The sequence below is a fragment of the Pseudomonas sp. W15Feb34 genome (genome assembly GCF_023127765.1).
GTDB classification, from domain to species: domain Bacteria; phylum Pseudomonadota; class Gammaproteobacteria; order Pseudomonadales; family Pseudomonadaceae; genus Aquipseudomonas; species Aquipseudomonas synxantha_A.
Window position 1 is genome coordinate 139785 of record NZ_SPKN01000029.1, and the last position, 112767, is coordinate 252551.

General features: G+C 60.8%; 108 protein-coding genes and 1 pseudogene (1 of these 109 cut by a window edge). 57 read left to right on the forward strand and 52 right to left on the reverse strand.

The features are described 5' to 3' along the window. The 3 genes from E4O97_RS14355 to E4O97_RS14365 form a co-directional block, all read right to left on the reverse strand. A partial coding sequence (locus tag E4O97_RS14355) for a DUF6531 domain-containing protein (protein WP_248161560.1) occupies positions 1-1484 on the reverse strand: 1484 nt, incomplete at its 3' end. Positions 1485-1619: 135 nt separating this feature from the next. Further along, a complete protein-coding gene (locus E4O97_RS14360) occupies positions 1620-2000 on the reverse strand; it encodes a MerR family transcriptional regulator (RefSeq protein ID WP_216090363.1) in 381 nt (126 codons plus the stop codon). Beyond that, the gene (locus tag E4O97_RS14365; RefSeq protein WP_216090362.1) at positions 1939-2583 is read right to left on the reverse strand and encodes an NAD(P)H-dependent oxidoreductase; all 645 of its coding nucleotides are present in this window, start codon (positions 2581-2583) and stop codon (positions 1939-1941) included. The genes E4O97_RS14360 and E4O97_RS14365 overlap by 62 nt, the downstream gene beginning before the upstream one ends. Before the next feature lie 183 nt (positions 2584-2766). Between E4O97_RS14365 and E4O97_RS14370 the strand changes: the two are divergent. Then, positions 2767-3799: pseudogene (locus tag E4O97_RS14370) on the forward strand (PDDEXK nuclease domain-containing protein). Positions 3800-3859: 60 nt separating this feature from the next. On the opposite strand, the gene ycaC reads toward E4O97_RS14370, so the two are convergent. After that, entirely contained in the window at positions 3860-4492 is a 633-nt protein-coding gene (ycaC, locus tag E4O97_RS14375; RefSeq protein WP_032879270.1) for an isochorismate family cysteine hydrolase YcaC, read from the reverse strand. 506 nt (positions 4493-4998) lie between these two features. Here ycaC and E4O97_RS14380 point away from each other — a divergent pair. Further along, entirely contained in the window at positions 4999-5235 is a 237-nt protein-coding gene (locus E4O97_RS14380; protein ID WP_078822426.1) for a hypothetical protein, read from the forward strand. Between the two features lie 299 nt (positions 5236-5534). Here the strand turns inward: E4O97_RS14380 and E4O97_RS14385 are convergent, their stop codons facing one another. The 9 genes from E4O97_RS14385 to E4O97_RS14425 all read right to left on the reverse strand — a co-directional run bounded on the left by E4O97_RS14385 (position 5535) and on the right by E4O97_RS14425 (position 14934). After that, positions 5535-6308 (reverse strand): helix-turn-helix transcriptional regulator, encoded by a 774-nt coding sequence (locus E4O97_RS14385; protein WP_005791812.1) that lies wholly within the window; start codon positions 6306-6308, stop codon positions 5535-5537. 213 nt (positions 6309-6521) lie between these two features. Next, entirely contained in the window at positions 6522-7049 is a 528-nt protein-coding gene (ppa, locus tag E4O97_RS14390) for an inorganic diphosphatase (RefSeq protein WP_005791810.1), read from the reverse strand. A gap of 109 nt (positions 7050-7158) precedes the next feature. Next, positions 7159-7974, reverse strand: a complete 816-nt coding sequence (locus E4O97_RS14395; protein WP_005791808.1) for a M90 family metallopeptidase — start codon at positions 7972-7974, stop codon at positions 7159-7161. Between the two features lie 6 nt (positions 7975-7980). Then, complete coding sequence (locus tag E4O97_RS14400; RefSeq protein WP_003194521.1) at positions 7981-8637, reverse strand: DedA family protein; 657 nt, start codon at positions 8635-8637, stop codon at positions 7981-7983. Between the two features lie 307 nt (positions 8638-8944). Continuing rightward, complete coding sequence (locus tag E4O97_RS14405) at positions 8945-9403, reverse strand: GNAT family N-acetyltransferase (protein WP_005791806.1); 459 nt, start codon at positions 9401-9403, stop codon at positions 8945-8947. An 89-nt stretch (positions 9404-9492) separates the two neighbouring features. Then, a complete protein-coding gene (gene eutC / locus E4O97_RS14410) occupies positions 9493-10329 on the reverse strand; it encodes an ethanolamine ammonia-lyase subunit EutC (RefSeq protein ID WP_103734867.1) in 837 nt (278 codons plus the stop codon). Continuing rightward, entirely contained in the window at positions 10326-11720 is a 1395-nt protein-coding gene (locus tag E4O97_RS14415) for an ethanolamine ammonia-lyase subunit EutB (RefSeq protein ID WP_032879276.1), read from the reverse strand. Before E4O97_RS14415 ends, eutC begins: the two co-directional genes overlap by 4 nt. 52 nt (positions 11721-11772) lie before the next feature. Further along, positions 11773-13206: an ethanolamine permease gene (eat, locus tag E4O97_RS14420; protein ID WP_103734866.1), complete on the reverse strand. Its 1434-nt coding sequence runs from the start codon at positions 13204-13206 to the stop codon at positions 11773-11775. Between the two features lie 207 nt (positions 13207-13413). Continuing rightward, the gene (locus tag E4O97_RS14425; RefSeq protein ID WP_005791797.1) at positions 13414-14934 is read right to left on the reverse strand and encodes an aldehyde dehydrogenase family protein; all 1521 of its coding nucleotides are present in this window, start codon (positions 14932-14934) and stop codon (positions 13414-13416) included. Positions 14935-15205: 271 nt separating this feature from the next. Here E4O97_RS14425 and E4O97_RS14430 point away from each other — a divergent pair, with 271 nt between their 5' ends. From E4O97_RS14430 to E4O97_RS14450, 5 genes are all read left to right on the forward strand, one after another. Continuing rightward, on the forward strand, positions 15206-17116 hold the full coding sequence (locus E4O97_RS14430) for a sigma-54-dependent Fis family transcriptional regulator (RefSeq protein WP_248161561.1): 1911 nt from the start codon (positions 15206-15208) through the stop codon (positions 17114-17116). A gap of 651 nt (positions 17117-17767) precedes the next feature. Continuing rightward, the gene (locus tag E4O97_RS14435; protein WP_228309020.1) at positions 17768-18466 is read left to right on the forward strand and encodes a hypothetical protein; all 699 of its coding nucleotides are present in this window, start codon (positions 17768-17770) and stop codon (positions 18464-18466) included. Positions 18467-18575: 109 nt separating this feature from the next. Further along, positions 18576-19925 (forward strand): UDP-N-acetylmuramate:L-alanyl-gamma-D-glutamyl-meso-diaminopimelate ligase, encoded by a 1350-nt coding sequence (gene mpl, locus E4O97_RS14440; protein ID WP_248136528.1) that lies wholly within the window; start codon positions 18576-18578, stop codon positions 19923-19925. After that, on the forward strand, positions 19922-20551 hold the full coding sequence (gene ubiX, locus E4O97_RS14445) for a flavin prenyltransferase UbiX (RefSeq protein ID WP_005791790.1): 630 nt from the start codon (positions 19922-19924) through the stop codon (positions 20549-20551). The genes mpl and ubiX overlap by 4 nt, the downstream gene beginning before the upstream one ends. Continuing rightward, on the forward strand, positions 20544-20828 hold the full coding sequence (locus E4O97_RS14450; protein WP_148853997.1) for a YceK/YidQ family lipoprotein: 285 nt from the start codon (positions 20544-20546) through the stop codon (positions 20826-20828). The genes ubiX and E4O97_RS14450 overlap by 8 nt, the downstream gene beginning before the upstream one ends. A 121-nt stretch (positions 20829-20949) precedes the next feature. Here the strand turns inward: E4O97_RS14450 and E4O97_RS14455 are convergent, their stop codons facing one another. The 3 genes from E4O97_RS14455 to E4O97_RS14465 all read right to left on the reverse strand — a co-directional run bounded on the left by E4O97_RS14455 (position 20950) and on the right by E4O97_RS14465 (position 23900). Next, complete coding sequence (locus tag E4O97_RS14455) at positions 20950-21591, reverse strand: oxidoreductase (RefSeq protein WP_032879283.1); 642 nt, start codon at positions 21589-21591, stop codon at positions 20950-20952. A gap of 29 nt (positions 21592-21620) precedes the next feature. After that, positions 21621-23339: a C13 family peptidase gene (locus E4O97_RS14460; protein WP_248161562.1), complete on the reverse strand. Its 1719-nt coding sequence runs from the start codon at positions 23337-23339 to the stop codon at positions 21621-21623. Positions 23340-23444: 105 nt separating this feature from the next. Further along, the gene (locus E4O97_RS14465) at positions 23445-23900 is read right to left on the reverse strand and encodes a MaoC family dehydratase (protein WP_005791783.1); all 456 of its coding nucleotides are present in this window, start codon (positions 23898-23900) and stop codon (positions 23445-23447) included. 185 nt (positions 23901-24085) lie between these two features. Between E4O97_RS14465 and E4O97_RS14470 the strand changes: the two genes are divergently transcribed. The 4 genes from E4O97_RS14470 (at position 24086) to E4O97_RS14485 (ending at position 26081) form a co-directional block, all read left to right on the forward strand. After that, positions 24086-24439, forward strand: coding sequence for a CidA/LrgA family protein (locus E4O97_RS14470; RefSeq protein ID WP_005791782.1), 354 nt, complete (start codon positions 24086-24088; stop codon positions 24437-24439). Beyond that, positions 24436-25152 (forward strand): LrgB family protein, encoded by a 717-nt coding sequence (locus E4O97_RS14475; protein WP_005791780.1) that lies wholly within the window; start codon positions 24436-24438, stop codon positions 25150-25152. Before E4O97_RS14470 ends, E4O97_RS14475 begins: the two co-directional genes overlap by 4 nt. Positions 25153-25174: 22 nt before the next feature. After that, a complete protein-coding gene (locus E4O97_RS14480; RefSeq protein WP_032879285.1) occupies positions 25175-25765 on the forward strand; it encodes an LON peptidase substrate-binding domain-containing protein in 591 nt (196 codons plus the stop codon). Positions 25766-25865: 100 nt separating this feature from the next. Then, positions 25866-26081, forward strand: coding sequence for a hypothetical protein (locus E4O97_RS14485; RefSeq protein ID WP_032881203.1), 216 nt, complete (start codon positions 25866-25868; stop codon positions 26079-26081). Here E4O97_RS14485 and E4O97_RS14490 read toward each other — a convergent pair. Both E4O97_RS14490 and E4O97_RS14495 read right to left on the reverse strand, forming a co-directional pair. Further along, positions 26075-27391, reverse strand: coding sequence for a bifunctional DedA family/phosphatase PAP2 family protein (locus E4O97_RS14490; protein WP_032879286.1), 1317 nt, complete (start codon positions 27389-27391; stop codon positions 26075-26077). The genes E4O97_RS14485 and E4O97_RS14490 overlap by 7 nt on opposite strands. 141 nt (positions 27392-27532) lie before the next feature. Beyond that, positions 27533-28216, reverse strand: a complete 684-nt coding sequence (locus E4O97_RS14495; protein ID WP_005791771.1) for a DNA-3-methyladenine glycosylase — start codon at positions 28214-28216, stop codon at positions 27533-27535. A gap of 174 nt (positions 28217-28390) precedes the next feature. On the opposite strand from E4O97_RS14495, the gene E4O97_RS14500 reads away from it, so the two are divergent. From E4O97_RS14500 to E4O97_RS14560, 13 genes are all read left to right on the forward strand, one after another. Then, a complete protein-coding gene (locus E4O97_RS14500) occupies positions 28391-29656 on the forward strand; it encodes a glutamate-5-semialdehyde dehydrogenase (protein ID WP_005791769.1) in 1266 nt (421 codons plus the stop codon). Beyond that, on the forward strand, positions 29656-30300 hold the full coding sequence (nadD, locus tag E4O97_RS14505) for a nicotinate-nucleotide adenylyltransferase (RefSeq protein ID WP_032879289.1): 645 nt from the start codon (positions 29656-29658) through the stop codon (positions 30298-30300). The genes E4O97_RS14500 and nadD overlap by 1 nt, the downstream gene beginning before the upstream one ends. Before the next feature lie 66 nt (positions 30301-30366). Next, positions 30367-30861 (forward strand): ribosome silencing factor, encoded by a 495-nt coding sequence (rsfS, locus tag E4O97_RS14510; RefSeq protein WP_003176298.1) that lies wholly within the window; start codon positions 30367-30369, stop codon positions 30859-30861. A 9-nt stretch (positions 30862-30870) separates the two neighbouring features. Beyond that, positions 30871-31338 carry a 23S rRNA (pseudouridine(1915)-N(3))-methyltransferase RlmH gene (gene rlmH / locus E4O97_RS14515; protein WP_003176297.1) on the forward strand — a complete coding sequence of 156 codons (468 nt, stop codon included), beginning with the start codon at positions 30871-30873 and terminating at the stop codon, positions 31336-31338. 15 nt (positions 31339-31353) lie between these two features. Further along, a complete protein-coding gene (gene mrdA, locus E4O97_RS14520; RefSeq protein ID WP_032879291.1) occupies positions 31354-33252 on the forward strand; it encodes a penicillin-binding protein 2 in 1899 nt (632 codons plus the stop codon). 31 nt (positions 33253-33283) lie between these two features. Beyond that, a complete protein-coding gene (gene rodA / locus E4O97_RS14525; RefSeq protein WP_050549432.1) occupies positions 33284-34387 on the forward strand; it encodes a rod shape-determining protein RodA in 1104 nt (367 codons plus the stop codon). A gap of 17 nt (positions 34388-34404) precedes the next feature. Further along, entirely contained in the window at positions 34405-35415 is a 1011-nt protein-coding gene (gene mltB, locus E4O97_RS14530) for a lytic murein transglycosylase B (protein WP_005791758.1), read from the forward strand. Further along, entirely contained in the window at positions 35415-36419 is a 1005-nt protein-coding gene (locus tag E4O97_RS14535) for a septal ring lytic transglycosylase RlpA family protein (protein WP_103734857.1), read from the forward strand. Before mltB ends, E4O97_RS14535 begins: the two co-directional genes overlap by 1 nt. A 180-nt stretch (positions 36420-36599) precedes the next feature. Continuing rightward, positions 36600-37757 (forward strand): D-alanyl-D-alanine carboxypeptidase family protein, encoded by a 1158-nt coding sequence (locus tag E4O97_RS14540; RefSeq protein ID WP_005791754.1) that lies wholly within the window; start codon positions 36600-36602, stop codon positions 37755-37757. A gap of 85 nt (positions 37758-37842) precedes the next feature. Continuing rightward, entirely contained in the window at positions 37843-38124 is a 282-nt protein-coding gene (locus tag E4O97_RS14545; protein ID WP_005791752.1) for a DUF493 domain-containing protein, read from the forward strand. Next, positions 38124-38771, forward strand: coding sequence for a lipoyl(octanoyl) transferase LipB (gene lipB / locus E4O97_RS14550; RefSeq protein ID WP_248161563.1), 648 nt, complete (start codon positions 38124-38126; stop codon positions 38769-38771). The genes E4O97_RS14545 and lipB overlap by 1 nt, the downstream gene beginning before the upstream one ends. Positions 38772-38796: 25 nt before the next feature. Continuing rightward, on the forward strand, positions 38797-39798 hold the full coding sequence (gene lipA / locus E4O97_RS14555) for a lipoyl synthase (protein WP_179119850.1): 1002 nt from the start codon (positions 38797-38799) through the stop codon (positions 39796-39798). Between the two features lie 153 nt (positions 39799-39951). Next, positions 39952-40872 (forward strand): LD-carboxypeptidase, encoded by a 921-nt coding sequence (locus tag E4O97_RS14560; protein WP_248161564.1) that lies wholly within the window; start codon positions 39952-39954, stop codon positions 40870-40872. Positions 40873-40942: 70 nt separating this feature from the next. Here E4O97_RS14560 and E4O97_RS14565 read toward each other — a convergent pair whose 3' ends face one another. The 5 genes from E4O97_RS14565 to leuS all read right to left on the reverse strand — a co-directional run bounded on the left by E4O97_RS14565 (position 40943) and on the right by leuS (position 47088). Further along, entirely contained in the window at positions 40943-42268 is a 1326-nt protein-coding gene (locus E4O97_RS14565; protein WP_148854014.1) for a lytic murein transglycosylase, read from the reverse strand. Positions 42269-42330: 62 nt separating this feature from the next. Then, positions 42331-42495 (reverse strand): alternative ribosome rescue factor ArfA, encoded by a 165-nt coding sequence (gene arfA, locus E4O97_RS14570; protein ID WP_003176285.1) that lies wholly within the window; start codon positions 42493-42495, stop codon positions 42331-42333. A 214-nt stretch (positions 42496-42709) separates the two neighbouring features. Next, positions 42710-43747: a DNA polymerase III subunit delta gene (gene holA, locus E4O97_RS14575; protein WP_005791737.1), complete on the reverse strand. Its 1038-nt coding sequence runs from the start codon at positions 43745-43747 to the stop codon at positions 42710-42712. Between the two features lie 39 nt (positions 43748-43786). Next, positions 43787-44392 carry an LPS assembly lipoprotein LptE gene (gene lptE, locus E4O97_RS14580; RefSeq protein WP_078822416.1) on the reverse strand — a complete coding sequence of 202 codons (606 nt, stop codon included), beginning with the start codon at positions 44390-44392 and terminating at the stop codon, positions 43787-43789. A gap of 89 nt (positions 44393-44481) precedes the next feature. Next, complete coding sequence (gene leuS, locus E4O97_RS14585; RefSeq protein ID WP_005791732.1) at positions 44482-47088, reverse strand: leucine--tRNA ligase; 2607 nt, start codon at positions 47086-47088, stop codon at positions 44482-44484. A 261-nt stretch (positions 47089-47349) separates the two neighbouring features. On the opposite strand from leuS, the gene E4O97_RS14590 reads away from it, so the two are divergent. Both E4O97_RS14590 and E4O97_RS14595 read left to right on the forward strand, forming a co-directional pair. Then, entirely contained in the window at positions 47350-47667 is a 318-nt protein-coding gene (locus E4O97_RS14590; RefSeq protein WP_005791730.1) for a hypothetical protein, read from the forward strand. Between the two features lie 97 nt (positions 47668-47764). Continuing rightward, positions 47765-48526, forward strand: coding sequence for a YdcF family protein (locus E4O97_RS14595; protein WP_005791728.1), 762 nt, complete (start codon positions 47765-47767; stop codon positions 48524-48526). A 111-nt stretch (positions 48527-48637) separates the two neighbouring features. Here E4O97_RS14595 and lnt read toward each other — a convergent pair whose 3' ends face one another. The 5 genes from lnt to miaB form a co-directional block, all read right to left on the reverse strand. Then, complete coding sequence (gene lnt, locus E4O97_RS14600; RefSeq protein ID WP_248161652.1) at positions 48638-50161, reverse strand: apolipoprotein N-acyltransferase; 1524 nt, start codon at positions 50159-50161, stop codon at positions 48638-48640. 273 nt (positions 50162-50434) lie between these two features. Further along, the gene (locus tag E4O97_RS14605) at positions 50435-51274 is read right to left on the reverse strand and encodes an HlyC/CorC family transporter (RefSeq protein ID WP_005791724.1); all 840 of its coding nucleotides are present in this window, start codon (positions 51272-51274) and stop codon (positions 50435-50437) included. Between the two features lie 42 nt (positions 51275-51316). Beyond that, a complete protein-coding gene (ybeY, locus tag E4O97_RS14610) occupies positions 51317-51775 on the reverse strand; it encodes an rRNA maturation RNase YbeY (RefSeq protein WP_078822414.1) in 459 nt (152 codons plus the stop codon). Continuing rightward, the gene (locus E4O97_RS14615; RefSeq protein WP_005791720.1) at positions 51768-52772 is read right to left on the reverse strand and encodes a PhoH family protein; all 1005 of its coding nucleotides are present in this window, start codon (positions 52770-52772) and stop codon (positions 51768-51770) included. The genes ybeY and E4O97_RS14615 overlap by 8 nt, the downstream gene beginning before the upstream one ends. A gap of 230 nt (positions 52773-53002) precedes the next feature. Continuing rightward, the gene (miaB, locus tag E4O97_RS14620) at positions 53003-54331 is read right to left on the reverse strand and encodes a tRNA (N6-isopentenyl adenosine(37)-C2)-methylthiotransferase MiaB (protein ID WP_005791718.1); all 1329 of its coding nucleotides are present in this window, start codon (positions 54329-54331) and stop codon (positions 53003-53005) included. Between the two features lie 130 nt (positions 54332-54461). Between miaB and E4O97_RS14625 the strand changes: the two genes are divergently transcribed. The 6 genes from E4O97_RS14625 (at position 54462) to E4O97_RS14650 (ending at position 60439) form a co-directional block, all read left to right on the forward strand. Further along, positions 54462-54788, forward strand: coding sequence for a DUF1820 family protein (locus E4O97_RS14625; protein ID WP_003194436.1), 327 nt, complete (start codon positions 54462-54464; stop codon positions 54786-54788). Positions 54789-55011: 223 nt separating this feature from the next. Then, positions 55012-57066: an NAD(P)-binding protein gene (locus E4O97_RS14630; RefSeq protein ID WP_248161566.1), complete on the forward strand. Its 2055-nt coding sequence runs from the start codon at positions 55012-55014 to the stop codon at positions 57064-57066. Between the two features lie 38 nt (positions 57067-57104). Further along, positions 57105-57863, forward strand: a complete 759-nt coding sequence (locus tag E4O97_RS14635; RefSeq protein WP_248161568.1) for a transporter substrate-binding domain-containing protein — start codon at positions 57105-57107, stop codon at positions 57861-57863. Between the two features lie 30 nt (positions 57864-57893). Next, complete coding sequence (locus E4O97_RS14640; RefSeq protein WP_032879311.1) at positions 57894-58610, forward strand: ABC transporter permease subunit; 717 nt, start codon at positions 57894-57896, stop codon at positions 58608-58610. Beyond that, positions 58607-59317 (forward strand): ABC transporter permease, encoded by a 711-nt coding sequence (locus E4O97_RS14645; RefSeq protein ID WP_032879313.1) that lies wholly within the window; start codon positions 58607-58609, stop codon positions 59315-59317. Before E4O97_RS14640 ends, E4O97_RS14645 begins: the two co-directional genes overlap by 4 nt. 9 nt (positions 59318-59326) lie before the next feature. Further along, positions 59327-60439 (forward strand): succinylglutamate desuccinylase/aspartoacylase family protein, encoded by a 1113-nt coding sequence (locus E4O97_RS14650; RefSeq protein WP_032879315.1) that lies wholly within the window; start codon positions 59327-59329, stop codon positions 60437-60439. Here E4O97_RS14650 and E4O97_RS14655 read toward each other — a convergent pair whose 3' ends face one another. The 4 genes from E4O97_RS14655 to E4O97_RS14670 all read right to left on the reverse strand — a co-directional run bounded on the left by E4O97_RS14655 (position 60440) and on the right by E4O97_RS14670 (position 63977). Further along, positions 60440-60994 (reverse strand): tetratricopeptide repeat protein, encoded by a 555-nt coding sequence (locus tag E4O97_RS14655; RefSeq protein WP_005791705.1) that lies wholly within the window; start codon positions 60992-60994, stop codon positions 60440-60442. It lies immediately after the preceding gene. Positions 60995-61220: 226 nt separating this feature from the next. Beyond that, the gene (hemL, locus tag E4O97_RS14660) at positions 61221-62504 is read right to left on the reverse strand and encodes a glutamate-1-semialdehyde 2,1-aminomutase (RefSeq protein WP_057012857.1); all 1284 of its coding nucleotides are present in this window, start codon (positions 62502-62504) and stop codon (positions 61221-61223) included. A gap of 19 nt (positions 62505-62523) precedes the next feature. Beyond that, positions 62524-63147, reverse strand: a complete 624-nt coding sequence (gene thiE / locus E4O97_RS14665; RefSeq protein WP_032879317.1) for a thiamine phosphate synthase — start codon at positions 63145-63147, stop codon at positions 62524-62526. A 32-nt stretch (positions 63148-63179) separates the two neighbouring features. Beyond that, the gene (locus E4O97_RS14670; RefSeq protein ID WP_248161570.1) at positions 63180-63977 is read right to left on the reverse strand and encodes a hydroxymethylpyrimidine/phosphomethylpyrimidine kinase; all 798 of its coding nucleotides are present in this window, start codon (positions 63975-63977) and stop codon (positions 63180-63182) included. A gap of 275 nt (positions 63978-64252) precedes the next feature. Between E4O97_RS14670 and E4O97_RS14675 the strand changes: the two genes are divergently transcribed. The 4 genes from E4O97_RS14675 (at position 64253) to E4O97_RS14690 (ending at position 70631) form a co-directional block, all read left to right on the forward strand. After that, positions 64253-66652 carry a hybrid sensor histidine kinase/response regulator gene (locus E4O97_RS14675; RefSeq protein WP_103734848.1) on the forward strand — a complete coding sequence of 800 codons (2400 nt, stop codon included), beginning with the start codon at positions 64253-64255 and terminating at the stop codon, positions 66650-66652. A 68-nt stretch (positions 66653-66720) separates the two neighbouring features. After that, positions 66721-68379, forward strand: coding sequence for an acyl-CoA dehydrogenase family protein (locus E4O97_RS14680; RefSeq protein WP_078822411.1), 1659 nt, complete (start codon positions 66721-66723; stop codon positions 68377-68379). A gap of 75 nt (positions 68380-68454) precedes the next feature. Further along, positions 68455-69927: an AMP nucleosidase gene (amn, locus tag E4O97_RS14685; protein WP_164699529.1), complete on the forward strand. Its 1473-nt coding sequence runs from the start codon at positions 68455-68457 to the stop codon at positions 69925-69927. A gap of 71 nt (positions 69928-69998) precedes the next feature. Then, on the forward strand, positions 69999-70631 hold the full coding sequence (locus tag E4O97_RS14690) for a pseudouridine synthase (protein ID WP_248129878.1): 633 nt from the start codon (positions 69999-70001) through the stop codon (positions 70629-70631). On the opposite strand, the gene E4O97_RS14695 is transcribed toward E4O97_RS14690, so the two are convergent. Continuing rightward, positions 70626-70835, reverse strand: a complete 210-nt coding sequence (locus tag E4O97_RS14695; protein ID WP_025999909.1) for a DUF2788 domain-containing protein — start codon at positions 70833-70835, stop codon at positions 70626-70628. The genes E4O97_RS14690 and E4O97_RS14695 overlap by 6 nt on opposite strands. Positions 70836-71028: 193 nt before the next feature. Next, a complete protein-coding gene (locus tag E4O97_RS14700; RefSeq protein ID WP_003194418.1) occupies positions 71029-71508 on the reverse strand; it encodes an Lrp/AsnC family transcriptional regulator in 480 nt (159 codons plus the stop codon). A gap of 416 nt (positions 71509-71924) precedes the next feature. On the opposite strand from E4O97_RS14700, the gene E4O97_RS14705 reads away from it, so the two are divergent. Beyond that, positions 71925-72881: a DUF6515 family protein gene (locus E4O97_RS14705; RefSeq protein ID WP_216092148.1), complete on the forward strand. Its 957-nt coding sequence runs from the start codon at positions 71925-71927 to the stop codon at positions 72879-72881. Here E4O97_RS14705 and E4O97_RS14710 read toward each other — a convergent pair. Beyond that, the gene (locus tag E4O97_RS14710) at positions 72878-73771 is read right to left on the reverse strand and encodes a cation diffusion facilitator family transporter (RefSeq protein ID WP_032879326.1); all 894 of its coding nucleotides are present in this window, start codon (positions 73769-73771) and stop codon (positions 72878-72880) included. The genes E4O97_RS14705 and E4O97_RS14710 overlap by 4 nt on opposite strands. Positions 73772-73780: 9 nt before the next feature. Next, positions 73781-74200, reverse strand: a complete 420-nt coding sequence (locus tag E4O97_RS14715) for a hypothetical protein (protein ID WP_005791686.1) — start codon at positions 74198-74200, stop codon at positions 73781-73783. 253 nt (positions 74201-74453) lie between these two features. On the opposite strand from E4O97_RS14715, the gene hrpB reads away from it, so the two are divergent. Continuing rightward, complete coding sequence (gene hrpB, locus E4O97_RS14720) at positions 74454-76964, forward strand: ATP-dependent helicase HrpB (RefSeq protein WP_248161572.1); 2511 nt, start codon at positions 74454-74456, stop codon at positions 76962-76964. An 84-nt stretch (positions 76965-77048) separates the two neighbouring features. On the opposite strand, the gene E4O97_RS14725 is transcribed toward hrpB, so the two are convergent. The 4 genes from E4O97_RS14725 to E4O97_RS14740 form a co-directional block, all read right to left on the reverse strand. After that, the gene (locus tag E4O97_RS14725) at positions 77049-78005 is read right to left on the reverse strand and encodes a TauD/TfdA family dioxygenase (protein ID WP_248161574.1); all 957 of its coding nucleotides are present in this window, start codon (positions 78003-78005) and stop codon (positions 77049-77051) included. Positions 78006-78036: 31 nt separating this feature from the next. After that, positions 78037-78774: a TSUP family transporter gene (locus tag E4O97_RS14730; protein ID WP_005791677.1), complete on the reverse strand. Its 738-nt coding sequence runs from the start codon at positions 78772-78774 to the stop codon at positions 78037-78039. A gap of 330 nt (positions 78775-79104) precedes the next feature. Next, a complete protein-coding gene (locus tag E4O97_RS14735) occupies positions 79105-81561 on the reverse strand; it encodes a membrane-bound PQQ-dependent dehydrogenase, glucose/quinate/shikimate family (RefSeq protein ID WP_248161576.1) in 2457 nt (818 codons plus the stop codon). Positions 81562-81780: 219 nt separating this feature from the next. Then, complete coding sequence (locus E4O97_RS14740; protein ID WP_005791674.1) at positions 81781-82683, reverse strand: GntR family transcriptional regulator; 903 nt, start codon at positions 82681-82683, stop codon at positions 81781-81783. A 189-nt stretch (positions 82684-82872) separates the two neighbouring features. Between E4O97_RS14740 and E4O97_RS14745 the strand changes: the two genes are divergently transcribed. Continuing rightward, a complete protein-coding gene (locus E4O97_RS14745) occupies positions 82873-83640 on the forward strand; it encodes a TIM barrel protein (RefSeq protein WP_032879335.1) in 768 nt (255 codons plus the stop codon). Between the two features lie 3 nt (positions 83641-83643). Here the strand turns inward: E4O97_RS14745 and E4O97_RS14750 are convergent, their stop codons facing one another. Further along, the gene (locus E4O97_RS14750) at positions 83644-84732 is read right to left on the reverse strand and encodes an endonuclease/exonuclease/phosphatase family protein (protein ID WP_248161578.1); all 1089 of its coding nucleotides are present in this window, start codon (positions 84730-84732) and stop codon (positions 83644-83646) included. A gap of 41 nt (positions 84733-84773) precedes the next feature. Beyond that, positions 84774-85433 (reverse strand): YciC family protein, encoded by a 660-nt coding sequence (locus E4O97_RS14755; protein WP_005791669.1) that lies wholly within the window; start codon positions 85431-85433, stop codon positions 84774-84776. 183 nt (positions 85434-85616) lie between these two features. Between E4O97_RS14755 and E4O97_RS14760 the strand changes: the two genes are divergently transcribed. The 3 genes from E4O97_RS14760 to E4O97_RS14770 all read left to right on the forward strand — a co-directional run bounded on the left by E4O97_RS14760 (position 85617) and on the right by E4O97_RS14770 (position 87573). After that, the gene (locus tag E4O97_RS14760) at positions 85617-86339 is read left to right on the forward strand and encodes a DUF2076 domain-containing protein (protein ID WP_248131696.1); all 723 of its coding nucleotides are present in this window, start codon (positions 85617-85619) and stop codon (positions 86337-86339) included. A 120-nt stretch (positions 86340-86459) separates the two neighbouring features. After that, complete coding sequence (locus E4O97_RS14765; protein WP_005791666.1) at positions 86460-86936, forward strand: NYN domain-containing protein; 477 nt, start codon at positions 86460-86462, stop codon at positions 86934-86936. A 25-nt stretch (positions 86937-86961) separates the two neighbouring features. Beyond that, positions 86962-87573, forward strand: coding sequence for a 3'-5' exonuclease (locus E4O97_RS14770; RefSeq protein ID WP_248161580.1), 612 nt, complete (start codon positions 86962-86964; stop codon positions 87571-87573). A gap of 140 nt (positions 87574-87713) precedes the next feature. Here E4O97_RS14770 and E4O97_RS14775 read toward each other — a convergent pair whose 3' ends face one another. Then, a complete protein-coding gene (locus E4O97_RS14775) occupies positions 87714-88022 on the reverse strand; it encodes a DUF3077 domain-containing protein (protein WP_248161582.1) in 309 nt (102 codons plus the stop codon). Between the two features lie 216 nt (positions 88023-88238). On the opposite strand from E4O97_RS14775, the gene E4O97_RS14780 reads away from it, so the two are divergent. Further along, complete coding sequence (locus tag E4O97_RS14780; protein WP_248161584.1) at positions 88239-88526, forward strand: acyl carrier protein; 288 nt, start codon at positions 88239-88241, stop codon at positions 88524-88526. 104 nt (positions 88527-88630) lie between these two features. On the opposite strand, the gene E4O97_RS14785 is transcribed toward E4O97_RS14780, so the two are convergent. Beyond that, positions 88631-89092, reverse strand: a complete 462-nt coding sequence (locus E4O97_RS14785; protein ID WP_005791661.1) for an Lrp/AsnC family transcriptional regulator — start codon at positions 89090-89092, stop codon at positions 88631-88633. A 161-nt stretch (positions 89093-89253) separates the two neighbouring features. On the opposite strand from E4O97_RS14785, the gene yedA reads away from it, so the two are divergent. Both yedA and E4O97_RS14795 read left to right on the forward strand, forming a co-directional pair. Beyond that, positions 89254-90150 carry a drug/metabolite exporter YedA gene (gene yedA / locus E4O97_RS14790; protein WP_032879345.1) on the forward strand — a complete coding sequence of 299 codons (897 nt, stop codon included), beginning with the start codon at positions 89254-89256 and terminating at the stop codon, positions 90148-90150. Positions 90151-90198: 48 nt separating this feature from the next. Continuing rightward, a complete protein-coding gene (locus E4O97_RS14795) occupies positions 90199-91533 on the forward strand; it encodes a DEAD/DEAH box helicase (protein ID WP_032879347.1) in 1335 nt (444 codons plus the stop codon). Positions 91534-91653: 120 nt separating this feature from the next. Here E4O97_RS14795 and E4O97_RS14800 read toward each other — a convergent pair whose 3' ends face one another. Beyond that, entirely contained in the window at positions 91654-92880 is a 1227-nt protein-coding gene (locus E4O97_RS14800; RefSeq protein ID WP_228309009.1) for a TIGR03862 family flavoprotein, read from the reverse strand. Between the two features lie 171 nt (positions 92881-93051). Further along, positions 93052-93972, reverse strand: a complete 921-nt coding sequence (locus E4O97_RS14805; RefSeq protein WP_005791657.1) for a histone deacetylase — start codon at positions 93970-93972, stop codon at positions 93052-93054. A gap of 76 nt (positions 93973-94048) precedes the next feature. Between E4O97_RS14805 and E4O97_RS14810 the strand changes: the two genes are divergently transcribed. From E4O97_RS14810 to E4O97_RS14820, 3 genes are read left to right on the forward strand one after another with little or no spacing between them, the layout of a single operon-like run. After that, positions 94049-94618, forward strand: a complete 570-nt coding sequence (locus tag E4O97_RS14810; protein ID WP_078822396.1) for a GNAT family N-acetyltransferase — start codon at positions 94049-94051, stop codon at positions 94616-94618. A 38-nt stretch (positions 94619-94656) separates the two neighbouring features. Next, positions 94657-95526, forward strand: a complete 870-nt coding sequence (gene tesB / locus E4O97_RS14815; RefSeq protein ID WP_005791655.1) for an acyl-CoA thioesterase II — start codon at positions 94657-94659, stop codon at positions 95524-95526. Then, positions 95523-96110 (forward strand): HAD family hydrolase, encoded by a 588-nt coding sequence (locus E4O97_RS14820; RefSeq protein WP_078822395.1) that lies wholly within the window; start codon positions 95523-95525, stop codon positions 96108-96110. The genes tesB and E4O97_RS14820 overlap by 4 nt, the downstream gene beginning before the upstream one ends. 132 nt (positions 96111-96242) lie before the next feature. Here E4O97_RS14820 and E4O97_RS14825 read toward each other — a convergent pair whose 3' ends face one another. Genes E4O97_RS14825 through E4O97_RS14835 form a run of 3 tightly spaced genes read right to left on the reverse strand, consistent with a single transcriptional unit; the run spans position 96243 to position 98561 of the window. Next, positions 96243-97217 carry an alpha/beta hydrolase gene (locus E4O97_RS14825; protein ID WP_248161587.1) on the reverse strand — a complete coding sequence of 325 codons (975 nt, stop codon included), beginning with the start codon at positions 97215-97217 and terminating at the stop codon, positions 96243-96245. Beyond that, positions 97218-98105, reverse strand: a complete 888-nt coding sequence (locus E4O97_RS14830; RefSeq protein ID WP_032879358.1) for a neutral zinc metallopeptidase — start codon at positions 98103-98105, stop codon at positions 97218-97220. 45 nt (positions 98106-98150) lie between these two features. Then, the gene (locus tag E4O97_RS14835; RefSeq protein ID WP_005791651.1) at positions 98151-98561 is read right to left on the reverse strand and encodes a membrane lipoprotein lipid attachment site-containing protein; all 411 of its coding nucleotides are present in this window, start codon (positions 98559-98561) and stop codon (positions 98151-98153) included. A gap of 184 nt (positions 98562-98745) precedes the next feature. Between E4O97_RS14835 and E4O97_RS14840 the strand changes: the two genes are divergently transcribed. Continuing rightward, complete coding sequence (locus tag E4O97_RS14840; protein ID WP_005791650.1) at positions 98746-99624, forward strand: DMT family transporter; 879 nt, start codon at positions 98746-98748, stop codon at positions 99622-99624. Between the two features lies 1 nt (position 99625). Here the strand turns inward: E4O97_RS14840 and E4O97_RS14845 are convergent, their stop codons facing one another. Continuing rightward, positions 99626-100960 (reverse strand): MFS transporter, encoded by a 1335-nt coding sequence (locus E4O97_RS14845; RefSeq protein WP_032879362.1) that lies wholly within the window; start codon positions 100958-100960, stop codon positions 99626-99628. Positions 100961-101186: 226 nt separating this feature from the next. On the opposite strand from E4O97_RS14845, the gene quiC reads away from it, so the two are divergent. Together quiC and E4O97_RS14855 are read left to right on the forward strand one after the other, a co-directional pair. Then, positions 101187-103088: a 3-dehydroshikimate dehydratase QuiC gene (gene quiC, locus E4O97_RS14850; protein ID WP_148854034.1), complete on the forward strand. Its 1902-nt coding sequence runs from the start codon at positions 101187-101189 to the stop codon at positions 103086-103088. A 75-nt stretch (positions 103089-103163) separates the two neighbouring features. Then, complete coding sequence (locus E4O97_RS14855; RefSeq protein ID WP_032879366.1) at positions 103164-103829, forward strand: TetR/AcrR family transcriptional regulator; 666 nt, start codon at positions 103164-103166, stop codon at positions 103827-103829. Between the two features lie 80 nt (positions 103830-103909). Here E4O97_RS14855 and E4O97_RS14860 read toward each other — a convergent pair whose 3' ends face one another. Further along, entirely contained in the window at positions 103910-104761 is an 852-nt protein-coding gene (locus E4O97_RS14860) for a shikimate dehydrogenase (RefSeq protein WP_248161653.1), read from the reverse strand. Further along, positions 104758-105204, reverse strand: coding sequence for a type II 3-dehydroquinate dehydratase (aroQ, locus tag E4O97_RS14865; RefSeq protein ID WP_005791645.1), 447 nt, complete (start codon positions 105202-105204; stop codon positions 104758-104760). Before aroQ ends, E4O97_RS14860 begins: the two co-directional genes overlap by 4 nt. Before the next feature lie 205 nt (positions 105205-105409). Here aroQ and E4O97_RS14870 point away from each other — a divergent pair, with 205 nt between their 5' ends. The 6 genes from E4O97_RS14870 to E4O97_RS14895 form a co-directional block, all read left to right on the forward strand. Continuing rightward, entirely contained in the window at positions 105410-105931 is a 522-nt protein-coding gene (locus E4O97_RS14870; protein WP_032879370.1) for an RNA polymerase sigma factor, read from the forward strand. A gap of 63 nt (positions 105932-105994) precedes the next feature. Beyond that, on the forward strand, positions 105995-106993 hold the full coding sequence (locus E4O97_RS14875) for a FecR family protein (protein WP_248161589.1): 999 nt from the start codon (positions 105995-105997) through the stop codon (positions 106991-106993). Between the two features lie 222 nt (positions 106994-107215). Further along, positions 107216-109873 (forward strand): TonB-dependent receptor, encoded by a 2658-nt coding sequence (locus E4O97_RS14880; protein WP_032879374.1) that lies wholly within the window; start codon positions 107216-107218, stop codon positions 109871-109873. Between the two features lie 81 nt (positions 109874-109954). Next, positions 109955-110575, forward strand: a complete 621-nt coding sequence (locus tag E4O97_RS14885; protein WP_005791641.1) for a heme acquisition protein HasA — start codon at positions 109955-109957, stop codon at positions 110573-110575. Between the two features lie 170 nt (positions 110576-110745). Then, on the forward strand, positions 110746-112494 hold the full coding sequence (locus tag E4O97_RS14890; protein ID WP_216092137.1) for a type I secretion system permease/ATPase: 1749 nt from the start codon (positions 110746-110748) through the stop codon (positions 112492-112494). Then, positions 112491-112767 carry the start of an HlyD family type I secretion periplasmic adaptor subunit gene (locus E4O97_RS14895; RefSeq protein ID WP_216092136.1) on the forward strand. The gene runs 1049 nt beyond the window's last position, so 277 of the gene's 1326 nt are visible here — the first part of the coding sequence; the start codon lies at positions 112491-112493; the stop codon falls past the right edge of the window. The genes E4O97_RS14890 and E4O97_RS14895 overlap by 4 nt, the downstream gene beginning before the upstream one ends.

The window sequence follows — 112767 nt, forward strand, 5'->3', positions numbered from 1 at the left end:
ACCGAACCCAAGTAGATCGCCGCTTCTGCCAGGCTGTTGGTAATCGCGGGTCGAGCAGAAGTCGGCAAGGGCAGGGTGGTCGAGCGGTTCTCATGGTCGGTCCACACCACCGAATCACCCGACACACAAACCCTGTGCGCCAGCGCATGACTCCAGCCAAACCCCAACCCGCAATCCACATCCACCGCACTGGTGCGATACAGCCGCGCCCACTCAAACGGCAAGATCCCGTCCAGCGCACCATCGGTAAGGGTCAGCAATTCTTCCCCGGTGACCATCGACACCGGGCAGCCGTTGGTGACCGTCTTGTCCGCTGGCGCCGCCGCATCTCCCTTCGGATTCGACGCCATGACCGGCACATCATCCACACGCTCTTTTTGCGTCAGCACCGCGTTCTGCCGCGCCCGCCAGCGCATCTGCATCGTGCCTTGTTTCACCCAGCCGACCACACCGCGAACCGCCACCGCTTTATAACGGTCGACCGCCTGCATGAATTTGGTGAGAATCGCCAGCACCCCCTTCACGAAGCCCATGGCAGCCTTAAGAATTTGTGCGCCATGCTTGACCAGGTGAACGCTCAAATACGCCACGCCCGCCGCCGGCAACGCGATGGTCAACACCGCGCCAATCACCAGGTCAATCAGCAACGACACCATAAAACCTGCGGCCGCTTGCGCGACTTCACGGGGCGGTAACGCGTCCAGCCAGATCATGGCGGTGCGCAGTAACAGGTACAGCGCCGCCTCGTCACTGGCGAGCAACATCGCCTGTTCCATGACCTTGGGCGCATCGGTGGCGATCTGCGCCAACTTGGCCGCCTCGCTACCCAGTTGCTCGACGTACTTCAGCGGGTCTTCAAGCATCGCCTGCACCAGCTTGATGCTGTCCCACACATCCGTGATCGCCGCCCAACTGCCCGCCAGCACGCCGCTGCCAATCGCGCTGGCAGTAGAGCGTTCCCAGTGGGGTTTGAAGTCTTTCCACTGTGACCGAAGCCACTGTTCCAAGTCCGCCGTCAGCCCTGCATAGGAGGTAAACAAGGCCTCCACTTGCTGCGCTGAAACACCGCCCTGAACCCGCACCTCATAGCGCCCGCCAGCGGCGCAGTAGTGCGAGCCCTTGCCGTGCTCATCGAGCATCACCCGCGTGGAGCTGCCGTCATCCAGGCCGATCACCTCAACCGGGATGTCGCCAATCGGCACGTCATACGCTGATTCGAATTTGCTCTCGATCTCCAGCACGCCACCCACCGGGCAACGGGCCACGGTGGAGAAATCTGCATCGGTAATGCTCACCGAACGCTGCGAATCCCCAACCCGCAACACTCGGTCCATGCCCAGCAACGACGGCATATCCGCTGCATGGCTTACTGAATCCAGCGCGCGCGAATACCAGGCGCCCATTTGCTGGCGGTACTCCACCAGGCTCTGATGGAAGCCATCCAGCTCATGTTCGATAGCGGCAATGTGGGCAGCGTGGGTCATCCATGACGTCTCGACAGAAGGCAAGGCGTCGGAGTCTGCCGCAGCGAAAAGCGGCTGGATGAACGGTTTGGAAAATCAGATTGCCCTTACACGGGGCTCGCAAAAGTCAGCGGCAACTCATGCGTAAGGGCTACTTCAAATGGCGACACTACTGATTGACGAGCAGTGCCCTTGGGCGTTTTTCAGTTGGGTTTCAAACTCAATCAAGCCCGCCTGCATCCGTTGCAACACGGTGATTTGCGCGGCCAGCGCTTGCTTCTTGTTGGCGATGGCTTGGTCCGCCCTGTCCCAGGGAAAGGCGTCACCGTCGTACCCCAGCAAAATCTCCTGCAACTCCTTGAGTTTGAACCCGAGCTGCTGGGCGCATTTGATAAAGGTCAGTCGCTCTACGCTCTGCGCCGTATAAACCCGATAGCCACCAAGGCGTTGCGGCTCGGGCATCAATCCAATCGCCTCATAGTGACGAATCGCCTTGATGGTCGTGCCGGACAACTGCGCGGCTTTGCCGATGTACATGAAAATTCCCTTTCTCAAATAATGCGCCGGCCTGTTTCAGCCACTTGGCCCGCTGCGTCAGCGTAGCGCCCAGCACTGGCCCGAACAGCAGCGTCTTGCTCGGTGTGATGCCGCACAGCGCCAGCGTGGTGCGACGCATCTGGTGGATGGCCGGCATGCGGTAGACCCAGCGGTAATACCACGCCGGCGTGTCCAGGGTCACTAACAAGTGCGCGCTTCGGCCCTTGAGCAGCTTGTCAGGGAATGCCTTGCCTGCGCGGTATTTGAAGGCGAAGCCGGGTAGGAAAACTCGGTCGATAAAGCCTTTCATCAGTGCCGGGATACCACCCCACCAAACAGGGAAAACCCATGTGAGGTGCTCGGCCCAAAGGATGTCGGCTTGGGCGCTGAGCAAGTCGGGTTCCAGTGTTTGGGCCTGGGTATAACCGTGGTGAAGAATCGGGTCGAATGTGAGGTTGCCCAGGTGCAGGATGCGTACTTCGTGACCTGCCGTTTTCGCAGCGTGGATATAGGTCTGCGCCATGGCTGAACAAAAACTATCGGTGGACGGATGGCCGAGAATGACCAGGATGCGCTGACTCATGCTGAAGGCTCCTGAAATGGGCGTTCAGGGTAGGGGGTGCCGTATAGGGGAGAGTCAAGGGCCACAGCCAGTGCCAGCAGGACCTTTCTGCAGGGTACGCAGGACGCGTCCGAGAGTACTCATGAGCGCTTGTGACGGCACAGCGGGCTAACTAGCCTGCTGAAAACACAAGAGTAAAAAGGCATGAGCGAGACCTCCATCGGGTTGACGGCACCTCCAGAGGGCTACAGTGATTGGCTGACAGACCTCAAGGGCCGTATCCATAACGCACAGCAGCGTGCGTCAATCGCGGTCAATCGTGAACTGGTGCTGCTCTACTGGCAGATCGGTCGCGATATTTTGACCCGTCAGAACGATCAAGGCTGGGGTAGCAAAGTGATCGACCGCCTTGCGCAGGATCTGCGGGCGGCCTATCCAGACATCAAGGGTTTTTCGCCGCGCAATCTGAAGTACATGCGTGCTTTTGCCGAGGCGTGGCCGGATTCTGAATTTGTGCAACAAGCTGCTGCACAATTGCCCTGGGGTCACAACCTAGTGTTGCTCGATAAGCGTCCGGGCCCCGAAACACGTCGTTGGTACATTCTCCAGGCCGTTAAACACAGCTGGTCGCGCAACACGCTGATGATGCACATTGAAAACCAGCCTGCTGGAACGCAGTGGCAAGGCCGTCAGTAACTTTGAAAGCCATCTGCCCAAAGCCCAATCCGATCTGGCGCGTGAAACCCTCAAGGACCCTTACCGCTTTGACTTCCTCAGCCTGGGCCTGAACGCGCAAGAGCGTGATATTGAAAACGCCCTGATCAAGCATGTCACCGACTTCTTATTGGAATTAGGCGCAGGCTTTGCCTTCGTAGGCCGGCAAGTGCTGCTGAATGTGGGCGGTGATGAATTCTTCGTCGACCTGCTGTTCTATCACTTGAAGCTGCGTTGCTACGTGGTGATCGAACTCAAGGCTGGCAAGTTCAAGCCCGAACACCTGGGCAAACTGAGCTTCTACCTCGCAGCTGTGGATGCCGAGATAAAGCACCCACAGGATGGCCCGACGATTGGTCTGTTGTTGTGCAAAGGTAAAAATGAGGTGGTGGCTGAATATGCACTGCGCGATAACAACCGACCTATCGGCGTGGCGGAATATCAATTGGTGGAATCTTTGCCCGCAGAATTGCAAACCAGTTTGCCGAGTATTGAGCAGATCGAACGGGAGTTGGCGGGCTAGGGGCGGGCAAGCAATGGAAAAAGCCTGCTTTTCAGGGCAGGCTTATCACGCTGGGTTTGCTTATTTCTGATGAGCTGTCAGCGCCGCGTAACCGTTCATCAAGTTGCGATAGTTGGGAATCCGCTGGGACAACAGGTTACCCAGGCCTTCGATATCGTTGCGCCAGTCGCGGTGCAGCTCACACGCCACCGAGAACCAGTTCATCAACTGCGCACCGGCCTGCGTCATCCGGCTCCACGCCGCCTGCTGCACCGTGGTGTTGAACGTGCCGGACGCATCCGTCACCACAAACACCTCAAAGCCTTCCGCCAGCGCCGACAAGGTCGGGAACGCCACGCACACATCCGTCACCACACCGGCAATGATGATCTGCTTGCGCCCGGTGGCCTTGATCGCCTTGACGAAGTCTTCGTTGTCCCAGGCATTGATCTGACCAGGGCGAGCGATATACGGCGCTTCCGGGAACATTTCCTTCAACTCTGGCACCAGCGGGCCATTGGGGCCTTGCTCGAAGCTGGTGGTGAGGATGGTCGGCAGGTTGAAGAACTTGGCCAGGTCAGCTAAGGCCAACACGTTGTTCTTGAACTCGTTGGGCGAGAAGTCCTGCACCAGGGAAATCAAGCCGGTTTGGTGATCGACCAGCAGAACGATAGCGTCGTCTTTGTTCAAGCGGTTGTAGGTGGGAGCGCTCATGGTTGAATCCTTTTTTGTTTAGGTTGGTTGGGCGTTGCGTTCAACATGGGCACAGATTAATGGGTGGGTGGCGGGGGATAAATCGGGTGTGACGAGTCTTACTGTCAACTTAAAGGAGACAAAGAGCGAGCGATTGGGGGCGCCGTACTAATGCGCATAACGCGAATGAATTGCCTGATTTTGAGTAGCCAGCAGGTACGATCCCTTTCATTTGCAGGACGTTTCCGAGAGAATCCCAACCGCTTGCGCCAGTGGAATTGGGTGACTAGGCTGCTGACCGTCACTGCTAATTCAGTGATCGGGTTTAGTCGCCCGGACCTCGCTAGGCGCACGCGCCATCCCAAAGACAGGTGTCTTCTCGCCTGCACTTTATGGTGGCTGTGCGCAGGGCACCCTCGGGTGCGCCGGTGCCTAGCGGCCGGTCGACTAACCTGCGTACAGCCGCCACCTCTGCTCGTTTAGTCGCGAAAGGACGGTGGTAGTCACTTACTGCTAGGAGTTTTGCTATGGAAAACGTTCGTTCGGATTCGCCGTCTTCACACGCTACCAACCCATTTACGGTCAATGAAGAACTGAGCTTTGAGGATGCCTGGGTGCAGGTGGCTGAGCTGCTGCATTGTGCGCTGGCTGCGTCCCAGGTGATCGGCGAGTCAGTGGCTGCGCCGCAGAGGGCGGTGATGCATCTGGTGGAGATGGCGAAGATGGTGGCGGATAGGGCTGTGGAGTGTTTGCAGCCTAAATAACGCGTATTGAAGGATGGGTAGGATACCTGCCCGCCTTTGTTGACGATTCAATTGTCCAGCAGCTGCTGGAGAATTGAACTGTATTCTTACAGGCATTAAAAAGCCGGCTTGTGGCCGGCTTCTCGGGGACTGCCTCAGCTTGTTTTTGACAAACCTCACCAGCCTTCAAATCGCTCAGCCCACATGGCGTCGGGCTGAATAGTAGGGGCATCCGCGGGAACTACTCCGCATCGCCTGACAGGGCAGATAGCTAAGCCATCCCCCTGCCAAATGTGCGGCGCATGATACCCACATTCACTTCAGTTGCCCACCTCCGGTTCCGATTTAGAGCCTTCCCAGCCCAATAGATGTTCATCCAGCGGCACGGGCGGCCGGCGGTTGTTGAGGGTGGACCACCAGAATACCCAGCCGACAACCTTGAAGCTTTGTTCGAAGCGTTCTTCGTGGTTGAGGTATTCGTCCGGGTGTTCGGCGGCGTTGTGGCTGCGCAGGCGCAACCCACCGCCAGGTCGGTTGTAGAGGTATTTGATGCGCAGCATCCCGTCGTGCTCTACCGCATAAATTTCGCCGTCGATGATTTGGGTGCGGCCTCGGTCGATGGCAAGGGTGGCGCCTTGTTGGATGATGTCGGTCATGCTGTTGTCGACCATGTAAGCGCCTACCGCGCGGTCGGGATGGACGTTGAGGGTTTGCAGGCTGTGCCGGGAGACGCGGATGCGTTCGCTTGAGGTGAATGTGGGGTGGAGGGGGATCTCCACGTCGGTTGTTTCCGGACGGCAGGCGGGGCCTGTGAGGTATTTGCCGGTGTCTTCGCGGGTGGGCAGTAGTTTCCTTGTGTCGGGGCCTTCCAGCAGGTAGTTGGCGGGCGGGTGTTTGGGGCCTCGGCCGTCGCTTAACCAGCGACTTGAGACGCACAGCAGTTCTGCTATCTCGTTGAGTCGGCCCATGGGAACGCCGCGTTTGAACCAGTTGTTCACGTGTTGAGGCGTGACGCCGCGGTTCTTGGCGAAGTCGGAGGCGGAAAGATTAACTTCCCGGAGTAGCGCTTTTAAACGATCACCTGATGTATTCATAAACGCAGAGTTTACTGGCGGGAAAAACCAATCAAATAAACCATGCGTTGAATTGCATATGTAGGATTTGGCTTAGTTGTGGCTCGATCTTTCAGGTGTGCAACTTAGATAAACAGCATAAAATAACCATTGAACTTGATGTTTAATTTTGCCCATAAAAAAGCCCCGAACTAACGGGGCTTTCTTATTTGCCGAAGCAATCAGGCGCGGGTATCAGCCTTTGTAGGCGGCAACCGACTTCATGATCTCGGCGCGCGCGGCTTCTGCGTTGCCCCAACCGTCGATCTTCACCCATTTGCCTTTTTCGAGGTCTTTGTAGTTCTCGAAGAAGTGCTTGATCTGTTCCAGCAGCAGTGGCGGCAGGTCGGTGTATTCCTTCACGTCCACGTACAGCTGGGACAGCTTGTCGTGTGGCACTGCGATGACTTTGGCATCGCCGCCGCCGTCGTCGGTCATGTTCAGGATGCCGACTGGACGGGCGCGGATAACCGAGCCTGGGGTAACCGGGTAAGGGGTCACGACCAGCACGTCGAGGGGGTCGCCGTCGTCAGCCAGGGTGTTGGGGATGAAACCGTAGTTGGCCGGGTAGAACATCGGGGTGGCCATGAAACGGTCAACGAACAGGCAGTCGCTGTCTTTGTCGATTTCGTATTTGATCGGCGCGTGGTTGGCCGGAATTTCGATGGCGACGTAGATGTCGTTCGGCAGGTCTTTGCCAGCCGGAATCTTGCTGTAGCTCATTGGGCGTTGCCCCCGTTAGTTGGCCATATGACATGGCCGGATTGGCCTAAAAGTGGCGGCGATTATAGGCATATTCTGACGCCGATGCCATGCGCCAAGCGTCGTACGGTCATTCGCCTTGCGGCTGATAACGTGGGTCGCCGGCTTGCAGTTGGGTCAGGCGCGCCAGTGGGTCCTGGCGGTAGAAGCGGCTGAGTTGGGCGTACACCTGTGGATAGCGGTTGACCAGTAAATCCGGTGCGCTGAAAAAGTACTCGCTGGTGACGGCAAAGAATTCGGCTGGGTTTTCCGCAGCGTATGGGTCGATCTCGGTGTCGGCCTCCGGGTTGGCGTCCAGTTGGCGATTGAGGTCGTCGAAGGCGCTTTGCATCACGCTGGCCCATTCCTGCACGCGCATGTCGTGGTGCAGCGGTGGCAGGCCGTTGGCGTCGCCGTTGAGCATGTCGAGTTTGTGCGCCAGTTCATGGATGACCAGGTTGTAGCCTTCCCATTGGCCACTGGCGAGCACCCCAGGCCAGGCGAGGATCACCGGGCCTTGTTGCCAGGCTTCGCCGCTGTGTTCGCCGTCCCACTCGTGCTCCACGCCGCTGGCATCGCGATGGCGCTGCGGGCTGAGGAAGTCGTCGGGGTACAGCACGATTTCATGAAAGCCCTGATACCAGTCGAGGTCGCCCAGGTTCATCAGCGGCAATTGCGCCTGGGCGGCGAGCAGCAGGCGTTGTTCCTGGTGCAGGTCGACGCCGGGCAGGGCGGTGAGGTGTTTTTCGGCGAGGAAGATCACGCAGGCTTCGCGCAGCCACTGGTCTTGCTCGGCGCTGATGCCGTCGAGGAAGGTCAGGTGGTGGCGCACCCGTTGCCAGGTGTCATCGGCAATCGGGTGCTTGGCCAGCAGGCGCCGGCGACGCCAGGCGCTTAGGGACCACATGGGCAATCAGTGTGGGTTGGCTTCGGAGGACGTGCGGCCAAAGCGGCTGCGCACTACGCCAATGATCATCGGCACCAGCGACAACAGGATGATGAACACCACTAGCAGCGACAGGTTTTTCTTGATGAAGGGCACGTTGCCGAAGAAGTAGCCCAGGGTCACCAGGCCACCGACCCAGAGGATGGTGCCGAGTACGCTGAATCCGAAGAAGCGCGGGTAGGGCATTTTGGCCACGCCGGCGACGAACGGCGCGAAAGTGCGCAGGATCGGCAGAAAGCGCGCCAGGGTCACGGTCTTGCCACCGTGCTTGTCGTAGAAGTCGTGGGTCTTTTGCAGGTAGTCGCGGCGGAAGATCTTCGAGTTGGGGTTGCTGAACAAGCGTTCGCCAGCCGTTCGTCCTATGACGTAGTTGGTGCTGTCGCCGAGGATCGCCGCCAGCATCAGCAGGCCGGCCAGCAGCACTGGGTCCATACCGCCGCCAGCCGCTACGGCGCCAGCGATAAACAGCAACGAATCACCCGGCAGGAATGGCATGACCACCAGGCCGGTCTCGCAAAAAATCACCAGGAACAGAATGGCGTAGATCCACGGACCGTAGTTGGTTACCAGCATGTCGAGGTAAACGTCGAGATGCAGGATAAGGTCAAGCGGGTTGAAATCCATGGATGGCACCTGTGTGAATGGCCCGGCTCAGCGGGCCAGTGCGGGGACGACGGGTAATAAGGCTACAAGTGTATGTCGTGGTTCTTACAACCTTGAGAGGTCCGCATTATACGGATTGAATGGTGAAAAGCGTGTGGCTTTTGTAGCGGGGAGTGTCGTGAAAGTGTGAAGCGGTTGGCTTGGTTTTTTGTGGGAGGGGGCTTGCTCCCGATTGCGGTGGGTCAGGGACAAATTCGTTAACTGACACCCCGCCATCGGGAGCAAGCCCCCTCCCACAAGAGATCTACAGTGTTTGGGGGATTAGGGGTCAGTCTTCGTTGATCGGCAGCACGTAGTTCTTGAACTCGGTGTCTTCACGAAAGCCTATGGACTCATAGGTCTTCTGCGCCACTTCATTGTCGCTGCTGGTGGATACCCGCAATCGTACGGCCTGGGTTTCCTTGGCCATCTTCTTGGCCGTGCGCATCAGGTTGTCCGCCACCAGTTGCCGGCGGGCATCCTCGGCTACATAGATGTCATTGAGGATCCACACCCGTTTCAGCGACAACGAGGAAAAGCTCGGATACAGCTGGCAAAAGCCCAGCAGTCGCTTGTCATCATCGTCGGCCAGGGCCAGGTAGATCACCGATTCCTTGCGTCGCAGGCGCTTTTCCAGGAAGGCCCGGGATGAGTCCGGGAATGGCAGGGCCCCGTAGAACTCGCGGTATTTGACGAACAACGGGGTCAACAGGTCCAGGTGTTCCAGGGTCGCTTGAGTAATCCGCATGCCAGGCCTCAACTTCCAAATGGGGTATGACCACGCGAGCGGCCGTGACTTGATGCTGCCTAATGCGGCAAAAAAGCGCAATCGTGCCGCTATCGGTCACTCGGTGGGCTGAGCAGGAAATTGCCCTTCATCAAGTCCGGGTCGTCGGATTCAAGCGTCTGAACCTGTGCCTCATCCTTGAGGTTGACCCCCGACAGTTGCCGGCGACACGCCTCGCGCATCAAGTACAACAGGCGATGGGCCGCCATGCCATAGCTCAAGCCTTCCAGCCGCACATTGGAAATGCAATTGCGATACGCATCGGTGAGGCCCACCTTGGGGTTGTAGGTGAAATACAGGCCCAGGCTGTCCGGCGAGCTGAGCCCCGGCCGTTCGCCGATCAGGATCACCACCATTTTGGCGCCGAGTAATTGCCCGATTTCATCGGCCACTGCCACGCGGCCTTGTTCCACCAGTATCACCGGTGACAAGGACCAGCCTTCGGCGTGGGTCTGTTCCTCCAGGCGCGTCAGAAACGGAGCCGTATGCTTATGCACCGCCAATGCCGACAGGCCATCGGCCACCACGATGGCCAAATCCACGCCACCCGGGTACGCCGAAGCGTAGTCGCGCAAGGTTTGGGCCGACTCATCGCTCAAGCGTCGCCCAAGGTCCGGGCGTTGCAGGTACATATGCCGGTCCGTGGCGGCGCTGCGCAGCAACAGGCTGTCGCGGCCACGTTCGGCCAATTGGCCGCTGAGCCCGGCATGGTCGAAGGGCAGGTGCACCGCATCCCGCGCCTGGGCGTGGGCAAACTGGAAGTCCAGCTGGGCACTGGTAGGAATGCTGGTGCCGGTGCGGCCCAGGGCGATGCGCGCCGGGGTCAGGCGGCGTAATTCCAGCCACGGGTTGTCAGGCAATTCTGGTTGCACGGTCGGCTCCTTCATCCCAGTTGCGCCAGAGCGTGGCGAAACGCCGGTGGCAGGCTGTTGCCGAAGTGCACTTTGCCGCCTTCTTGCGTGAAGATGCCCATTTTCGCCAGCCACTGTTCAAACTCCGGCGCCGGTTTTAAACCCAATGTTTGCCGGGCGTACAAGGCGTCGTGGAACGAGGTGGTCTGGTAGTTGAGCATGATGTCGTCGGAGCCGGGGATGCCCATGATGAAGTTGATGCCGGCAACGCCGAGCAGGGTCAACAGGGTGTCCATGTCGTCCTGGTCGGCTTCGGCGTGGTTGGTGTAGCAGATATCACAACCCATGGGTACGCCGAGCAGCTTGCCGCAGAAGTGGTCTTCCAGGCCGGCGCGGATGATCTGCTTGCCGTTGTACAGGTACTCCGGGCCGATAAAACCGACCACGGTATTGACCAGGAACGGCTTGAAGTGCCGGGCCACGGCGTAGGCACGGGTTTCACAGGTTTGCTGGTCGACGCCAAAGTGCGCATTGGCCGACAGCGCACTGCCCTGGCCGGTTTCGAAATACATCAGGTTTTGTCCCAGGGTGCCGCGCTTGAGGCTCAGGCCGGCTTCGTAACCTTCCTGCAGCACGCTCAGGCTGATGCCGAAACTGGCGTTGGCGGCCTCGGTGCCGGCGATCGACTGGAACACCAGGTCCAGCGGCACGCCACGGTTGATCGCCTCGATGGAGGTGGTGACGTGGGTGAGTACGCAGGCCTGGGTGGGGATTTCGTAGCGCTGGATGATCGCATCGAGCATCTCCAGCATGGCGCAGATCGAGGCGATGCTGTCGGTGGCCGGGTTGATGCCGATCATGGCGTCGCCGTTGCCGTAGAGCAGGCCGTCGAGAATACTCGCGGCAATGCCTGCTGGTTCGTCGGTGGGGTGGTTAGGCTGCAAGCGCGTGGACAAGCGCCCGCGCAGGCCCATGGTGCCGCGAAACTGGGTGACCACGCGGATCTTCTGTGCCACCAGCACCAGGTCCTGTACGCGCATGATTTTGGACACGGCTGCCGCCATTTCCGGTGTCAGCCCCGGCGCCAGTGCGCGTAGGGATTGTTCATCAGCCGCGTCACTGAGCAGCCAGTCGCGCAGGCCACCGACGGTGAGATGGCTCACCGTGGCAAAGGCCTGTTTGTCGTGGGTGTCGATGATCAGCCGGGTGACTTCGTCGCTTTCATAGGGAATCAGCACTTCTTCGAGGAAGTGCTTCAGGGGTGTATTTGCCAGCGCCATCTGGGCGGCGACCCGTTCGCCATCATTTTGCGCAGCGACACCGGCCAGGAAGTCGCCGGAGCGCGCCGGGCTGGCTTTGGCCATCAGATCCTTGAGGCTGTCGAAGCGATAGGTGTGTGCACCCACCGCGTGGGAAAAACTTGCCATACAGTATCTCCTTGACGACGCGAGCAGGCGCCCGCGCCGAGGTTTACGGCACTTAGTGCAGGGCGGCCTCTGCGGCCTGGATCGCCGCGAATTCTTCTTCGGGCGTGCCTGCTACCAAGTGATGCCGGCTGTAGAAAGCAAAGTAAGCAATTAATACTCCATAGATGACCGCCGCGCCAATCACCACGCGTGGGTCAACCAAAAAGCCTGCTACCACGGCCACGCAGGCCAGTACCAGCGCCACGCCCGAGGTGAAGATGCCGCCCGGCGTGCGGTACGGGCGCTCCATTTTAGGGCGGCGGATGCGCAGGGTGATGTGCGCAGCCATCATCAGCACGTAGGAAATCGTTGCGCCAAACACCGCCACCAATATCAGCAAATCGCCCTGGCCGGTCAGCGACAGGCCGAAACCGATAATCCCGGGAATCACCAATGCCAGTACTGGCGCCTTGCTCTTGTTGGTCTCGGACAATTTGCGCGGCAGGTAGCCAGCGCGCGACAAGGCAAAAATCTGCCGCGAGTAGGCGTAGATAATCGAGAAAAAGCTTGCGATCAAACCGGCCAGGCCAATCAGGTTGACGAAGCTGCCCATCCAGGTCGAACCGCCATAGGACAGCGCCAGGGCTTCCACCAACGGGTTGCCGGATTTGATCAGCGCATACGTGCCTGCACCGCCCGGCGCGATAACCAGGATCAACAGGGCAAAACTGGTCAGCACCACAATCGCGCCGATCAGCCCACGGGGCAGGTCGCGCTTGGGGTTCTTGGTTTCTTCAGCGGCCAGGGGCACGCCTTCTACTGCGAGGAAAAACCAGATCGCATAAGGGATCGCCGCCCACACACCCACATAGCCGAACGGCAGGAAGCTGCTGGCGCCTTTGGCCTCGGTCACCGGAATATCCAGCAGGTTGGCGACGTTGAAGTGCGGCACCATCGACACCAGGAATACGCCCAAAGCGATCGCGGCGACGGCGGTGATGACAAACATCAGCTTCAAGGCTTCGCCGACACCAAAAATATGGATGCCGATAAAGATGATGTAGAACGCCAGGTAGATCATCCAGCCGCCAATGCCGAACAGCGACTCGCAGTAAGCGCCGATAAACACCGCAATTGCGGCGGGGGCGATGGCGTACTCGATCAGGATCGCGGTGCCGGTGAGGAACCCGCCCCAAGGGCCAAAGGCGCTGCGGGCAAAACCGTAGCCACCGCCGGCGGTGGGGATCATCGAAGACAGTTCGGCCAGGGAGAAGCACATGCACAGGTACATGGTAGCCATGAGCAATGTGGCGAGGAACATGCCGCCCCAGCCACCCTGGGCCAGGCCGAAGTTCCAGCCTGCATAGTCGCCGGAGATGACGTAGGCGACGCCAAGGCCGACTAACAGCACCCAGCCGGCAGCGCCTTTTTTCAATTCTCGTTGTTGAAAGTAATCGGTGCCGACTTTTTCGAAGTCGACAGAAGAACTCGTGGGTTCGCTGGGCATGGGAAGTACCTTCCATTCTTATTGTTTTCAACTCGGCCGGTGTGTGCCGAATGCGCATCGCAAGTACTTATGAAGATCCAAATGTGGGAGGGGGCTTGCTCCCGATAGCAGTGGGTCAGTGACTCATACTTGCACTGACACTCCCCGATCGGGAGCAAGCCCCCTCCCACCCTTGATTGCATTTCAAAGGTGGGAGGGGGTGTGGGGTTAGAAAAAGCCCAACGGATTAATGTCGTAGCTCACCAGCAGGTTCTTGGTCTGCTGGTAGTGATCCAACATCATCTTGTGGGTTTCGCGTCCTACGCCAGACTTCTTGTAACCGCCAAACGCGGCGTGCGCCGGGTACAGGTGGTAGCAGTTGGTCCACACGCGACCGGCCTTGATCGCGCGGCCCATGCGGTAGGCGCGGTTGATGTCGCGGGTCCACAGGCCGGCGCCCAGGCCGAACTCGGTATCGTTGGCAATCGCCAGGGCTTCGGCTTCGTCCTTGAAAGTGGTGATGCTCACCACCGGGCCGAAGATTTCCTCCTGGAACACACGCATGTCGTTGGTGCCCTTGAGCAGGGTCGGCTGGATGTAATAGCCGGTGGCCAGATCGCCAGTTAGCTTTTCAACCTTGCCGCCAGTCAGCAGTTGCGCGCCTTCGCCCTTGGCGATTTCCAGGTAGGACAGGATCTTGTCAAATTGCTGCTCGGACGCTTGGGCGCCGACCATGGTGTCGGTGTCCAGCGGATCGCCGCGCTTGATCGACTCGACCTTCTTCATCACCACTTTCATGAAGTCGTCGTAGATCGACTCCTCCACCAGGGCGCGGGATGGGCAGGTGCACACTTCGCCTTGGTTGAAGAACGCCAGCACCAGGCCTTCGGCAGCTTTTTCGATGAATGCAGGTTCCGCTTTCATGATGTCGGCGAAGAAGATATTCGGCGACTTGCCGCCCAGCTCAACGGTAGACGGAATGATGTTCTCGGCCGCCGCATGCATGATGTGCGAGCCCACCGGGGTAGAACCGGTGAAGGCTATCTTGGCGATACGCTTGCTGGTCGCCAGGGCTTCGCCGGCTTCCTTGCCGAAACCATGCACCACGTTCAGTACGCCTGGCGGCAACAGGTCGCCGATCAGTTCCATCAGTACGCTGATGCCCAGCGGGGTTTGCTCGGCGGGCTTGAGCACCACGCAGTTGCCGGCGGCCAGGGCCGGGGCTAGTTTCCAGGCGGCCATCAGCAGCGGGAAGTTCCACGGGATGATCTGGCCGACCACGCCCAGTGGTTCGTGGAAGTGATAGGCGGCAGTGAGTTCGTTGATTTCGGCGCTGCTGCCTTCCTGGGCGCGAATGCAGCCTGCGAAGTAGCGGAAGTGGTCGGCGGCCAGGGGAATGTCGGCGTTGAGGGTTTCACGCACGGCCTTGCCGTTGTCCCAGGTTTCGGTGATAGCCAGCAGTTCGAGGTTCTGCTCGATACGGTCGGCGATTTTCAGCAGTACCAGCGAGCGGTCCTGGGCGCTGGTTTTGCCCCAGGCGTCAGCGGCGGCGTGGGCGGCGTCCAGGGCCTTGTCGATGTCTTTGGCGGTGGAGCGCGGGAAGTCGGCGATAGGTTTGCCGTTGACCGGCGAGGTGTTGGAGAAGTAGTTGCCATCGACCGGCGCAACGAACTCGCCGCCGATGTAGTTGCCGTACTTGGCCTTGAACGAAACGATGGCGCCTTCGGTACCGGGGTGTGCATAACGCATGGTGGGCATCTCCTGCTTTTATGTTTATCGGAGTACAGCGCTGCAAGCGCGTTATAAAGCGTAGAGCAAAGGTTGGGCCAGTGCGTGCGGGCCAGGTAAATCAAGGGTTTGGTTTTGTTTACAAGGCATGAATGTGGCCGGGGCGATACAGGTGGGGTGACAGCTTGTACCGCAAACGGTACAGCCTGTGACCGATGGGTCGGCCCGGGATTGCAATGGCCGGATGGCTGGTGGATGCTGGGCGCTCTCACGCAGGGAGAATAATAAGAACATGCACAACGATCATTTCAGTCGCCATGCCCAGCAGGTTCTCACCGTCACGCGGGGGCAAGAGCCGCTTCAAGGGCCGGGCAGCGATCCCTCCATCGCCCGTTCCTGGCTGCGTTGCGTTGAGGACTACCACCTCGACCCCGCGCTGACCGTTGCGCCCACCGTGCTTGAGCATGGCCGCCTGCTGGAAAGCCGCGAACGCCTGCGGCAGGTGCTGCATATCGCCGGCAACGAAATGAACAGCCTGCACCAGCAACTCTCGGGGGCCGGTCATGCGGTGCTGCTCACCGATGCCCGGGGGGTGATCCTCAACTGTGTCACCGCGCCGTCCGAGCGCAAGATTTTCGAACGCGCCGGGCTGTGGCTGGGCGCCGACTGGAGTGAAGCTTGCGAAGGCACCAATGGCATCGGCACCTGCCTGGTGGAGCGTCAATCCCTGACCATCCACCGTGACGAGCATTTTCGCGGCCGCCATACCGGGCTGACGTGTTCGGCGAGCCCGGTGTTCGACCCTCACGGTGAATTGCTGGCGGTGCTGGATGTGTCCTCGGCCCGCGAAGCCGTGTCGCGCCAGAGCCAGTTCCACACCATGGCGCTGGTGAACCTGTCGGCCAAGATGATCGAAAGTTGCTACTTCCTGCGCCACTTCGAACACCATTGGCTGCTGCGTTTTCACCTGCAGGCCGAGTCGGTCGGGTTGTTCAGCGAAGGCTTGCTGGCGTTCGATGGCGAAGGGCGCATTTGTGCGGTGAACCAGAGCGCCCTGAACCTGTTGGGGCAGCTACGCGGCGGCTTGGTGGGCCAGCCGGTGGACGCGTTTTTCGACTGTTCCCTGGATCAGTTGCTAGGGCGGGCCAGCGCGAGTGCCACGGCCAGTTGGCCGCTGCGTAGCCGCGATGGTCGGCCTCTATTTGCAGCGCTGCGAGGCCAGCCCCGCAGTACGCCGGCCCCGGTCGTCAAGCCGCAGGCGCCACGCCCACTGGGTATTTGCCTGGGCGATCCGGCGTTGCAAAATGAGCTGCGCAAGGCCTCGCGAGTATTCGAACGCGACGTGCCCTTGCTGATCAACGGCGAAACCGGCTGCGGTAAAGAGGCTTTCGCCAAGGCCGTGCACCAGGCCAGCCAGCGAGGCGACAAGGCCTTTGTCGCGCTGAACTGTGCGGCCATTCCGGAAAACCTGATCGAGTGCGAGTTGTTTGGCTATCGCGCCGGCAGTTTCACCGGCGCCCTTAAAGAAGGCATGCGCGGCAAGCTGCAACAGGCCGACGGCGGTACGCTGTTTCTCGACGAAATCGGCGATATGCCACTGGCGCTGCAAACCCGCTTGTTAAGGGTGCTGGAGGATCGCCTGGTGGTGCCTATCGGCGGCGAACCTCAAGCCGTGAACCTGCGCATCATCAGCGCGACGCACCGTAATTTGTTGGAGCGTGTGGCCGATGGCAGCTTTCGCGAAGACCTGTATTACCGCTTGAGCGGCTTGGAAGTCGCCTTGCCGCCGTTGCGCGAACGCACTGACAAGGCGCAATTGTTGGACTTCCTCTTGGCCCAAGAGGCCGGCACCGAACAGGTGATGCTAGACGATTCGGCGCGCCAGGCTTTGTTGGCATTCCCCTGGCCCGGCAACCTGCGACAGTTGCGTACGGTGTTGCGCACGGTGGTGGCGCTCTGTGAGGACGGCCGAGTCGGGCTTGACGACTTGCCGGCATTGATTCGTCAGGCGCAGCCGCTGGGGGCGAGGGTGGATGCGCCGTACGCCTTGCCACTGGAAAGCGCCGAGCGTCAGGCATTACTCGGTGCGTTGGCGCAGCAGCGCTGGCATATGAGTCATGTGGCTGAACAGTTGGGGGTCAGTCGCAATACGCTGTACCGCAAGTTACGCAAACATGGAATCTCAAGGGACTCCACCCATTAAGGGAGTGCGACACCTGTCGGAATAACTCAGTTATTGCCGATGGCTCAAGTTTTGTCGCACAGGCTTTAAGGTTTTTTATCGCGCCATGTACTCACGTCGCCCCGGAACGCTGCACGTTGTTTTAAGCACTGATGGAATAAGGGCAGAGCATCACGTGCCCTTAATCACAGTTGTTTGAAACTTCTAGGGTGACAACACATGAACATTACAAGTCCAATAACGACTCCTGTGCTACAACTCCCTGTTCAACTTGACGTTACGCTCACGTCCCAACCGCAACCCTTAACCGCGGGCTGGGGCGAACCGATGGACCCCACTCAGCCTGAGCCTGGCACGCAGTTGTCTGCGCAGGAGACTGATCAAACGCCGAAGGTGCGCATCAAGCGTGGAATTTTTGGACGGCGGTTCGGGGGAGGATCCCGCCCCACGCCTCACGTGCCGCCCACGCCATCGCCCAGAGTGCCGCCTGCTCCGGTCAGTCCCTCGCCCACCCGGCCCCAAACCACGGCGGGTGGGAAAAAGCCGACGACAAGCCACGATACCCCTGGTGCCAGTGCGACCGCGGGCAGTTCAAGCCAGTCAACCGCAGGTAGACTCAAGGACGTGCTGACCAAGGGGCCTCAGACGCCCCCCCGCGGTGGGACCGCCCCTGTGAAACAGGACGATTCACCCAAGGTCAGCATGGCCGATGTCACCCAGCGACTGTTGGATGCCGACAGGCTGGTCAAAGCGGGCGTTATTTCTACATCACCCTCTACCAGCAAGACGGTCAAGGACGCGTTCATCAATGCAGGTGTCAATGGTATGGTCAGCGCGCCGATCAATGTGGGGGCGTATGCCGGGTCCGTGGCCGCGGGGGAAGCGATCAAGGGCCAATACGTGCCGTCGCCAGTGGCGCCACCGCCACCGCATTTGCCCGGCGTTGCACAGCCCGATCAGAAGCCCATGCCGCAAACCGTTGCGCCACCCGCACCCGATGAGCCTGCGCCGGGAGCCACGCGCCATCTGGATCGGGTAGAGAAAGTGGTGCTGGAGTTTGCCAATGTCGTCATGACGCTGGCGTCGGGCAGCACCGCAGACCGGCTTGCCATCGGCGACGCCTGGCCCAAGGAGCGTGGGGCACGCTTGACTAACCTGGAGCAGTTACTGAGCGTTTCAGAAACCCATATGAGGCAAGTGGCTGAGGACAACGGCGTTATTTTCAAACCTCACATCGAGTCGTCAACATCTCCCAGTACCGGGGGACGCTTAGGCGTAATAGAGCGTCGGTATGACGCGATGGAAAAAGCGGCCGAACGAATCATGACCTTGAAAGACGCTGAGCTTAAAAAAGCTGGCACCACGGTTTAAGACATCCCTTTTGCCCGTCGGATCCTACCGGCGGGCGTTTCGCCCTCAGCTAAAGCGTGCGAACTTTCCCACCCTACGCTAACCTGCCTCGATGTTTACGAGGTCGACTATGCACATTCATATTCTGGGTATCTGCGGTACGTTCATGGGTTCGATGGCGGTTCTGGCCAAAGAGCTGGGCCATCACGTTACGGGCTCCGATGCCAATGTTTATCCGCCCATGAGCACGCAGCTGCAGGCGCAAGGTATCGAGCTGACCCAAGGTTACGACCCCTCGCAATTCGACCCGGCGCCGGATCTGGTAGTGATTGGCAACGCCATGTCCCGCGGCAACCCAGCGGTCGAGTACGTGCTCAATAAAGGTTTGCCTTACGTCTCAGGCCCTCAATGGCTGGCTGATCATGTGTTGCAAGGTCGTTGGGTATTGGCGGTGGCCGGCACTCACGGCAAGACCACCACCAGCAGTATGCTCGCCTGGGTGCTGGAACATGCGGGCATGAGCCCGGGCTTCCTGATCGGCGGCGTGCCGCAGAATTTCTCGGTGTCGGCGCGCCTGGGCGATACGCCGTTTTTCGTGATCGAAGCCGATGAATACGACAGCGCGTTTTTCGACAAGCGCTCCAAGTTCGTCCACTACCGTCCGCGCACAGCGATCCTGAATAATCTGGAGTTTGATCACGCGGACATCTTTCCCGATCTGGCGGCTATTGAGCGGCAGTTTCATCACTTGGTTCGCACCATCCCGAGTGAAGGCCTGGTCATCCACCCGACCACTGAACCGGCGTTGCAGCGCGTGATCGACATGGGCTGCTGGACGCCGGTGCAGACCACCGGTGTGGGCGGGCAATGGCAGGTCAAGTTGCTCAGCGAAGACGGCTCCCGGTTTGAAGTGCTGTTCGAAGGCCAAGCCCAAGGCGTCGTGGAGTGGGATATGACCGGCCAGCACAATGTTGCCAACGCGCTGGTAACCCTGGCGGCTGCACGGCATGTCGGTGTGGTGCCGGCCATGGGCATCGCGGCCTTGAGCGCATTCAAAAGCGTCAAGCGGCGCATGGAAAAAGTCGCCGACGTGAATGGGATTACCATCTACGACGACTTTGCCCACCATCCAACAGCTATCGCCACTACGCTCGACGGCCTGCGCAAGCGCGTTGGCGATGCCCAAATCATTGCGATCGTCGAACCGCGCTCCAACTCCATGAAGCTGGGTGCGCACCGCGATGGCCTGCCGGAAAGCGTCAACGACGCCGACCAGGTGGTCTGGTACGCGCCTGCCAACCTTGGTTGGGACCTGCCGGGGATCGCTGCGCTGTGCACCGTGCCTTCGACCGTGTGTGATTCGCTGGAAGGCATCATTGAGCATGTGAAGCACTTGGCCAAGCCCGGCACCCATGTGGTAGTCATGAGCAACGGCGGCTTTGGCGGCTTGCACGGCAAGCTGGCCGAGGCGTTGAAATGAGCGGCCCCGAACGTATCACCCTGGCAATGACCGGCGCATCCGGCGCGCCTTACGGCCTGCGCCTGCTGGATTGCCTGGTACGTGAAGACCGTGAAGTGCACTTCCTGATTTCCAAGGCCGCCCAATTGGTGCTGGCGACCGAGACGGATGTGCAATTGCCGGCCAAGGTGCAGATGATGCAAGCGTTCCTCACCGAATACACCGGTGCGGCGGCGGGGCAGATCAAGGTCTATGGCAAGGAAGACTGGATGTCGCCCGTAGCTTCGGGCTCCGGCGCGCCGGCGGCGATGGTGGTGGTGCCATGCTCCACCGGCACCCTGTCGGCGATTGCCACGGGCGCCTGCAATAACCTGATCGAAAGGGCGGCGGACGTGACCTTGAAGGAGCGTCGCCAATTGATCCTGGTACCGCGCGAAGCACCGTATTCGAGTATTCACCTGGAACACATGCTCAAGTTGTCGAACATGGGCGTGACCATCTTGCCCGCGTCGCCGGGCTTCTATCACCAGCCCCAAACCATTGATGACCTGGTGGACTTCGTGGTGGCGCGCATTCTCAACCTGCTGAACATTCCCCAGGACATGCTGCCGCGCTGGGGCGAGCACCATTTGGGCGGCGATGAATAAAGTGCTGCTGCTATTACTGGCGTTGCACCTCGCTGGTTGCGCCACGGCACGCACCCTGGACGCCGCGCAAGCGGGCGCGCCAGTGGTGTATGCCGGTACACGCCTGGATTTGTATGCGATCAATGGCGGCTGCTGTGCCAAGGACCGCTTTGGTGCCGAGGCGCCCACCTATCCTCATATCGACCTGCCCGCCAGCGCGTTGCTCGATACGCTGCTGTTGCCACTGTCTTTGTTGACCGTGCTGGGCGTGGGCTTCAACGCCACTGGCGGACTCTGAGAACTACACGAACCCAATGTGGGAGGGGGCTTGCTCCCGATGGCGCCGTGTCAGGCAACTACATTGTTGCTGACCCACCGTCATCGGGAGCAAGCCCCCTCCCACATTTGGATTGGCGTTCTTACTTGCCGAGCTTGCGCAGCTCATCCGACTCCACCACCCGTACGCCATCCTGTTCTTCCAGCGCCAGGCGCCACATGGCGCGAGCCAGTTCGCAGACTTCGATGCCGTGGTACTTGCCCGGAATCAAACGCGACAACGGCCCGGCCAGCTGTTCGGCCAGACGCGGTTCCAGCCGCTCCCCCAGCAGCAAGGAAGGTCGCACGATGGTCAGTTGCGGCCAGTCCTGGGCTTTGAGTGCCTGCTCCATTTCGCCCTTGACTCGGTTGTAGAACACTGAGGATTTCGGGTCGGCGCCGATCGCACTGATCACGATCAGATGCCGCGCACCCAGTTCCCGAGCGCGCTTGGCGAAGGCCACCACCATGTCCAGATCGACCGCACGGAACGCCGTTTCCGAGCCGGCTTTCTTGATCGTGGTGCCCAGGCAGCAAAAGGCAATGTCCACCCGGCCGCTCAGTTGCGGCAGGAACACTGCAGGGTCGCCCACCGGGTTTTCCAGGCGTGGGTGTTCAGCCAGCGGCTTGCGGCTCGGCGCCAGTACACGGGTCACGGTGGGTTCGTTGAGCAGGCGATCAAGCAGGTGTTCGCCGGTGAGGCCAGAGGCCCCGGCCAGCAAGATATGCTGAGGTGTCAGGTACATGATGTTTCCCCCTTGTTACACGTTACAGCTTAGTTGCCTTTGGCTTCCTTGCTATTCATTGAGACGCTTTCGAGCGCCTTTCGTGCCTGCTGTTTGCGTAATAGTTGCCAATGGGCGATCACGCCTTTGGGCGCCCATATCTGCGGTTCTGAGGCTTCGAAGTTGTCCGCCTGTTCGCGTTCGGCCACATGCAGTTGTGCCAGTTTGAACGCGTGTTGCAAATCGTCCGTTTGGTTGAAGGCTTGTGCGAAAAGGGCATCGCCAAAGTAGGTAAAGTCCGCCTCTTCTGAACAGCCAAAGGACACGCGATCCGCACGGGATGCCGTCATGATCAGCGTGCGCTCATCTTTCAGGGCCGGAATGAAACCGCCGGAGTAGCAGGCGGAAATCACGATGATCTTGTCGCGGTTTTTCAACGGCGCCAGCACGGCGGCCAGTTCATCGGCGGGCAGGTCGGCCAGTTCCATGCGCGGCTGGTCGAGCACCAACTCATGTTCATGGGTGCCGTGGCTGGTCAAGTAGATGAACACCAGGTCTTCGGGCCCGGTACGTTCGGCCAGGGTTTGCACGGAACGCCGCAGGCTTTCGCGGGTGGCCAGCGGACGGTCGGCGATGTGGTCACGGTGGTTGACCAGGCGGACCTGCCCGCGCGCGCCGAAGCGGGTGGTGAGCAGGTTGCTGACGTAATCGGCTTCGCGCAGAAACACGCTTTGCTTGCCGTCACCTGCCAACGCCAACGTATAAAGCTCGACGGCAGGTGTCGAGGCCGGCACGGCGGCCAGGGCCTCTTCGAGCAAGCGGCCTTGGGCCAATAGGCCGGTTTCCAGTGGGTCGGGCAGCAACTTGCCATCGGCATCGCGCACGCGCAGGCCATTGACCCAGGTGCCGGCCTGCACGGTGCCGTCGGTGAGCACGAGGGTGCCACGCCCCTGATAGTTGTCGCTGTCGAAGCCACCGATATAGAAGCTGCCATCGGTGAGGTTCAGGCGCCCCTCACCGGTAAAGCGCCAGTCACTGAACTGACCGACGTAGTGGCTGCCATCGGCGCCAATCAATTCGCCTTTGCCACTGAGGGCGCCTTCCTTGAACTGGCCGACCCATACGTCGCCGTCGGCGTTTTCATAGCGGCCTTTGCCGTTGAGTTGGTTCTGCTTGAATTGGCCGATATAGATATCGCCCTCAGCGCTATTGAAGGTGCCATTGCCTTCCAGTTGGCCATCGACAAAGTGGCCGCTGAACTGATTGCCGCTGTCGTCATTGCGCTGGCCTTCGCCATTGGGCTTGCCGTGGGCAAATTGGCCCTGGTACTGGCTGCCATCGGCCAATTCCAGGCGACCGAGGCCTGCGTACTGGTCGTCCTTGAACTCGCCGCGATAGGTCATCTGCCCTTCTTTGAGGGTGCCTTCGCCATCGCGTCGACCGTTCTTGAAGCTGCCGACATAGCTGCTGCCCGTGGTAGTCAAGCTGCCCTGGCCATCAAACAGGCCCTGCTGGAACTGGCCTTTATAGACTTCGCCATTGCTGCCATGCCATTCGCCCTGGCCGTGCCACTGGCCTTTATCGAACTGGCCGGCGTACCAACTACCGTTGGGGTAGTCCACGCGGCCCTGGCCTTGCAGCAGGCCGTTGACCACATCGCCACGGTAGCGGCCGCCATCGGGCAGGCGCGCATCGGGCGGCAACAGCGATTCGCCGTCTCCGCAAGCGGTCAGCAACAGGGCAAGGGCAAGGGGAGCGAGTGGGCGCATAGCGGGATCCGGATAATTGAGCGCCGAGTATGCCGCAGCCGCGAGATTCATACATAAATTTACATACACTGTGGCAAGGTTTATTGCCTCGCCACAGGGTCGGCCTTACACGAAGCAGAGTGACAGCGACTCGGCAATATAGGCAGGTTTCTCCTGGCCTTCGATTTCCAGGGTGGCGGTGGCCTTGAACAGCCATTGGCCGGGTTTTTTCTCGGTGACGTCGGTGAGCGTGACGTTCAGGCGCACCTTGGAGTCGACCTTCACCGGCTGGATGAAGCGCACACTGTCCAGGCCGTAGTTGACGGCCATTTTCAAGCCCTCGGGCATGATCAGGATGTCTTCCATCAGCTTGGGCATCAGTGACAGTGACAGGAAACCGTGGGCGATGGTGCTGCCGAACGGGGTTTGTGCGGCCTTGACCGGGTCGACGTGGATGAACTGATGATCGCCGGTGGCCTCTGCGAACAGGTTGATGCGCGCCTGGTCGATGGTGAGCCATTCGGAACGTCCCAGTTCCTTGCCGACATAATCTTTGAGCTGCGCTACGGGTACATAGGGCATTGCGTCTCTCCTGGGTTCATCATTTTTATCCCCCGTTGATAAGGGGTTTTATATGGGATACAGAGAACCAATGTAGATCATCATGGGCAAATGGCCCGGTCAACCCAACATGCTTTTGGCGAATGCCTGGGCATAGGGCGGGCGTGCTTATAATGCGCATGGGCTTTGAGGGGGGAGAGAGCGGGATGCTGTTACGTGGCCTGACTTGGCTGGTGCTGTTTCAATTGATCGGTACGGCGATCAATCATTTGCTGTTGCCGGTACTGCCGGGGCCGATCATCGGGCTGCTGCTGATGCTGGGCTTTCTGGTCTGGCGCGGTGAAGTCGGCGAGCCGCTGAGCCTGGCGGCTGGCAGCCTGTTGCGTTATCTGCCGTTGCTGTTGGTGCCGCCCGCCGTGGGAGTGATGGTCTACGCCAAGGACATTGTCGCGGACTTCTGGGCTATCGTCGGGGCGCTGGTGTTGTCGCTGGTGATCGCCATGGGCTTTGTCGGTGTGCTGATGCAGCAGATGGTCAGGCGCAAGGAGAAGGACCAATGATGCTTGACTGGCAGGGCGCCTGGACGGCGGTCATTCATCATCCGTTGTTCGGCATCGGTATCACCCTGGGCGCCTATCAGTTGGTGCTGGCGGGGTACGAGAAAACCCGCTGGATCTTCCTGCAACCGGTGCTGGTGTCGATGTTGCTGGTGATCGGTGTGTTGCTCGCCTGTGGCCTGAGTTACGCCGAGTACCGCGAAAGCACCGAGATCATGGGGATCCTGCTGGGGCCTGCGACGGTGGCATTGGCGGTACCGCTTTATCTCAACCTGCGGCGGATTCGCCAATTGTTCTGGCCGATTTTTACTACGCTGGTGGTAGGCGGGGTGTTGGCTACCGGCTTGTGTGTGCTGTTGGGGTGGTGGTTTGGTGCCGAACACAGGGTGCTGATGACCATGGCACCCAAGTCGGTGACGTCGCCGATTGCCATGCTGGTCGCCGAACAGATTGGTGGCGTGGCGGCATTGGCGGCAGTGTTTGTACTGATCACCGGGGTGGTCGGCGCGATGATCGGCCCGGCGTATCTGTCGCGCCTGGGCGTGCACAGCCCTGAAGCGCGGGGCATGGCGCTGGGCATGACCGCCCATGCGGTCGGCACCTCGGTGGCCCTGCAGGAAAGCGAAGAGTGCGGTGCCTTTGCGGCGCTGGCCATGAGCCTGATGGGCGTGGCGACGGCGGTGTTTCTGCCGTTGGCCGTGTCGGTAATTGTTTAACCCGGGTTTTAAGGAAACCGTTATGAGTCTGGCGCTGTTCCCACTCAACACTGTGCTGTTCCCAGGCTGCACCCTCGACCTGCAGATATTTGAGGCGCGCTACCTGGACATGATCAGCCGCTGCATGAAAAAGGGTGAAAGCTTTGGTGTGGTGTGCATCTTCAATGACCAGGAAGTGGGCATAGCCCCGGACGGCTACGCGCTGATCGGCTGCGAAGCGTTTATTCGCGACTTCAAACAGCAGGACAATGGCCTGCTGGGGATTCGTGTCGAGGGTGGCCGGCGTTTCCGCGTACTAGACGTCACGGTGCAGAAAGATCAATTGCTGGTGGCCGAGGTTAAATGGTTGGAGGAGATGCCGGATCGGCCTCTGGAAGAAGAGGACGCCGACTTGCTGGCGCTGCTGGAGGCCCTGGCGGAGCACCCGATGGTGGCTTCGCTGGAGATGAACGCCCATGCCGAAAGCCAGCAGGCCCTCGGCAACCAACTGGCGTACCTGCTGCCGTTTACCGACGCCGATAAGGTCGACTTGCTGCGAATTGACGATCCGCAGCAGCGGCTGGATGCCATTCAGATGTTGCTGGATGAATTGCAGGGTGAGTTGTTCACCTGAGATACAGAATTTTCTGCGGTTGCTTTCGGATTTTGCTACGTCATTTCAGGCGCGGCGCCTGCAATATTTTCCGATCACACCATAATGATCGGGGATGACCATGATTCGTCTGACACCATCGGAACAAGTCGCCTGGGACACGTATTTTGTCAGCGTGACCACGCAATTGCTCCAGCAGGACGCCACCCGGGGCGCAGAGTACATCGCCGAGCGCGCCGCCGACATTGCCGACGAGATGCTGCTGGAGCGACGCGAGCGTTGCGTGGAGCGTCGCTCTGCTTCAGTGGACTGGATTGGCCCGGCCAAGGGTCAGTAGGCGTACCTGAGCAATGCATGGGAGGTGCCGGTGAATGCAATGAAGCCGAGCACCGCCACCACCGCCGGCAATACCAGCCACCAGGCTTTTTGCGTCATTGCCGGCAGCGGGCTGCGGTACTGGATCACGGTCAGGCTGAACGCACACACCGTCATGGCCAGTAGCGTGCCTGCGAGGATGTCGCTGGGCCAGTGAGCGCCCAGGTAAACCCGCGACAGAGCAATGAATGCGGCGGGTATGCAGCCCAGCAGCATCCAGGTCAGGCGCAATCGCGTGGGTTGGCCGCGACCGGCCAATACCGCGAGCGCCAGGAAGAACGCAAAAGCGCCGGAGGCATGGCCGCTGGGCATACTGAAACTGGTCAACGGGTCGGTCAGAATCTCCGGGCGGCCGCGGGCAAAAAACAGCTTGGTGCCGGTGTTGATCACCGCCGCGCCTGCCAGGGTCGCTCCCACAAACAGCGCGTGGCGCCATTGCCGGGCCACAAACAACAGGGCGGTGAACACCGCGCTGGCGACGAACATTTTCTTGAACTCGCCCAATTGCGTGATCCGCACCATCACCTCATCCAGCCACGGGCTGCGATGCTCCTGCACCAGGGCGCTCAGGCCCTGATCGAAGTCATTGAGATGCGGGTAGCCGATAAACAGCGCGATCAGCAAGGTCAGGCTGGCACAACCGATCCACAACGTTGCGCGACGATGGGCGCGCAGGCTGCTGTTCAAACTTAATCCCAACAGCGCCGCCAGGCACGCCGCGACAATCGCCGCTTCCGGCCAGAAACCTTCCGGCAAGGGCAGGCGGAACGCGGCACCGGCTGCCCAGCCCGGCAGCAGATACGCCACTGACCAACCGGCGGCGGCGATCAGGCTGACGATCGCAAAGCGCGGGAACGGCATGTCGCACATACCGGCGACCATCGGCAGCATGGGCCGCAATGGCCCGATGAAGCGTCCGACCAGCAGGCTGGCGATGCCGTACTTGTGGAAGTAGGTTTCTGCGCCATTCATCCATTCCGGATGATGTCGCAGGCCCGGCAAGCGCCGGATGTTCTGATGGAAATGTCGGCCCAGGTAGTAGGAAACCCCGTCGCCCAATAGACCGCCGAGGAAGCCCAGCAGCAGGGTTTCACTCAGTGACAGCGCACCGCTGCCGGCCAGTGCGGCAATCGCAAACAGCAATACCGTGCCCGGCACGATTAGCCCGGCAATGGCCAGGCACTCCACGCACGCGACAATAAACACCGCGGCTGCCAGCCATTGCGGGTTCAGGGTCAGCCAGCCGGTGATGCTATCGAGCCATTGGCCCATACAATCCACTCCATAATGAGACGGTGAATTTCCACTGTGGGAGCTGGCTTGCCTGCGATGGCTGCGGCATGGCCAGCATGGAAGTTGCCTGGCCCACCGCTATCGCAGGCAAGCCAGCTCCCACATGGGATGTGTCGCCCGTTAGATCAAAAAATAATCGCGGCCTTCGACCTGCCCGCGACGCAGCGGGTTCCGCGTGCAGTACGGCGCATAGCCGGCATCGACGAAGCGGTACATCAAGTGTTCATCGCGCCCGCTGGGAATGCCCAGCCGGGTGGTCTGGATAATCTGTGTGGGCACCTGGCCCACATCTTCGACATACAGCAGTTCCTGATCGAAGCGCTTGGCGTCCCACATCGGCACTTTCAGGCCCAGTGCCTTGCACAACAGGGTCTGCCCGGCGCACAGCTTCTGCGCCGGGCGCGGGCTGCCGTCGGGGTTGGGGTTGTTCAACAGCATTTGCGCCAGGCTCGCCGGCCCGCAGATTTCATCGACCCACGGGTAAGCCGACTTGATCAGCACGGCATTCCCCGGGCCGTGGGCGCTGAAGTTCAGGGAATCACCGCCCCTGGCGTAGTACATATAGATATGACCGCCATCCAGAAACAAAGCCTTACGCTTTTCTGTGTAACCCAGCGACGCATGGCTGCCTTTTTCGGCCACGTAATAGGCTTCGGTTTCAATAATTCGCGCCGAAAGCCAGAGATCACCAACACGGTGGCGAATGATTTTCCCCAACAGTTCTTGCGCGAGCAGTTGTGCATCGCGGTCGAAGAAGCCGTCGGGCAGGGCGCTTGCGGGGAGTGGGGCGGTAAGTCCGGGCATGGCGTTCAGGGTTATTACGGCTAAATGTGACGGAATAATAACAACTCTCACCTTAATTACCGCTGAACCCCGGGTTTTTACAGTTCATTTCGACCATCCGCCCCTCACCGCTGTCAGTCGAGCGGCGTCACAGCTATAATCTGCCGCTTTCCTCTTTGCCAAGACTCCCTGACCATGACTGAGTCCGTTCTTGACTACATGACCCGCCTGGGTCGCGCTGCCCGTCAGGCCTCGCGGTTGATCGCCCGTGCGAGCACTGCGCAGAAGAACCGTGCGCTGCTGGCGGCTGCCGATGCTCTGGATGCTTCGCGCTCCGAGTTGACCGCTGCCAATGAACTGGACTTGGCCAACGGTCGCGCCAATGGCCTGGAACCGGCCTTGCTGGATCGCCTGGCACTGACCCCGGCACGTATCGACGACATGATCGAAGGCCTGCGTCAGGTGGCCAAGCTGCCTGACCCCATCGGTGAAATCCGCGACATGCGCTACCTGCCGTCCGGTATCCAGGTCGGCAAGATGCGCGTGCCGCTGGGTGTGATCGGCATCATCTACGAGTCGCGTCCGAACGTGACCATCGACGCCGCGAGCCTGTGCCTGAAGTCGGGCAACGCCACCATCCTGCGAGGCGGCTCCGAGGCGATCAATTCCAACCGTGCTATCGCCGCCTGCATCCAGCAAGGCCTGGCCGTGGCCGAGTTGCCAGCTGAAGTGGTGCAAGTGGTGGAAACCACCGACCGCGCGGCTGTGGGCGCGTTGATCACCATGCCGGAATTCGTCGACGTGATTGTGCCCCGTGGCGGCAAGAGCCTGATCGAGCGCGTCAGCCGGGATGCCAAGGTGCCAGTCATCAAGCATCTGGACGGCGTGTGCCACGTCTTCATCGACATAGCCGCCGACCTCGACAAGGCGATTCGCATTGCCGACAACGCCAAGACCCACCGCTACGCGCCGTGCAACACCATGGAAACCCTGCTGGTGCACGCCGGCATTGCCGAGCGCGTGCTGCCGCCGCTGGCTGCCATCTACCGTGACAAGGGCGTGGAACTGCGTGGCTGCGAGCGTACCCGTGCACTGCTCGGCAGCGATGTGATCGAAGCGACTGAACAAGACTGGTACACCGAATACACGGCGCCGATCCTGTCGATTCGCATCGTCGACGACCTGGATCAGGCCATCGAACACATCAATAAATACGGCTCCAAGCACACCGACGCCATTGTTTCCGAGCATTTCAGCGATGCCCGGCGTTTCCTCAATGAAGTGGACTCCGCTTCGGTGATGATCAACGCCTCGACACGTTTTGCCGACGGCTTCGAGTATGGCCTGGGGGCGGAGATCGGTATCTCCACCGACAAGCTCCATGCACGCGGCCCGGTTGGCCTTGAAGGGCTGACCAGCGAGAAGTACGTAGTGTTCGGCGACGGTCATGTGCGCACTTGATGGCTAAACGCATCGGGCTGCTCGGCGGTACTTTCGACCCCGTGCACATCGGCCATTTGCGCAGTGCCCTGGAAGTCGCCGATGCCCTGGCGCTGGACGAGGTGCGGCTGCTGCCCAATTTTCGGCCGCCGCATCGCGATACGCCGCAGGTGTCCGCGCAACAGCGTCTGGAAATGGTGCAGGTGGCCGTAGAGGGCATACAGCCGTTGATGGTGGACGACCGCGAGCTCAAGCGCGATAAACCGTCCTACACTGTCGACACCCTGGAGCTGATGCGTGCCGAGATGGCCGCAGATGACCAGTTGTTTCTGCTTTTGGGCTGGGACGCATTTTGCGGCCTGCCCTCTTGGCACCGCTGGGAGGAGCTCCTCCAGCATTGCCACATCCTGGTTTTGCAACGCCCGGATGCCGACAGCGAACCGCCGGATGCCTTGCGCAACCTGCTGGCCGCGCGGTCGGTGAGTGACCCCTTGGCCCTGACCGGGCCGAACGGGAATATTGCATTCGTCTGGCAGACCCCGCTTGCGGTGTCCGCCACCCAGATCCGTCAACTGCTGGCCAGCGGTAAGTCGGTACGTTTCCTGGTGCCTGACGCGGTCCTGGCCTACATCGATGCGCACGGGCTTTACCGTGCGTCGAACTGAAAAGGCGCGCTTGAACGCACGAACCGTGCAGCAAGCGCCCGAACATACGAGCAAAACGAGTTTTATATGACGAACAAAGACGTAAGCAAAGTTAAGCGCAAAGGCACCTTCAAAAGCGCACCGCTGCCGGTTGAAGCCCACGTGGGCCCGGAACTGGCTGGCGAAGAGCTGGTGAAAGTGGCCGTGGCCGCCCTGGAAGACGTTAAGGCCCAGGACATCCAGGTGCTGGACGTACGCGACAAGCAAAGCATCACCGACTTCATGATCATCGCCACCGGTACCTCCAACCGCCAGATCGGCGCGATGCTGGACAAGGTTCGCGAAGCCGTCAAAGCCCAGGGCGTGAAGCCTTTGGGTGAAGAAGGCAAGGGCGACAGCGACTGGGTACTGCTGGACATGGACGATGTGATCGTTCACATGATGACCTCCAACGCCCGCCAGTTCTACGACCTGGAACGTCTGTGGAAAGGCGCCGAGCAGAGCCGTGCCGCCGATGGCAAGCACCACAGCCCGGAAGTGGGCCACGCGCACTTCGACAAGCTCAACAAAGACCAGGAATAAGGAACGGCTGTGCGCCTGCGTCTGATCGCTGTCGGTTCACGCATGCCCAAGTGGGTGGAAGAAGGCTGGCACGAGTATGCCAAGCGTCTGCCCGCTGAGCTGTCGCTTGAACTGGTGGAAATACCGCTCAATACCCGGGGCAAGAACGCCGATGTGGCGCGCTTTATTCGCCAGGAAGGCGAAGCCATGCTGGCCAAGGTCGGCCCCAACGAGCGTATCGTCACTCTCGAAGTGCACGGCAAGCCCTGGAGCACCGAGCAGTTGGCGGTGGAACTGGATCGCTGGCGCCTGGATTCGCGTACGGTCAACTTCATGGTCGGTGGCCCCGAGGGGCTGGCGCCGGAAGTCTGCGCGCGAGCCGATCAGCGCTGGTCGTTGTCGGCGCTGACATTGCCGCACCCGTTGGTAAGGATTCTGATCGGTGAACAGCTGTATCGCGCCTGGACAGTTCTGTCCGGGCACCCTTACCACAAATAGTCTGCGCTGCCCCCGATGACCCAGCCGATCCGCATCAAGGACCACGAGAAAGACGCACGTCTGGTACGCGCGCGGGTGGTGTTCGGTGCGATTTTGGTGGTGGCGTTGATGTGCGTGCTGATTGCGCGTCTGTATTTCCTGCAGGTGATCCAGTACGACTATCACTCCACGCTGTCGGAAAACAACCGGGTGCATGTGCAGCCGATTCCGCCGACCCGTGGGCTGATCTTCGACCGCAATGGCGTGGTGGTCGCGGATAACCGCCCCAGCTTCAGCCTGAGCATGACCCGTGAGCGTTCCGGCGACTGGCAGCAGGTGCTCGATGTGATTGTCGAGGTGCTGCAACTGACGCCGGAAGACCGGGTGATCTTCGAGAAACGCATGAAGCAGGGGCGCCGGCCGTTCGAGCCGGTGCCGATCCTGTTCGAGCTGACCGAAGAGCAGATCGCCCGAATCGCCGTGAACCAGTTCCGTCTGCCGGGTGTGGAAGTGGTGGCGCAGTTGGTGCGCCACTATCCGCAAGGGGCGCACTTTGCCCACTCGGTCGGCTATATGGGGCGGATCAACGAGAAAGAGCTTAAAACCCTCGACCCGGTCAATTACAGCGGCACCCATCATATCGGCAAGACCGGCATCGAGCGTTTCTACGAGCCCGAGCTGCACGGCCAGGTGGGTTACGAAGAAGTCGAGACCAACGCCCGCGGCCGCGTCTTGCGCGTGCTCAAGCGCACCGACCCGATACCGGGCAAGGACATTGTGCTGAGCCTGGACATCAAGTTGCAGGAAGCGGCCGAGATGGCCCTGGGTGGCCGGCGTGGCGCCGTGGTGGCGCTGGACCCGAAAACCGGCGAAGTGCTGGCGATGGTCAGTCAGCCGAGTTTCGACCCTAACCTGTTCGTCACCGGCATCAGCTTCAAGGCCTACGCCGAGCTGCGCGACTCCATCGATCGACCGCTGTTCAACCGCGTATTGCGCGGCCTGTATCCACCGGGTTCGACCATCAAGCCGGCGGTGGCGATCGCCGGCCTGGATTCCGGCGTGGTCACGGCCTCCAGTCGGGTCTATGACCCCGGCTACTACATGCTGCCCAACTATGATCACAAATACCGTAACTGGAACCGCTCCGGTGACGGCTATGTCGACCTGGACACCGCGATCATGCGCTCCAACGACACCTATTTTTACGACCTGGCCCACAAGCTGGGGATCGATCGCCTGTCTGCCTACATGGGCAAGTTCGGCCTCGGTCAGAAAGTCTCTCTGGACATGTTCGAAGAGTCTCCCGGCCTGATGCCGTCGCGGGAATGGAAGCGTGCGACGCGCCGTCAGGCATGGTTCCCGGGTGAAACCCTGATCCTGGGGATCGGCCAGGGCTATATGCAGGCCACGCCGCTGCAACTGGCCCAGGCCACGGCGCTGGTGGCCAATAAAGGCATCTGGAATCGGCCGCACCTGGCCAAGACCATCGAAGGCGAAAAGCCGGTAGACGACAACCCGATTCCCGATATTGTGCTGCGCGACCCGTCGGACTGGGCCAAGGTCAACCACGGCATGCAGCAAGTCATGCACGGCGCACGGGGTACCGCACGCAAGGCGGCAGCCGGCGCGCAATACCGCATCGCCGGCAAGAGTGGTACGGCCCAGGTGGTCGCGATCAAGCAGGGCGAAAAATATGACCGTTCCAAGGTTCAGGAGCGTCACCGCGACCACGCCTTGTTTGTCGGCTTCGCCCCGGCTGACGACCCGAAAATCGTGGTCTCGGTGATGGTCGAGAACGGTGAGTCCGGCTCTGGCGTCGCGGCGCCCGTGGTGCGGCAGATCATGGATGCCTGGCTGTTGGCCGAGGATGGCAAGCTCAAGCCCGAATATGGCGGCCCCCCATCAAGCCCCGAGGTTACGGCCCGTGAAGAGTAATTTTGACCGCATCCTCTCCAGCGAGGATGTGATGCGTCGCCGTGCGACGTTGCTGCAACGCATGCACATTGATGGCCCCCTGCTGATCCTGCTGCTGACCTTGGCGGCCGGCAGCCTGTTCGTGCTGTATTCGGCCAGCGGCAAGAACTGGGACCTGCTGATCAAACAGGCGTCCTCGTTTGGCCTGGGCCTGTTGTCGATGGTGGTGATCGCCCAGCTTGAACCACGCTTCATGGCGCGTTGGGTGCCGCTGGGGTATGTCGCCGGCGTGTTGCTGCTGGTGGTGGTGGATGTCATGGGCCATAACGCCATGGGAGCCACGCGCTGGATCAACATTCCCGGGGTGATTCGCTTCCAACCGTCGGAATTCATGAAGATCCTGATGCCGGCCACCATCGCCTGGTACTTGTCCAAGCGCACCTTGCCGCCACAGCTCAAGCACGTGGTGATCAGCCTGCTTCTAATCGGCGTGCCGTTTATTCTGATCGTGCGCCAGCCTGACCTTGGCACCTCATTGCTGATTCTGGCCGGTGGCGCGTTCGTGCTGTTTATGGGGGGCTTGCGCTGGCGCTGGATCCTCAGCGTGCTGGCCGCTGCCGTCCCCGTGGCCGTGGCCATGTGGTTCTTCTTCATGCACGACTATCAGAAGCAACGGATCCTGACGTTCCTCGACCCGGAGAGCGACCCGTTGGGCACCGGCTGGAACATCATCCAGTCCAAGGCGGCCATCGGTTCCGGCGGCGTATTCGGCAAAGGCTGGTTGCTGGGCACCCAGTCCCATCTGGACTTCTTGCCCGAAAGTCATACCGACTTCATCATCGCGGTGATGGGCGAAGAGTTCGGCCTGGTGGGCATTTGCGCCTTATTGTTGATCTATCTGCTGTTGATTGGTCGCGGCCTGGTGATTACCGCCCAGGCGCAGACGCTGTTCGGTAAATTGCTTGCCGGCAGCCTGACCATGACTTTTTTTGTTTACGTTTTCGTCAACATCGGTATGGTCAGTGGCCTGCTGCCGGTGGTTGGGGTGCCGTTGCCATTCATTAGCTACGGCGGAACTTCGCTGGTGACATTGCTGTCAGCGTTTGGGGTTTTGATGTCGATTCATACGCATCGCAAGTGGATCGCACAGGTTTGAATAAGGTGAAGATGTCAATGCAAGTAATGCGCGGCTGGGCGACTCGGCATGCGACCTGGATGGGCCTGATTGGGCTGCTGGGGGCAACGCAAGAGGCGCAGGCCGGTGACTACGATGGTTCACCCCAGGTCGCCGAATTTGTCGGTGAGATGACCCGCGACTACGGTTTTGCTGGCGAGCAACTGATGGGCGTGTTCCGCGAAGCCCAGAAAAAGCAGGCGATCCTCGACGCCATTTCCCGCCCCGCCGAACGCGTGAAGCAGTGGAAGGAATATCGCCCGATGTTCCTTACTGACGCACGTATTGCCCGCGGCGTGGACTTCTGGCGCCAGCATGAAGCCGTCCTGGCCCGCGCCGAGCAGGAATACGGCGTGCCGGCCCAGGTCATCGTCTCGATCATCGGCATTGAAACGTTCTACGGCCGCAATACCGGCAGCTACCGGGTGATCGACGCCTTGTCGACCCTGGGCTTCGATTACCCGCCGCGTGCCGAATTCTTCCGCAAGGAGCTGCGCGAATTCCTGCTGCTGGCCCGCGAAGAACAGGTCGACCCGATGACACTCAAGGGCTCGTACGCCGGCGCGATGGGCTTGCCGCAGTTTATGCCGAGCAGCTTTCGCGCCTATGCGGTGGACTTTGACGGCGACGGCCATATCAATATCTGGAGCAACCCCGACGACGCCATCGGCAGCGTGGCCAGCTACTTCAAGCGTCACGGCTGGGTTGGCGGCGAACCGGTGGTTATCCGCGCCGATGTCACAGGTGAGCGCGCCGATGAAGGCTTGACCCAGGGTATCGAGCCGGTCAAGACCGTCGGGGAGTTGCGAGCGCTGGGCTGGTCGAGTCAGAATGCGCCACGCGACGACATGCCGGTGACGGCATTCCGCCTGGAAGGTGCAAACGGCCCGGAATACTGGATGGGCCTGAAGAATTTCTACGCAATCACGCGTTATAACCGCAGTGTGATGTACGCCATGGCCGTGCATCAGCTGTCAGATGAGCTGGTTCAAGCACGGGGCAACAAGTAATGCGGGTATCGCCGTTCAAAAAACCGCTCAAGCTGGTGGCGTTCGCCGCGTTGTCCTTGCTGGTTGCCAGTTGCTCCACCACCCCTAACCGTGCGCCTGCCAAGAAGGCCGGCGGCACGGTGGTGCGCGCCCAGCCGGGCCTGGACATCAACCGTGCGCACAAAGACGGCGCGCCGTGGTGGGATGTGGATGTCTCGAAAATCCCGGATGCCACGCCGACCCTGCACACCGGCCCCTACAAGGCCAACCCCTACACCGTTCTGGGCAAGAATTACTTCCCGCTGCAGGAATCCAAGACTTACGTGCAGTCCGGCACCGCGTCTTGGTACGGCACCAAGTTTCATGGCCAGAACACCGCCAATGGCGAGGTGTATGACCTGTACGGCATGAGCGCGGCCCACAAGACCCTGCCGTTGCCCAGCTATGTTCGCGTTACCAACCTGGACAACAACCGTACGGTGATCCTGCGGGTCAACGACCGCGGGCCGTTCTATTCGGATCGGATCATCGATTTGTCCTACGCCGCGGCCAAGAAGCTTGGCTACGCCGAAACCGGCACTGCACGGGTGAAAGTCGAGGGCATCGACCCGGCGCAGTATTGGGCCCAGCGTGGCAAGCCGGCGCCGTTGATGCTTAACGAACCGGCAACCCCCCAACCGCAAGTGACGGCCTCGACCGGCAAGATCGAGCAGTGGACGCCGCCGCCGGCGCAACATGCTCCGGATACCGTCGTCGTCCCTCACGCAGCACCGGGCGCCTCGATGGCGGGCGGGCAATACCTTCAGGTCGGCGCTTTCGCCAACCCGGATGCGGCAGAACTGTTAAGGTCCAAGCTCAGCGGTATGGTCAGCGCGCCGGTCTTCATCAGTTCCATCGTGCGTAACCAGCAAACGTTGCACCGTGTACGCATGGGCCCGATCGGTTCGCCAAGTGAAGTGGCGCAAGTGCAGAACAGCGTCCGCCTGGCCAACCTGGGGCAACCCAGCGTGGTCACCGCAGAATAAGTAACGGATTGATGGCTCAGGTGCGCCTGCGCGCTTGAGTCCAGGTTGTTGGCTCGTTGGACAATAAAAACCCAGGGGCAAGGGGTGAGCGGGCAACCGAACACGTGACAGTCTGGAAGCGGGCTGTCTGAATAGTTTTGCCCGCGAGGGCAAGTTTCCATAAGCAATTTCGAGAGACGGATGAACATCACCACCTTAGCCAAACGCACGTGCCTGCTTATCTCGCTGATCATCACCCCGGCCGCCTGGGCGGTTGAAATGGTGCCGGCCTCCCCGCAACTGGCCGCCAAGTCGTGGGTCCTCATGGACGCCGCCAGTGGCAACGTGCTGGTCGAAAACGGCGGTGATGTACGCCTGCCGCCAGCCAGCCTGACCAAGCTGATGACTGCCTATATCGCGACCCTGGAAATCCGTCGCGGCCAGATCGGCGAGAACGATCCGGTCACCGTCAGCGAAAACGCCTGGCGTACCGGTGGTTCGCGGATGTTCATCAAGGTCGGCTCGCAAGTCACCGTCAGTGACCTATTGCACGGCATCATCATCCAGTCCGGCAACGACGCCAGCGTCGCCCTGGCCGAGCACATCGCCGGCAGCGAAGATGCGTTCGCCGACGTGATGAACAAGACTGCCGCCGACCTGGGCATGACCAACAGCCACTTCATGAACCCGACCGGCCTGCCGAACCCAGAGCACTATTCGTCGGCTCACGACATGGCGATCCTGGCGCGCGCGATCATCCGCGTTGACCCGGTGCACTACGCGATCTACTCCCAGAAGGAGTTCTTCTGGAACAACATCAAGCAGCCTAACCGCAACCTGCTGCTGTGGCGCGACAAGACCGTCGACGGCCTGAAAACCGGCCACACCGACGAAGCCGGTTACTGCATGGTGTCGTCCGCTGTGCGTGATGGCCAGCGCCTGATCGCCGTGGTATTCGGCACCAACAGCGAACAGGCCCGTGCGGCCGAGACGCAAAAACTGCTGACCTACGGCTTCCGCTTCTTCGAAACCCAGACCTTCTACCAGAAGGGTGCCGAGCTTGCGACCGCGCCGGTATGGAAAGGCGCCACCTCCCAAGTCAAGGCCGGCCTGGCTGACGACCTGACCCTGACCATGCCTAAAGGCCAGCTGAAAAAGCTCGCCGCCAGCATGACCCTGAACCCGCAATTGGTCGCCCCAATCGCCAAGGGCGACGTGATCGGTAAAGTCGAAGTCAAGCTGGACGACAAGGTGGTGCATAGCGCCGACCTGATCGCGCTGGACGCTGTCGAGGAAGGTGGTATCTTCCGCCGCGTATGGGATAGCATCCGTCTATTCTTCTACGGCTTGTTCAACTGATTGTGTGCACCTGCAAAGCCCCGCGTTGATCCAGCGCGGGGCTTTGCCCGTCGCCACGGCTTAGCGCTTACGAGGCTGTTCTGCCATGACCGATAAAGACGTAGAAGTAAAGGCGCCAAAGATCGAATTCCCTGTGACGGATTATCCCGTCAAGGTGATCAGCGATACCGGTGTCGGCCGCAAGGACAAGATTCTCGAAATCGTCAGGAAACACGCGACGATCAACGACAACCGCGTGGACGAGCGTCAAAGCTCCACCGGCAAGTACACCACGATTCAGTTGCACATCGTTGCGACCGATCAGGACCAGCTCTACAACATCAACAGCGAACTGCGGGCCACCGGCTTCGTGCACATGGTGCTGTGATGTCGCACGTTCTGGGCTTTCGCGAGCTCGGCCAGATGGCCTACGAGCCGGTCTGGCATGCCATGCAGCGCTTTACCAACGAGCGCGGCACCTCTGCCCCGGATGAAATCTGGCTGGTGGAACACCCGCCGGTATTCACCCAGGGGCAGGCCGGCAAGGCCGAGCATCTGTTACTTCCGGGTGATATTCCGGTGGTGCAGGTCGACCGGGGTGGCCAAGTGACTTACCATGGGCCAGGGCAATTGGTGGCTTACCTGTTGCTGGATGTGCGCAAGCTGGGTTTTGGCGTGCGCGACCTGGTCAGCCGCATGGAGGCTTGCCTGATCGAGCTGCTGGCCAGTTATGGCGTGACCGCCGCGGCCAGGCCCGATGCACCCGGTGTGTATGTAGACGGCGCGAAAATCGCCTCTCTGGGGCTGCGTATTCGCCACGGTTGTTCCTTTCATGGCCTGGCCTTGAACGTGGACATGGACCTGGCGCCGTTCCGGCGGATCAACCCGTGCGGTTATGCCGGGCTGGCGATGACCCAACTGAGCGATCATGCCACACCGATTAAATTTGCCGAGGTTAGTGCCCGGCTGCGCGCGCAGCTCGTCAAACACCTCGACTATGCAGAGCAGACGACCCTGACGGGCGGAATCGATTGATATGACTACTGATGTTGTGCAAACCATGATCCCGACGCTGGACATCACTGAGCGTCCAGCCCCGGCCCCGCGTGCCAAGGTGGAAGCCGGCGTCAAGCTGCGCGGCGCCGAGAAGGTTGCACGCATCCCGGTCAAGATCATCCCGACCACCGAACTGCCGAAGAAACCCGACTGGATTCGCGTGCGCATCCCGGTTTCGCCGGAAGTCGACCGTATCAAGTCCCTGCTGCGCAAACACAAACTGCACAGCGTATGCGAAGAAGCGTCCTGCCCGAACCTGGGTGAATGCTTCTCTGGCGGCACCGCCACGTTCATGATCATGGGCGACATCTGCACCCGTCGTTGCCCATTCTGCGACGTAGGCCACGGCCGTCCGAAACCTCTGGACGTCAACGAGCCGCAAAGCCTGGCCATCGCCATCGCCGACCTGAAACTCAAGTACGTGGTGATCACGTCGGTCGACCGTGACGACCTGCGCGACGGCGGTGCCCAGCACTTCGCCGACTGCATCCGTGAGATCCGCAAGCTGTCACCCAACGTGATGCTCGAAACCCTGGTGCCGGACTACCGTGGCCGTATGGACGTGGCTCTGGAAATCACCGCCGCCGAGCCGCCAGATGTGTTCAACCACAACCTGGAAACCGTACCGCGCCTGTACAAGGCTGCGCGTCCGGGTTCGGACTACCAGTGGTCGCTGACCCTGCTGCAGAAATTCAAGCAGATGATGCCGCACATCCCGACCAAATCCGGCTTGATGCTGGGCCTGGGCGAGACCGACGAAGAAGTCATCGATGTCATGAAGCGCATGCGCGAACACGACATCGACATGCTGACCCTGGGCCAGTACCTGCAACCATCGCGCAGCCATTTGCCGGTGCAGCGTTTCGTGCACCCGGACACCTTCGCCTGGTTCGCCGAGGAAGGTTACAAGATGGGCTTCAAGAACGTGGCGTCGGGCCCGTTGGTGCGTTCTTCGTACCACGCCGACGAGCAGGCCAAGCTGGTCAAGGCAAGCCTGGTTTCGTAAGCCGCCCCCAGAATCAATGTGAAATGCTGGCTTGTGTGGGAGCTGGCTTGCCTGCGATAGCATCACCTCGGTGTCACTGATACACCGAGGCGCTTGCATCGCAGGCAAGCCAGCTCCCACATTTCGTTCTGCGTCATATAGGGAGAACCATAGATGACCGCCGCCGTACCTGCACTGCGTTCTGAAGGCACCATCGGCCTGATCGCCCCCGCTGGCCCTGCCGCGCTGGACGTTGAAAAAGCCGGGCAATGGATGCGTGCCCGCGGTTACGACCTGCGCATTTACCCCGGTGTATACGAGCGCGACGGCTACCTGGCCGGCAGCGATGAAGTGCGCCTGCGCGACCTGCACGCGGCCTTCGCCAATCCCGACGTCGATGCCATCTTCTGCCTGCGCGGCGGCTACGGCACGCCACGCTTGCTCGACGCGCTGGACTACGACCTGCTGCGTGCCAACCCCAAACCATTCGTGGGTTACAGCGATATCACCGCCTTGCACCTGGCGATCAACCGTTACGCCGGCTTTGTCACATTCCACGGGCCGATGCTCAATGCCGACCTGCTGGGCGATAAGCAACAGCCAACCGAATCCTCCCTGTTCAGCCTGCTGCGTGGCCAACTGGGCGCCGGCAGTGTGCTTGCGCACCCGGTGGCCTACCCGTTGACCACGATCGAGCCAGGCATTGCCTGTGGGCGCTTGCTGGGCGGTAATCTGTCGATGATTGCTGCAACAATGGGCACGCCGTATGAGATAGACGCCGAAGGCATCATCCTGTTTATCGAGGACGTCAACGAGCCGCTTTATCGTATCGACCGCCTGCTGACTCACCTGCGCCTGGCCGGCAAGCTGGCCCAGGTCGCCGGTGTGCTGGTAGGGGATGTGGCGGGTGTGGATAACGGTGCGCTGGAGCGGTTGCTGAAGCAGACCTTCGAACCCCTGTGCGTTCCGGTGCTGGCTGGCTGGCGCAGTGGGCATTGCGACCCCAACCTGACGTTGCCGATGGGTGCTTTGGTGCGCTTGGATGCGGGGGAGCGGCGGGTGGTGTTGGAGCAGGATGTAGTGTTCAACCCCTGAGTTTTTTACAGTCTGCTAAACCGCCATCGGGGGGGCTTGCCCCCGATGGCGGTAGTTGCCCTAAGCAGATCTATCGGTCCTGCAGTGATTCCAGCAACTTCACCGTCGGATACCCATCCGCCGGCCAGCCCAACGCCTGCTGCGCCGCGCGAATCGCCTTGCGCGTATTGGCGCCGATAATCCCATCCGGGTTACCGGCGTCATAGCCTTTGGCGCTGAGTGCCGTTTGCAGGTCGATACGCTGGGAGCGGCTCAGCGGCAGCTCATCTTTGGGCCAACTGCCACGAATCACACCGCCGCCGCCAAATCGCTCCGACAATAGGCCAACCGCCAGCGCATAGGACGACGAATTGTTGTACTTGAGGATTGCGCGGAAGTTATCCAATACCAGGAATGCCGGGCCACGGTAGCCAGCCGGTAACAGCAGGGCGGCGGACAACTGGTCGACATTGGCCGGCAGGCTCACGCCAGGGGGGAGTTGGATGCCCAGTTGCAGCCATTGCGCCACGGTCTTGCGCACGCCGCCATCGGCCAGGCTGTAGTCGAAGCCCGACGGCAGCGGCTGCACTTCAACGCCCCATGGCTGGCCTTTCTGCCACCCGGAGCTTTGCAGGTAATGCGCCGTGGAGGCGAGGGCGTCGGACGGGCTGTTCCAGATATCGCGACGACCATCACCGTCAAAGTCCACCGCATGGGTGTTATAGGTGGTCGGGATAAACTGCGTCTGGCCCATCGCACCGGCCCAGGAACCTTTCATCTGGTCGGCTTGAATATCACCATGCTGGATGATCTGCAGCGCTGCCAGCAGCTGCGCCTGGGCAAAGGCCGGGCGACGGCCTTCATAGGCCAGGGTGGCCAGGGAGCGGATCACCGAATTATTGCCCTGGAACGCGCCGAAGTTGCTCTCCATGCCCCACACCGAGACCAGTGCCTGGCGGTCGACGCCATAGCGCTGTTCGATGCTTTGCAGAATATCAGCGTATTTGACCAGCAGCGCCTGACCATTGCGCACGCGCACCGGTGACAGGGCGCCGTCGAGGTATTCCCACACCGGGCGGGAAAATTCCGGTTGGCTGCGGTCGGCGCGAATCACCGCCATATCAGGGGTGACGCCGGCAAAAGCGTTATCGAACACAGCCGCAGTGATCCCGGCTTGCAGCGCTTGCGCACGGAAGCCAGCCTGCCATTCGGCAAAGGTCTGGGTCGGTTGGATATCAAGATTATCCACTGCCAAGGGGGCAACCACAGCCGGTGCGATAGCCGGTGCCGTCTGGAGCTTGGGCAGGGGCTGAGCGTCCGCGGCGGTAGGTTTTTCCGCGCAGGCGACAAGCAGAATGAGGCTGGAGGCAGCGATCAATTGGCGTAGGTGCCAACGACGAGAAAGACTAGAGGGCATGCACAGGTCCAGGGGGTTACAAATCAGGTACAGACCTTATCATGCCAGAGGGGCGCTTGCCTTCAGGCAGCCAGAAAGTAAGAAGCCTCCCAGCTATTAGACTGGAAGGCTTCGCGGCGGTAGCTGCCTTTGCCCTTGCCGGCGCGTTCCTGACGGCTGCGGAACAGTGGCTGGGCGATGATGGATTTGGCCTTGTTGGGGCCATGCTTGGATGGCTTTTTGCTCATGGTGTCTAGTCTCTGTGGGTGGTGGAGCGGGCAAATAATCTGCCTAAGTTGAGCGGCTGTAAAGCCCCGCGAAGTGTAGGAAAGGTACGCAGGTCAAATGTGGGAGGGGGCTTGCTCCCGATAGCGGTACATCAGTGAAACATAAATTCCTGACACACTGCCATCGGGAGCAAGCCCCCTCCCACATTGGATCTATGGTGTTTTCAAGAGAGGGTTATTCGGCTGGCAGGGTGAGGCGCTGGCCGGCCATCAATAGCGACAAACGGCTCAGGCTCATCCACGGCGAGCCGGCTGCCTGGCCCTTGATCTGCGCATCGATGCGCTGCGCTTCCAGCAACAGTTGCGCCCAGCGTTGCGCCGAGTGCCGTTGCAGAGCTTTGCTCATCAGCGGTTTGCGCTTGTCCCACACCGGTGGCCTGGCCTGGCTGAAGCATTTGTCCAGCGGTGTGCCCTGGCTGTATTGCAAGGCGATATTCGCCAGTACTCGCAGCTCCCGGGCCAGGGCCCAGAGGATCACCGGCGGTTCCACCCCTTCGCCACGCAAGCCTTCAAGCATACGCAGCGCGTGGGCGGGCTCACCGTTGAGGATCGCATCGACCAGGCCGAACACATCAAAGCGAGCGCTATCGGCCACTGCGCCTTGTACGGTTTCGACGGTGATCTGCCCATCCTCGGCCATCAGCTTGAGCTTTTCGATCTCCTGGGCGGCGGCAAGCAGGTTGCCCTCGACCCGGGCGGCGATCAGCTCCACGGCATCTTGTGTTGCCGCCAGCCCCGATTGTGACAGGCGCTGACGAATCCACTGCGGCAACTGGTTGCTGTCCACAGGCCAGATCTGGATGAACTGGGTTTGCGCACCTTCTACCAGTGCCTTGCCCCACTTGGTTTTCTGCGCGCTGCCGTCGAGCTTGGGCAGGCTGATCAGCAGCACGGTGTCTTCGGCAGGGCGCGAGCAGTACTCCATCAGCGCCGCCGCACCTTTGTCGCCGGGCTTGCCCGAGGGCAGGCGCAGCTCCAGCAGGCGCTTTTCGGCAAACAGCGACATGCTCGCGCCGGCTTGCAGCAGGGTACCCCAGTCGAAACTGGCGTCAGCACTGAATACCTGACGTTCATCGAAGCCTTGCTGGCGCGCGGCAGTGCGGATGGCGTCGGCGGCTTCCTGGCACAGCAGCGGGTCATCACCGCTGACGATATAGACAGGCGCGAGGCCACCTTGCAGGTGTTTGGCGAGTTGGGCGGGGGCGAGTTTCATAGGCAGGGCGAACGGGGCGCCAGGGGCGCCCCGTCTGGCTTACTCGACAGGAACTTCAACAGGCGATTGTTTCGGCGTGTTGTCTTCATACTCTTGCGCGGCTTTCAGGGCATCGGCGTCAGCCTTGGCCTTGTTGTCGGCGGTTTGCTGCAGGGCGGCGAGCTTTTCCGGGGTCAGCATTTGCAGGCGAGTCATCATGCGCTGGATCAGCTCACGACGCATTTCCTTGCGCACCTGGAGGGTCTCGGAGTCCGAACCCACCAGGTTATTGCCATCGTGGCTCACGACTTTCTGCACCTGGATCTTGTCACCCATCAGCGGCAACTGATCGCGACCCTGTACTTCGAAGTAGAGCGCAGTGTTCAACTCCACATCGGACGCACGGCCGGCACTGGCGTAGCTGATATTGCGCTGGGTTTCTTTCTCGTCTACCAGCACCAGCTTGTAGGTCGCGCCGTTGTACACGTGCACGCCGCTGTTCTCCAGGGTCTGGCGCAGCTGGGTGACGGTTTCGCCATAGGCGTTGCGGGCGCTGACGTCGAGTTCCTTGAGCGACAGCTCGTTGGTGCCGGTGCCGCGCAGCTGGAAGCCGCAAGCGCTCAGCAGCACGGCAAGGCCCATAACCAGCAGATTGCGTTTGATCATTTTGTTGCTCCCCTTGAAACCAGGTGGGCCTTATCCAGGCCCTAAAGGTTTAGTTCGGCGCAGGGCCCAAGCCCCGCGCCCGATCCGATTTAGCTGGCGACGATGTTGACCAGTTTGCCGGGCACCACGATCACTTTGCGGATCGTCAAGCCTTCGGTAAAGCGCAGCACGTTTTCGTTGATGCGCGCAGCCGCTTCGACCTCTTCACGGCTGGCACTGGCCGGCATGTCGATCTGGCCGCGCAGTTTACCGTTAACCTGGATGACCAGTTGCAGCGTGTCCTGAACCAGGGCGCTGTCATCCTGTACCGGCCAGGCGGCATCGATGACGGCGCCGCTGTGGCCCAGGCGGTTCCACAGGTCGTGGCTGATATGCGGCGTGATCGGTGCGAGCAGCAGGGTAACCGTTTCCAGGCCCTCGTGAATCAGCGCGCGATCAAGTTCGGTGGCCTGCGGGGCTTTTTCCAGCACGTTCATCAGCGTCATCACCTGGGCGATGGCGGTGTTGAACTTGTGGTTCTGCCCTACGTCCAGGCTCGCCTGGCGGATGGCCAGGTGAGTGCTGCGGCGAATGGCTTTCTGCTCGTCGTTCAAGGCCGCGACGTCCAGCTTGCCCGGCAAGCCCTGACTGACATGGGCATGGGCCAGGCGCCAGACGCGCTTGAGGAAGCGGTGCGAGCCTTCGACGCCGGAGTCGGACCATTCGGCGCTCATGTCGGGCGGCGAGGCGAACATCATGAACAGACGGCAGGTATCGGCGCCGAATTGGTCGATCATCGACTGTGGGTCGACGCCGTTGTTCTTGGACTTGGCCATCTTCTCGGTGCCACCGATTTCCACCGGCAGGCCGTCGGCTTTCAGTTTGGCGCTGATCACCTTGGCTTTGCTGTCACGCTCAAGTTCGACGTCCGCCGGGTTGAACCAGGTGTAGGCGCCATTGGCTTCGCGACGATAGTAGGTATCGGCGATCACCATGCCCTGGGTCAGCAGGTTCTTGAACGGCTCATCGGAGCTCACCAGGCCTTCGTCGCGCATCAGCTTGTGGAAGAAGCGCGCGTACAGCAGGTGGAGAATGGCGTGTTCGATACCGCCGATGTACTGATCCACCGGCAGCCAATGGTCGGCTGCGGATTTCTCCACCAGGCCACCTTCATAGTGCGGCGAGGCGTAACGGGCGTAGTACCAGGAGGACTCCACGAAGGTGTCCATGGTGTCGGTTTCACGCTTGGCCGGTGCGCCGCATTTCGGGCAGTTGCACTCGTAGAACTCGGGCATGCGCGCCAATGGCGAGCCAGCACCATCTGGCACTACATCTTCAGGCAGCACGACGGGCAGTTGGTCTTCCGGTACCGGTACATCGCCGCAGGTTTGGCAGTGAATGATCGGGATCGGGCAGCCCCAGTAGCGCTGGCGGCTGATACCCCAGTCGCGCAAGCGGAACTGGGTGCGCGAAGCACCGAGGTTCTTCTTGATCAGCGCGACTTCGATGGCGTCGAAGGCGCCCTGGAAGTCCAGGCCGTCAAATTCGCCGGAGTTGATCAGGGTGCCGTGCTCGCCGTAGGCGTCTTGCCACGGGGCTGGGTTGGTGTCGCCCGAGCTGGTACGTACTACCGACTTGATCGGCAGGCTGTATTTGGTGGCGAATTCGAAATCGCGCTCGTCGTGGGCCGGCACGGCCATGACGGCGCCGTCGCCGTAGTGCATCAGCACATAGTTGGCGACCCATACCGGCAGTTTCTCGCCGGTCAGCGGGTGCTCGACGAACAGGCCGGTCGGCAGGCCTTTTTTCTCCTGGGTGGCGACGTCGGCTTCCGCCACGCTGCCGCCCTTGCATTCGGCGATGAACGCCTGCAGCTCGGGGTTGTTCTGTGCCGCCTGGGTGGCCAGCGGGTGTTCGGCGGCGACCGCGACGTAAGTCGCGCCCATCAGCGTATCCGGACGGGTGGTGAAGACTTTCAGGGCGCCCGCTTCGCCGATGGAATCGACGTTATACGGGAACTGCACTTCCATGCCCTTGGATTTGCCGATCCAGTTGCGCTGCATGGTCTTGACCTGTTCAGGCCAGCCCGGCAGATCGTCGAGGCTCGACAACAGTTCATCCGCGTAGGCGGTGATCTTGAAGTAGTACATCGGGATTTCGCGCTTTTCGATCAGCGCGCCGGAGCGCCAGCCGCGACCGTCGATGACCTGCTCGTTGGCCAGTACGGTCTGGTCGATCGGGTCCCAGTTCACGGTACCGCTCTTTTTGTAGATCACACCTTTTTCGAACAGGCGCGTGAACAGCCATTGTTCCCAACGGTAGTAATCGGGCTTGCAGGTGGTGACCTCGCGGGACCAGTCCACCGCCAGGCCCAGGCTGCGCAGCTGGGTCTTCATGTAGGCGATGTTTTCGTAGGTCCACTTGGCGGGCGCCACGTTGTTTTTCATCGCGGCGTTTTCTGCCGGCATACCGAAGGCGTCCCAACCCATGGGTTGCAGGACGTTTTTGCCGAGCATGCGCTGGTAGCGGGAAATCACGTCGCCGATGGTGTAGTTACGCACGTGCCCCATGTGTAGCTTGCCGCTGGGGTAAGGGAACATCGATAGGCAGTAGTAAGTCTCCTTGCCTGGCTGTTCGCTGACTTCAAAGGACTTTTGCTCGTCCCAGAAGGTTTGTGCGGCATTTTCTATTTCACGGGGCTGATATTGTTCGTGCATGGCTACTTTTGAACTGAATAGGGGTGGCCTAATCCTCTTCGGTGCATAGTCCGGGTTGTTCGACACCAGAAAGTGGCGCGTCCGTGCCCAAACCCTGCGGGAAGTGGAGTTACAGGAAGCGCCGTAGCATACATGACCCCACTCTATCGAGGGAAACCCTGATTGCGCGGCAAGGGCCGTCTGTCGCGGCACCGGGCAGGTGCAGCAACGGGGGCTACGCTGTTTATTGGGGAGCAAGTATTTCTTCAATGAGGTGAGGGGATGGTTGAATCGCAGCGAACTCTAACGAAACCGCAATTGTATGAAGGACTGATCGACCGTTTGGGTCGGGCATTGGATGCTGCAAGAACCGCAGGCCGATTGCGTGATGAGCGGCCTCTGGAGCTGGAGTTGCGAGGCTTGAGCCAGGCAGAGCTTGAATTGATCAGGACTTACCTGGAGTTGAATCAACACCGCGCCTCTCATGGGCAGGCCTCCCCGCCAGCCCAGGAGCCTCCTCGTTCGGCCAAGGTCATTTGGCTCAAAGACTTGGCGGCCGGTCGCGGCCCGGAAAGGTCCCGGTCCGTACGGTGCAAGTGAAGCACAGTACTATCCATTAACGTTGTCGAAACAGGCTGGTAAAGATTGTCGCTTGATCGCGTTGCATTTAGGCTTCGGGCATCTTTGGAGATGCCCGATGCCTTTTCGTTATTTCATCAAACAATTGCTGTTGCCGCCCGGCATTTTTTTGTTGTTGTTGGCGTGTGCCTGGTGGTTTCGCCGTAGCCGCCCGCGCCTGGCCGGGGTGTGCTTTGCCCTGGGGCTGGGCGGGATGTGGTTGATCAGCCTGCCGGTGATGGTGCAATGGGGCGCCCGTGCGCTTGAGACAGCGCCGCCATTGGCTCGCGAAGACTGGGCCACGCTCGCCCAGCGCGCCGATGCGATTGTGGTGTTGGGCTCCGGGCGCGAGCGTGGGGACATCGCCTGGGGCAGCGACCAGCCCACCGGCGTTGGTCTTGAGCGTGAGCGTTATGCGGCGCGACTGGCCAAGGCGTCAGGCTTGCCGGTGCTGACCAGCGGCGGCTTGCATTACGGCACGCCGCCCAGTGAAGCCGAACTGATGGCCGTTTCGATGCAGGATGATTTTGGCGTCAGCGTGCGCTGGAAGGAAGAGCGCAGCCGTACCACCTGGGAAAACGCCCAGATGAGCGCCGAGATTCTGCTGCCCCAAGGCATCAAGCGTGTGGTGGTGGTGACGCAGGCCTGGCATATGCCGCGTTCGGTGTGGAGTTTTGAGAAAGCCGGTTTCACCGTGGTGCCTGGGCCGGTGGGCTTTCTGGGGGTGGACCATGGCCGGCCGCTGGGCGGCTGGATGCCCGAGGTCAAGGCGGTGTGGCAGAGCGGGCAGTTGATCAACGAAGCGGTGGGGCAGGTGGGGTATCGGCTGTTCTACCGATAGGTGCAACACAGGAAATCAATTGTGGGAGCTGGCTTGCCTGCGATGGCGGTGGGTCAGTGAGCACTCAGCGCACTGATACACCGCCATCGCAGGCAAGCCAGCTCCCACAGGTCATAGCGTTTTGGACATCCGGCCAGCCAGCAGCGCCCAGCCAAACAACCCCAGGCACACAATGATCAACGGCCACGAACGCCATTGCAGGTATGGCGTGAGGTTATGCATCGGCACCACCTCCCCATAGAGAATGCCGCGCTCGAACTGCGGGATCTGTGCGGTGATCTGCCCAAACGGGTTGATCAGCCCGGTCACGCCGTTGTTGGTGGCGCGGATCATCCAGCGCCCGGCTTCCAGTGCACGCATCTGCGCCATTTGCAGGTGCTGCAATGGGCCGATGGAGCGGCCGAACCAGGTGTCGTTGCTGATGGTCAGCAGCAGGTCGCTCTGGGCCGACAGGCCGGCAGCGAATTCCGGGTACACCACTTCATAGCAAATGAACGGCGCAATCTGATAGCCCTTGGCCTGAAGCATGGCCTGGTCTGAAGGGCCACGGGCGAAGTCCGACATCGGCAGGTCGAAGAACGCAATCAGCCCGCGCAGCATGTCCTGCAACGGCACGTATTCGCCAAACGGCACCAGCTTTTGCTTGAGATAGGTGCCGTCACCTTCGCCGACTACGGTAATGCCATTGAAGTAGCGCTTCTCATGGTGCACTTCCTGGCGAATCGGTACCCCGGTAATCAGCGCGGTGTTCCGGTCGGCGGCAAACTTGCCCATCATGCCCAGGTAGCCCTCGACCGACTCCTTGAGTACCGGCACGGCGGTTTCCGGCCATACCAGCAGGTCGACACGCTTGGAGCTCAGGCTCATGTCGCGATACAGCGCCAACTGTGCATTAAGCTGCTCGGGGTCCCACTTCATGCTTTGCTCGACGTTGCCCTGGATGGCGGCGACGCTCAGGGGGGCGCCGGAGGGCGAGGTCCAGGCGTGGTGCTTGAGCGCCAGGCCGATGGCCCAGGGGGCGACCAGCAACACCAGGCCCGCACCAATGAAGGCGTTGCGCTTGCTTGCCAGCAGGCGCGGCAGGTTGCACAGCAGGGCTGCCGTGAGTGCAAGCGCGAAGGAAATCAACCACATTCCGCCCAGCGGCGCGAGGCCGGTCAGCGGGCCGTCGAGTTGGCTGTAACCGGAGTACAACCAGGGGAAACCGGTGAGGAACCAGCCACGAAACGCTTCCTGGCCAACCCATAACGCGGCGAAGGTCAGGGCATCCGCCAACGGTGCTTCATTGCGGCGCAGCCAGCGCGCCCACAACCAGGCGGGCAGGGCAAAGAACCAGGCAATGGCGGTGGTGAACAGCAGCATCAGGAACCCCGCCAGCAGCACCGAAGCGCCGCCGAAGTGGTGGATGCTGTAGTAGATCCAGCTGGTGCCGGCGCCAAACAGGCCGAAACCGAAACACCAGCCGCGGCCCAGGGCCTGGCGGGGTGTCAGCTCCCGCAGGCCGATATAGAACAGGCCGACCGCTACCAGAGCCAACGGCCAGATATCGAACGGCGCCAGCGCCAGGGTAGTGATGGCGCCGGCCACCACGGCCAGCAAGTTACCGGGCCAGCCGGGGCGGTTCAGGCGCTGCATGTAGGGGTGGGTCATCAGCTATTTCCTGTATCGCGCCGGGCCTGCTGCGGCACAGGGCAAGGCGCGAGGAGTGTGGTTTGGTTTTTCCAAATGAACGACGAGTAACGCAGCCCTGTGTCGCAGCAGGCCCGGCCCTTCGGGTTGTCCCTGAGAGCGGGCCATACTGCGTTGCAGGCCTTGAAAAGGGAATGCCATTCCCTGCGGCCTGCGCCTTGCCTGGCCCGCTCTCAGGGGCAACGCGACACAGGAAATAGCTGATGCCCCACCCCTTCCTTAGCGGGCAATAGGTGTCAAACGGATCAGATGGATACGACGACTATCGGCATTCAAAATGCGGAAGCGATAGGCGCCAATCTCGGTGGTTTCGTTACGCTTGGGCAGATGCCCGAACGCACTCATCACCAGGCCGCCGACCGTGTCGAACTCATCGTCGGAGAATTCGCTGTCGAAGAACTCGTTGAAGTTCTCGATCGGCGTCAGCGCCTTGACCAGGAAGTCACCGCTGGGCAGCGGCTTGATGTAGCTGTCCTCTTCGACGTCGTGCTCGTCTTCGATATCGCCGACGATCTGTTCCAGCACGTCTTCGATGGTCACCAGGCCAGCCACGCCGCCGTATTCGTCGATCACAATGGCCATGTGATTGTGGTTGGCGCGAAATTCGCGCAGCAGCACATTCAGGCGCTTGGATTCAGGTACGAAGGTGGCCGGACGCAGCAGGTCCTTGATGTTGAAGCTGTCGCCATTCTCCTTGAGGATCAGCGGCAACAGGTCCTTGGCCAGCAGGACACCCATGACGTCGTCATGGCTTTCACCGATCACCGGGTAGCGCGAGTGCGCCGAGTCGATCACGGCCGGGAGGAATTCCCGTGGGGTCTGGGTCGCCTTGATGCTGATCATCTGCGAGCGCGGGACCATGATGTCCCGTACTTGCAGGTCAGCCACCTGGATGGCGCCTTCCACGATGGCCAGCGCTTCGCTGTCCAGCAACTTGTTCTGGTGGGCCTCGCGCAGCAGCTCCAGCAGCTCCTGGCGGTTTTTCGGCTCGTGGGCAAAAGCCTGGGTCAGTTTACCCAGCCATGACTTCTGCCCGTTGCTCGATCGGTCTTCGCTCATAGCGATTACTCTAAATCCTTTGATATGACAGTTGAGTGTTGATCAGCTTTCGTCGTCTGCGTAAGGGTCGCGGTGACCCAGTTCAGCAAGCAACGTTCGTTCCAGTGCTTCCATTTCCTCGGCTTCATCATCGTCTATATGGTCGTAGCCCAAGAGATGCAAGCAGCCGTGGATGACTAGATGGGCCCAATGGGCTTCAAGTTCCTTGCCTTGTTCCTTTGCCTCGCGCTCGACCACCCCGACGCAGATCACCAGATCGCCCAGCAGCGGGATATCCAGCAACTCGTCGGGTACGTCGGCGGGGAAGGACAGCACGTTGGTCGCGTAGTCTTTTTGACGCCAGGTGTGGTTCAGCTCGCGGCCTTCGGGCTCATCCACCAGACGAATGGTCAGCTCCGAGTCTGCGGTGCGCTGGCGCAGGGCCAGGGTGCACCAGTGCCGGAACTGTGCTTCGCTGGGGGCGGGCGCTTCGGTGGCAAGCTGCAGGTCTAGCTCAAGCATCGCCGCGAACGTCCCTGGCCGGTGCGTCATCCTTGTGATCGAAACGCTCATAGGCTTCTACGATGCGCTGCACCAGCGGGTGACGCACCACGTCCTTGGGCATGAAATGCGTGAAGCTGATGCCCGGTACATCCTTGAGTACTTCGATCACCTGCGCCAGCCCAGACTTGGTGCCCTTGGGCAGGTCGACCTGGGTGACGTCACCGGTGATCACGGCGGTAGAGCCGAAACCGATGCGGGTGAGGAACATCTTCATCTGCTCGACGGTGGTGTTCTGGCTTTCGTCGAGGATGATGAAGCTGTTGTTCAAGGTGCGGCCACGCATGTAGGCCAGCGGGGCGATTTCGATCACCTGGCGCTCGATCAGCTTGGCCACGTATTCAAAGCCGAGCATCTCGTACAGCGCGTCGTAGAGCGGGCGCAGGTACGGGTCGATCTTCTGGGCCAGGTCGCCGGGCAGGAAGCCGAGCTTTTCGCCCGCTTCGACCGCCGGGCGCACCAGCAGGATGCGCCGCACTTGCTCGCGCTCCAGGGCATCCACCGCACAGGCAACGGCCAGGTAAGTCTTGCCGGTACCGGCTGGGCCGATGCCGAAGTTGATGTCGTTGCCGAGGATTTCCTTGACGTACTTCTGCTGATTCAAGCCGCGTGGGCGAATCATGCCTTTTTTGGTACGCAGGGCCACGCTGGCTTCGGCCACCGGGTTGTTGGCCAGGTCCTCCACGGCTGATTCCTGCAGGTACAGGTGTACCGTCTCTGGCGACAGCTCACTACCCTTGGTTTCGCGGTAGAGGCGACGCAGCAGGTTTTCGGCAGACGTGGTGTGTTGGGGTTCACCAATGAGCTCGAACTGATTGCCGCGGTTGCGGATCTCGATGCTCAGGCGTTGTTCGATCAGGCGCAGGTGCTCGTCGAACTGTCCGCACAGGTTGGCGAAACGGCGAGCCTCAAACGGCTCGAGGAGAAAACGATGGGGTTCTGCTATGGGTGCGTTCAAGGTTGCTTTTAGCCGCCCTTTGGCTGATGAGGTGAGAGAGAGAATAACGCCAGGCGCCGGTGTGCGAAAGCACTTAAATAGCCTGGCCACACTCTCGATAACCATGAAGAACTCCTGTGGGAGCTGGCTTGCCTGCGATCGCGGTGGGTCAGTTGGCACATAGGGCACTGATACATCGCTATCGCAGGCAAGCCAGCTCCCACATTTTGATCTTCATCCGGTCCGCGAGATCAGTTGATCAGCGAGCCGCGCAACGAGTGTGGCTGCGCCGCATCGATGTGCACATCGGCGAATTGGCCGATCAGCGTCGGGTTGTCGCAGCGGAAGTTGACGATGCGGTTGTTCTCGGTGCGCCCCTGCAACTCACCCGGGTCTTTCTTCGAATAATCGGTGACCAGGATGCGCTGGGTCGAGCCGACCATTTGTCGGCTGATTTCGAAACCCTGTTGGTTGAGGCGATGTTGCAGTGCGTTCAACCGCTCCTTTTTCAACGCCTCCGGGGTTTCGTCCAGCAGGTCCGCCGCCGGGGTGCCCGGGCGCTGGCTGTACACAAACGAGTAGGAAAAGTCGAAACCGACGTCTTCAATCAGCTTCATGGTCTGCTGGAAATCTTTCTCGGTTTCGCCCGGGAAGCCGACGATAAAGTCCGAACTGATGCAGATGCCCGGTACGGCGGCGCGCAATTTGCGCAGCTTGGATTTGTATTCCAGCGCCGTGTGGTTGCGCTTCATCGCCGACAGGATGCGGTCCGAGCCCGATTGCACCGGCAAGTGCAGGTGCTTGACCAGCTCCGGCACTTCGGCGTGGGCCTGGATCAGGCTGTCGGAGAATTCCAGCGGGTGCGAAGTGGTATAGCGGATACGTTCGATGCCATCGACGGCGGCGACCACGCGGATCAGCTCCGCCAGGTCGGCCAGGCGCCCGTCGTGGGTCAGGCCGCGGTAGCCGTTGACGTTCTGGCCCAGTAGGGTCACTTCGCGCACGCCGTTTTCAGCCAGGTGGATGATTTCTGCCAGTACATCGTCAAACGGCCGGCTGACTTCTTCACCGCGTGTGTAGGGCACCACGCAGAAAGTGCAGTACTTGCTGCAACCTTCCATCACCGACACGTAGGCGCTCGGGCCGTCGATGCGCGGCTCGGGCAAATGGTCGAATTTCTCGATTTCCGGGAACGATACGTCCACCTGCGGCAGCTTGGTGACGCGTGCGGCGTCGATCATTTCCGGCAGGCGGTGCAAGGTCTGCGGGCCGAACACCACGTCGACATACGGGGCGCGGTCGCGGATCGCAGCACCTTCCTGGCTGGCCACGCAACCGCCGACGGCGATCACCATGTCCGGGTTGGCCAGTTTCAATTCACGCCAGCGGCCCAGCTGGGAGTACACACGGTCCTGGGCCCGTTCGCGGATCGAGCAGGTATTGAGCAGGATCACGTCGGCATCTTCGGCGCGGGCGGTGACTTCCAGGGCCTGGTGTTCGCCCAGCAGGTCGACCATGCGCGAGCTGTCGTACTCGTTCATCTGGCAACCGTGGGTTTCGATATAAAGCTTCTTGGCCATGGGAATCGTCAACTGGTGGTAAAGAACCGCGCATTATAGGGGTCATGCCCATCGGTTCCTAGCGCTGTGCATCGGGTGCCATGCTATAGTTCGCGCCCTCTTTTATATCCCCATGTGTTCCCCGCCCACCATGACCAAACGTGAAGCTCCAATCTACAAGGTGATTTTCCTCAACCAGGGCCAGGTGTTCGAAATGTACGCCAAGCAGATCTATCAAAGTGATCTGTGGGGCTTCCTGGAAGTGGAAGAGTTCGTCTTTGGCGAGCGCACCCAGTTGGTCGTCGATCCGGGCGAAGAAAAGCTCAAGGCTCAGTTCGAAGGCGTGGTGCGCAGCTTTGTGCCGATGCATTCGATTGTGCGCATCGATGAAGTCGAACGCCTGGGTACGCCGAAGATCAGCGAAGCACGGGGCACGAGCAATGTGATGCCGTTTCCGATGCCGATGCCCGAGAAATGATCTGCAATTAATTTGTAGGGCGTTTCCGAAACTGCCTCTCAATGGATGGACATTTTGTTTGAAAGATAGCAAATTTTGTTTATTCAGAGAGGGCATCATGAATATACCAATAATAAGAAAACTTCGAAGTTTCCCCCGTTCAACTGCGTTTAATCACGCCACTCATTAGCGCCAAGTTCCATCATGCCGTCATTAACGAACTGACTTGTTCGGGAGTAGCCCTGTGCGCGATCCTCGCTATGACATTCTGTTTGAGCCGGTACAAATAGGCCCGGTCCGTACTTGCAATCGCTTTTATCAAGTTCCCCACTGTAATGGCATGGGCCATGTACATCCCTCGGCCATGGCCCGGATGCGCGCAGTGAAAGCCGAGGGCGGCTGGGGCGTGGTGTGCACTGAAGAGTGCGAAATCAGCCCGCTGAGCGAGTTCTCCCCTTATATCGAGGCGCGTTTGTGGGATGAGCGCGACATTCCTGCATTGGCCCGCATGTGTGAGGCGGTACACCAGCACGGGTCGTTGGCAGGGGTAGAGCTGGCATTCAACGGTTACTCGGCGCCCAACCGCTACAGTCGCGAAATTCCCTGGGCGCCTTCCAATACCCCGGTGCGCAGTTACGACCCGGTGCAGGCCCGGGCCATGAGCCATGCCGATATCCGGCAATTGCGCGCCCTGCATCGAGCCGCCGCATTGCGCGCCCGGGAGGCGGGTTTCGACATCATCTATGTGTACGCCGGCCACGACCTGAGTGTGCCGTTCCATTTCCTCACGCCACGCAATAACCGGCGTACCGACGAATACGGCGGTGTGTTGGAAAACCGTGTGCGTTTGCTCCGCGAATTGATTGAAGACACTCGCGACGCAGTCGGTGATCGGTGTGCCGTAGCGGTCCGCCTGGCGGTGGATGAACAAATGGCCGACGGCTTGAGTCGCGAGGGCGAAGGTGCCGAAATCTTCTCGATGCTGGCGGACCTGCCGGACTTGTGGGACGTCAATGTCGCCGATTGGTCCAATGACAGCGTGACGGCGCGCTTTGCCGGGGAGGGTTACCAGGAGACCTTCCTGCTGGGGCTCAAGGCGCTGACCAGCAAGCCCGTGGTGGGCGTCGGCCGCTTCACTTCGCCAGACACCATGGTGTCTTTGGTTCGTCGTGGCGTGCTGGATCTGATCGGGGCGGCCCGCCCTTCGATTGCCGATCCCTTCTTGCCCAAGAAGATTGAAGAGGGGCGCACCGAGGAAATTCGCGAGTGTATCGGCTGCAATGTATGCGTCAGTGGCGATCACACCAGCACGCCCCTGCGCTGTACACAGAACCCGACCATGGGTGAGGAATGGCGACGTGGCTGGCATCCCGAGTCGGTCAACCATACGCAGCAACCCGGCCGGGCGCTGGTGGTCGGCGCCGGGCCATCCGGGCTTGAGTGTTCACGGATCCTGGGTGCGCGAGGGATGGAAGTGGCCCTGGTCGACAGCCTGCGCACCCTGGGCGGACGTGTAGCGCTGGAAGCCCGGCTGCCGGGGCTGGCGAGTTGGGCGCGGGTGATTGACTATCGACTGGATGCGTTGAGCCGTATGCCGTCGGTGGAGATCTATCGGGAAAGCCACTTGCAGGCCCAGGACGTGCTGGATTTAGCCGCTGAGCATGTGTTCATTGCTACGGGTTCCCACTGGCGACGTGATGGATTGGGGCGCGCCTTGCGCCGATCCTTATCGGGCCTGGACAGCCTGCCCGTGCTGACGCCTGATGACCTGATGGCAGGGGCGTTGCCCGCTTCGCCGGTGCTGCTGTTCGATGACGATCACTATTACATGGGCAGCGTGCTGGCCGAACATCTGGTGGCGCGTGGCGTGGAGGTGATATTCGTCACCCCCGCGGCGGACGTGGCGGCCTGGACCCATAACACCCTTGAGCAGCATCGCATTCAGCGTCGTCTGATGCAGTTGAATGTCACGATCGTGCCGTCCCATACGCTGGTCAGCGTTAAGCCAGAGGGCGTGGTAGCGGGCTGCATCTACACCGAACGTACGCGGTTGATCCCAGCTGCAGCCTTGCTGCTGGTCACTTCCCGGGAGCCTGAGCAGGCGCTGTATCAGGCCTTGAACAACTCACCCGAACAGTTACAGGCGGCAGGCATCCGAACGCTGACGCTGATCGGCGACTGCGTGGCGCCCGGCACCATTGCGGCGGCGGTGTATTCAGGGCATCGCATCGCGCGTGAGTTCGATGCGCCGGAGGGCTCGCTGGTAGTGCGCAGAGAAATTCCATTTATAGAGGTGTAGTCAGTCCAACTGTTCAATCAATAACGAGGAATACAATAATGAAAAAAATACTCCTGATGTTATTCACCGCGCTCCTGATTAATACATCGTTGTTTGCCAACGATTACAACGTGATCCGTTTCGCTGCCGATCCCAACTATGCGCCCTTTGCTTATAAAGACAGCACGGGGACTTTGACCGGTTTTGAAATAGATATCGGCAATGCAATTTGTGCACGTTTGAATGTTCGCTGCCAATGGGTCGAGAGTGACTTTGACGGCATGATTCCCAGCCTCAACGCCGGCAAGATCGACGCCATCTTCGCTTCAATGACCATCACTGCCGCTCGGCAAAAGGTCATCGACTTCTCCTCGGAGGTGTTTTCCAGCCCCACTGCCATGGTGATGCGCCCTGGCACTGAGCTTTCCACAGGCATGGCCGTCGGCTATTTGCAGGGCAGTACTCAGGAAGTTTATGCCCGGCAAGTGCTCGCTGGGCAGGGTATGAAGGTGGTGGCTTATGCCGATCAGGAGCAAGTGTACGCGGACCTGCTGACAGGGCGTTTGCAGGCATCGCTGCAGGATGCTCAGCAAGCACAGAGCGGATTTTTGCGTTCACCCCAAGGCGTCGGGTTTGTACTGGGGCCGCTGATTGACAGCGAGTTGATGCCGTCCAAAAGCGGCATCGGCGTCGCCAAGGGCAACCACACGTTGAAAGCGCTGTTGAATAAGGGGCTGGCTGCCCTGCACGCCGATGGTACCTATGCTCGCCTGCAAGAGCAGTACTTCCCCGGTGTGAACATGTTCAGCGGCCAATAACCGCCTTCAACGGCCAGCGAGGACACGATCATGCTACCTGCCTTCACTCAATTCGCCGCGTCCCTGGGCAGTTTTTTGCCGATGTTACTGCACGGGGTCTGGGTCACCTTGCAACTGGCACTGTTGTCATTGCTGCTGGGGCTGATCCTGGGCCTGCTGGGGGCAGGTGCCAAGCTGTCCAGGGTGAGGGCATGGCGCCTGTGCGCACAGGTGTACACCACCTTGATTCGCGGGGTACCGGACCTGCTGTTAATGCTGTTGATTTTCTACGGATTGCAGACAGGCCTGAGTCGTCTGACCAGCGAATTGGGCTGGGCCTACATCGATATCGACCCTTTCAGCGCCGGCGTGATCACTCTGGGGTTTATCTACGGCGCTTATTTCACCGAAACCTTTCGCGGCGCGTTGCTGGCTGTACCCCGTGGGCAGTTCCAGGCAGCCAAGGCCCTTGGCCTGAGCTTCAGGCAGAGCTTTTTGCATGTGATATTCCCGCAGATGATGCGATTCGCCCTGCCGGGTCTGGGCAATAACTGGATGGTCTTGCTCAAGGCTACGGCGCTGGTGTCGATCATCGGCCTGGCAGACCTGGTGAAAGTGGCGCAGATGGCGGGCAAGAGCAGTCAGCAATTACTGGCTTTTCTGCTGCTGGCGGCGCTGGTCTACCTGTTGCTCAGCAGTGTTTCAAACGCAGCGTTGCGCTGGCTGGAGCGTCGGTATGGTGAAGGTGTGCAGGGATCATCATCATGATCGAGCTTATCCAGGAGTATTGGCGGCCGTTTATTTATTCCGACGGTCAACAAATCACCGGTCTGGCCATGACCTTGTGGCTGACCAGCGCCTCTTTGTGCCTGGGCCTGCTGTTGGCGTTGCCACTGTCCATCGCCAGGACGTCCAGCCGACGCTGGCTGCGCTGGCCGGTGCAAAGCTTTACCTACGTGTTTCGCGGCACACCGCTGTATATCCAGTTACTGATCTTCTACACCGGCATCTACAGCATTGGCGCTGTTCGCGAGCAACCGTTGCTGGATGCCTTTTTTCGCGAAGCGCTCAATTGCACGCTTCTGGCGTTTGCCCTCAATACCGCGGCCTACACCACGGAAATACTGGCGGGCGCAATTCGGGCAATGCCACGCGGTGAAATCGAGGCTGCTCGTTCCCTGGGCTTCGACGGCTGGAAGTTGTACGTGCACTTGATCATGCCCTCGGCCCTGCGCCGGTCGTTGCCCTACTACAGCAATGAAGTGATCTTCATGTTGCATTCCACCACCCTGGCGTTCACGGCAACGGTGCCGGATATCCTGAAAGTCGCACGGGATGCCAACGCTGCAACCTTCCTCACCTTCCAATCCTTTGGCCTGGCCGCGGCGCTTTACTTGTGTATTACGTTCGCGTTGGTCGGCTTGTTCCATCTGGCTGAACGACGTTGGCTGAGCTTTCTTGATTCGAGTCGATAGGGGGGCAATATGCAGACTCACAGGCATGAACTGTTAACGGCTGTGCCAGGTACCACGCGGCATATTCATAGTTTTCATTACGGTCCGGCCAATGCGCCGAGCAAGGTTTACATCCAGGCGTCCCTGCACGCCGATGAATTACCGGGGATGCTGGTGTTGTGGCATCTCAAACAGCGTCTGGCGCACCTGGAGGCGACAGGTGCGTTGCGTTGGCAAGTGGTGCTGGTGCCGGTGGCCAATCCGTTGGGGTTGGAGCAGGTGCTGATGGACGTACCGCAGGGGCGTTTCGATAACGACAGTCGAGAGAACTTCAACCGCTTCTTCGTTGACGTCAGCGAGCAGGTCGGCGACCAGGTACAGGATGTTCTGACCGATGATCCTGCGCATAACCTGCATCTGATCCGTGCGGCCCTGCGGCGAACCCTTGTCAGCCAGGTACCGGCGACCCAGCTGCACTCTCTGCGTTTGGTCCTGCAAACGCTGGCCTGTGACGCCGACAGGGTGCTGGACCTGCATTGTGATTTCGAGGCAGTGCAGCACCTGTACCTGGCGCCCGATGCCTGGCCCCAGGTGGAGCCGCTGGCGCGGTACCTGGGCGCTCGGGCCTGCTTTATGAGCCCGGACGCGGGCGGGCATTCGTTCGACGATTGCTACACCTTGTTCTGGGCACGGATGCAGGCGCGTTTTCCTGGGGCCTTTTCGGCGCCGGGTTTTGCCGTGACCGTGGAGTTGCGCGGCGTTGCCGATGTGGACCACGGGCTGGCGCGGCAGGATTGTCAGGCGTTGATCAACTATCTGATGTTACAGGGAGGCATTGAGGGGCAAGCGCCGCCACTGCCGGCGCTATTGAGCCCGCCAACACCCTTGGCGGGGGTCGAGCCGGTGGTGAGCCCGGTGGGAGGCTTGATGGTCTTTTGCGCGCAGGTGGGGGACTACCTCGAAGCAGGACAGATCGTGGCGCAAGTCATCGACCCGATCACGGACCGAGTGATTGAGGTCGCGTGTGAGCATGAAGGGCTGTTGTATGTGCGATCAGTACGCCGCATGGCAAGCGCCGGTATGACGATTGCCCATGTAGCGGGGTCCACGGCATATCGACAGGGCTACCTGTTATCGCCGTGATCAGGGCAGGGGAGAGAAGGGCGAGCGCCCATCGGCGCTCTGCAATTCCTGCAGGTAATTACGGAAAATCTGCCCCAGTACCTGGGTCGCCACTTCCAGTTCATCGCGCTGCATGTGCTCGGCGACCTCATCGGCGGTGTCCAGCGCGTCTTCAGCACCGTTGACCGCGGCCATTTTCAGCACGATGTAGGCCTGCACGTTATTGGCCGGCACGCCTTCACCCTTGAAGAACATATTGCCGAGCTGGAATTGCGCCTGGGCGTGGCCTTGTAGCGAAGCCTTTTCGAAGTAGCTCAACGCTTTGTTGAGGTCGACGGCCGGGTTCTTGCTGTCGTGGTAGAACTCGCCCAACTCGTATTGCGCTTGCGCATCCCCTTCATCAGCTTGTTTCTGGCACGCGCTCAGGGCTTCGGCCTGGCTGTCTGGCTGGGTATTGAGGGTGCAACGACCCATCGCTGGGATTAACAACGAGTTGCCGCCTGCCTGGGCATGTGCCAGCAGCGGCTGAAGGAGCAACAGGCAGCCCAGAACCAGGGTGCGGCCGGTGCGTTTCATGGGAATCGACTTACCTCTGACGGGGCGCGCGGACCCTCGGGGAGTCCAATAAGCGCGCATTATGAAATAAGCAGGCCTCTGCTTACAAAGTCTTTACTCGTTTTTCTGCTGCTTGGGCAAGTTATCTGCCGGATTGCAGGGCAATTCTCGAAAAAACCAGGAAACTTCTGTAAGCAAAGTAGCAAATCTGACGCTGCCTGGGGGGCAACGTCAGAACGTGGGTCACTTATTTCAGGGCCGCGAAGGCGCGTTCGGCAGCATCCAGGGTCAGTTTCAGCTCGGCTTCGCCATGGGCGATCGAGGTGAAGCCGGCTTCGAAGGCGCTCGGCGCCAGGTACACGCCGCCTTCAAGCATCAGGTGGAAGAAGCGCTTGAACAGGTCGGCATCGCTGCCCATCACGTCATCAAAGGTGACGATGTCGTCGGCGCCGCTGAAGTACAGGCCGAACATGCCACCGGCCTGGGTGGTGACAAACGGGATACCCGCGGCGTCGGCGCGCTGCTGCAGGCCATCAAGCAGGCGGGTGGTGTAGTCGGTCAGCTCGGCGTGGAAGCCCGGGCGGCTGATCAGGCGCAGGGTGGTCAGGCCAGCGGCCATTGCCAGCGGGTTACCCGACAAGGTGCCAGCCTGGTAGACCGGGCCCAGCGGGGCGATGTGCTGCATGATTTCGCGCTTGCCGCCGAAGCAGCCTACTGGCATACCGCCACCGATGATCTTGCCGAAGGTGCTCAGGTCCGGCGTGACGCCGTAGTGTGCCTGGGCGCCGCCGAGGGCGACGCGGAAACCGGTCATCACTTCGTCAAAGATCAGCACCACGCCGTGCTTGTCGCACTGCTCGCGCAGGCCTTCGAGGAAACCCGGTGCCGGTGGTACGCAGTTCATGTTGCCGGCCACCGGCTCGACGATGATGCAGGCCACGTCCTGGCCGACTTCGCTGAGCATTTGCTCGACGGCGGCGATGTCGTTGAACGGCAGGGTCAGGGTGTGTTTGGCGAATGCCGCCGGTACACCGGCAGAGTTGGGTACGCCTTGGGTCAGCGCGCCGGAGCCGGCCTTGACCAACAGGCTGTCGGAGTGGCCGTGGTAGCAACCCTCGAACTTGATGATGTTGTCGCGGCCGGTGAAACCGCGGGCCAGGCGGATCGCGCTCATGGTGGCTTCGGTACCGGAGCTGACCATGCGCACCATTTCCATCGACGGCACGATGGCGCAAACCAGGTCGGCCATCTCGGTTTCCATGGCGGTCGGCGCGCCATAGGACAAGCCGTGTTGCAGCTGCTGGCGCACCGCGTCGAGTACGTCCGGGTGGCTATGGCCGAGAATCATCGGGCCCCAGGAGCCGACGTAGTCGACGTAGCGCTTGTCATCTTCGTCGGTGACGTAGGCGCCTTCGGCATGTTTGAAGAACAGCGGCGTGCCGCCCACGCTCTTGAACGCACGCACGGGTGAGTTCACACCGCCGGGGATGTGTTTCTGGGCATTGGCAAACAGGGTTTCGGAACGGGACATGATGGACGTCTCTCTGAAATCAGATTTTAAGAAGGGCATTGAAAGCACGGGCGCGTCGCGTGACTTCCTGAGTACTGTCGGCGCCGAACAAACCGTGCACCACGGCCAACAGGTCGGCACCGTGGGCCACCAGCGGTTCGGCGTTGTCCAGGGTCACGCCGCCGATCACGCAGATCGGCAACTGCAAGCGCGTGCGGGCCTCGGCCAGCATTTCAACGGTGGCGGCAGGTGCGCCGGGCTTGGTGGTGGAATTGAAGAAGCGCCCGAAGGCGACATAGCTGGCGCCTTCCTTGGCGGCCTGTTCGGCCAGTTCGATCTGGCTGTGGCAGGTAGCACCGATGATCGCCTTGGAACCGAGCAGCGCACGGGCCGGGGTCAGCGGACCATCGGTCTGCCCCAGATGCACGCCCACGCCCAGGCGCGCGGCGAGTTCGGCATCATCGTTGATGATCAATTGAGTCTTGTAGCGCGAGCACAGTTCATACAGCTTTTCGGCTTCACGCAGGCGCCGTGCCTCGTCGCTGCTTTTGTCGCGGTACTGCAACAGTGTCACGCCGCCGTCCAGCGCCGCTTGGACGTAGGCGAGGAACTTGCCGGCCAGGAGCTGGCTGTCGGTAATGGCGTAAAGGCCACGTAGTTTCATCGGGCAAGCCCCTTGCTGTGACAAGCGATAAGTTACGAGCAGAAATCCAGCGGCAGCCGGCGCGGCACGAACTGGCCCTGGCCCAGTTGCTCGGCGTCACGCAGGGTGCGCCAGGTGTAGTTGAGGGCCGATTGCACCGCGCTGGCCAAACCTTCGCCCTGGGCGATGCGCCCGGCCAGGGCGCTGGCCAAGGTGCAGCCCGAACCGTGATAGCTGCCGGGCAAGCGCTGGCAGGTAAAGGTATGGCGCGTGCCGTCGCGGCTGTACAGGCGGTTGTGCACTTCGTGTTCGTCGCCATGGCCGCCGGTGATCAGCAGGTGCTTGATGTACGGCAACAGTTTCTCGGCGCATTCATCGGCAGTGCCGTCTGGCAGTTCGGCCAGGATGCGCGCTTCCGGCAGGTTGGGCGTGGCGATCAGTGACAAGGGCAACAGCCGCTCGCGCATCGCATAGCCGACTTCGTCCTTGCCCAGGCTACCGCCGCCACCGGCGCGCAGCACCGGGTCGCAGACCACCGGCAGATGCGGGTGCGCCTGCAGCAGTTCGACCACCGTATCGACCATAGCGGTGGAACCGAGCATGCCCAGTTTGACGGCTGCGACTTCGGAGTCGCCGAGCACGGCATTGGCCTGGGCCAGCACCCACTCACGGTCGAGCACGCGGAAGTCGCTGACATTGACGGTGTTCTGCACGGTCAACGCTGTGACGGCCGGGGCCGCGTGGCAGCCCTGGGCGAGCAGGGCTTCGATATCTGCCTGCAAGCCGGCGCCACCACTGGGATCGTGGCCGGAGAGACAGAGGACAACAGGGCGAGAGCTGTAGATATTCATGGTGCGCGAGCTTACCACCAAACGCTTTTTGCGTGGCCGTCTGACGATGGTTGAAGTGTGAGCGCTGAAGCAGCGCTTTTCTGGCGATTGAAACAGCATGAAAATCCTCTGAAGGCCTTGATGTAGAGCCTTTCAAAAAAATAGTTCAATGGTGTCCAATGGCCTTTAATGGCTATGCTAAAGTGCATTCAAACAACTTACTGTATCGCCGGTGTACGTCTTCTCAAAAGGATGGGGGGCTTTTGACATAACCGGACAGGCCACGCTGGGGCTCTATGCGCTATTTGCTGATCTTTATATTGTGCGGGCTACCCTTGCTCGCCGGCGCCGTCGAGTTCAACCAGGACACGCGAAGCCTGCCGCTGGGCCAGGTCATGCAAGTGCTCGAAGACCCAACCGATGCCCTCACCATTGCCGATGTCAGTTCCCCCGCCTACGCCGCCCAGTTCAAGACCCATGACAAAGCCACTCTCAACGCCGGCTATTCGCGCTCGGTGTTCTGGCTCAAGGTCAACCTGCATTACAGCGCAACAGATCCCCGTGCACCGCGCACCTGGTTTCTGGAGTTGGCTTATCCGCCGCTCAATCGCCTGGACCTGTATCAGAGCGACGGCACCGGTCACTACCGCCTGACCGCCCGCACCGGCAGTGCATTACCGTTTTCCAGCCGTGAGGTGAGCCAGAGCAATTACCTGTTCAAGCTCAATTTTGCGCCCGATCAGCAGCAGACCCTGTACCTGCGCTTGCAAAGCCAGGGCTCGATCCAGGCGCCGCTGACCCTGTGGGCGGGCACGGCGTACCTGGAAGAACAACCGCTGCGCTTGTATGTACTCGGGGCTATTTATGGTGTGCTGCTGGGCATGCTGATCTACAACCTGTTCATTTACCTCAGCGTGCGCGACACCAGCTACCTCTATTACATCCTCTATATTGCATCGTTCGGCTTGTACCAGCTGTCGGTCAATGGCGTCGCGGTGCAGTACTTCTGGCCGAACAACCCGTGGTGGGCGAATGCGGCGGTGCCGTTCCTGATCGGATCGGCGGCATTGTTCGGCAGCCTGTTCGCTCGCAGCTTCCTGCACACCGTGCAGCACAGCCGCTGGATCGACCGGATCCTGCTGGCGCTGGCAGCCTGCGGCGGCGTGGTGATGGCGCTGGCGCTGTTGACCAGCTACGCCGTGGCCCTGCGCCTGGCCACCGGCCTGGCGCTGGTGTTCACCGTGACCATCTTTGTCGCCGCGATCAAGGCCTGGTACTGCGGGCAGCGCATGGCGCGCTACTTCATCATCGCCTGGTCGGCGTTCCTGCTGGGCGGAGTGGTCAATACGCTGATGGTGCTGGGCTACCTGCCCAACGTGTTCCTGACCATGTACGCCAGCCAGCTCGGCTCGGCCATTGAAGTGGCGCTGCTGTCCCTGGCCCTGGCCGACCGCATCAACGGTATGCGCGAACAGCAGGCGCAAATCCTCCTCGACGCCAGCCAGAAGCTCGAAGCGCTCAACCAGCAACTGGCCCGCAGTAATCGCCTCAAAGACGAGTTTCTCGCCACCCTGACCCACGAACTGCGCACGCCGATGAATGGGGTGATTGGTTCCCTGGAATTGATGCAGACCGTGCCGTTGGGCGAGGACCTGGCGCAGTACCAGCAAACCGCCGCGGGCTCGGCGCGGGACATGATGCGCATGGTCAACGGTATCCTCACCCTGACCGAGTTGCAGGCCGGTCGGATGGTGGCCCAGCCGCAAGCGTTCAGCCTGCGCGGTGTGCTCGACACCTTGCGCCAGCAGTTCACCCCCAGCGCGCAGAGCAAGGGCCTGGCGTTTTCCATTGATGTTGCCGATGAGTTGCCGGACCGGGTGATCGGCGATGCCGACAAACTGCTCCAATGCCTGGATTGCCTGCTGGACAATGCATTCAAATTTACCCAACTCGGCGCTGTGCGCTTGCGCGTGGTCGGGGTGCCCGAAGGGGAGGGTGCATTGCACCTGAGCTTTATTGTCACCGACACCGGTATCGGCTTCGCCTTTCTCGATGAGGCCACGCTGTACCAGCGCTTCTTCCAGCTTGATGGCTCGATGACTCGCGAATACGGCGGCCTGGGCATTGGTTTGGCGATTTGCCGGCAGTTGATCGAGCTGTTGGGTGGGCGCCTGACCCATCATTCGGAGCCGCGCAAGGGCAGCCGTTTTCAGTTGGAGGTGGACGTCAGCGTGGTGCCTGCGCAACCCAAGCCGAGCGGGCAAGCGCAGCCCAGGCAGCGTGCGCCCCAGGATTGCACCGTGTTGCTGGTGGACGACAACAGCGTCGGCCAGTTGGCGGTGCGTGGCATGTTGCTCAAACTCGGCTACCGGGTGAAAACCGTAGATAACGGCCCGGCGGCACTGGCGGCATTACAAGGCAATCGCTTCGATGCGGTGCTGCTCGACGTGCCGGAGGGCGGCTTCTCATTGTGCTGTCAGATTCGTGCACTGCCCGACTGTGGTGAGTTGCCGGTGATCGCCTTGAGTAGCTCAAGTGATGGACCAGAGCGTGAACGCTGCCATGGCATCGGCATGACTGATCGCCTGGCTAAACCGGTGCGGTTCGAAGCCCTGCAAGGGGTGCTGGAGCGCCGCGTGTTGCGCTTGGGTGAGGGCGAAAGCGCCGGGCATTCGGCGGGTATGCCACTGTTTTAAGCGTGAGGTCGGTGCTTAACTGAATTCAAGGCCCCTCTTTCACGTGGCCTTTTTCCAGGAGGCCCGTCATGAACCTGCATCAGTTTGCCGAAACCCACGACGTCACCAATCAGCCACCGTCCCTGGACGGCACCAACCTGTATCGCATCGACTTGCCCCTGCAGCAATGGTCGCGTCGCTTTGGCGCCGGCTGGGCCGAATCGCGTATCGATGCCTACGGCGCGCTGGCCGGAGGGCCGTTGATGGCAGCCGGGTTCCTGGCCAACCAGAACAAACCGGTGTTCAGCAGCCATGACCGTTATGGTCATCGCATTGACCTGGTGGAGTTTCATCCGGCTTATCACGAACTGATGCGCACTGCCGTTGAGCATGGCCTGCCGTCGCTGCCCTGGGCTCACCCGCAGGCCGGCGCCCATGTGGCCCGTGCGGCAATGACCTACCTGCACAGCCAGGCCGAGGCCGGCACCGGTTGCCCGCTGACCATGACCTTCGCCTGCGTTCCGGCCTTGCGCCTGCAACCGGACCTGGCAGATCGCTGGTTGCCGAAAATCCTTTCGACCCAATATGACCCACGCAACGTCGGCATTGCCCACAAAGCCGGCGCCACCATCGGCATGGCCATGACCGAGAAGCAGGGCGGCACCGACGTGCGGGCCAACACCACACGCGCTTATCCGGTGGGCGCGGGTGGGCCCGGCCAGGCCTATGAACTGGTGGGCCACAAGTGGTTCTGCTCGGCACCGATGTGCGATGGCTTCCTGACCCTGGCCCAGACCGACAAGGGCCTGACCTGTTTCCTGCTGCCCCGGCACCGCCCGGATGACACGCGCAACGAGTTCTATATCCAGCGCTTGAAGAACAAACTCGGCAACTGCTCCAACGCGTCCAGCGAAGTGGAGTTTCGCGGCGCCCTGGCCTGGATGGTCGGTGAAGAGGGCCGGGGTGTGCCGACCATCATCGAAATGGTCGCCATGACCCGCTTCGATTGCATGGTCGGCTCCAGCGCCTTGATGCGTCAGGCACTGACCCAGGCCAGTCATCACTGCGCGCACCGCCTGGTCGGTGGCCGCGTGCTCAACCAGCAGCCGCTGATGCAGAACGTCCTGGCCGACCTGGCATTGGAGAGCGAAGCGGCCCTGGCCTTGAGCCTGCGCATGGGGCGCGCCCTGGATCATCTTGAAGATGAACAGGAAGCCAAGTTCGCTCGGCTGGTCACGGCGGTGGGCAAGTATTGGATCTGCAAGCGAGCGCCCGCGATGATCAACGAAGCCGCCGAATGCATGGGCGGCGCCGGGTATGTGGAAGACAGCATCCTGCCGCGTCTTTACCGTGAGGCGCCGGTGAACTCGACATGGGAAGGTTCCGGCAATGTGCAATGCCTGGACGTACTCCGCGCCTTGTCCAAAGAGCCAGGCGTGCTGGAGGTGCTGTTTGTGGAGTTGGGAGACGGCCATGGTGACAAGCAACTGGCGCGGCATATCGAGCAGTTGAAGTCGGCGTTTATGGACACCCAGGACATTCAGTACCGTGCGCGGCAGTTGACCGAGGATATTGCCGTGGCGTTGCAGGCCAAGTTATTGCTGGAAGCAGGAAATGCGGCGGTCAGCGACGGGTTTATCGCCAGCCGGTTGGGCGAATCGTCGGGGCGGGTATATGGCACCTTGCCGCGTGGGGTGGATGTAGAAGCCATAGTCGCGCGCTCAACCCCGCCATCTCCCATATTTTAAGGTGCATTCCAATCCGGCTGTTTCGGTGAGGCCGGGATACAGGCAAGATAAAGGCCTGCAAGTCCAGAACACAGGATGCTTACCGTGACCGAAGCTTTTGTTGTCGTTAAAACCGCCGAAGAAGCCGTGGACCGGCTGGCGGCTCTGCATGAGCAAGCCACCGGCGCGCTCAATCAAGCCCTCAAGCAATACCTCAAGGACCGCGTCGAGCCCGACGCCGCACAACGCGCACTGTTTCGCTACCCGGAACTGCGCCTGACCTACCACTGCCATGGCGAAGTCCCACAGACCACCCGTGCATATGCCAAGGTGCAACTGCCGGGTACCTACAGCGTCACCGTGACCCACCCCGCCGCGTTTCGTAAGTACCTGCTGGAGCAACTGGTGCCGCTGATGCACGACTTCACCGTCACGGTGGAAGTGGGCGTCAGCCAGCAGAACATTCCGTACCCGTATGTGGTGGAGCAGGGCGACGAACTGGCCGGCTCCGGCGTGACCGCCGCGACCCTGGCCCGCGTATTCCCCAGTACCGACCTGTCCGCCGCCACCGACGGCATTGCCGATGGCCTTTACGACTGGGAAAACACCGACCCGCTGCCCCTGGCATTGTTCGACGCGGCGCGCGTGGACTTTTCCCTGCGCCGCCTGGTGCATTACACCGGCAGCGATTGGCGCCATGTACAGCCGTGGATCCTGCTGACCAACTACCACCGCTACGTTGACCAGTTCATCCTGCACGGCCTGGAACAACTGCGCAGCGACCCGCGTTTTATCCGCATGGTGCTGCCGGGCAACGTGGTCATCGACAAGAGCATGGACCACGGCGAAGCCTCGGCGATTGCCGCCGGCGTGGTCTGGCATCGCTACCAGATGCCGGCGTATCACCTGCAAGCCAGTGACGGCCACGGCGTGACCCTGGTGAACATCGGCGTGGGCCCGTCCAACGCCAAGAACATCACCGACCACCTGGCCGTGTTGCGCCCGCATTGCTGGCTGATGATCGGCCACTGCGGCGGCCTGCGCCAATCCCAGACCATCGGCGACTACGTACTGGCCCACGCTTATATGCGCCGTGACGGGATTCTTGACCGCGTGGTACCGCCGAACATCCCGATCCCGGCCCTGGCCGAGGTGCAGTTGGCGCTCCAGCAAGCGGCGGCCCACGTCACTGGCGAAAAAGGCGAAGAGCTGAAAAAACGCCTGCGCACCGGTACCGTGCTGACCTATGACGACCGTAACTGGGAATTGCGCTGGGCCCAGGAACGGCCGCTGATCAACCTGTCCCGCGCCGTGGCCGTGGACATGGAAAGCGGCACCATCGCCGCCCAGGGTTACCGTTTGCGCGTGCCTTACGGCACCTTGTTATGCGTATCCGACAAACCCTTGCACAGCGAGATCAAGCTGCCGGGTTCGGCCAACGCGTTCTACGAGCGTGCGGTCAGCCAGCACTTGAAGATCGGCATCGAGGCGGTCGACCTGTTGCGCACCGAACTCAACTCGTTGCACTCGCGCAAACTGCGCAGCTTCGACGAGCCGCCGTTCCGCTAAGCGGTTGGGATGGTCATTTGGCGGTCAGGCCACTAGCATTGTCGGTCCTGACCGTTAGATGTTTCTTTGCCATGTCCCGTCCTACCCGTCCCGATTCGCGCCGCCCAGGCGTGAAACCTTCGCAGCCTGTTCGGCGTGTCGCCAAGGCGCCACCGGCCGAGCCGAAGCTGATCCTGTTCAATAAGCCGTTCGACGTGTTGACCCAGTTCAGCGACGAAGGCGGTCGCGCGACCCTCAAGGATTTCATCGACATTCCCGGTATTTACCCGGCCGGGCGCCTGGACCGTGACAGCGAAGGCTTGCTGCTGTTGACCAACGATGGCCAGCTTCAGGCGCGCATCGCCGACCCCAAGCACAAGCTGGCGAAAACCTACTGGGTGCAGGTGGAAGGCGAGCCGACCGAAGAACAACTGCAACGCCTGCGCGATGGCGTCGAGCTGAACGACGGCATGACCTTGCCTGCCGAGGCCCGACAACTGGAGGAGCCGGCATTATGGCCGCGCAACCCGCCGGTACGTTTTCGTAAAAGCGTGCCCACCCATTGGCTGGAATTGGTGATTCGGGAAGGGCGCAACCGTCAGGTACGGCGCATGACCGCAGCGGTGGGCCTGCCGACGCTGCGCCTGGTGCGCGTGCGCATTGGTGACTGGTCTATCGACGGCCTGGATCAAGGCCAATGGAAAGCAGTACCGGCGCGCCTATAAAGCGCCGGACTCGATCAAGCCGATCACCACGCTCTTGATGATGAACGCGGCCACGCCCAGGCCCAGCACGAAAAACAGAATGAATGAGCCAAAGCGCCCGGCCTTGGATTTCTTCGCCAGGTCCCAGACGATAAAGCCCATGAAAATGATGAGGATAGTGACCAGGCCGGTCATCATCCATTCTTCAAACAGGGCGGGGTCGATGTTGTTCATGGGGCTCTTCCAGCAAGACAAGCGAGCAGTATACGGCAGCGTTACAGACGCAACATTGACCTGAGTCGAAGCACAATCCAAATGTGGGAGGGGGCTTGCTCCCGATGACTGAGTGTCAGTTATTTATCAACTGACCCACCGCTATCGGGAGCAAGCCCCCTCCCACATTTGAATCTCAGTGTTCTCAGGTGCGCAGGTGGGTCAGCGGCAGTTCGGTGCTGTTGAGTACCTGGTTGAGCACAAAGCTGGAACGCACGCTGGTCACCCCTTCGATGCGGGTCAGATGGCCCAGCAGCAGTTTCTGGTAATGGTCCATATCCGGCACCACCACCTTCAACTGGTAGTCCGCGTCCATCCCGGTCACCAAACTGCATTCCAGCACTTGCGGCAAGGTGCGAATGGCGGCTTCAAAATTCTCGAAACGCTCCGGCGTGTGCCGGTCCATGCCGATCAATACGTAGGCTGTAAGGCTAAGGCCGAGCATCTTGCGATCCAGCAGGGCGACCTGGCGGGCGATATAGCCGTCGTCTTCCAATTGCTTGACCCGGCGCGAGCAGGGCGAAGGCGACAGGCCGATGCGTTCGGCCAGCTCCTGGTTGGAGATCCTCGCGTCGCGCTGCAATTCCGCCAAAATACTCAGGTCGTATCGGTCAAGCTTGCTCATTGGGTTGGCCTTTGTCGTAACTATTGCGGTGAATTATCCATGAAGGGTTAAAAATTGCGCAAGCACTGTTTATTGACGCAATCTTCGCAATCATCTGTCCGCCCGGCACGCCTATGATTACCAACAGAATCACCGCCTGGACAACAGTCCACAGCAGCGCGCCCAATCAGGCCCGCTGCGGCCGCCGCCCCAGCAGGGTTGAGCCGGCCTCCAGGCTGCACACTGTCCACAAGACGGCGTGAGGTGAGCCAACGTCAAAAGCGTTGAGCACGGACGAAATTCTCAAGGGGTGGCCGACGGGTCACCCCTTTTCTTTTGCCTTGAGAAAATAGTGCCCACGACTGATAACCTGCGTGAGAACCGGGTGAGGCTTTTCCAGTCTCATGTGTAGGCCCTAATCCGCAGTGAGGAAAAGCATGAAGCGCATCTGGCGTATGGCAGGTGTTGGTTTGCTGGTGGCAAGCGTCGGCACGCAGGTAATGGCCGACGAGCGCGATAACTCACCGGGCCCGGGTCAACGGCCTGAGCACAATCAGCCACGTCCACAAAACCCGCAGGATGATCGCGGCGGCCAGCACGAGGGTGGCCAATGGCAAGGTCGCCCGCAAGGTCATGAGCCAGGGCGACCTGCACCGCAACCTTCCAATAACCTGCCGATCCAGGGCCAGCCCGACACGGTGCGCCAGACTCAGGAACCGCGCCAGGGTTATTACCGTGATATCCCCAGGCGCCCCGATGACAATCGGCATTGGGAGGCTGGCGGCCCCGGTTCGCGTCCGGGTAACGATCGCCCCGGTGATAACCGCTGGCCAGGCCGCCCCGACGGGCATGGCAACGGCTGGGGTCCGGGCCCGCAACATCGCCCTGGTTATGTCATCGACCGTTTCCCCGACCGCAATTACCGCGTGCCTTACCGTGGCCAGGACTACTTTTTCTCCGGCGGCTACTGGTATCGCCCCCAAGGTCCACGCTACGTGGTGGTGACGCCACCCTATGGCATCCGCGTGCATTACCTGCCCGACTATGCGCGTGAAGTATGGGTAGGGGGTTCGCTGTTGTTCCTTGCCGCTGGCGCGTACTACGCCTATGAGCAAAGCACCCAGCAATACGTGGTGGTGCAGCCTCCTGCGCAAGTGCCATCGCCCCAGCCGGCGCCGCAAGGCAACGGCTATGACGTAGTGGCCTACCCTGCCAACGGCCAATCGCCGGCGCAGGTGCAGCAGGACGGCTACGACTGTTATCGCTGGGCGGTGCAGCAAAGCGGCTTCGACCCGCGCACCGTCACCTACGCCCCGGACCCGGCGGTGGTGCAAACCTACCGCCAGGCCCAGGGCAACTGCCTGGGCAGTCGTGGGTATCAGGTGCAGTACTAGGTTTTGTTGCCGGTGACCACTTCCAGCGGGTCGGCGTGCACCAATACTTCGGCTTTCGGGTATTCCCGGTGAATGGCGTCGGCGGCCTGGTCGCTGATGCCGTGAGCCACCGACAGCGTCAATTCCCCCGGCAACTCCAGGTGCAGCTGCACAAACCAGTGGTTGCCGGAAACCCGCGTACGCAAGTCGTGGGCACCCAGCACGCCGGGTACGCCACGAGCCAGTTCCAGCATGTGCTGGCTGACATCTGGCGGTAACTCTTCGTCCATCAACACCGCAAAGCTTTCGCGGGCGATCTGGATCGCGCTCCACAGAATATAGGCGGCGATACCCAGGCCAAACCAGGCATCGACCTGATGAAAGCCAAAACCGGCCAACACCAGCGCAATCAGGATGCTGCCGTTGAGCAGCAAGTCCGAGCGGTAGTGCAGCGAGTCGGCGCGCACCGCGTTGGAGCCGGTCTCGCGCACCACGCGGTGTTGCAGCATCAGCAGGGCCACGGTCAGCGCCAGCGACAGGATAATCACGCCAATGCTCAGCCACGGTGCGCCGACCGGCTCCGGATGCTTGAGCCGTTCAAAGGCCTGGAGCGCAATCAGCACCGCACTGCCGGCAATAAACAAGGCTTGCGCCATGCCCGCCAGCGACTCCGCCTTGCCGTGCCCGTAACGGTGATCGTCATCGGCCGGGCGCAGGGCGTAATGCACGGCCAGCAGATTCAACAGCGAGGTCACGCCGTCGAGCAGCGAGTCGGTCAGCCCGGCGAGCATACTCACCGAGCCGCTGAGCCACCAGGCGATGGCCTTGGTGATAATCAGCACACTGGCCACGCCCACCGAGGCGCGGGTGGCCAGGCGCAGAAGCCTGGCGTGTTCGGGACTGCTGGTCATGGGCTGTCCTTACGCGGCGGGCTGCAGGCCCAGGGACGCGAGTTGTTGCACGCTGCCCTTGAACTGGATCAGACGCGGGTCGTCCAGCGGCAAGCTGCGGCCGGTTTCCTTCTCAATGATGCTTTGCAGCTTGGCATTGTCGACCTTGCCGTCGGCGCCGATGGCTTCGTGCAATTTCTCGGGCGCGACCTGGGCGGTCTTGCCGGGTTCGTAGTAGATCGCGCCCGTGGCGAAGTCGACCCCAAACGCGATCAGGCCCGGGATCACGTAGAACAGCAGGCCGACGGCATCGAGCACGGCAATGGCCGGGTCGATCTTGCCGTCGATCTGGCCACGGCGGTCGGGGTAGAAAATCGAGCCGCAGGCGGTGAGTTGGCTCAGCAGGGTGACGGCGAGGACACCGCCGATGACACGGGAAGCGATACGCATGAAAAAGTCTCCTGAACATATTTAAGGGTGACTATAAGCCAGATCGGCCAGACGCCGATGAACCAATGTGGGAGCTGGCTTGCCTGCGATTGCGACGGTTCAGGAAATACAGCGGCAACTGTCACACCGCTATCGCAGGCAAGCCAGCTCCCACCTTCGACTGCATTCACAGCCCAAAGCGTGGGTGTTTTTGAGACCTGCATCGGCATCCGGCAGTTCGCCGTTATACTCGCCGCTCTGCTTTGGAGCCAGTATGAATTCGTTGCCGATCGATGATGTTTTACCCGCCCTGCGTGACGCCTTGGCGCATCGCCATGAAGCCGTGCTGGAAGCGCCGCCTGGCGCCGGTAAAACCACCCGCGTGCCGTTGGCCTTGTTGCATGAGCCGTGGCTCGCCGGGCAAACCATCCTGATGCTCGAACCCCGGCGCCTGGCCGCACGGGCTGCCGCCGAAAGACTGGCCAGCGAGCTGGGCGAAAAGGTCGGTGAGACCGTGGGCTACCGCATTCGCCTGGACAGCAAAGTCGGCCCCAACACGCGTATCGAGGTGGTGACCGAAGGCATCCTCACTCGCCGCCTGCAGGACGACCCGGCATTGGATGGCGTGGGCCTGTTGATCTTCGACGAATTCCACGAGCGCAGCCTCGACGCCGACCTGGCGCTGGCCCTGAGCCTTAACGGGCGCGAGCTGTTTCGCGACGACCAGCCGCTGAAGATCCTGCTGATGTCCGCCACTCTCGAAGGCGAGCGCCTGGCGGGCTTGCTGGATGACGCGCCGATTCTGCGCAGTGAAGGGCGCATGTTCCCGGTGCAGATGCGCTGGGGCCGGCCGTACCAGGCCGGGGAGTTTATCGAGCCGCGCGTGGTGCATACCGTCCTCGAAGCCCTGCATGACGAGACCGGCAGCGTGCTCGTGTTTTTGCCGGGGCAAGCGGAGATTCGCCGGGTCAACCAGCAACTGGCCGAGGCCTTGGGTGATCGCCCTGATGTGCTGTTATGCCCCCTGCACGGTGAGCTGGACCTCAACGCCCAGCGCGCCGCCATCGACCCGGCGCCGGCCGGCAAGCGCAAAGTAGTGCTGGCCACCAATATCGCCGAGACTAGCCTGACCATCAACGGCGTGCGCGTGGTGATCGACGCCGGGCTGGCGCGGGTGCCACGTTTTGACCCGGGCAGCGGCATGACGCGCCTCGACACCCAGCGCATCTCCCGTGCCAGCGCCACCCAGCGCGCCGGTCGGGCAGGGCGGTTGGAACCGGGGGTGTGTTATCGGTTGTGGTCCGAAGACCAGCATGACGGTTTGGCCGCCTATGGCAGTGCGGAAATTCTCGCCGCCGACCTGGCCGGGCTGGCCTTGCAACTGGCGCGTTGGGGCGTGACGCCCAGCCAGTTGGTTTGGCTGGACATCCCACCGACTGCCGCCTATGCCCAGGCTCAGGAGCTGTTGCAACGCCTGGGTGCATTGAACGAAGCAACCCTCACCGGCCATGGCCAGAAGATGGCCGAGCTGCCGGCCCACCCGCGTATTGCCCATCTGTTATTGCGTGGCCAGGACCTGGGGCTGGCTGCCATGGCCTGTGACGTGGCAGCCCTGTTGGGCGAGCGCGATATCCTGCGCGGCGGCGGTGCCGACTTGCACAGCCGCCTGGCGCTGATGGCCGGTGAAGAACGCGCACGCGGCACTCAGGGTGGCGTGCAGCGCGCCAAGCAGTTGGCACGGCAGTACCGTGGCTACCTGCGCGGCAAGGCGACCCAGCCGGTGGACAATCCCGACCACCCGCGCTGGCTCGGCGCCTTGCTGGCACTGGCCTACCCGGACCGCGTCGCCCAGCAACGTCGCCCCGGTGGCGCTGAATATCGCCTGGCCAATGGTCGCGCGGCGCTGTTTGCCGAAGCCGACAGCCTGATGAAACAACCCTGGCTGGTGATCGCCGACCTGGGCAGCCGCCAGGGCCAGCGCGAAGAACGCATCTACCTGGCGGCGGATTTTGATCCGGCGTTGTTCGACACCGTGCTGGCCGAGCAAGTGCGCAATGTCGACCAACTCGACTGGGACGAACGCGAAGGCGTCTTGCGTGCCGAGCGCCAACGCAAAGTCGGTGAGTTGGTACTCAGCCGCGAACCCCTGACCGGCCTCGACGAATCCGCCCGCAGCCAGGCGCTGGTCAACCTCGTGCGCCGCAAAGGCCTGGAACTGCTGCCCTGGACTCCGGAACTGCGTCAGTGGCAAGCCCGTGTGATGCTGTTGCGCCAACTCGACGCCGGCAATACCAGCGAGTGGCCCGACATCAGCGACAAGGCGCTACTGGCCAGCCTCGAACACTGGTTGATGCCTTACCTGGGCAAGGTCTCGCGCCTCAGCCATTTCGCCAACCTGGATATTTCCAGCTACCTGCATAACCTGCTGCCCTGGCCATTGCCCCAACGCCTGGAAGAGTTGGCGCCGCAGCATGTGAAAGTGCCGTCGGGATCATCGGTACGCCTGGACTACAGCGAGCAGCCGCCGATTCTGGCGGTGCGCTTGCAGGAATTGTTCGGGCTGGCAGACACCCCGCGTATCGCCGGCGGGCACCTGGCCGTGAAGTTGCACCTGCTGTCCCCGGCGCGGCGGCCGGTGCAGGTCACGCAGGATCTGGCGAACTTCTGGCGCAGTACCTACGCCGAGGTGAAGAAGGATTTGAAAGGGCGCTACCCCAAGCATTACTGGCCGGATGACCCGTTGGTGGCCGAAGCTACGGCCCGGATCAAACCCAGAAAGCCTTGAATGTAAGTAACTCCCCAGTCGTTTTGATGACTGGGGGGTTACCTGAAAGCGTTGAATCAGAGCAAGGTGGTTGTCTTGAAGGGCTTAAAGCGCTTCAAGCGCACTGTCAAATTGCTTATGCGCGTCTGGCAGCGATTTGCTCGCTTGGGCGTGGATGCCGCAGGTGTACTCGATGAACGAATGCCCGGCGGTTTCAGACTGGGCAATATTGTAGTTCTGAAAGGGCAGCATGGCCCTGCGCACCGGCGACTGATCCAGGATGTTCTTGAATGTGGTGCTCGCGTCATCAGCGATCCACAGCCTTCTTACTTTTCTCTGCTGGTTGCCATCGATGAATTTATGCCGGGCATGCAGGACCCGCAGGTTATCCATCACCAGGATGTCCCCTGGCTCAAGGCTGATGGGGGTAATGTAACGCTCGTTGGTGGAGTAGTGGGTCTGGATGTATTTAAACGCCGCGTTGGCCCATTCGGGAATAAACGCAGTGCTGTCATACCGGTAGCGAATTCTTAACGTTTCGTCATCGATTTTTTCAAAGACTGCGCAATCGATGGACAACAAGTCGTCGCGGCAGTAAGTGACACTGCCGCTGGTCATCAATATTTTTAATGTGTCAGCGTGATGGGCAAGCAGGTCATTGTAGATTTTCTGCCCATCCACCAGGAAGTTGTCGCCGCCAAATTCAGGCTTTGAAACGCACTGGAGAATGACGAATTTGGGTGGCGTGATTTTTTTCGCAGTGCCCTCTACGTAGGCGATGCCATTCAAAAACGACCCATCGGTATGCGGGAAAAAATCGCTCGACAGTTCGCCATGATAATCATCCTTGAAACGTTGCCAGTCCTTGTTGATTGGCTCGCCACCGCCCACCACGCCATGTTCATCGGACTTGGTATGAAACTGAATCAGCCCGAACTTGCCGGCGGTCTCTCTAAAGGCTTCCAGAGAGTGGTCTTGGGGCTTGATAACGCAATATCCATGCTCTTTCAGAAACGTTGAGATTTCTTTGGTTTCAAAAAAATCAAACTTACGTGTGCTCATTTCACGCTCCTTGTTTTATTGGAAGAACTTTTTACAGGCCGTTGAAAAAATGATCGAAGATCATCTTCAAACCAAAAAACGTCACCCCTGCCTTTAACAGCATTGCGCCGACACGCTGCGATATACGGTCTCTGAGAAAGCCGCCCAGGTACGAACCCAATGTAGAGGCGGTAATCATGATGATGATCAGGTTGGCGTAATCCATGAACGCAAAACCTGCAATAACAAAGGCGGCGACCTTGAGCCCGTGCAGTACGCTCATTTGCATGGCGTGGGTGACAATTACTTCGTTTTTATTAATATTCATCTTCATCAGGATGGGCTGCGATATCAAACCGGTTACGGCCACGAACAGTGAAAGGAAGGTTTGAAAAAAGCCCACCAGGGCAAAGTTTTTAAATATAAAACCCAGGCGTGCGACGATCTTGGTCCAGGTGATGGCCAGGATGAAGAAGCCGAGAATCAGTGATAAATATTGCTCGGGAAATTTGCCGATGAAGAAGTAACCGATGAACGCGCCGACCAGGCAGCCGATAACGTATTTAGGCAGGATTTCCACTTTTGCACTTTTGAAGTCAAACGCGAATCGACTGGCGTTGCTGACCATTTGAATCAAGCCGTGAACCGGTACAACCGCAGAAATGGGGATGAATTGAGGCATAACCGCAAGCAGTCCAATCCCGCCGCCCACGCCAATGGCAGCCGTCATGAATGACGTAATAAAACTGACGCCCACCAATAGATACAAACCATCAGAAAGTTCGAGCATTGTTAATTCCTATCCAATTTTATAAAACGTAAAGCATATATATCGATGCGCAGGCTTCTCACCGGCTGAGTAAACCGGGCGCAATCGCCTGCGAGCGCGCTGAGAGAGTCAGGCGCTTTGAATCTGGCGTAGAAGTGGGTATTGCTACGTGAATAAAGGGCAGCAGTGATGGCCGCTACTTATAAAATTCCCGCGATAAGTAATTAGCATGTCATCACTCTGAAGTGATGCGATATGTGCCAGAAACTACGCCATGACTGAGGGGGGTAGAACATGTATATGTTTTACCCACCGATACGCTCATGGCGAGCCTCTCTTACAGCACTCGATTTACTGCTCAGGCAGGGCCCAGGCGATGATGCTGTCACCTAACTTGGTTGGGATTCGGTCATGACCGCCAACCACCGCCACCACGTACTGTCGACCCTGGCTCATGTAGGTCAAGGGTGAAGCCTGATTGCCTGCCGGGAGGCGTTCTTCCCAGAGCAGCTCACCGCTTTCGCTGTTGTAAGCCCGCATGAACCGGTCAATAGCGGCGCCGATGAACGTCACGCCGCCAGCGGTTGTCACGCCGGTTGCATCACTCGGCGTACCGATTTCGAAGCGCATCTTGGAGGCGATCCCCCAAGGTCCACTGTCATAGCCTGTGCCGAACGGGCGGCTCCACACGACATCGCGAGTGCGCAGGTCGATACCGGAGATAAAGCCCCAGGGTGGCGCAATGCAAGGCTGGTCCAGGGATGACATCCACGGATCTTTAATCGCGCCGTAAGGCAGGCCGGCCTGGACGCGGAAGCCTTGGGCATTGCCCGGCGACTCCTGGAACGACTTGGCATTGATGGCGTCGAGTTGTTCGCGAGGCACCAGCCCCTGCATATAAGGAAGGCGCTGGTTATTGATGATCAGCAGCCCTCGCTTGAGGTCGACCATCACACCTCCCCAGTTCAAGCCGCCATGATGGCCGGGGAAGATCAGGCTTTGCTGGCCCACGACCGGCGGGGTGAAGATCCCTTCGTAGCGTGCCTGGCGAAATTCGAGGCGACATTGCATCTGATCGAAAGGCGTCAGGCCCCAGGCATTGGCTTCGGTCAGTACTTCCGGTGTTTTCGATGGACGCCCCATGGTGCTCGGCATATCCGGGGACAGTGGCTGGGTGGCTGCGGTGTAGTCTCCCGGGGCGGTGCCCTGTGGGACAGGAGCTTGCACGATATCCACCAGTGGTTCGCCGGTGGCGCGGTCAAGCACGAACAACTGGCCGGATTTGGTCGCCTGGATCACGGCCGGGCGTGGCCCGGCAGCCGTCGGAAAATCAATCAGGCTGGGTTGCGGGCTCAGGTCGTAGTCCCATAGATCATGGTGGACTGTCTGGAAGTGCCAGCGGACTTTACCGGTGGTGGCGTCCAGTGCGACCAGGGACGAGCTGAACGTGTCTTCTTGTGCTGTGCGGGTGCCGCCATAGAAGTCGCCCGCTGCGTTGCCGGTGGTGACATACACCAGGCCCAGTTCATCGTCGGCCGACAGCGGTGCCCACGAGTTGGGGGTGCTGAGGGTGTAGGTCTCGTTGTTACCCGCGGGGGCGTTGGTGTCTGGCCGGCCCAAATCCCAGGCCCACTTCTGTTTGCCGGTTACTGCATCGTAGGCGCGCACCACGCCCGAGGGGGCAGGGCGCACATCCGAGTCGAGTACTCGGCCACCGGTGATCACCACCCCGCGAATGACCAGAGGGGCAGACGTGATACCCGTCGAGCCTTTTCTGAAAGTGCCCAGCCCGTCTTTCAAATCCGCAAAGCCTGCGTTGCCGAAGTCGGGGCACGCCTGGCCGGTCAGGGCGTCTACCGCGCCGAGGCGAATATCATTGGTGCCCCAAATGATGCGCGAGGCGCACAAGCCACTGGCATTGGGGACTTCGAAATAAGAGACACCACGGCAATAGGCGCCGCCATTGGCGAAGTAGTCCGGGTCGACTTTGGAGTCGAATCGCCAGTTCTCCTTTCCAGTGGTGGCATCCAGGGAAATGATGATTTGCTTGGGGGTGCAGGTGTAGAGCGAGTTACCCACCTTGATCGGCGTGGCTTCGTTCAAGTACTTGGTTTTCTCACCGGGTTGCTTCACGTCGCCGTGGTGGTATTCCCAGGCTTTGACCAGGCCCGACACATTCGAAGGCGTGATTTGCGACGCGGCTGAATAGTGGTTGCCCAGGTTGGAGCCTGCATAGGCGGTCCAGTTGGTCTCGGTGTGTGACGCGGCAATATTGCCGTCTGGAGAGGCGACAGAACTGCGGCTGAAGGCGGCGGCGGGGCGTGTGGTGGCAAGCGTCGAGTCGGCAAGGTGAACGCTTGTGGGGAAGAACAGCGGCACCAGGATGGTAGCCCCCATCACCAGCGGCAGCACACCCATAATGGTGAAGTAATGACTTTTTCTGACCTTGGCAAAATCACGCCGTACCACGGGCCAGAACGCCAGGAACGGCACGCTGAGAACCGCCAGCCAGGCCAGGCGTGGAATATAGGCCCAGCCATCGTAACCAGACTCCCACACCGCCCAGGCATAGGTGGCCACAGAGGCTGCGCCATAAAGGTAGAGGCCCAGGGACTTTTTCAGGCCCAAGAGGATGGCCGATAACAACAGCGCGGTGCCCATCATCGCGTAATAGGGTGACCCGCCCGCGGCCATCAGCACGCCGCCTTTATAGGCCAGCATCACGCCAAGCAGGGCAACCACTGTGTTGTACACCCCGAACAGGAGGTTTGAGACTCCCGCTGCACTACCCAACGTCCTTTCGTTCATGGCCACCATCCCTGTGCGATTCGTTACGGATCCGAGTCCGAGCGGCGCGCATGATTGCCTATTGTTGTAACGAAATACAATATGTAGTGAAAAAATTAACTGTTTGGTGATTTTTTTGTATTCTGTTTTGATCAGAAACAATTGTGCTAGGCTGCTTGGCCCGTTATTGGGCGCGGTGATGGCGAAGCTGCGGCACTGACGGGTAGTCAGTGACGTGCTCTAGATTTGGCTTTCTTCTGGCACTGCGCGTTGATCAGTCTTGAGTCGGCCGACTTGATCCAGGTGGCGCCAGAGAAACTGTGCGGCTTCTTCACGCCGATCAGACTCGATGAGGTCGAGCAAATGGATGTGTTCCTGGCATTGCGCCTTAAGACGCGTGCGATCAATGTTGGCCTTGTAGCCCATAAAGCGCCTGAGCTGATTCTGGTGGCGTATGGCGTCGATGAAAAAAACATTGCCGGAGCACTGCACGATCATTTCGTGAAACTGGGCCCCCAGCTGGAACAGTTGCGCGCGGGACAAGGTCTGGATCTCGCCGTCGATCAAGGCCTGTTGCTGTTGCCTGGCCTGGGCAAACGCGGCGTGATTGACCTGATAACCGGGCTCAAGCAGCGCCGCCGGTTCGATGGCCATCCGGAAACGGTAGCTATGAATATGCGCCTGCGTGTTATGCACGAAGTCCTTGAGGCCCCACCCTTGGCCTGGCTTACGCTCCACCATGGCTTCGCCGGCCAACCGGTTCAGCACCTTGAGCAACTGCCCCCGGGGCACCTCATAGCGTCGCAACAACTGCGCTTCGAAAAAGTGCGCCGGTATTTCTCCGCTCAGAATGTCGTCGACCACACGCAGGTAAAAGTCTTCGAATGGATCGCTGGCGCAAGGGACTGCGGCTTCCTGAATCTGCCCGGCACCTTGTTTGAGGAAATAGCCACGATTGGGCTCTTGAATGGCAAGGTCCCACTCGGCGAGCAAGGCAAAAACCCGCCGGATCGGCGAGCGCGACACCCCGAGCGCTTGCGCAAATGTCTGCTCGCGCAAGGGCTCACCGGCTTTCATCGAACGGGCGCGAACCATGTCGATGACGCGTGGGGCCAACTGCAGGGCGAGGTCTTTCTTGATCACAGGTTTTATTCCGAATGGTTAGCTTCAGTCCGTTCCCGTCGGGGCAGATGCCCCCACCGCACTGGAGTGGGAAAATACCATACGAAGAGCATGAGTATTTGCACTGACCACTTTCAATAGCGCGGCGCTGGAGCCGCGAATGAGGCTCCAGGCTGATGATTTGTTTATTCCCAGGATGGATAGTTACCCATGCTCAAATTCAATGCTCACCTCGGTTTCCAATTCAACGAATTGCCTTTTCTGCAACGCATCGAAGCCGCCGCCGCTGCCGGTTTCAGGGCGGTGGAGTTCCCATCGCCCTATGAATTTGACGCCAGCCTGCTCGCCGATCACCTGGCTCAATACAACCTGCCGTTGATTCAGTTCGCAGCGCCGGCAGGTGTTACCAAAGGCATCGCTGCCTTGCAGGGCAAGGAGCAGGAATTTCGCGATGGGCTGCGCGAGGCGGCCCGCTATGCGAAGGCGCTGAACTGCTCGGATGTGCACATCATGTCTGGCGTGACCACGCCCCAGGATGAGAGCGCGCCTGCCTACGCAAGTAACCTGGAATACGCGGTCAAGTACCTCGAAGATCAGGGTTTGCGCGCGCTTATTGAAGTGATCTGCCCGCAGGCGATGCCCGGCTATTACATGTCTGACTTCAACAAGGCGCAACAGGTGCTGGAAACCTTTACGAGTGTCGGGCTGATTCTGGATCTTTACCATGCCCAGCTTTTGACCGGCGACGCAGCCGGGGTACTGGCGCAGTTTTACGACAGGACCGTCCATGTACAAATCGCCGACAACCCGGGGCGTCACGAGCCGGGCACCGGGACCATGGACTTTGCCGCCTTGTTCGCGGCGCTGGAGCAGCGTGGCTACCGAGGATGGATCGGCTGTGAGTACCGCCCATCCGGCACCACGGTTGAAAGCCTTGAGTGGCTTAAGCCGCTGCGGGCCCAGGTGTTGAAACCCTAGGGGTTATTGTGCGGCAGGCAGCAGGAAGCGGGCGATCACCGGCAGGTGGTTGGAAATACGCAACGTATCGTCTTGGCGCACCTTCGCCTCCACGCGTTTGATCCGCGAGCTGTAGAACAGGTAATCCAGGGTGCGATCCGGGCCATCAAGGCTTGGGTCGTTGGGGAAGTGCGTCAGCCATTTCTCACGGTCGATGCCACTGGATTGGCTGTTGCTGGGAATCATCGGGTATTTGTCCCACAGCAGATGCAACTCACTGTCCGGCGAGTACTGGCCGCGCTTGCCAGCGTCCAGGCGCAGGAACTGGCCCAGTGGCAGCAGGTTGAAATCCCCGCCAATCAACCAGGGTGTGCCGCGACCTTCGAGTTTATCCAGCAGTTTTACCGTGCTTGCCACTTGCTCCTGCACCGCGCTGCGCCCAGGTGCGCCGCCGTCCAGGCGGGTGTTGAGCACCGCCAGTTGGCCGCCATCGCTCAAGGGCAGATATGTCAGCAGCAGAGCTGGCTTGGGTTGGAACTGGCGGCTGATGACGTTGGCATCGGCGGTCGGCAGTTGCAGGCGCTCGGCGTGCTCGATCTGGTAGCGGCTGAGTGTCGCCAGCTTGCGCCCGACGCTGCCGAAGATATGCAGGCTGGGCACAAAGTCGGCTTTCCAGTCGAAGGCCTGGGCGCTGCACGGGTAGAGGTCGACCAGGCGCTCCTGCAACAGCGCAAGCTGGTCCTGATAGTGGGACGGTTTGGCGCCTTCGTCGAGCTCCTGCAACAGCAGGATGTCGGGTTGTTCGTCGCGGATCACCCGAGCCACTTCGTCGAGGCTGAAGGCCATGTCTTCGACGGTCGGGCGATCGTCCGGGCCGCTGCCGTCCGGGGTGTCGTACCAGAACACGTAGTTCTTGCCGGCCAGGTATTGCACATTCCAGGTCATGACCTTGAGCGCCTGCCCCGGCAGCAGCGTCGGCGCACGGGGTGCCACGCAGCTGACGGGCAGGGTTTCTTTGTCGGCAGGGCGCCAGGTCAGGCTGTAGATCAGCGCGGCCAGCAGGCCGACGATGATCAACAGGCTCAACAGGGTGATGCGCAATAAACGGGTCATCGGCTCGGCTTATATGCGTGTCAGAAGAGGCACGGAGCATATCACCGCGCGTCGGCGTCGCCACCGATCAACATGAATAAACGGAACAGCACCACGCTGGTAAACAACTGCAGGAAGCTGTGCGCACTGTCCATCAACAGCCCCAGCAGCGGCGCGGGCTCGGGATACGCCGCCACGCTGGCACCCTTGAGCAGCCACAACGGCGTCATCACGCACAGCAGGCACACCAGGATTCGCCAGAAATGCCCGCGGGTCAGGCGAAAACTCTCCTTCATCGCCTCCAGGGCCGGCATACCGCGCAGCACCAGCAGGTATTCGGCAAACGCCAACACCACCATCAGCCACAAGCCCGGCAGGAAATACAGCGACAGGCCCAGCAATATCAACAACGTGCTCATGGCCGTCAGCAGGGCGAAGCGCGGCCACAGGCTCAATGCCATGGCCCATACATCCTTGGTGCGTGGTGACTCGCCACGGGTGCGGGCGTCGAGAAACAGGATCAGGGCGCCGGTGTACAGCGGGTACACCAATAAACCCACGACTACGCTGTAGCCGGGAAACGCATCCGGGCCCAGCGTGTGGTCCAGTATTTGTTGCAGCAGGGCTTCGAGGATCACCAACGGCAGGCACAACTGCACGATGGCGCCCAGGTTGCGCTGGGTAAAACGCAAGGAGTCGCGCAAAACGTCTAACGGATTCATCAGGGTCATCACAGGCCTGGAAGCAGAGGGCCACACTTTAACCGATCAGGGTCCAAAGGGGCGCAAACGTAAACCTTGAGTAAAGACCATTGAAACAACTCGTAACATCCCCATAACTGGAAGGCACCCGGCCTGATCACAGGCGGGACCGGAATTTTTTATCGGCAATCTAACGAGGTCGCCATGAACAGCGAAGAGCAAACCCTGATCGATGGACTGTTTTCACGGTTGCAGCAAGCCGAAACGGACTCAGCCCCCCGCGACGCCCAGGCCGAAGCGCGGATCAAGGAGCACATGACTCGCCAGCCGGCCGCCGGCTACTACATGACCCAGTCATTGCTGGTGCAGGAACATGCGCTCCAGGCTCTGGATGCGCAAAACAAGCAACAGGCGCAACAGATCCAGCAATTGCAGGACGAACTGCAGCGGGCCAAGTCGGCGCAACCGGCGCCGGCCAGTGGTGGTGGGTTCCTGTCGAGCATCTTTGGCGGTAGCTCCCGTGAGCCACAGCCTGCGCCGAACAACTCCGGTGGCGGCTGGCGTGAGCCGGCGCGGCCGTCGTTCAACCAGCCAGCACCGCAGCAAAACTATCAGCCGCCGCAAGCACCGGCTGGCGCACCCGTGGGCAGCGGTTTCCTCGGCGGCGCCATGAAGACCGCTGCCGGTGTGGCCGGTGGTGTGTTGCTCGCCGAAGGCATCAGCAGCCTGTTCCACCATAATCAGCAGCCACAGGTGGTGGAAGAAATCATCGAACAACCGGCACCGGCCAGCGACCAGGGTGACTGGGGCAACGATGACCAGAAGTTTGCCGGCAATGACAGTTGGGGCAACAACTCTGACAACTTGGCTGACAGCGATTATTCCGACGATTCCTCTTCCTTCGGCGACGACGATTCCTTCGTCTGACACCTCTTGGCCCGGGGCGCCACGGCGCTCCGGTCTGATTTTTTCCCGGAAACGCTCCCTTGGCTGGCATACTGGCGCCCTTTCCGGGCGCTGGCGCCTGGCTGTCCATGAGGAAGTGCGGTGAAGAAAATTGCAGTGTTCGCCGATGTACAAAACCTCTACTACACCGTGCGCCAAGCCTATGGCTGCCACTTCAACTACGCCGCCCTGTGGGCTGACATCAGCGCTCGCGGGCAGATTGTCGAGGCGTACGCGTATGCCATCGACCGTGGCGACAGCAAGCAGCAGCAATTCCAGCAGATCCTGCGCAACCTGGGCTTTACGGTAAAACTCAAGCCGTATATCCAGCGCAGCGATGGCTCGGCCAAGGGCGACTGGGACGTGGGCATCACCCTCGACATCATGGACGCCGCCGACCATGTCGACGAAATCGTACTGGCTTCCGGTGACGGCGACTTCGACATGCTGCTCGAACGCATCATCCAAAAGCATGGCGTGCGGGCCGTGGCCTACGGCGTGCCGGGGCTGACGGCCAACTCATTGATACGCGCCGCCAGCCACTACGTGCCGATCGAAGGCGCGTTGTTGCTCAAATAGACTGTTGAACGGAGTTGGAACAGGTTTGGAACGTATAGCGGTCATCGACTTTGAAACCACCGGCATCACCCCCAGCAGCCACTGCCGGGCTACGGAGATTGGCGTGGTCATCCTCGAGCGCGGTCACATCGTGGACCGCTACCAGAGCCTGATGAACGCCGGTGTGCGCGTACCGGCCTTTATCGAACAGCTCACCGGCATCAGCAACGCCATGCTGCGCAGTGCGCCACCGGCTGAGCGGGTGATGAACGAAGTCAATGAGTTCGTCGGCACCACGCCCTTGATGGCGCACAACGCCGCCTTCGACCAGAAGTTCTGGGACTATGAGCTCGGCCTGATCCGCCGCACCCGCCTGCAGAAATTCGCCTGCTCCCTGCTGCTGGCCCGCCGCCTGATGCCGGCTGCGCCCAACCACAAACTCGGCACCCTCAACACCTACGCCAAACTGCCCCACACCGGCCAGGCTCACCGGGCGCTGGCGGATGCGGAAATGGCCGCCAACCTCACGGCCCACCTGGCCCAGCAACTGCGCCAGACCCACGGCCTGCGCGAACTGTCCCATGACCTGTTATGCACCTTGCAGAAAGTGCCTGCCGCCAAAATCAATGAGCACCTGAAAAAGCATCGCGGGTTCTAAACCAGCCACCCTCTCAAGCACACCAAAGATCCAAATGTGGGAGGGGGCTTGCTCCCGATAGCAGTGTGTCAGCTAAAAATAAGCTGGCTGATACACCGCCATCGGGAGCAAGCCCCCTCCCACATTTAGTGATGCGGCGCCTATCGAGGCTGTGTGCACGCCAACGCCTGGTCCACCACTCCCTTCGCCATCTCCACCAAATGCATCACCGCCCGCTGCGGCGCCTTCATCACCTCTCCCGAGGCATGTGCCGTCTCCACCGCGCAATGCAACAAATCCGCCGCATGGGCCAGGGCGTCTTCGAAGCTCAGGTTGTCATTCAGGATAAAAATGGGCGCATCCGGAGCGGATGCCTTGAGGTAGTAGTCGATGGCACGACGGTGGAGCAGGGCGTCTTCGCTGAGGAAGTCGGTTTTGTTTTCAGTTGAAGCAGAGGTTGCTTTGACCATGTTGAATCTCCGGGATCTTTAACGCTCTCCTTCCGTCAATTTCGGCTTGCACTTCCGGTCATCGAAGGGTCGATGACGCGTGGCAGATTAGCGGTCGCGTTCTGATGGAACAAGGCTTGAAATGCTGCTCGGAAACGTCCTGCAATTGATCGGGATGGGTCTTGCTGGCCAATAGTGGCAGGCTTATTGGACAACGTTTTGGAGAAGCGGCTAGAAATGAAGGATCATCCGACCAGAGCCGAAATCAGCGAAAAAGTGATCCAGCTGTTCGTCGATATCATCGGTTTTATCGACCGAAGCAAAGTGACGGAGCAAACCGATTTCATCCATGATTTCGACATCATTGATGACGACCTGACCTGCTTTGTCATGCAGATCAAGTGGCAGTTCAAGCTGCAAGCGACGCAGGAGGATTGGAATCACATCACGACCATCAAGCAGATCGTTGATTTGATCGTCCAGCGCAGATCAAGCCCACTGTATTTTCCCATTGCTTTTCGGTGAGGCCTCTGACGCCATCGCAGGCAAGCCAGCTCCCACAGTTGACCGCGTCGCTCGGGCAGTACGCGATCCCTGTGGGAGCCGGGCTTGCCCGCGATGGCGATCGCTCAGCCACCATTTTTCCCATTGGCTTCCAACTGCCCCAACGGCACCCGCCGTTCTATGGCGCTGGACAAAATAATCGAGGTCTTGCTGAACCCGAACTTCGCCACTCGATTAATCAGGTCTTCCAGCTGCGGCATGGTGCCTACCGCCGCTTGCATGATCACGCACGGGTCGCCCGTGACCCGGTGGCATTCGGTCAGCTCGGGAATTTGCGCCAGGGCGTCGTATACCTTCTGGCTGCCGTGATTGGTCAGCCGCAGTTCAATTACGCATTGAATCGGCAAACCGACCTTGGATAGATCCACTTTGGCCTGGTACCCGGTGATCACTCCGCTGGCCTCAAGCTTGGCCACGCGTTCGGCCACGGCGGGGGCGGAGAGGTTCACGGTGCGCGCCAGTTGCGCGTAGGAAGCACGGCCGTCTTCAAGCAGGGCGCTGAGGAGCATGCGGTCGTATTTGTCCATGGTAAGGCTCCGGTGGCGCGTGGCTTTCGAAAGCACGGGTTATAGCCCTCATAACCATGGTTTGAAAAGTGTATGGGCGGTTTAAACAGGTTTTGTAACTTAAGTTTATCCACCTTCGTTTCTAGAATAAGTCTCCCTTTTCCTGCCATTAGAGCCGCCCAATGCCTGGCCCACGTCGCTTTCCCTTACCGTTGATCGCCGCCTTTTTCGCGTTGTATGTGATCTGGGGTTCCACTTACCTGGTGATCCGCATCGGTGTGGAGTTCTGGCCGCCGCTGTTGCTGGCGGGGATTCGGTTTTGCACGGCGGGTGTGTTGATGTATGGCTTCCTCAGGTGGCGCGGGGTGCCGGCGCCAACCTGGCCGCAGTGGAAGGCCGCCGGGATGATCGGCATTTTGTTGCTCACCGTGGGCAATGGTGGTGTCAGCGTGGCCGAACACATGGGTGTGTCGTCCGGTGTGGCGGCATTGGCCGTGGCGACCGTGCCGTTGTTTACCCTGCTGTGTGGGTTTTTCTGGGGCGCGCGTAATACGCGGCTGGAATGGGCCGGGGTGATCCTGGGCATCATCGGCATCGCCATGCTCAATATGGGCAGTACCTTGCAATCAAGCCCATCGGGTGCAGTTTTGCTGTTGGTTGCGGCGGCCTCCTGGGCTTTCGGCTCGGTGTGGAGCCGCCACCTGCCACTGCCCCAGGGCGCCATGGCCAGTGCCGCAGAAATGCTCGTGGCCGGCGTGGCGCTGCTGATTGTCAGCGCGCTGTCGGGCGAGCACCTGCAGGCCATGCCGCCGCTGGAAGGCTGGCTGGCCCTGGCCTACTTGACGGTATTCGGTTCGATCATCGCCTTTAACGCCTACATGTATCTGCTCAAGCATGTGCGTCCGGCAGCGGCGACCAGCTATGCCTACGTGAACCCGGCTGTGGCGGTGTTGCTGGGGATTGTATTCGTCGGTGAGACCATCGGCCTGGAAGAAGCCTTGGCGATGCTGGTGATCATCAGCGCCGTGTTGCTGATCAGCCTGCCCCAGTGGCGCAAGCCCAAGCCGGAAATAAGGTAAACTGCCGCGCATTACGCCCTTGCGCTGAATTTTTCCTACGGTAACTACATGACTTTCGCCACCCTTGGCCTGATCGAACCCTTGCTGCGCGCCCTTGAGACGCTTGGCTACCAGACCCCGACGCCGGTGCAGGCGCAAGCCATTCCGGCGGTGCTGGCCGGTCGCGACCTGATGGCCGCAGCCCAGACCGGCACCGGCAAGACCGCAGGTTTCGCCTTGCCGCTGCTGCAACTGCTGACCATGGAAGGGCCGAAAGTCGCCGCCAACTCGGCGCGTGCGCTGATCCTGTGCCCGACTCGCGAACTGGCCGAGCAGGTTCACGCCAGCGTCGCTGAATATGCCCAGCACCTGCCGCTGACCACCTACGCGGTATACGGCGGGGTAAGCATCAACCCGCAGATGATGAAGCTGCGCAAAGGCGTCGACATTCTGGTCGCCACCCCTGGCCGCCTGATCGACCTGTTCCGCCAGAACGCGCTGAAGCTCAACCAGCTGCAAACCCTGGTGCTGGATGAAGCCGACCGTATGCTCGACCTGGGCTTCTCCGAAGAGCTTGCCAACATTTATCGCATGTTGCCGAAAAAGCGCCAGACCCTGTTGTTCTCTGCGACCTTCTCCGATGACATCCGCCTGTTGGCTGGGCAGATGCTCAACGACCCGCTGAGCATCGAAGTCAGCCCGCGCAACGTCGCTGCCAACACCGTCAAGCAGTGGGTGGTGCCGGTGGACAAGAAGCGCAAGCCTGAACTGTTTGTGCACCTGATGCGCAAGGGCCGTTGGAAGCAGGTATTGGTTTTCGCCAAGACCCGCAACGGCGTGGACGCCCTGGTGGACAAGTTGCAGGGCCTGGGCATCAACGCCGACGGCATCCATGGCGACAAGCCCCAAGCTACCCGCCAACGCGCACTGGACCGCTTCAAGACCAGCGAGGTGCAAATCCTGGTGGCCACTGATGTGGCGGCCCGTGGCCTGGATATCGAAGACCTGCCGCTGGTGGTCAACTTTGACCTGCCGATCGTGGCCGAGGACTACATCCACCGTATTGGCCGTACCGGGCGCGCGGGCAACACTGGGGAGGCGATTTCCCTGGTGTGCGCTGATGAGGTGAACATGCTCTCGGCGATCGAGATGCTGACCCGCCAGACCCTTACCCGCAAAATGGAAGCGGATTTCGAGCCGGAGCATCGTGTACCGGATACCGATGCCAGCGGGCAGGTGGTGAAGAAGCCGAAAAAACCGAAGAAACCCAAAGCGTCCGGTGGTGGCGGTAAGCGCAACCTGGGCAAGTGGGTGGACAGTGGCGAAGTGGCGCCGGCTGAGCCGTCGATTAAGCCAGTGCGCAAGGTGCCGGTGTTTAATACTGGGCCGCGTAAGAAGAAGTGATTTTGCGCTGTGGCTGATGGCCTCATCGCAGGCAAGCCAGCTCCCACCTTTAAATTGTGAATACAGTCAAAGGTGGGAGCTGGCTTGCCTGCGATGGCGGCTTTGAACCCACCCCAGATCTCAGCGATTAAGCCACTCCAACATCCCCAGCCCAGCCGCTCTGCCACTGGCAAAACACCCCGTCAGCAAATACCCACCAGTGGGCGCCTCCCAGTCCAGCATTTCCCCCGCACAAAACACCCCAGGCAATGGTTTGAGCATCAACCGCTCATCCAGCGCTTCAAACGGCACACCCCCCGCTGTGCTGATCGCCTCATCCATCGGCCGCGTCCTCACCAATGTCAGCGGCAACGCCTTGATATCCACTGCCAACTGCGCCGGATCGGTGAAGTGTTCAGCGGGCGTCAGCTCGCGCAGCAGGGCTGCTTTCACACCATCCAACCCCAACTGACTGTGCAAGTGCTTGCTCATCGACCGCGAACCCCGGGGCTTGGCCAATGCGGCCTGCACCTTGTCCAGCGGCTTGCTCGGCAGCAAATCGATATGCACCGTGGCTGCACCGCTGCGGTTGATCGTTTCGCGAATTGGCGCCGACAAGGCGTAAATCAAACTGCCTTCAATACCGGTGGCGGTTATCACGCATTCACCCAGCCGAGGCTTGTCATCCCCCAAGCCAATGGCGACGTTTTTCAACGGTGCGCCAGCGAATTTGCTGACCATCAACTCGCTCCACGCCGACACTTCGAACCCGCAGTTGCTCGGTTGCAGGCGCACATAGGGCAGGCCTTTGCCTTCAAACAGGTTAAGCCAGGCACCGTCAGAGCCCAGGCGTGACCAACTGCCGCCGCCCAAGGCAAGCAACACCGCGTCGCTGTGGACAACTTTGTCGCCGTCCGGGCTGTGGATAAGTAAATCGCCTTCGGCATTCCAACCGGTCCAACGATGCCGGGTGTGGATAACCACACCTTGATCCCGCAGGCGCTTGAGCCAGGCGCGCAACAGCGGTGCGGCTTTCATATCGGTAGGAAATACGCGGCCGGAGGTGCCGACAAAGGTCTGGATACCCAGGCCATGGATCCATTCGCACAACGCCTCGGCGCCAAAGCTGCGCAACAGCGGCGCCATGTGCGGGGCGCGTTCGGCATAGCGCGACAGGAACGCGGGGTAGGCTTCGGAGTGGGTGATGTTCATGCCGCCGACACCGGCCAGCAGGAACTTGCGCCCCACCGAAGGCATGCCGTCGTACAGGTCGACCCGCACGCCCGCTTGGCTCAAGACTTCGGCAGCCATCAGCCCGGCAGGGCCACCGCCGATAATGGAGACGTGGTGGGCAGAAGTCTGAGGCATGGGCAGGGCTACGGTGATGTGAATAGGCCGAGCATTCTACCCGACCACGACGCCGCTGCCTGATCAAAAAACGTACACTTTCCTACAGGCCATGCGGCCACTCGCGTGCAGCCGCTTACGCTCAAGTTATCCACAGGCCGTTCCACAGGCATTGTGGGTAACGCCCATAGTTCAATGACAGCCTGATGACGTCCACACCCGTTGCGCGCTGTGATGCAGGATGCCGTGACGACGGGCGAGGGCGGGGCGGTCTTTGCTGTAACCGCCGCCGATCACGCCCATCACCGGTATGTCGCGGCCCAGGCAGTGGCGCATCACGCTCTCATCGCGGGCGGCGACGCCTGCGTCTGTCAGCTTGAGGTAACCGAGGGCGTCGTCCTTGTGTACATCCACGCCAGCGTCGTACAGCACCAGGTCGGGCTGGTAGAGCGGCAGCAAATAGTTGAGCGCGTCATCCACTACCTTGAGGTAGTCGGCATCGCCCATGCCCATGGGCAGCGGGATGTCCCAGTCGCTTTGGGCCTTGCGTGCCGGGAAGTTCTTTTCGCAGTGCAGCGACACGGTGATGGCCTCCGGTGTGTCGTGGAGGATGCGTGCAGTGCCATCGCCCTGGTGCACGTCGCAATCGAAGATCAGCACGCGATTGACCCGGCCGCTGGCCAGCAGATAGCGGCTGATCACTGCCAGGTCGTTGAAAATGCAGAATCCCGCCGGATAATCGTAATGGGCATGGTGGGTACCACCGGCCAAATGGCAGGCCAGGCCATGTTCGAGGGCCTGTTCAGCCGCCAGTATCGAGCCACCCACCGCACGCACGGTGCGCCTCGCCAGGGCTTCGCTCCAGGGCAGGCCGAGGCGGCGCTGGTCTTCGCGAGACAGTTCGCCGCCCATGTAGCGTTCGATATACCCAGGTTCATGGGCCAGGGCCAGGATGTCTGCCGGGCACAGCTGCGGGCGCAGCAATTGGCTGTCCTGGGTCAGGCCACTGTCCACCAGGTGGTCACGCAACAGGCGAAACTTGTCCATGGGGAAGCGGTGGTCCGCCGGGAACTCAGGGCTGTAGTCTTCGTGGTAGATCAATGGCAAGGGCATGGGATTTTCTGACGGGAACCTGCGAAGGATCTTAACAGCGCTGTACACTCACGCACATGGCAAGGCAGGGGGACCCATGGAGCCGATACTGGAATTGGAAAGTGCACGGCTGGTGCTGCGTCAATGGCGCGACAGCGACCTGCCGGAATTTGCGCGCATGTGCGCTGACTCGCAGGTGATGCGCTACTTTCCGGCTAAATTGAGCCACTTGGAAAGCGCCGCGCTGATCGGCCGGATTCGCGGGCATTTCGCTGAATATGGCTTTGGTTTCTGGGCGTTGCAGCGCAAAGACACCGGTGAATTTATCGGCGTGACGGGCCTTGCGAATGTCAGCTTCGAAGCGGGTTTCACCCCGGCGGTGGAGATTGGTTGGCGCCTGGCCCGTGAGCATTGGGGCCTGGGCTATGCCAGTGAGGCGGCCTGGACCGCACTGCGCTGCGGCTTTGATCGCTTGCAGTTGGACGAAGTCGTCGCCTTTACCACCGAGGCCAATCTGCCGTCACAAAAAGTCATGCAGGCCATCGGTATGCATTACGATCCGCAGGCAGATTTCGAACACCCCAAAGTCGCAGCCGGTGACCCGCTGCGCCCGCATGTTTTGTACCGCATCACCCGCGCCCAATGGTTGGACACGCTGCACGGATAAGCAGCCCGGAATGCCCTATTGATTGTAGGAGTTGCTCTATGAGCCAAGTATTGGAAGATCTGGTGGACTTGCTGACCCTGGAGCCGATCGAGGAGAACCTCTTTCGCGGCCGCAGCCAGGACCTGGGCTTTCGCCAGTTGTTCGGCGGCCAGGTGCTCGGCCAGTCGTTGTCGGCGGCCAGCCAGACCGTAGAAGAAGCGCGGCATGTGCATTCCCTGCACGGTTATTTCTTGCGCCCTGGCGATGCCGCGTTGCCGGTGGTGTATTCGGTGGACCGCGTGCGCGATGGCGGCAGCTTCAGCACGCGCCGTGTCACCGCGATTCAAAAGGGCCATCCGATCTTTACCTGTACCACCTCGTTCCAGTACGACGAAGCTGGCTTCGAGCACCAGACCACCATGCCGGTGGTGGTGGGCCCGGAGAATCTGCCGTCGGAGCTGGAGCTGACCCAACAGCGTGCGCACCTGATCCCCGAGCACATGCGCGACAAGCTGCTGTGCCCCAAGCCCATCGAAGTGCGCCCGGTCACCGAAAAAGACCCGTTCAACCCGCAGCCGTCCGACCCGGTCAAGTACGTGTGGTTTCGTGCCGACGGCGCCCTGGCGGATTCGCCGGCGCTGCATAAGTACCTGCTGGCCTACGCCTCGGACTTCGGCCTGTTGACCACCTCGTTGCTGCCCCACGGCAAGACCGTGTGGCAAAAAGACATGCAGGTGGCCAGCCTCGACCACGCGCTGTGGTTCCACGCCGACCTGCGTGCCGATGACTGGTTGCTGTACGCCATGGATAGCCCATGGGCCGGCAATTCCCGGGGTTTCTCCCGCGGCAGCGTGTACAACCGCGCCGGGCAACTGGTGGCATCGGTGACCCAGGAAGGCTTGATCCGCCATCGCAAGGACTGGGCATGAGCCTGTCAGACGTTAAACATTGGGTGTTCGACATGGACGGCACGCTGACGGTGGCAGTGCATGACTTTGCCGCCATTCGCGTGGCGTTGGAGATTGCGCCTGAGGACGACATCCTCACGCACCTGGCTGCATTGCCGGCGGATGTCGCGGCAGCCAAACATGCCTGGCTGCTGGAGCATGAGCGCGAGTTGGCGCTGGGGTCGGTCGCGGCCGAAGGTGCCGTTGAGTTGGTAAGGGAATTGGCCGGGCGTGGTTATCGCCTGGGCATCCTGACGCGTAATGCGCGGGAATTGGCCCATATCACTCTGCAAGCGATTGGCTTGGCGGACTGCTTTGCCATTGAGGATGTGCTGGGGCGGGATGACGCGCCGCACAAGCCTGATCCGGGTGGCCTGTTGAAACTGGCTGCGGCCTGGGGGGTAGCGCCGAGCGAGATGGTGATGGTCGGGGATTATCGCTTTGACCTGGATTGTGGCCGGGCGGCGGGGGCCAGGACGGTGTTGGTGAACTTGCCGGATAACCCGTGGCCGGAGTTGGCGGATTGGCATGCCGAGGATTGTGCGGCGCTGCGCCGAATGATCTAACCCAGGCGACGGAGATCAAATGTGGGAGGGGGCTTGCTCCCGATTGCAGTGTGTCAGCCAGCCTATGTTTAGCTGGCACACCGCTATCGGGAGCAAGCCCCCTCCCACATTTTGATTGGGTTCCTTCAGGTGCTACTGGGCAAACAGCACCTTTTCTCCCTCTGGCGAGGTAAACATCTTATCCCCGTCATGCCCCACCCCTGGCACTTCCACCAGCTTGTGACTCAACTGCGGATGGCGCAGTTTGAGGTAGCCAAAGTAGTTGTGCCCACGAATCAGCCGATACGCACCCTGGGTTTCGGCCTCGCAGCTTTTATCCAGTGCCGGGTGGTTGGGGTCGGTGTCCTGCTGGCCCAACAGGTAAGTGATGTCGCGTGAGACGTAGGCTTTTTCCAGTTGCTGGGCGCCTCGGCCACCCACGTAATCGGGCAGCTTTTGCATGCCGTATTTCCAGTCGTTGAAGCTTGGGCAACTGGCCGTATCGAACGGCACCGGCCGCTGCGGGCTGAAGTAGGCGTAGGACGATGGGTTGGCCACCACGTACCGCAGGCTGATGCCTTCACTCTGCAGCAATGGGTGGTCATGGCCGGTGAGGGCGAAGCGTTGGACGACCTGGCCGCCACCGGAATGCCCGGCGATCACGATTTCCTTCAGCGCCGGGAACAGCTTGCGGTTGCCCAGGTGCTTGATGATCTGGTCCAGAGCGCCATAAGAACTGACCTGCCCAGGCGCGGTGGAAGCTTCGCCAGCCATCCAGTCGTTGCCCTTCCAACGCAATACCTGATTGCCCAGATGGTTACGCTTCACGTCCGATTGATTCAGAAACTGCGGCGCGATCACCAGCGTAGTGCCGCCAACCCCGGCATGGGTGGCGGCGTCTATACCGCTTTGCAGATAGGTCTGCGCATTGCGCAGGCGGCCGTGCACGATGATCAGCGCACGTGTGACCTTGGGCAGCGGCTGGCGCCAGTCCTGGCTTACGCCGAGGCTGAGGTCGCCGGCCTCCAGATGAAAGCGATCGGGGCTGACCACCTTGACGCCGTGTTCAGCCGCCAGGGTGCAGCAGGACACGAACAAACCCAGCAGCAACCCCAATCGTTTGATCATTTAGAGACTCTTGGCCGCGAAGGTATCGCATTGAGTGATCTGGCCCTGTGCGAAGCCAGTCTTGAACCAGCGTACCCGTTGCGCCGAGGTGCCGTGGGTAAACGAGTCCGGCACCACGCGCCCTTGCCCCTGTTGCTGCAAGCGGTCATCGCCAATGGCGTTGGCTGCATTCAGGGCTTCTTCGATATCGCCGGGCTCCAGCCAGTTCAGGCGTTTTTGCGCCCGATTGGCCCACACCCCGGCAAAGCAGTCGGCTTGCAGCTCCTGGCGTACCAGCAGGCCGCCATCGCCTTCCATCTGCCGACCCTGTTGGCGCGCCGCCTGGATCTTGGACGAGATGCCGAGCAGGGTTTGCACGTGATGCCCGACTTCGTGGGCGATCACGTAGGCCTGGGCGAAATCGCCGGCGGCCTGGAAGCGTTGCGACATTTCGCGGAAGAAATCCAGGTCCAGGTAGACCTGCTGGTCAGCCGGGCAATAGAACGGGCCGCTGGCCGAGGTGGCGCCACCGCAGGCGGAGTTCACCCGGCCACGGAACAGCACCAGCTTGGGGTTCTTGTAGGCCAGGCCGTTTTCCTGGAACACCTGGCCCCAGGTGTCTTCGGTATCACCCAACACCGCGCGCACAAAATCGGCGTGCTCATCATTGGCCGGTGGCGCCTGGCGCGATTGCGAACTCACCGACGGCGCCTGTTCCATCTGGCCGGTCAACTGGCCAAGGATCTGCATCGGGTCCTGGCCGGTCAGCCAACCAATGCCGACGATCAGCACAATGGCCGTCAGGCTCAGGCCCTTGCCGCCGCCAAAGCGCATACCGCCACCGCCGCCGCCACTGTCATCGCGGGCATCCACCACGTTGTCGCTGCGTCGGCCTTTTTTCCATAGCATGGGAGCATTCCTCTGTGTGCTAACCGTGATTGATTATGGTCGGTATTAACGGCAATAGCCTTCGCCGGTGGTCACGATCAGGCAGTCTTTTTTATCCGCCAGCCATTTCAGGCCGGTGGCGGCGCCGTCTCCGGCGCGCAACAGCTGCGGGCCGTCGGGGCGGGTGAAGGCGATGCCATCTTCGTTCGCTTCACCTTTGAAGGTGCCGGCATCGTCGGCGTCGAGGCCGTATTGCATGGTCAGAAGGTAGTGGCCGCGGCCGATGCTGTCGTCCTTGGCGATGGTCAGGTGCAAGCCTTCGACGCCGATCCATTTGCCGACCCATTGATCGGTGGGCGGCGTTTGCGGCACCAGGGTCGCCTGTACAGACGGCGGCGCGGGCTTGGGGGCTTCCTTGGCTTTATCGCAGGCGGTAAGCAGGGCGAGGGCAGACAGAACAAACAGGATTTTTTTCATAGCGGCAAGGCCTTGATTAAAAAGTGTGCAACGCCTGGGCGAGCGTGCAGGGTTGGACTCGATTCCAGTGATTTAGTGCGCTGTTCGCCCGCTGTTTGGTTATGCTCTTGGAGCAGGCGCTGGCCCGGCTGCTAGATTACCGGGTTGAGTACCATCGCGTTCAGCCCGCCAGCAAGAGAATTCCATGACTGTCAGTACCCCCCTCTCAGGCGTCAACCATCCCTTCAAAGGCATCCTGCTGATTGTGGTGGCGACGTTCCTGTTCTCCAGCCACGACGCCTTGTCCAAATACCTGGCCGGGTTCTACCCCATTGTGATGGTGGTGTGGGCGCGCTACCTGGTGCACACCCTGCTGATGGCCGGGATCTTCCTGCCGCAATCAGGCTTGCGCGTGCTGCGCAGCAAGCGTCCGGGTATGCAGGTGGTACGTGCCTTGTGCCTGTTGGGCACCAGCCTGTTTTTCACCGCCGCATTGCACTACATCCCATTGGCCGAAGCCACGGCGGTGAACTTCCTCGCGCCGATCCTGGTGACAGCGCTGTCGGTGCCGCTGTTGGGCGAACATGTGACACGCGGCCAGTGGCTGGCGGTGATCTGCGGCTTTATCGGGGTGCTGGTCATCATCCATCCCGGCGGCGAACTGTTCACGCCGGCGGTGCTGTTGCCGTTGTGTTCGGCGACGTTCTTCTGTTTTTACCAACTGTTGACGCGCATCCTCAGTAAGTTCGATACGCCGACCACCAGCAACTTCTTCGCCGGGCTGTGCAATACCCTGGTCATGAGCGCCATGGTGCCGTTCTTCTGGCAGGTGCCGAGCCTGTGGCATGGCGTGCTGATGCTGGCACTGGGGACCTGCGGGATGACGGCACACCTGATGCTCACCCAGGCGTTCCGCTTTGCGGCGCCGGCCTTGCTGGCGCCGTTTGGCTATTGCCAGATTGTGTTTGCGGGGTTGTTGGGCTGGCTGGTGTTCAGCCATACCCCCGATACAACCACGGTGGTCGGTATCGGGGTGATCTGCATGAGCGGGTTGGCCGCTGCCTGGCAGCAGCGGCGCAGGTAGGTCAAAGGTCGACGGTAGGAATCTTGCGCGGTGCCATGAAGTACATCCAGGTCAGCGCAATGAAGTACATCGCCGGGATCAGGGTGAATAACACTGTGTAGTTGTTGTTGGTCACCGTGAGGATATGGCCGACGATCTGGGTCATGAACATGCCGCCGATGGCCGCGCACATGCCGCCGAAGCCGAACACCGTGCTCATCATGTGCTTGGGCGTGTAGTCCATCACCAGGCTCCAGATGTTGGCGGTCCAGGCCTGGTGGGCGCCGATGGCCAGGGAGATGGCGAACACCGCGACCCACAGCTGGCTGGAGCCGGCCGCCATGATCACACCGACGATGCAGCAGGCGAACAGCAGCATCGACAAGAGCCGCGCCTTGATCGAGTTCATCCCGCGGCCGATCAGGAATGACGACAGAATCCCGCCTCCCACGCTGCCGAAGTCGGCGGTCAGGTAAATGATGATCAGCGGAATGCCCATCTGCGTCACGTTGATGCCCAGGTTGTATTGCTGGTTCAAAAACGGCGGCAGCCAGTACAGGTAGAACCAGAACACCGGCGCAGTCAGCGCGTAGGCGATGGCGAAGGCCCAGGTGCCACGCATACGCAGGATGCGGCTGAACGGCACGCGGGGCTGTTCGGGCTCGACTTCCTGTTGCACGTAGTCCAGTTCCGATTGTTTAACGCTTGGGTGGTCTTCCGGGTTGTAGTACTTCAACCCCCAGAACACCAGCCAGATCGCACCGAGTGCCGACATGCACAGGAACGCCGCCTGCCAGCCCCACACGTGCAGGATCAACGGCAGCAGCATCGGCGTCATCATCGCGCCGACGTTGGTGCCGGCGTTGAAGATGCCGGTGGCCACCGCACGTTCACCCGCCGGGAACCACAAACGTGTGGTCTTGACGCAGGCGGGGTAGTTGGCGGCTTCGGTCAGGCCGAGGATAAACCGGCAGACCATAAAGCCCACCGCCGAAGTGGCCAGACCGTGGGCGCCGGTGGCCAGGCTCCACAGCAGCACGGCGCAAAAGAACACGCGCTTGACGCCTACGCGGTCGATCAGGCGACCTTGCAGCACAAAGCCGATGGCGTAGCCGACCTGGAACCAGAAGTTGATGTTGGCGTAGTCCATCGCCGTCCAGCTCATTTCTTTGGCCAGGATCGGTTGCATCACGCCCAGGGCGGCGCGGTCGATGTAATTCAGGGTGGTGGCAAAAAACACCAGGGCCAGCATGCCCCAGCGCGTTTTACCCACGGCCAGGGCACCGCGGATCTTGTCGCCGATGCCGGCGTGCGGGTTGCCCGGGCGCGTGGCCAGGGCTGGATTTTGCAGAGGCATGAGGTCGTACCCGTTTTTTTGAAATTCTTATGGTGTGTTCTGGGTCTTTGTTACGTGAACGAATTGCCCGGTCGATGGTGCGCAGTGGTTAAAAAGTCGTCAATTCGCCAAACGGGCATAGTGTTCGATAATCGCACCAAAAACTAACCGGTTCGTACATTTTAATTGCTGCCTGTAGGCTGGGAGCGAATAATTTGCCACAAACAACAATTGCCGGGAGTCTTCCATGCAACGTTCTATTGCCACTGTGTCCTTGAGCGGCACCCTGCCGGAAAAGCTTGAGGCTATTGCCGCCGCCGGGTTTGATGGGGTGGAAATCTTCGAGAACGATTTGTTGTATTACGACGGCAGCCCCCGGGAAGTCAGGCAGATGTGCGCCGACCTGGGCATTGCCATCACCTTGTTCCAACCGTTTCGCGACTTCGAAGGATGCCGCCGCGACCGCCTGGCGCGCAACCTGGAGCGCGCCGAGCGCAAGTTTGACTTGATGCAAGAGCTGGGAACCGACCTGGTATTGGTGTGCAGTAATGCCTCGGCCGACAGCGTGGGCGACGAACGTATTCTGCTCGATGACTTGAGCCTGCTGGCCGAACACGCGGGCAAGCGCGGCCTGCGCATCGGCTATGAAGCATTGGCCTGGGGCAAGCATGTGAACACCTGGCAGCAGGTGTGGAACCTGGTGCGCCAGGTCGATCACCCAAGCCTGGGCGTGTTGCTCGACAGCTTCCACACCTTGTCGCTCAAGGGCGACCCCAGCGCCATTGCGCAGATCCCCGGCGACAAGATTTTCTTTGTGCAAATGGCCGACGCGCCGATCCTGGCCATGGATGTGCTGGAGTGGAGCCGGCATTTCCGCTGCTTCCCGGGGCAGGGCGAGTTCGACCTGGCGGGCTTTCTTGCTCCAATCATCCAGAGTGGCTACACCGGGCCGTTGTCCCTGGAAATTTTCAACGACGGTTTCCGCGCCGCGCCGACTCGGGCGAATGCGGCGGATGGCTTGCGGTCACTGTTATACCTGGAAGAAAAAACCCGCCAACGCCTGGCTGAACAAGCCCCCGCTGCGCCCGTGGACATCCTGTTTGAAACCCCGGCGGCCAGCGAATATGACGGTATCGAGTTTCTTGAATTTGCCGTGGATGAAAGCCTCGGCGCCAAACTGACCCACTGGCTGGAGCGCCTGGGTTTCGCCAAGGCCGGTCAGCATCGCTCGAAGAATGTGAGCCTGTTGCGCCAGGGTGACATCAACCTGATCCTCAACTGCGAACCCTATTCTTTCGCCCACAACTTTTTCGAGGCCCATGGCCCATCGCTGTGCGCCACCGCGATTCGGGTCAAGGACAGCGCCAAGGCCCTGGAGCGGGCGGTGGCCTACAAGGGCCAGCCGTATCGCGGGCTGGTGGGCCCCAACGAGCTTGAGTTGGCGGCGGTGCGTGCGCCAGATGGCAGCTTGATCTACCTGGTGGACCCCAGCGAAGGCGGGCTGTACGACACCGATTTCAACCTGCAAGTGGCCACACCTGCCAGCGGTGGCTTGTTGCGCATCGATCATATGGCCATGGCGCTGCCGGCGGACAGCCTCGACAGTTGGGTGCTGTTCTACAAAAGCCTGCTGGATTTCGAAGCCGATGACGAAGTGGTGCTGCCCGACCCCTACGGCTTGGTGAAGAGCCGTGCGTTGCGCAGCCGTTGCAGTTCGATTCGCCTGCCGCTGAACATCTCCGAAAACCGCAATACGGCGATTTCCCACGCGCTTTCCAGCTATCGCGGTTCGGGCGTGCACCATATTGCCTTCGATTGTGCGGATATTTTCGCCGAGGTGCGCCGGGCCAAAGAGGCCGGCGTGCCGTTGTTGGATATTCCACTCAACTATTACGACGACCTGGCGGCGCGCTTCGATTTCGACGATGAGTTCCTCAGTGAGCTGGCGTATTACAACGTGCTGTACGACCGCGACGCCCAGGGCGGTGAGTTGTTTCATGTGTACACCGAGGCGTTCGAAGGGCGGTTTTTCTTCGAGATCATCCAGCGCAAGAACGGCTATGCCGGCTACGGCGCGGCCAACGTAGCGGTGCGTCTGGCGGCGATGGCCAAGTCGCGCAGTGGGGCGGTACGCCAGGCCCGGCTATAACCGCAGGCAGGTGCTTCCTTCGGGAAGCGCCGCGGCCCATAATCAGCGCTTGCAAACAATGGCCGTGAGCGCACCATGACCCCGAGTCCCGATCTCCCCGCGGTAGCTGACGCACCGCGCAAGAGTCGCAAGAACAATCCGGAAAAGACCCGCGAGAATATTCTCCAGGAAGCCATTGTCGAGTTTGTTCAACAGGGCCTGGCCGGCGCTCGCGTGGACGCCATCGCCGAGCGCATCCACACCTCCAAGCGCATGATCTATTACTACTTCGGCAGTAAAGAGCAGTTATACGTCGAGGTATTGGAGAAGCTCTACGGCGATATCCGCAACACTGAAACCCGCATGAACCTCACGGCCCTGGAGCCGCGTGAGGCGATTCGCCGGCTGGTGGAATTCACCTTCGATCACCATGACCAGAACGTGGATTTCGTGCGCATCGTCAGCATCGAAAATATCCACAACGCCGAGTACGTCAAACGCACCGAGACCATCAAGGCGATGAACAGCAAGATCCTCGAAGGGCTGGGCGAGACCTTGCGCCGTGGCGCCGAACTGGGGTTGTTTCGCGAAGGGCTGGAGCCGTTGGACGTGCACCTGTTGATCAATTCGTTCAGCTTTTACCGGGTCTCCAACCGGCATACCTTCAGCGAGATATTCCAGATCGAACTGTCGGATGAGGCGATCAAGCACCGGCACCGGGAGATGATCTGCGAGTCGGTGTTGCGCTACCTGCAAGCCTGAGTTCAGCGCTGGGCCAATGTGGGAGGGGGCAAGTCGAATCGTCGCACCGCCCCTCCCACATTTGAACTCTGTTTCGGCAGTCAGCCATTCATGCTCTGGAAGTGCGCCAGCATCCTGTCTGCATACGCCACTTCACCGCTGAACAACTCAAACGCCTTCACCGCCTGAAACACCGCCATGTTGCCGCCATCCAGGGTGCGGCAACCCAATGCGCGGGCGTCGCGCAGCAGTTCGGTTTCCAGCGGGAAATACACGATTTCCGCAACCCACAACCCTGCCCGCAACAACGCAGCGGGGACCGGTGTGCCGGGCAGCTTGGTCATGCCCATCGGCGTGGTATTGACTAAACCATCGGCCTCGGCCATCGCATTTTTCAGATCAGTGCCGACCTGGGCACGACCAGGGCCGAAGCGCTGCGCGAGGTTATCCACAAGGTCGCGGGCGCGGGAGGCGTCCACGTCGAAAATGCTCAAGTGCTCGACCCCCTCTGCCAGCAGCGCATGGGCCACCGCTGCGCCCGCGCCACCGGCGCCCATCTGCACCACGTGTCGGCGGGCAACGTCATGCAAGTTGCGGCGAAACCCTTCGGCGAAGCCCAGGCAATCGGTGTTGTGGCCGATGCGTTTACCGTCCTTGAACACCACGGTGTTGACTGCACCAATGCCCCGGGCCTCGTCGGACAAGTCATCAAGCAGGGGCAGGATCGCCTGCTTGCACGGGTAGGTAATGTTCAACCCGTTGAAGTGCATCAGCTCGGCGGCCCGCAGTAATTCCGGCAGGGCGTCGAGGTCCAGGTGCAGCGGCTCAAGGTCGATCAGGCGATACAGGTAGCGCAGGCCCTGGGCGTCACCCTCGAGTTCATGCAGGGCAGGGGTGCGGGAAGCCTGGATACCGGCGCCGATCAGGCCGGCGAGAATGCGCGGTTTCATCAGGCGCGTCCCTTGAGTGTCTGGCTGAAGTGCTCAAGCGCCAGGTGGTAGCCGTGGCTGCCAAACCCGGCCAGCACGGCCTTGGCGATGGGCGATACAAATGAATGCTGACGAAACGCTTCGCGCGCGTGCACGTTGGATAAATGCACTTCGATCACCGGCACTTCACTGGCCACCAGCGCATCGCGGATCGCGACCGAGGTGTGGGTCCAGGCTGCCGGGTTGATCACGATACCCGCACAACGGTTACGGGCGCCGTGGATCCAGTCGAGCAGTTCGCCTTCGTGGTTGGTCTGGCGAAACTCGATTTTCAGCCCGAGTTCAGTAGCGCTGCGACCACACAGGGCGGCGATGTCAGCCAGGGTTTCATGGCCATAAGTGGCCGGCTCGCGGGTGCCGAGCAGGTTGAGGTTGGGGCCGTTGAGCACCAGCACGATGGGCGGCATAGCGGGATCTCCACAGTTCTTATTGGTTATGTGGGTAAAATGTACTGGTTGGTTAGTTTGGTCAATTGATCGCAGCGGATCTGTGCGGTTATCGAACTGTTATCAACAACCTCTTACGGCCCGATCAGATTAGATATCAATTGAAAATCATTCTCGACAACGCTTAAGATGCCCGCCTGTTTCCTATACATTCCAGGGAGCCGGTTTGTCGGACGTGGATCTCAAGGGCCTGTTTCTCAAGCACGCCGATACCCTGCGCGGGTATCTGGCGCGCAAGGTACGGGACCCGCAATTGGCCGCAGACCTGGTGCAGGAGAGCTTCCTGCGGCTGGCGGAAAAACCGGCCGGTGAGCGCATCGACAACTCCCAGGGCTATCTCTATCGAACGGCAAGCAATCTGCTGATCGACCATATTCGTCAGGAAGCGCGGCGCAAGACCGACACCGTGCCCCATGAGGCGCTGGCCGAGATCGAAGATGACGTGGCCGGGTTGGAGGCTCAGGCAATGGCGCAGCAACAGCGACAGGCATTGAAGCAGGCACTAGCGGAACTGCCGGAGCGCACCCAGCAGATTTTCCGCTTGAACCGTATCGAAGGCATGACCCACGCCCAGGTCGCCCGGCACCTGGCTATCTCCGACAGCTCAGTGCAAAAGCATCTGGCCAAGGCGTTGGCCTATGTGATGCAGCGCTTGCAGGAAGGCGAGGTGGCGCCATCCGACGAATGAATTACCGAAAAATGCCAGGCCAGACGTCAGAGCGTCTACATAACGAAAATTCGAGATTCACACGTGAATAGCCAGGGTCCGCAACAGCACAGCATTATCGAGGCGGCTGCCGAATGGGCGGTGCGCCTGCACGCCGGTGCCCTGAGCGAACAGGAGCAGGCCGAGTTGCGCCAGTGGATCGCCCGCGACAGCCGTCACGAAGGGGCGCTGCGGTTTGCCGAGCAGACCTGGGCGGCATTGGGTGAAGTACATAAGGACGAGCCCGTACACCGACAACGGCCAGCCGCGCCGACCCCGCCCGTGCGCCGCACCAAACGCAGAAGGCCGTGGCAACGTGCAGCCGCTGTGGCGCTGGTCGTGGTGGTGGCCGGCGTCGGCTGGCTACGCGGGCCCGACGTGTTGCTGCACATGCAGGCCGACTACGTCACGCAAAAGGGAGAGGTGCGCACGGTGCACCTGGCGGACGGCAGTAGGGTGGAACTGGATTCCGCCAGCGCCATTCGCCTGGATTACGATGGCGTGCAGCGGGGTATCAGCCTGCTCCAGGGCTCGGCGGTTTTTGATGTGGCGCCGATGAAAGGCGAAGAAACCCGGCCGTTCGTGGTGCACAGCGCCGGGGGCCAGACCCGGGCGCTGGGCACGCGGTTTGTGGTCGAGCGTGAGGGCCAGAGCCAGGCCTGGGTCGGTGTGCTGCAGCACAGCGTCGAGGTGTCTATGCAGGCCTCACCGACCACAGGCCCGGTCGAGCGCGTTGTGCAGCAAGGCCAGGCTGCGCGTTACAGCCCCGTTGAAGGTGTGGTCAGCCTTGATCAGTTTGATGTGGATCGCGCCACCAGTTGGCGGCGCGGTGTGTTGATCTTCGACCGCCAGCCGTTGGCCAAGGTTATCGAGCAACTCAACCGTTACCGCCCCGGGCGGGTAGTGTTGACCGACGCGGCCTTGGGTGAACGCGAAGTCAGCGGTGTCTTCCGCCTGGACATGCTCGACAGCGCACTCGCCACCCTGACCCAGGAACTTCAAGTGCAACGCTTGGACCTGGCCGGCCTCAGCCTGATCTATTGACCTTTCGCGTTATCGGCAGCAGCTCTGTCCTGTGGCGAGCAAGCTTGCTTGCGACTGCTGCGCAGTCGAACGGGAGCAAGCTCCCCCGCCACACGCGGGCTGGTTTTCAAACCCTCATTAAAAATTTCTAAAAAGCCTTACTGACTTCTCGCGTCTCGCGCGTCTTGCTAGGTGAGAAGCATTCGCATAAACAAAAAACGCTTAGCGCAGGGATAACCATACATGTCAGCACTCACCAAGGGGCGTATCACCGGCAGCCGGTTGGCCCTGGCCATTCACTTGGGATTGTTTGCCGTCGCCGCGCCGGTGCATGCCGTGCAGCCTGCGGCTGGCGCAGCCCAATCTGCTGTGTTGAGGTTCGACATTCCTGCGCAATCCCTGGGCAGTGCAGTACTGGCGTTCGCCGATCAGGCGGGCCTGCAAGTGTTGTTCGACAGCCAGCGCCTGCAAGGGTTGAGCAGCTCCGCGCTCAAGGGCAGCTTCGACGTGCAGGAAGGTCTTGGCCGCCTGCTGGGTGCCGCACCGGTTGAATATCGTTTCACCGGCGAGCGCCAGGTCACCTTGACCCGCGTCGAGCAACAGGCCGGAGCGCTGGCCTTGGGGACCACCACCATCACCGGCCTGCACAAGCAGGACTGGGTGTATTCAACACCACGTTCGGTCAGCGTGGTCGATCGCGAGCAACTGGACCGCAACCCGCCACGCCATGCTGCCGAGATGCTCGAAGAGGCGCCCGGCGTCTACTCCGCCGTCAGCCAGCAAGACCCTGGCCTGTCCGTGAATATCCGCGGTATCCAGGACTATGGCCGGGTCAATATGTCGGTCGATGGCATGCGCCAGAATTACCAGCAGAGCGGCCACCAGCAACGCAATGGCACGCTGTATGTCGACCCCGAGTTGTTGTCCGAAGTGGTGATCGAAAAGGGCGCGACCTCAACCCAAGGCGGGGCGGGCGTGATTGGCGGGGTGGCCAATTTCCGTACCGTGGAGGCCGCCGACCTGCTCAAGGACGGCAAGCAAATCGGCGGGCGCATTCGCCTCACCACCGGGTTGGGCGGGCGCAGCAACGGCACGCACTTTATCGGCAGTTCGGCGTTTGCCGTGGGGACCGACGTGTGGGACATGTTGGTGGCCGCCAGTGAGCGTCACCTGGGCGATTACAACCCCGGCACCAAGGGCAGCATCGGCGAGCTGCGTACCGGTGCGGCGTACATGCCGGCCAGTGAAGAGCGCATCAAGCACAGCACGGTCGCCTATTCAGGCTCGGTGATGCGCTCGCGCCTGCTCAAGCTGGGGCTCAACCTGCCAGTTGATCAGCGTCTGCAACTGAGCTACCTGGTCACCGAGGTCGACTACGACGACGTCAACATGATGACCGCCGAAAAGTCCCAGTTGTGGGAAAAGCTCGGCAGCAGCAACGTCAAGGCGCAGAACTTCGCGCTGGATTACAGCTATGCACCCGACAACCCGCTGATCGACTTCAAGGCCAAGCTTTACCATGTGGATACCCGCAATGACCAATCCACGCTGGCCAGGGGGATCAGCAAGGGTTACGACGTTACCTATCAAACCAATACCTATGGCGTGCAGGCGCAGAACACCTCGACCTTTGCCCTGACCGAGCTGGCCGCACTCAAGGCCAACTACGGGCTGGAGTTTTTCTACGATAAGGTTCGGCCCGATTCCAACCAGGCCGTAGAAGCCGGCTCGGCGCTGACGGCGTCGGCGGCGGAAAGCATCACGCCCAAAGGCGACCGCGCGATGGGCAGCGTGTTCGGGCGCCTGGATCTGGACTACGACGGTTGGCTGAACCTCAACGCCGGCTTGCGTTATGACCGCTATCGGCTGCGCGGCGAAACCGGCTTGAACACCCGCACGTTCATCCTCGGCACCACCCGCCAGATTGGGGTGCCGGTCAATTACGACGTGGATCGCGAGGAGGGCCGCTTCTCCCCGACCTTCGGGCTGTCGATCAAGCCCGGCGTCGATTGGCTGCAGCTCTTCGCCACCTACGGCAAGGGCTGGCGTCCGCCGGCGGTGACCGAGGCCCTGGTCAGCGGTCGGCCCCATGGCGGTGGTTCGGAGTCGATTCTCCCCAACCCCTACCTCAAGCCGGAGCGATCCACTGCGTGGGAAGTCGGGTTCAATGTGCTCAAGCAAGACCTGCTGTTCGCCGATGATCGCGCGGGCATGAAAGTGTCGTACTTCAACACCCGGGTCGATGACTTTTCCTATATGGCCCTGGGCGTGCAGCCACCCGGTTATGGCAACGTCAATATCGGCAGTGCGGCCTACGTCAACAACCTGGAAACCACGCGTTTTCGTGGCCTTGAGTACCAGCTCGATTACGACGCCGGCTTTGCCTACGGCCAGTTCAACTACACGCGGATGCTCGGCAGCAACAAGTTCTGCAGCAAAACCGCCTGGCTCGGCGGCGTGACCAAAACCCAGAAGCGGCCCGGCAACCGGGCGCCGGTGGATGCGATGGTACCGGACGATGCGGCCAATGCCGGCGTGGGTTGCAGCGCGATCCTGGGCTCTTCCGAACACATGCCCATGGACCGTGGCACGGCCACCCTGGGCGCACGGTTCCTTGAACGCAAGCTGGATGTGGGCGTGCGCGCTCGCTACAGCGCGGGCTACTACGTCAAAGGCGCCGCCGGGGTGACCACCGCGCAAACCGGCGTCTACCCCGCCGACTGGAAGCCCTACACCGTCTATGACCTTTACGGCAGTTACCGCGCCACCGATCAACTGACCCTGCGCCTGGCCATGGAAAACGTCACCGACCGCGCCTACCTGGTGCCGTTGGGCGACGTGCTGGCCTTCACCCTGGGCCGTGGGCGCACGTTGCAAGGCACCGTTGAATATCAGTTCTGACCGCTTTTGCCCAGTAACGGGCAAAACCACAGCAGGCACTGGCTTGCTGCGGAGTGACCACCCAATGACTTGGAGTTTTGCATGAGCATTTCTATTTCATACAGCACGACCTACGCCGCCAACACCGTCGCTCAGTACCTGAGCGATTGGTCGGCCTACTTCGGTGATCTCAACCACCGTGAAGGTTCGGTCAAAGAGGGTGTGAACACCGGTGGTTTCAATCCTGGGCCGTTCGACGGCACCCAATATGGCGTTTCGAGCAGCGTCAGTGATGCGGCAGTGGTTGCCGAAGGCAGCCTGCATTACACCTTGTTCAATCCGCCGACCCACACCCTGTGGGGCTCGCTCGATGGCCTGACCCTGGGCGATACCCTTGCCGGTGGCGCAACCAGCGGTGGCTACAGCATCGCCAACCAGGAAGTCAGCTTCACCAACCTGGGCCTGTCGAGTCTGCAATCCGAAGGCCGTGACGGCCAGGTGCACAAAATCGTGTACGGCCTGATGAGCGGTGACAGTTCGGCGCTGGCCTCGGCAATCGACACCTTGCTCAAGGGCATCGACCCAAGCCTGTCGGTCAACTCCACCTTCGACCAACTGGCCGCCGCCGGTGTGGCGCATCAGGATTCGGCTGCGTTCGCCGCTGCCGATGTGGGCCTGGTCGGGATTCAGGATGCGCCGCAAGACTTCGCCCTGGCCGCCTGATGCAAAAAAGCCGATGAAAGCTCACGCCTTCACCGGCTTGGTTGAAACCCCGTCGCCGCCCGAGTTTTCGAAGGCCAGTGCGGCGGCGGGGGCAAATTCTGTGGGTGCGCCGCAGGTGCTGTCAACGCACCGGGCGAGCCCTTGCTTGACTCTTCAATGGGACAACCTCCATGACTCGGCCCGGTGCCAAGCGCGCGAATGAGATGCTGGCTGCACTCACGGCCTATAAAAGCGCCTTCTTCAACATCGGCCTGTTCTCAGCGGTGATCAACCTGCTGATGCTGGCCCCGGCGCTGTACATGTTGCAGGTGTACGACCGGGTATTGGCTTCCGGCAACCAGATGACCCTGCTGATGCTGACGCTGATGATCCTCGGCCTGTTCGCCTTGATGGGGGCGTTGGAGTGGGTGCGCAGCCAAGTGGTGATTCGCCTCGGCACGCAAATGGACATGCGTTTGAACCAGCGGGTGTTCGACGCCGCTTATGAAGCGCAACTCAAGGGCGGCACCCAGGCCGCGGGCCAGGCCCTGCACGACCTGACCACCTTGCGCCAGTTCGCCACCGGCCAGGCGCTGTTCGCCTTTTTCGATGCGCCGTGGTTTCCGGTGTACCTGCTGGTGATCTTCCTGTTCCACCCTTGGCTGGGCCTGCTGGCGCTGGGTGGTGCGCTGCTGCTGATCGCGCTGGCGTGGGCCAACCACCATGTCAGCCAGGCGCCGATGGCACTGGCCAGCCAACTGTCGATCAGTGCCAGCCAGCAGGCCACGGCCAACCTGCGCAATGCCGACACCATCGAGGCCATGGGTATGCTCGCCACACTGCGCGGGCGCTGGTTCAGCCAGCACCAGGCGTTTCTGGTGCAGCAGAACCTGGCCAGTGAAAAGACTGCGGTGGTCACAGCCTGGTCCAAGGGCGTACGCCTGGCCCTGCAATCGCTGGTGCTGGGTTTGGGCGCCTGGTTGGCGGTCAACGGCGACATTACGCCGGGGATGATGATTGCCGGGTCGATCCTGATGGGGCGCGTGCTCAGCCCCATCGACCAGTTGATCGGCGTGTGGAGGCAGTGGGGTTCGGCGCGCCTGGCCTATGAGCGTTTGTCGTTGTTGCTGCAGGATAACCCGGCGCGACCGGCACGCATGAGCCTGCCAGTGCCCAAGGGCCAGGTAAGCCTGGAGCAGATCAGCGCCTGCGCCCCCGGCAGCCGCCGGCCCGCGCTGGCCAACCTGGGCTTCAGCCTGCCGGCGGGTGACGTGCTCGGTGTGATCGGCCCCTCGGGCTGCGGCAAGTCCACCCTGGCGCGGGTGCTGGTGGGGGCCTGGGCCCCGCTGGCCGGCAAGGTGCGCTTGGATGGCGCCGACCTGGCCGTGTGGGACAAACAGCAACTGGGCCCGCATATCGGTTACTTGCCCCAGGACATCCAGCTGTTCGCGGGCAGCATTGCGCAAAACATCGCGCGTTTTGAAACGGTGGAGGCCGACAAAGTCCTCGCTGCGGCGCAAATGGCCGGCGTGCACGAGCTGATCCTGCAACTGCCGCAAGGCTACGACACGCAACTGGGCGAGGGCGGCGCAGGCTTGTCCGGCGGGCAAAAACAACGGGTGGCCCTGGCGCGTGCGCTGTACGGCCTGCCGGCGCTGATTGTGCTGGATGAGCCCAATGCCAACCTCGACGAAGTGGGCGAGCAGGCGCTGCTGCAAGCCATCGCCCTGCTCAAGCAACAGCGCCGCACCCTGATTCTGATCACCCACAAACCCAACGTGCTGAGCCTGACCGACCAGTTGCTGATCCTCAAGGACGGCCAGATGCAGGCGTTCGGCCCGACGGCGCGGGTGTTGGAGGCGCGGCAAAAACCTGTGGCCAGCAAGCCGGTGTCGAGCATGAGCATGAGCTACCGCTTCGGTGAAGGAAAACCCGCATGAACCAGAGCAAACCTGCGTTGATCAGCGACCAGCCACACAACGTGCTGGCGCTGGATGACAAAAAATACTCGCGCCTGGGGTGGTGGCTGGTGCTTGGAGGCTTTGCCGGCTTTCTTGGCTGGGCGGCGCTGGCACCGTTGGACAAGGGCGTGGCGGTGCCGGGCAAGGTCATGGTGTCGGGGCATCGCAAGACGGTGCAACACCCGGCGGGCGGGATCGTGGAGCGTATTGAAGTGCGTGACGGTGACCGGGTACGCGCAGGCCAGGTGTTGT

Coding starts and splice junctions, on each gene's coding strand:
- E4O97_RS14360 (WP_216090363.1), bottom strand. CDS start 2,000: ATGTACATCGGCAAAGCCGCGCAGTTGTCCGGCACGACCATCAAGGCG.
- E4O97_RS14365 (WP_216090362.1), bottom strand. CDS start 2,583: ATGAGTCAGCGCATCCTGGTCATTCTCGGCCATCCGTCCACCGATAGT.
- ycaC (WP_032879270.1), bottom strand. CDS start 4,492: ATGAGCGCTCCCACCTACAACCGCTTGAACAAAGACGACGCTATCGTT.
- E4O97_RS14380 (WP_078822426.1), top strand. CDS start 4,999: ATGGAAAACGTTCGTTCGGATTCGCCGTCTTCACACGCTACCAACCCA.
- E4O97_RS14385 (WP_005791812.1), bottom strand. CDS start 6,308: ATGAATACATCAGGTGATCGTTTAAAAGCGCTACTCCGGGAAGTTAAT.
- ppa (WP_005791810.1), bottom strand. CDS start 7,049: ATGAGCTACAGCAAGATTCCGGCTGGCAAAGACCTGCCGAACGACATC.
- E4O97_RS14395 (WP_005791808.1), bottom strand. CDS start 7,974: ATGTGGTCCCTAAGCGCCTGGCGTCGCCGGCGCCTGCTGGCCAAGCAC.
- E4O97_RS14400 (WP_003194521.1), bottom strand. CDS start 8,637: ATGGATTTCAACCCGCTTGACCTTATCCTGCATCTCGACGTTTACCTC.
- E4O97_RS14405 (WP_005791806.1), bottom strand. CDS start 9,403: ATGCGGATTACTCAAGCGACCCTGGAACACCTGGACCTGTTGACCCCG.
- eutC (WP_103734867.1), bottom strand. CDS start 10,329: ATGAAGGAGCCGACCGTGCAACCAGAATTGCCTGACAACCCGTGGCTG.
- E4O97_RS14415 (WP_032879276.1), bottom strand. CDS start 11,720: ATGGCAAGTTTTTCCCACGCGGTGGGTGCACACACCTATCGCTTCGAC.
- eat (WP_103734866.1), bottom strand. CDS start 13,206: ATGCCCAGCGAACCCACGAGTTCTTCTGTCGACTTCGAAAAAGTCGGC.
- E4O97_RS14425 (WP_005791797.1), bottom strand. CDS start 14,934: ATGCGTTATGCACACCCCGGTACCGAAGGCGCCATCGTTTCGTTCAAG.
- E4O97_RS14430 (WP_248161561.1), top strand. CDS start 15,206: ATGCACAACGATCATTTCAGTCGCCATGCCCAGCAGGTTCTCACCGTC.
- mpl (WP_248136528.1), top strand. CDS start 18,576: ATGCACATTCATATTCTGGGTATCTGCGGTACGTTCATGGGTTCGATG.
- ubiX (WP_005791790.1), top strand. CDS start 19,922: ATGAGCGGCCCCGAACGTATCACCCTGGCAATGACCGGCGCATCCGGC.
- E4O97_RS14450 (WP_148853997.1), top strand. CDS start 20,544: ATGAATAAAGTGCTGCTGCTATTACTGGCGTTGCACCTCGCTGGTTGC.
- E4O97_RS14455 (WP_032879283.1), bottom strand. CDS start 21,591: ATGTACCTGACACCTCAGCATATCTTGCTGGCCGGGGCCTCTGGCCTC.
- E4O97_RS14460 (WP_248161562.1), bottom strand. CDS start 23,339: ATGCGCCCACTCGCTCCCCTTGCCCTTGCCCTGTTGCTGACCGCTTGC.
- E4O97_RS14465 (WP_005791783.1), bottom strand. CDS start 23,900: ATGCCCTATGTACCCGTAGCGCAGCTCAAAGATTATGTCGGCAAGGAA.
- E4O97_RS14470 (WP_005791782.1), top strand. CDS start 24,086: ATGCTGTTACGTGGCCTGACTTGGCTGGTGCTGTTTCAATTGATCGGT.
- E4O97_RS14475 (WP_005791780.1), top strand. CDS start 24,436: ATGATGCTTGACTGGCAGGGCGCCTGGACGGCGGTCATTCATCATCCG.
- E4O97_RS14480 (WP_032879285.1), top strand. CDS start 25,175: ATGAGTCTGGCGCTGTTCCCACTCAACACTGTGCTGTTCCCAGGCTGC.
- E4O97_RS14485 (WP_032881203.1), top strand. CDS start 25,866: ATGATTCGTCTGACACCATCGGAACAAGTCGCCTGGGACACGTATTTT.
- E4O97_RS14490 (WP_032879286.1), bottom strand. CDS start 27,391: ATGGGCCAATGGCTCGATAGCATCACCGGCTGGCTGACCCTGAACCCG.
- E4O97_RS14495 (WP_005791771.1), bottom strand. CDS start 28,216: ATGCCCGGACTTACCGCCCCACTCCCCGCAAGCGCCCTGCCCGACGGC.
- E4O97_RS14500 (WP_005791769.1), top strand. CDS start 28,391: ATGACTGAGTCCGTTCTTGACTACATGACCCGCCTGGGTCGCGCTGCC.
- nadD (WP_032879289.1), top strand. CDS start 29,656: ATGGCTAAACGCATCGGGCTGCTCGGCGGTACTTTCGACCCCGTGCAC.
- rsfS (WP_003176298.1), top strand. CDS start 30,367: ATGACGAACAAAGACGTAAGCAAAGTTAAGCGCAAAGGCACCTTCAAA.
- mrdA (WP_032879291.1), top strand. CDS start 31,354: ATGACCCAGCCGATCCGCATCAAGGACCACGAGAAAGACGCACGTCTG.
- rodA (WP_050549432.1), top strand. CDS start 33,284: ATGCGTCGCCGTGCGACGTTGCTGCAACGCATGCACATTGATGGCCCC.
- mltB (WP_005791758.1), top strand. CDS start 34,405: ATGCAAGTAATGCGCGGCTGGGCGACTCGGCATGCGACCTGGATGGGC.
- E4O97_RS14535 (WP_103734857.1), top strand. CDS start 35,415: ATGCGGGTATCGCCGTTCAAAAAACCGCTCAAGCTGGTGGCGTTCGCC.
- E4O97_RS14540 (WP_005791754.1), top strand. CDS start 36,600: ATGAACATCACCACCTTAGCCAAACGCACGTGCCTGCTTATCTCGCTG.
- E4O97_RS14545 (WP_005791752.1), top strand. CDS start 37,843: ATGACCGATAAAGACGTAGAAGTAAAGGCGCCAAAGATCGAATTCCCT.
- lipB (WP_248161563.1), top strand. CDS start 38,124: ATGTCGCACGTTCTGGGCTTTCGCGAGCTCGGCCAGATGGCCTACGAG.
- lipA (WP_179119850.1), top strand. CDS start 38,797: ATGATCCCGACGCTGGACATCACTGAGCGTCCAGCCCCGGCCCCGCGT.
- E4O97_RS14560 (WP_248161564.1), top strand. CDS start 39,952: ATGACCGCCGCCGTACCTGCACTGCGTTCTGAAGGCACCATCGGCCTG.
- E4O97_RS14565 (WP_148854014.1), bottom strand. CDS start 42,268: ATGCCCTCTAGTCTTTCTCGTCGTTGGCACCTACGCCAATTGATCGCT.
- arfA (WP_003176285.1), bottom strand. CDS start 42,495: ATGAGCAAAAAGCCATCCAAGCATGGCCCCAACAAGGCCAAATCCATC.
- holA (WP_005791737.1), bottom strand. CDS start 43,747: ATGAAACTCGCCCCCGCCCAACTCGCCAAACACCTGCAAGGTGGCCTC.
- lptE (WP_078822416.1), bottom strand. CDS start 44,392: ATGATCAAACGCAATCTGCTGGTTATGGGCCTTGCCGTGCTGCTGAGC.
- leuS (WP_005791732.1), bottom strand. CDS start 47,088: ATGCACGAACAATATCAGCCCCGTGAAATAGAAAATGCCGCACAAACC.
- E4O97_RS14590 (WP_005791730.1), top strand. CDS start 47,350: ATGGTTGAATCGCAGCGAACTCTAACGAAACCGCAATTGTATGAAGGA.
- E4O97_RS14595 (WP_005791728.1), top strand. CDS start 47,765: ATGCCTTTTCGTTATTTCATCAAACAATTGCTGTTGCCGCCCGGCATT.
- lnt (WP_248161652.1), bottom strand. CDS start 50,161: ATGCAGCGCCTGAACCGCCCCGGCTGGCCCGGTAACTTGCTGGCCGTG.
- E4O97_RS14605 (WP_005791724.1), bottom strand. CDS start 51,274: ATGAGCGAAGACCGATCGAGCAACGGGCAGAAGTCATGGCTGGGTAAA.
- ybeY (WP_078822414.1), bottom strand. CDS start 51,775: ATGCTTGAGCTAGACCTGCAGCTTGCCACCGAAGCGCCCGCCCCCAGC.
- miaB (WP_005791718.1), bottom strand. CDS start 54,331: ATGGCCAAGAAGCTTTATATCGAAACCCACGGTTGCCAGATGAACGAG.
- E4O97_RS14625 (WP_003194436.1), top strand. CDS start 54,462: ATGACCAAACGTGAAGCTCCAATCTACAAGGTGATTTTCCTCAACCAG.
- E4O97_RS14635 (WP_248161568.1), top strand. CDS start 57,105: ATGAAAAAAATACTCCTGATGTTATTCACCGCGCTCCTGATTAATACA.
- E4O97_RS14640 (WP_032879311.1), top strand. CDS start 57,894: ATGCTACCTGCCTTCACTCAATTCGCCGCGTCCCTGGGCAGTTTTTTG.
- E4O97_RS14645 (WP_032879313.1), top strand. CDS start 58,607: ATGATCGAGCTTATCCAGGAGTATTGGCGGCCGTTTATTTATTCCGAC.
- E4O97_RS14650 (WP_032879315.1), top strand. CDS start 59,327: ATGCAGACTCACAGGCATGAACTGTTAACGGCTGTGCCAGGTACCACG.
- E4O97_RS14655 (WP_005791705.1), bottom strand. CDS start 60,994: ATGAAACGCACCGGCCGCACCCTGGTTCTGGGCTGCCTGTTGCTCCTT.
- hemL (WP_057012857.1), bottom strand. CDS start 62,504: ATGTCCCGTTCCGAAACCCTGTTTGCCAATGCCCAGAAACACATCCCC.
- thiE (WP_032879317.1), bottom strand. CDS start 63,147: ATGAAACTACGTGGCCTTTACGCCATTACCGACAGCCAGCTCCTGGCC.
- E4O97_RS14670 (WP_248161570.1), bottom strand. CDS start 63,977: ATGAATATCTACAGCTCTCGCCCTGTTGTCCTCTGTCTCTCCGGCCAC.
- E4O97_RS14675 (WP_103734848.1), top strand. CDS start 64,253: ATGCGCTATTTGCTGATCTTTATATTGTGCGGGCTACCCTTGCTCGCC.
- E4O97_RS14680 (WP_078822411.1), top strand. CDS start 66,721: ATGAACCTGCATCAGTTTGCCGAAACCCACGACGTCACCAATCAGCCA.
- amn (WP_164699529.1), top strand. CDS start 68,455: ATGCTTACCGTGACCGAAGCTTTTGTTGTCGTTAAAACCGCCGAAGAA.
- E4O97_RS14690 (WP_248129878.1), top strand. CDS start 69,999: ATGTCCCGTCCTACCCGTCCCGATTCGCGCCGCCCAGGCGTGAAACCT.
- E4O97_RS14700 (WP_003194418.1), bottom strand. CDS start 71,508: ATGAGCAAGCTTGACCGATACGACCTGAGTATTTTGGCGGAATTGCAG.
- E4O97_RS14705 (WP_216092148.1), top strand. CDS start 71,925: ATGAAGCGCATCTGGCGTATGGCAGGTGTTGGTTTGCTGGTGGCAAGC.
- E4O97_RS14710 (WP_032879326.1), bottom strand. CDS start 73,771: ATGACCAGCAGTCCCGAACACGCCAGGCTTCTGCGCCTGGCCACCCGC.
- E4O97_RS14715 (WP_005791686.1), bottom strand. CDS start 74,200: ATGCGTATCGCTTCCCGTGTCATCGGCGGTGTCCTCGCCGTCACCCTG.
- hrpB (WP_248161572.1), top strand. CDS start 74,454: ATGAATTCGTTGCCGATCGATGATGTTTTACCCGCCCTGCGTGACGCC.
- E4O97_RS14725 (WP_248161574.1), bottom strand. CDS start 78,005: ATGAGCACACGTAAGTTTGATTTTTTTGAAACCAAAGAAATCTCAACG.
- E4O97_RS14730 (WP_005791677.1), bottom strand. CDS start 78,774: ATGCTCGAACTTTCTGATGGTTTGTATCTATTGGTGGGCGTCAGTTTT.
- E4O97_RS14735 (WP_248161576.1), bottom strand. CDS start 81,561: ATGAACGAAAGGACGTTGGGTAGTGCAGCGGGAGTCTCAAACCTCCTG.
- E4O97_RS14745 (WP_032879335.1), top strand. CDS start 82,873: ATGCTCAAATTCAATGCTCACCTCGGTTTCCAATTCAACGAATTGCCT.
- E4O97_RS14750 (WP_248161578.1), bottom strand. CDS start 84,732: ATGACCCGTTTATTGCGCATCACCCTGTTGAGCCTGTTGATCATCGTC.
- E4O97_RS14755 (WP_005791669.1), bottom strand. CDS start 85,433: ATGAATCCGTTAGACGTTTTGCGCGACTCCTTGCGTTTTACCCAGCGC.
- E4O97_RS14760 (WP_248131696.1), top strand. CDS start 85,617: ATGAACAGCGAAGAGCAAACCCTGATCGATGGACTGTTTTCACGGTTG.
- E4O97_RS14775 (WP_248161582.1), bottom strand. CDS start 88,022: ATGGTCAAAGCAACCTCTGCTTCAACTGAAAACAAAACCGACTTCCTC.
- E4O97_RS14780 (WP_248161584.1), top strand. CDS start 88,239: ATGAAGGATCATCCGACCAGAGCCGAAATCAGCGAAAAAGTGATCCAG.
- E4O97_RS14785 (WP_005791661.1), bottom strand. CDS start 89,092: ATGGACAAATACGACCGCATGCTCCTCAGCGCCCTGCTTGAAGACGGC.
- yedA (WP_032879345.1), top strand. CDS start 89,254: ATGCCTGGCCCACGTCGCTTTCCCTTACCGTTGATCGCCGCCTTTTTC.
- E4O97_RS14795 (WP_032879347.1), top strand. CDS start 90,199: ATGACTTTCGCCACCCTTGGCCTGATCGAACCCTTGCTGCGCGCCCTT.
- E4O97_RS14800 (WP_228309009.1), bottom strand. CDS start 92,880: ATGCCTCAGACTTCTGCCCACCACGTCTCCATTATCGGCGGTGGCCCT.
- E4O97_RS14805 (WP_005791657.1), bottom strand. CDS start 93,972: ATGCCCTTGCCATTGATCTACCACGAAGACTACAGCCCTGAGTTCCCG.
- E4O97_RS14810 (WP_078822396.1), top strand. CDS start 94,049: ATGGAGCCGATACTGGAATTGGAAAGTGCACGGCTGGTGCTGCGTCAA.
- tesB (WP_005791655.1), top strand. CDS start 94,657: ATGAGCCAAGTATTGGAAGATCTGGTGGACTTGCTGACCCTGGAGCCG.
- E4O97_RS14820 (WP_078822395.1), top strand. CDS start 95,523: ATGAGCCTGTCAGACGTTAAACATTGGGTGTTCGACATGGACGGCACG.
- E4O97_RS14825 (WP_248161587.1), bottom strand. CDS start 97,217: ATGATCAAACGATTGGGGTTGCTGCTGGGTTTGTTCGTGTCCTGCTGC.
- E4O97_RS14830 (WP_032879358.1), bottom strand. CDS start 98,105: ATGCTATGGAAAAAAGGCCGACGCAGCGACAACGTGGTGGATGCCCGC.
- E4O97_RS14835 (WP_005791651.1), bottom strand. CDS start 98,561: ATGAAAAAAATCCTGTTTGTTCTGTCTGCCCTCGCCCTGCTTACCGCC.
- E4O97_RS14840 (WP_005791650.1), top strand. CDS start 98,746: ATGACTGTCAGTACCCCCCTCTCAGGCGTCAACCATCCCTTCAAAGGC.
- E4O97_RS14845 (WP_032879362.1), bottom strand. CDS start 100,960: ATGCCTCTGCAAAATCCAGCCCTGGCCACGCGCCCGGGCAACCCGCAC.
- quiC (WP_148854034.1), top strand. CDS start 101,187: ATGCAACGTTCTATTGCCACTGTGTCCTTGAGCGGCACCCTGCCGGAA.
- E4O97_RS14855 (WP_032879366.1), top strand. CDS start 103,164: ATGACCCCGAGTCCCGATCTCCCCGCGGTAGCTGACGCACCGCGCAAG.
- aroQ (WP_005791645.1), bottom strand. CDS start 105,204: ATGCCGCCCATCGTGCTGGTGCTCAACGGCCCCAACCTCAACCTGCTC.
- E4O97_RS14880 (WP_032879374.1), top strand. CDS start 107,216: ATGTCAGCACTCACCAAGGGGCGTATCACCGGCAGCCGGTTGGCCCTG.
- E4O97_RS14885 (WP_005791641.1), top strand. CDS start 109,955: ATGAGCATTTCTATTTCATACAGCACGACCTACGCCGCCAACACCGTC.
- E4O97_RS14890 (WP_216092137.1), top strand. CDS start 110,746: ATGACTCGGCCCGGTGCCAAGCGCGCGAATGAGATGCTGGCTGCACTC.